Consider the following 112,680-nt stretch of genomic DNA (forward strand, 5'->3'; position numbering starts at 1 on the left):
CTCGTGCCGCTCGTCTACCTCGTGCTCGCCCTTGCATCGTTCCAGGGTGGTGCGCTTGCCGTCGAGGGTGCGGCACGACAGGCGGCGCGCGTCGCAGTGCAGGCGGGCGACCGGGCATCGGCCGAAGCGGCCGTCGAACGGGCGGTGCAGGTGACGCTCGCCGACTACGGGGTGGATGCAGGCGAGGCATCCGTCACTGTCGACTGCCAGTCCGCTGACTGCGATGCCCCGGGCAGCCGCATCCGCGTGTCGGTGCAGGCGAGCGTCGCGCTGCCCCTCGTGCCCGACGTGCTCTCGCTCGACCGCGTCGGCAGTGTGCCGCTCGAGGCGAGTGCCACGCAGACGGTCTCGCGCTTCGCGGCGGTGGAGCCGTGACGGGCGGGATCGTCGAGCGATCCCGGAGCGACCTCCGTGGTGACGAGTCGGGCTCGACCCTGCTGCTCACGATCTTCTTCTGCGCGCTCGGGCTCGCCCTCATCCTCGTCGTCGCCTCGGCGACCTCGCTCTACCTCGACCGCAAGCGACTCTTCACCCTCGCCGACGGTGCCGCGCTCGCCGCGGCCGAGGCGTGGGCGCTCGACGAGGTGCGCATCGACGACGGCGAGTTCGCCATCGAACTCGACGACGCCGAAGCGCTGCGCGCGGCGAACGCCTACCTCGACGACGCCGTGCACGAGCTCGACGGGCTCGAGCTCGTCGCCGCCGCGTCGCCCGACGGCCGCACCGCCACGGTCACCCTCCGTGCCGTCTGGAACGCGCCGATCGACACCGAGTTCATCCCCGTCGAGGTACCGATCGAGGTCACCGCGACGGCCCGCTCGGTGTTCCACTGACGCCGGCCGTCGGGCCGCGTGACGCACCCGAGGAGGCCGCGACGGGAATGTCCGTCGCCCGCGCCTGCTTGACTTGAAGCATGACGATCGAGATCAACGACCACTTCACCCGCATCCTGAACGCGCCCGTGTTCGCCTTCCTCGGCACCACGCGCCCGAACGGCGAGGTGCAGGTGAACCCCATGTGGTTCGAGTTCGACGCCGACACGCAGACCATCCGCTTCACGCACACGACGAAGCGCGGCAAGTTCCGCAACCTGCAGCAGAACCCGGCGATGACGCTCGCGATGACCGACCCCGAGAACGCGCACAAGTACGTCGAGGTGCGCGGCCGCCTCGCCGAGGTCGTGCCCGACCCCGAGGGCGCCTTCTACGTGCACCTCGGGCAGCGCTACGGCGACGCCGACACGGCGGTTCCCGCCGACCACGCCGACCGCGTCATCCTCGTCATGCAGCTCGAGAAGCTCAACGGCCGCTGATCGCAGCCCGGCGCCGGTGAACGCCCCGCAAGGCACTCGCCGGCGCTAGGCTCGCGCCATGACCGAAGCCACGTGCGCGGTGCTCAGTGCGGTGTACCCGCTCGTGCTCATCACGGTCGTGCTCGAGCAGCGATCGATCCACCTGAGCATCCGGCGCCGGCGCTGGTTCAGGGTGCTCACGTTCACGATCGTCGCCGGCGCGCTCATCGGGATCGCGCTCAGCGTGATCGGCGTGCAACTGCACGGGCTCGGGCCCGTCGCCGGCGCCGCGAACTGGCTCGTCGGCCTCATCGCCGTCGGCGGCCTCGGCTTCCTGCTGCTCAGCATGCTCGCGACGCTCCAGGCCGAGGAGGACGCGGAGACGGACGACGAGATCGGCTGACCCGGCACTGGCGTGAACTCAGCGCCGCCGTCGGGGCACGTATCGCGGCACCCAGCGCAGCAGCACCGCGGCGCCGATGAGGCCGACGACGCCCATCGTCGCGGCCGCCGCCATGATCGACACGAGCGACGTCACCCCGGCGACGACGAGCGGCGCGATCGCCTGGCCCGCGTCGCCGATTGTGCGGTACGCGCCGAGGAAGGGCGCCGGGTTCGCCTTCGGCGCGAGGTCGGCGCCGAGCGTCAGGATCACCCCGCTGGAGAGCCCGTTTGCGACGCCGAAGAGCACCGCGACTCCCGTGAACCACGCCACCGCGGCGGGCGCGTCGTGCGTGACGGCGAGCACGAGGTGCCCCACCGCGAGGCCGACAATGCCCGGGATGGCGCTCCAGAGGCGGCCGAAGCGGTCCATCACCTGCCCGCTCACGTAGAACAGGGCGAAGTCGATCGCCGCCGAGACGCCGATCACGAGCGCCGCCTGCTCGGGCGGCACGCCGATCGACACCGACCACAGCGGCAGGATGATCGTGCGATTCGCTCGAATGGCCGCGAGCAGCCCCACCCCGGTGCCGATGCGCGCGAGCACCGCCCGGTGCACGACGATCGCACGGAACACGCCGTGCCCCGAGGCATCCGCCCCGCCCTGCGCCTCGCCCGAGACGAGCTCGCCGTCGCCCGCCGGCGAGGCGGGCGCAGCGGATCCCTCGCGCGCGAGCCGCACCGCCCCGAACACCCGCTCGGGGTCGGGCAGCAGCACGAGCACGACGACGACCGCGAAGCAGCTGGCGACGAGCACCCAGAACACGGGCTCCGACGAGCCGGCGAGGGCGATGATCGCCGCCGCGACGAAGGGGCCGATCGCCCAGCCCGCGCGGAACACCCCGGCCAGCGTCGACAGCGCCCTCGCGCGCACCCGCTCGGGCACGTAGCTCGTGAGGAACGCGTGGCGGGCGAGCCCGAACACCGCCGTCGCGAGCCCGAGCAGGAACACGCCGATGCCGAGCGCCCAGGTCGTGGGGGAGGCGAGCGCGACGAGCACCCCGATGACGGCGAGCAGCGCCGCCCCGATCATCGCGTTGCGCTCGCCGATGCGGGCCACGAGCCATCCGGCGGGCAGGTCGCCCGCGAGCTCGCCGACCATGAGCATCGCGGCGATGAGGCCCGCGAGCGCGAGCGAGGCGCCGCGCTCGGTCGCCACCACCGGGATGACGGGGATGATCGCGCCCTCGCCGAGCGAGAACAGCAGCGTCGGCAGGTAGGCCGGGAGGATGATGCCGCGCCACGAGAACGGAGGCGTGGCGGTGGTCATCACCCCGACGCTACACCCGGCCGCCCCGCGCGCGACTAGGCTGGAGGGCGCCATGCTCGAACTTGACCTTGCGCCCGAGATCTCCGCGCTCCGCGCCACCTTCAACGACATCCGCGCCGTCGTCGACGTCGAGGCCCTCGAGGCCGACATCGCCCGCCTCTCCGAAGAGGCCGGCGCCCCCGACCTGTGGGACGACACCGCCAACGCGCAGAAGGTGACGAGCGCGCTGAGCCACCGCCAGGCCGAGCTCAAGAAGATCACCGACGTCGAGCAGCGCCTCGACGACCTCGACGTGCTCGTGGAGCTCGCGCTCGAGATGGACGACGAGGACAGCGCGAACGAGGCCCGCGCCGAGCTCGCCGCCCTGCAGAAGACGGTCGGCGACCTCGAGGTGCAGACCCTGCTCGACGGCGAGTACGACGACCGCGGCGCGGTCGTCACGATCCGCTCGGGCGCCGGTGGCGACGACGCCACCGACTTCGCCGAGATGCTCATGCGCATGTACCTGCGCTGGGCCGAGCGCCACAACTACCCCGTGAAGGTGCTCGACACCTCCTACGCCGAGGGCGCCGGCATCAAGTCGGCGACCTTCGAGATCGACGCGCCCTACATCTACGGCACGCTCTCGGTCGAGGCCGGCACCCACCGCCTCGCGCGCATCAGCCCCTTCGGCGGCGCCGACAAGCGGCAGACGAGCTTCGCCGCAGTCGAAGTCATCCCGATCATGGAGGAGGCGAAGGAGGTCGAGATCCCCGAGAACGACATCCGCGTCGACGTCTTCCGCTCCTCGGGCCCCGGCGGCCAGTCGGTCAACACGACCGACTCCGCCGTGCGCATCACGCACATCCCGACCGGCCTCGTCGTCTCGATGCAGAACGAGAAGTCGCAGATTCAGAACCGCGCCGCGGCCATGCGCGTGCTCCAGACCCGACTCCTGCTGCAGAAGCGCGAAGAGGAGGCGGCCCAGAAGAAGGAGCTCGCCGGCACCATCACCGCGAGCTGGGGCGACCAGATGCGCTCGTACTTCCTCTACGGCCAGCAGCTCGTGAAGGACCTGCGCACCGGCTACGAGGTCGGCAACCCGGCGATCGTCTTCGACGGCGACCTCGACGGGCTCATCGCCGCCGGCATCAAGTGGCGCAAGCGCAAGGAAGACTGAAGCCGGCCGGCTGACGACCGGTCCCAGCCGACTCCCGGCTTCCGCTGCCACGCTGTGGGCCAGCGCAGCAGGGCGGCCCGCCCGCAGGCGATGGTCGAGAAGGAGACGTCAGTGGACTTCACCCAGCCGGTGGCCGAGTTCGTCAGCTTCAACCTCGACCGCGTGCTGCGTGCGTCGCGCGACCGTCGCGGCGAGCACCTCGCCGAGGCCGAGGAGGCCGAGCTCCGCAGCGCCCTTCGGGCCGCCGGGTACGACGACGCCGCGATCGACGACGCCGTCGTCGCCACCCGCGAGCAGGCGTAGCGAGCCGGGAGCGTCCAGCAGGGCGGCCCCGGTCAGCTCCGCTCGGCCTCGTCGGCCGCGGCGAGCGACGCGGGCAGTCCGGCGAGCAGGGCGAGCAGGCCGAGCTCGAACGAGCGATCGGTGACCCGGATGCCACGGGCGGCTGCCCGCGCGCTCCGCCGCGCCTCGGCGCGGCTGAACTCGGGTGCGACGCCGGCCGCCGAGCCGGGCGACATGATGTCGGCCGGGGCGAGGGCGTCGAGCGCCGATCCGATGATGAACGACTCGAGCGCGACGATCGCGTCGACGACGCCGCTCGCGGGCCAGCCCTCGGCGAGCAGCCGCCGGGTGATCGACTCGTAGTTCAGCACCGATCGCTCCTGCCCGTCGATCGCCGTGGTCGCGAGCAGGGCGATGCCCGCCGGGTGGGCGGCGAAGGCGGTGCGGTACGAGTGCGCCCAGCGCAGCACGGCGTCGCCGAGCCGCGTCGCGGGGTCGTCGAAGCCGGTGACGTCGAGCATCTCGGCGACCCGCCCGCGCATCGCGCGCACGACGTCGGCCTTGCCGCGGAAGTAGTGATAGAGCGCCGGCGGGTGCACCGAGAGCGAGCGGGCCAGGGCCGCCATGGTGAAGCCGTCGGGGCCCGCGCTCTTCGCGAGGGCGAATGCGGCGTCGACGATCTGCTCGGCGCTCAGCACGGGGGTGCGGGGGCGGCCGGCGGTGCGCTTCGCGGGGGTCGGGCTCACCTGGCTCCTTCGGTGGTGGGGATCGGGTCGGGGTCGGGATTCGTCGGTCGATTTGGCGGCGCGGCGCGTGCGGAGTAACGTGTGCCCGAATTTAATCACGTTAAATTGCGCAGCCGGCCAACGAGGGCGACGGCGCGGAAACGAGCAACATGCAGCGCAGCTTCGCCGACACCATTCTCGTGGGCGCCCGGGTGATCACGATGAACCCGCGCCAGCCCGTCGCGGAGGCGATCGCCGTCCGCGGAGGACGGATCCTCGCCGTCGGCGACGCCGCGACCCTCGCCGAGTTCCGCGGCCCGCGCACCGTGGTCGAGGACCTGCACGGGGCATCCGTCACGCCGGGGCTCATCGACGCCCACCTGCACCCGATCCAGGGCGTCGAGCTCGCCGTCGGCGTCGACTTCGGGGGAGTGCGCGACCCCGAGCGCTTCCTCGCGATCCTCCGCGACGAGACGGAGCGCGCGCGCGGCGGCGCCGCCGGCGGCTGGGTGCGCGGCTGGAACATCGACTACGACGTGTTCACCTCGCTGCCGATGACCGCTGCCGCGATCGACGAGGCGACCGAGGGTGCCCCCGCGTTCCTGATGTTCTTCGACGGGCACACGGCGCTCGCGAACACCGAGGCGCTGCGCCGCGCGGGCATCACCGGCGCCCGCAGCTTCGGCGACACCTCCGAGATCGTCGTCGACGACGACGGGCGCCCGACGGGCGCGCTCCGCGAGGACTCGGCCTTCGACATCGTGCTGCGCACGGCGCCCGAGTACACCCGGGAGGAGACGCTCGAGCGCGTGCGCGAGATCCTCGGCGGGCTCGGCGCCTCGGGCATCACCGGCGGCTGCATCATGGACGGCAACCCCGGCACGCTCGACCTCCTCGACGAGCTCGACGGCGGGGCATCCGACGACCCCGACGCCCCCTCGCTGCTGCCGCTGCGCATCGTCTCGGCGATCGCCCACAACCCCGGCTACGACGAGGAGCGCACGCAGCGCTACCTCGCCCAGCGCGACCGCCGCGGCAAGCGCTGGCGCGGCGGGCTCGTGAAGCTCTTCAACGACGGCGTCATCGACACCGGCACCGGCTGGCTCTACGAGCCCGACACCCACGGCGAGGGTCTGCACTCGTTCTGGGCCGACCCCGAGGAGTTCGAGCGCGTCGTCGGCCGCTACAGCGAGGCCGGCTTCCAGATCGCGACGCACGCCATCGGCGACCGCGCCATCGGCACGACCATCGACGCCTACCTCAAGGCCGGCGTGCACACGGCGAACGGCACCCCGCACCGCATCGAGCACCTCGAGCTGCTCGCCGACCGCGACCTCGCCCGGCTCGCCCAGACCGGCATCACCGCCTCGGTGCAGCCCCTGCACATGCAGTGGCGCAAGGCCGACGGCTCCGACTTCTGGGCCGAGCGCCTCGGCCCCGAGCGCGCGGCGCTCGGCTGGCGCGTGCGCGACATGATCGACGCCGGCGCGCCCGTCGCGCTCGGCTCCGACTGGCCCGTGGCCCAGGCCGATGCGCGCATCGGCCTCGCCTGGGCCAGGCTCCGCCGCGAACCCGGCAACCCCGACGCCCCGGTGTTCGAGCCCGACCAGGTGCTCACGCCGTACGAGGCCCTACAGGGCTACACCGTGTGGGCGGCCCTCGCCCAGGGCGACCACGACCTCGGCGTCATCGCGCCGGGGTACCGCGCCGACCTCGTGGTGTGGGCCGACAGCCCGCTCGACGTCGGCGCGGACGAACTGCTCGACCTGCCCGTCCTGACGACGATCGTCGACGGGCGACCCCTGACCGCGGCTTCCGCCGCCTGACCCCCTTCGAATCCGAGGCAACCATGCAAGACGTCGGCGCGCTCGCGCTCCTCCCCGTCGTCATCATCCTCGTCGTCGCGGTGCTCACCCGACGCACGCTCTTCGCCATGCTCTGCGGCACCCTCGTCGGTGCCGTGCTGCTCGGCGGCTGGGGCTTCTTCGACTCCTGGATCGGCTATTTCGGCGCATCCATGGCCGACGAGACGCTGCAGTGGCTCATGCTCGTCGTCGTGCTCTTCGGCATCCTGATCACGCTCTTCGAGCGCTCGGGCGCCGTGCGCGAGTTCGCCGCCTGGGCCGAGCGCTTCGTGAACTCGCGGCGCAAGTCCACCGTGCTGAGCTTCCTGCTCGCGATCGTGCTCTTCGTCGACGACTACCTCAACGTGCTGACCGTCGGCACCTCGATGAAGGCCGTGACCGACCGCTACAAGGTGCCGCGCACCGAGCTCGGCACGATCATGAAGCTGACCGCGGCGCCGATCGCCGTCATCGTGCCGTTCTCGACGTGGGCGCTGTTCTTCGCCGGCCTCCTCGAGGCCCAGGGCGTGACGTCGAACGGCTCGGGCTTCGGCGCGTACCTCGAGTCGATCCCGTACATCTTCTTCGGCTGGATCGCGCTCGCGATCGCGGCCCTCGTCGCGTTCGGGGTGTTCCCGAAGCTCGGCGTGCTGAAGAAGGACATCGCGCGGGCCGAGTCGACGGGGGACGTGTTCCCCGTCGGCACCACCGCCGAGGAGCGCGCCGCCGAGGGCGGGCTGCCGCTCGACGCCGAGGTCGGCGAGTTCGCCGTCTCGGGCGACGGCGCCGAGCGCGCGGTCGAGGCCGCACCGGCCGCCGCCCCCGCGACGGGCGCCACCGCCGTCGCGACCCGCGCACCCGAGCTCGCGAAGCCCCGCCCGTGGAACTTCCTCGTGCCGATCGCCGTCATGATCGCGGTCACGATCCTCACCGAGGTCGACGTGCTGAAGGGCACGGTCGCGGCGCTCCTCGTCGCGATCGTCATGTACACGGTGCAGCGCCGGCTCAAGGTGAAGGCCGTCTTCGAGGCCGCGTTCGACGGCGTCGGCAGCATGCTCTTCGTCATCGTGCTCACCGCGCTCGCCTTCATGGTGCAGCACATGAACATCGACCTGAAGCTCGCCGACTTCGTCATCGCCTCGACCGAGCCGGTCATGATCGGCGCGCTGCTGCCCGCCATGGTGTTCCTCGTCTGCGGCGTCTACGCCTACGCGACGGGATCGTTCTGGGACCTCGCGGCGGTCATCACGCCCATCGTGATCCCGCTCGCCCTCGCGATGGACGTGAACCCGATCATCGCGGGCGCGGCCGTCTTCTCGGGCGCCGCGCTCGGCTCGACGACCTGCCTCTACGGCGACGGCATCATCCTCGCGTCGCGGTCGATCGGCATCAAGCCGCTCAACCTGATGAGCGCGATCCTGCCGTACGCGGGCATCGCGGCCGCGCTGAGCCTCATCGGCTACCTCGTGGTCGGGTTCCTCGGGCTCTGAGCGGGCCGGTCGTCCCGATCGAGTGGGCGGCGACACCGATTTCCGGTGTCGCTGCCCACTTTTGCGTTCGCCCTGCCTAGGCTCGAACACGATGATCCGCTTCGACTCCGTCACCAAGTCCTACTCCGGCCAATCCAGGCCCGCCCTGAACGACATCGGGGTCGAGATCCTGCGCGGCGAGTTCGTCTTCCTCGTGGGCGCATCGGGTTCGGGCAAGTCGAGCTTCCTTCGGCTGATCCTCAAGGAGGAGAAGCCGACGAAGGGGCAGATCCACGTGCTCGGGCAGGACCTGGGCAAGATCTCGACGCGCAAGGTGCCCTACTTCCGGCGCGACCTCGGCGTCGTCTTCCAGGACTTCCGCCTGCTGCCGAACAAGTCGGTCTTCGAGAACGTCGCGTTCACCCTGCGGGTCATCGGCAAGTCGCGCGGCTTCATCCAGTCGGCGGTGCCCGAGACGCTGAAGCTCGTCGGACTCGACGGCAAGGCCAAGCGCATGCCCCACGAGCTCTCCGGCGGTGAGCAGCAGCGCGTCGCGATCGCGCGGGCCATCGTCAACAAGCCGCAGATCCTGCTCGCCGACGAGCCGACCGGCAACCTCGACCCCGTCACGAGCGCGGGCATCATGACCCTGCTCGAGCGCATCAACGCGGGCGGCACGACGGTCGTCATGGCGACCCACGAGGCCGGCATCGTCGACCAGATGCGCCGCCGCGTCATCGAGCTCTCGGCCGGCGACATCGTGCGCGACGAGCGCAGCGCCGGCTACGACGGCCAGACGGTCCGCGATGTCGACTACGTGCCCGAGGCGGGCGAGGGCGCCGCCGAGCCCGGCGCCGAGGTCGACGACGCGGATGCCACGGGACGCGACGTGCCCGCAGCGGCCGCCGCCGCGACGGCCGGCGGCACGATGAGCGCGACGGCCCACGCGGCCCCGAAGGTGACGCCCGAGATCATGCGCGACGCCGAGCCGCTCTACGTCGAGCCCGAGGCGACCGACGAGGTCACCGAGGCCGCCGCCGAGATCACGAAGGCGGCGACCGGGGCGATCGTGGTCGACCCCGAGAAGCTCGCGCCCAAGGGCGGCGGCAAGGCCGCGGCATCCGAACATCTCACCCTCGCCGAACGCCTCGGGCTCAGGGCCCCGGGAGGCCCCCGGGAAGGCGACGACGACCAGGAAGTGGGGCCGACGAAATGAGGCTCGGTCTCGTGCTCGGCGAGGCGGCCAACGGCCTGCGTCGCAACGCCTCGATGGTGGTGTCGGTCGTGCTCGTCACCTTCATCTCGCTCACCTTCGTCGGCACCGCGGCGCTCCTGCAGCTGCAGATCGCCCAGATGAAGGGCTTCTGGTACGACCGCGCCCAGGTCGCCGTGTTCCTCTGCACCGACCTGTCGACCGCCGCGACCTGCGTCGACGGCGAGGCCAGTGAGGAGCAGAAGGCCGCCGTCGAGGCCCAGCTTACGAGCGACACGCTCTCGCCGTTCATCGACGAGTACTACTTCGAGGACCACCAGCAGGCGTACGAGAACTTCCAGAAGCAGTTCGAGGGCACCCCGTCGGCCGACTACGTGACGCCCGAGGTGCTGCCCGAGACGTTCTGGGTGAACCTCGTCGACCCGTCGCAGTCCGACGTGATCGTCGAGAGCCTCGCGGGCAAGGAGGGGGTCGAGCAGGTCGTCGACCAGCGCCGCTACCTCGACCCGATCTTCGACGCGCTCAACACCGCGAGCTACACCGCGATCGCGATCGCCGTCGTCATGCTCGTCGCCGCAGCCCTGCTCATCGCGACGACGATCCGGCTCTCGGCGTTCTCGCGACGCCGTGAGCTCGGCATCATGCGGCTCGTCGGCGCCTCGAACCGGTTCATCCAGACGCCGTTCGTGCTGGAGGGCGTGTTCGCCGGACTCATCGGCTCGCTCCTCGCGGGCGGCGCGGTCGTCGCGATCGTGCAGGTCTTCGTGCAGGGCTACCTCGCCCAGAACCTCTCGTTCACCTTCGTGAGCCTGAGCGACGCGCTGCTCGTGGTGCCGCTGCTCGTGCTCGTGGGCGTGCTGCTCGCGGCCGCCTCCGCGGGCATCGCGATCACGCGCTACCTGAAGGTCTGACGAAACGGGCTAGACTGAACGGCTGCCACGGATGCCCCGGGGCATCCGTGATTCGAATCGAAGGAGCCAGCCGTGCCCAGGGAAAGCGGTCAGAAGGTGGTGGCGACCAACCGCAAGGCGCGCCACGACTACACGATCGAGGACACCTACGAGGCCGGCATCGTGCTCTCTGGCACCGAGGTGAAGTCGCTCAGGCAGGGCCGGGCGTCGCTCGTCGACGGCTACGCGTTCATCGACGGCGGCGAGCTCTGGCTCGACGCGGTGCACATCCCCGAGTACACCGAGGGCACCTGGAACAACCACGCCCCGCGCCGCAAGCGCAAGCTGCTGCTGCACAAGCAGGAGATCGTGAAGATCAGCCACAAGACGAAGGAGGGCGGCTACACGCTCGTCCCGCTGTCGCTGTACTTCAAGGACGGGCGCGCCAAGGTCGAGCTCGCGATCGCCAAGGGCAAGCGCGAGTACGACAAGCGCCAGGCGCTGCGCGAGCGCCAGGACAAGCGCGAGGCCGACCGGGCGATGTCGAGCCGCAAGAACCTCGGCGAGTAGTCGGCCTCTCGGGGTGACTGCACAGCCTCGCTGACGGTGCCGCGGGGTAGGCTCGGCTCGATGAACCGCTCGATCCGCATTCCCGTGCCCGGTACCTTCAACTTCCGCGACGTCGGCGGGCTGCCGGCCCGCGGGGGAGTGGTGCGCGACGGGGTGCTCTACCGCTCCGACGGGCTGTACCGACTCGGCGAGGCGGGCAAGTCCGAGCTGCGCGAGCTCGGCATCGGCATCGTGATCGACCTGCGCGACGAGAACGAGGCGCAGATGATGCCCGACGACCTCGACGGGCTCGAGGTCGAGGTGCTGCGGCTGCCCGTCTTCGAGGGCTCGGGTGCGTCGCAGGGCGCCGGCGGCATCTCGCTCGAGGCGCTGTACGAGCGCATCGTCACCCAGCACGCGAGCGTCGTCGTCTCGGCACTCCGCGAGATCTCCAGCGCCGGCGACCGCGCGGTGATCGTGCACTGCACCGCCGGCAAGGACCGCACGGGCGTCGTGATCGCGCTCGCGCTCATGGCCGTCGGCGCCGACCGCGAGTCGGTCATCGACGACTACGCGCGCACCGAGGCGAACCTCGCGGGCGAATGGCTGGAAGAGATGGTCGAGATGATCGGCCGCTACGGCGTGCCCGACACTCCCGCCCTGCGCACCCTCATGGGCGGCAGCCCGCGCGAGGCGATCGAGGGCGTGCTCGACTCGGTCGAGCGGGCGCACGGCTCGACGCGCGAGTACCTGCTCGCCTCGGGGCTCGAGCTCGGCGAGCTCGCCGCGCTCGAGACCCTGCTCGTCGAGGTGCGCTGACCGCGAGCGGTCGAGTCGCAGGCGGGCCGACCCGCTGCTCGGCGCCGCCCCCGCTCGGGCCGACCCGCCACTCGGGCCGACCCCGGCACTCAGGCCGGTGCGGCCTCGAAGCGCGCCTCCACGGAGGCCTCGATCACGAGCTTCGCGGGAGCGAACTCCGCGCCCGACCCGGCGCCCATGTCGGCCGAGGCCGCCATCGCGAACATGCGCTCGCCCCGGGGCTGCGGCGCCTGATGCGCCGTGAGCAGGCCCGTATCCGCCAGCTCGACCGGTGCGGGTGCGCCGAGGCCGAGCGCCGAGGCGTACACGCGGGCCTTCTCGAGGGCGTCGGCGACGGCCGCCCGCTGGGCGAGCTCCTGCACGCGTCGGCGCGAGGCATCCGTCAACCGCCAGTCGATGCCGCCGATGGCGACCGTGTCGCCGACGCCGGCGCCGCTCACCCACTCGCCGAGCCGCTCGAGGTCGGTGAAGACGATCTCGACCTCGGCGCTCGTCTGGTGCACGAGGGGCAGCTGCTTGCCCTCGTTGTTCCACGGGCGGTGCGACCAGACGCGCAGCTGGCCCGCCGACCAGGTGTCGAGGGCGCCGGCGGCCTCGAGCTCGCGGATCTCGGCGATGAGTCGCTCGCGGGCCTCGGTCGTGCGCGCGAGCGCGGTGTCGCGGTCGGGTTCGGAGACGCCGACCGTGAGCGACACGGCGCCCAGCTCGGGGTCGATGCGTTCTTCGGCGGTGCCGCGCACGGCGATGACGGTTGCCACGGAGTCCTCCTGATGCCCGCTCGGGAATGGCGGAGCGGCCGCGCCTGTTCTAGACTGTAAGGCCGGGCGGTCATCGAGAGGTGAATGCTCGCCGTGAATCGGGCTCGCCCGATCTTGAGAACTCCACAGCGTGCGACAACGGCCCGTCGAATTCTTCGACGTCACATGGGGATGATCGGTTTCGACATCGTCTGCGTACCCACGAGAAGCGGGCCGAGGATGCAGGGTTATCTCGTAAACGATCTCTGCAAAACAATAACTGCCAATAAGAAGCAGTCCGACTTCGCCCTCGCTGCCTAAGCGAGCCCGATAGTCCGTCAGCCCGGGTCTGTTCCCGCCCCGGTCGCTGGCGTCATCTAGGGAACTTGCTGCGCGTCGTCGCCTGAGCGACATGCGGGACTTCTTCAGGCTGGGCCCGTCGACCTAGGTGCCTGTGGCAAAGGTCGGGGCCGAGTAGAACGCTTTCACAGGCTGCGCCCGGAGAAGGCGTGGAAACTCAGCGATGGACGGGGGTTCAATTCCCCCCATCTCCACCACCAGGTCGTTGTCGCACGTTGTGGATTCGTCACCCGGTCACCGGGCGATCGTCGCTGCGTGCGTGCACGGGTTCGCTGCGGTTCGGCGTGCTCCCGGCGGGCCCGCTCCGCGCCGGGCGGGCGTCGCTGCACGGCCTGGGCCGCGACCGATCAGTCGGTGAAGGCACCGCCGCAGTAGTCGCAGTCGCCGTCGGGGCAGTACCACGGGGTGGGCCGGAGCTCGTCCATCATCGGATCCTTCTCGATCGCCGCGTCGCACGGGGGTTGCGTCGCGATGGCTGCCAATCCTGCCAGCCGCCGCTCGCGTCGCGGAATGGACGGCGCGGTGAATCTCGAGCCGGCGATTGTCCACTGCGTCGAGCGGCTCGGGCGGGCCACGCCGAGACGTCGGCCGGTCTCGTTAGCATTGGCGCATGCCGTACCTCGCCGACGCCTCCCGCTACGACCGCATGCCCTACCGCCGCACCGGGCGCTCCGGCCTCCAGCTGCCCCTGCTCTCGCTGGGGCTCTGGCAGAACTTCGGCGACGACCGGCCGCTCGACGCGCAGCGCGCGATCGTGCGGCGGGCGTTCGACCTCGGCATCACGCACTTCGATCTCGCGAACAACTACGGGCCGCCCTACGGCGCGTCCGAGTCGAACTTCGGGCGGCTGCTCGCGAGCGACCTCGCGCCGTACCGCGACGAGATCGTCGTCTCGACGAAGGCCGGGTGGGACATGTGGCCCGGCCCCTACGGCGTGGGTGCCAGCCGCAAGTACCTGATCTCGAGCCTCGACCAGTCGCTCGCCCGGCTCGGCCTCGAGTACGTCGACATCTTCTACTCGCACCGGCCCGACCCCGGCACGCCGCTCGACGAGACCGCCGCGGCGCTCGACCACATCGTGCGCTCGGGCAAGGCGCTCTACGTCGGCATCTCCTCGTACGGCGCCGAGCAGTCGCGCGAGCTCGCACGCCTCCTGGCCGGGCGCGGCACGCCGCTCACCATCCACCAGCCCTCGTATTCGATGCTCAACCGCTGGATCGAGACCGACGGGCTGCTCGACGCAGCCGCCGACGACGGCTTCGGGGTGATCGGCTTCACTGCGCTCGCCCAGGGCCTCCTCACGGGCAAGTACCTCGGCGGCATCCCCGAGGGCTCGCGTGCCGCGAGCGACGGCTCGCTCGATCGGGGCATGCTCTCGGAGGAGACCCTCGAGCGCCTTCGCGGCCTCGCCGCGATCGCCGAGCGCCGCGGTCAGTCGCTCGCGCAGCTCGCGCTCGCGTGGGCCCTGCGCGACGAGCGCGTCACGAGCCTGGTGATCGGCGCGTCGAGCGTCGCGCAGCTCGAGGAGAACGTCGCGGCCCTCGACGGCCTCGAGTTCGACTCGGCCGAGCTCGCCGAGATCGACCGGTTCGCGGGCGACGCGGGCGTCGACCTCTGGGCCGATGCGCGCGGGGGAGGCCCGCTGCCGACGCTCAAGCCCTGACGGCTGCGCGGCCGTCGGCGTTCAGGCGGCCGCGGCGACCGCGCGCAGCTGCCCGGCAGCGCGCTCGACCGCGGGGTGCGTGCGCATCGAGCGCTTCACGCGCAGCATGATGCGCCGCTGCACCGCGCCGTCGGCGATCGGCCGCATCACCACCCCGGGCGGCAGGTCGATGGCCCCGAGCCGCGGCAGCACCGTGATGCCCACGCCGTGCCCGACGTAGTCGAAGGCGCTCGTGTAGTCGGGAGCCTGCAGGCGGAACTGCGGTGCGAAGCCGAGCCCCGCGCAGGCCGAGACCACGATCTCGCGGCAGGTGCCGTGACTGTCGTCGTTGTCGATCCACGGTTCGCCGGCGAGCTCGGCCAGATCGACCGAGTCGCGCTCGGCGAGTCGGTGCCCGGCCGGCATGACCACGACGTAGCCCTCGGTGCGGAGCTCCTCGAGGTCGTAGCCCTCGGGTGAGCCGTCGGCGGCCGCGGGGTCGCGGTCGCCGCGCACCGACTCGGCGACGTAGAGCTCGAGGTCGGCGTCGCCCGCGAGCTGGCCGCGTCGCTCGATCATGCTGAGCTCGAGCCGCAGCAGGGGGAACTCGCGACCGAGCTCGGCCACGATCGCGGGCAGCCAGGCGCGGTTGGCCGACATGAACGAGCTGATGCGGAGCGTGCCGCTGCGCCCCGCCCGCAGGTCGTCGAGTGCGCCGTCGAAGTCGGCGAGGTGGTTGAGCACGCGGGCCGCCCGGTCGGCCACGGCGACGCCGGCCGACGTCGGCACGATGCCGCGGCCGCGCCGTTCGACGAGGGTGAGGCCGGTCTCGCGCTGGAGCGCGCTGACGTGCTGGCTCACCGCGGATGCGGTGTAGCCCAGCCGCTCGGCGGCGCCGTTGATCGAGCCCGTCTGCACGACGGCCCGGAAGATCTGGAGTCGGTGCGGGTCGACCATGCCTCGATCGTACAGTCCAGCTGAATCGATGCCAAGGATCGTTCACTTGTGCTGTCGGGTTTGTGCCGTCAGGCTTGGGGGATGCCACGCACCACCCGCGACACCGATGAGCTGCGCTCCGCCCCCGCCCCGATCCAGTCCTCACCGGCGCTCCCCGCCGCCGGGGCGACCGCGACCACCGTGCGCTGGAAGGTGCTCACCGCGATGATCGTGGTCCTCGTGCTCTGGGCATCGGCGTTCATCGCGATCCGCTTCGTCGGCGACGCGATCTCGCCCGGTCCGCTCGCGCTCGGCCGCCAGCTCGTCGGCGCCGCGGCGCTCGTGGCGGTCGCGATCATCCGCAGGCCGCCCCTGCTGCGCGGCCGCACGCTCGCACTCGTCGCCGTCTACGGCGTGCTCTGGTTCGCGGGCTACACGCTCGTGCTGAACCTCGCCGAGCGCCATCTCGACGCGGGCACCGCCGCCATGCTCGTCAACATCGCGCCGCTCCTCGTCGCCGTCGCGGCAGGGGTGTTCCTCAAGGAGGGATTCCCGCGCTCGCTCGTCATCGGACTCCTCGTCGCGTTCGCCGGGGTCGTGATCATCGCGACGGGCGGGGTGGGTGCGCACGCCGACGCGCTCGGGATCGTGCTCGGCGTGCTCGCGGCCGTGCTGTACGCACTCGGCGTGCTCGTGCAGAAGGTGGCGCTGCGCGAGGCCGACGCGCTCAGCGCGACCTGGGTGGGGTGCGTGATCGGGGCGGCCGTGCTGCTGCCGTTCCTGCCGCAGACGATCGTCGAGTTGGGGGCGGCGCCGGCCCCGGCGGTCTGGGCGATGATATACCTCGGCGTCTTCCCGACGGCGGTCGCGTTCCTGCTGTGGGCCTACGTGCTGAAGCGCAGCCCGGCCGGGGTGACCGCGTCGGCGACCCTCGCGGTGCCGGCGATCGTCGTGCTGCTCGGCTGGGTGCTGCTCGGCGAGCTGCCGACCGTGCTCGGCATGGTCGGCGGAGCGCTCTGCCTCATCGGCGTCGCCCTGAGCCGCCGCGCGTCGCGGCCGCGCCGCGGCTGAACCCGGCCCCGACGAGACGAGGATGCCGCGCGGCCGATCGGCGATCGCCCACGCGGCATCCTCGTTGCGATCAGCGCGCTGCGCTCGCGAGCGTGCCCGTCGTCTGACCCGCCGGGTCGTAGATCATGCACGACACGGTGCGGTCGTCGAGCTGGGTCCAGCCCTCTTCGGTGGGGCGGTAGGCGTAGAACTCGAGCGTCGACGACTCGTAGGCGAGGCCCACGAACGTCTCGAACTGGGCGTAGCAGCCCTCGTCGGCCTGGGTCTGCACCGCCTCGTCACCGGGGTAGTCGGTGCCGGTGAGCGTGAAGTCGTAGTAGACCTCTTCGTCGTGCGCCGTGTCGCACGGCACCACCGGCACCTCGCTCACGGTCTCGGAGCCCGCCTCGTTCATGCAGTCGCCGACGCGGATGGCGAAGACGTCGGCGTCGCCCTCCGAGACGATCTCCTGCGTGGTCTCGTCGCGCTCGGGCTGGGGCGCGGGGCCGCCGAGCACGTCGCGGACGATGCTGCAGCCCGTGAGCGGGACGGCGACGGCGATCGCGGTGACGGCGACGGCGAGGCGGGTGAGCGCGCGGCGCGAGGTGGAGTTCACGTGGTGGCCTTTCGGTGTTCGGGTCGATTCGGGTTCGATCCGCAGGCCGGGCCGGCGCTCGGGTGCGCCGCCGGGCATCGGCGATCGCGGGCGGTCGGGCCCGGCGTCGCGGTGGGATCGCGGTCAGCCTATCGATCGGCACCGACACGCGCGTCGCGGCTCGCCCGGGTGCTCACAGCGCGGCGCGGAGCGCCGGCACCACCTCTGCGGCGATGAGCTCGAGGTGCTCGAGGTCGCGGAGGTCGACGAGCTGCAGGTACACCCGGTCGGCGCCGAGCTCGTGCAGTCGCAGGAGCTTCTCGACGGCGGCCTCGGGGGAGCCGGCGACGTTCACCTCGGCGAACTCGCCGGGCTCCTCGTCGATCGCAGCGAGCCGTCGCCGGTAGTCGCCGTCGTTCTCGGCGACGACCGTCGGCAGCGCCACCGAGGTGCGCAGCGTCGCCGGGTCGCGGTCGACCGCGTCGCAGGCGCGCCGGACCCCGTCGAAGGCGCTGGCGATCTCGTCCTCCGAGCGGAACCCGAGGTTGAACTCCGTCGCGAAGCGCGCGGCGAGCTGCGGGGTGCGCCGAGGCCCGGCGCCGCCGATGATCACCGGCACGCGATCCTGCACGGGCTTCGGCAGCGCGGGGGCGCCCCTCAGCGTGTAGTGCTCGCCCGCGAAGTCGAACTGCTCGCCGAGCGGAGTCGACCAGAGGCCCGTGATCACCTCGAGCTGCTCCTCGAAGAGGTCGAACCGCTTCGGCGGGAACGGCAGCCCGTAGGCCGTGTGCTCCTCGGCGAACCAGCCCGTGCCGAGGCCGAACTCGACGCGCCCGCCCGACATCGCATCGACCTGGGCGACCTGGATCGCGAGGAGCGAGGGGTGGCGGAACGTCGCCGACGAGACGAGCGTGCCGAGGCGGATGCGGTCGGTCTCGCGGGCGAGGCCGGCGAGGGTCGTCCAGGCGTCGCTCGGCCCCGGCAGGGGGTCACCGGCGCCCATGCGCAGGAAGTGGTCGGAGCGGAACCAGCCGTCGAAGCCGAGTCGTTCGGTCGCCTGCGCCTGGGCGAGCTGCTCGTCGTAGCTCGCGCCCTGCTGCGGCTCGGTGAAGATGCAGAGCTCCATCGGCGTCACGCCCGGTCGGCGACGGCGTCGAGCACAGCCGCGTGCAGCAGCCCGTTCGTCGCGAGGGCGCTGCCGTGCCACGGGCCGGGCTCGCCCGTGATCGAGGTGAACCGCCCGCCGGCCTCCTCGACGATCGGCACGAGGGCGGCCAGGTCGTACGGCTTCACGTCGAACTCGCCCGTGATGTCGATGAGCCCCTCGGCGAGCAGCATGTACGACCACAGGTCTCCGTAGGCGCGGTCGCGCCAGACCCGCTCGGCGAGGCCCAGCAGGCGGTCGAGGTAGCCCGCCTCGCGCCACTGCGCGAGGCTCTGGAAGCTCAGCGAGGCGTCGGCGAGCTCGGCCACGGATGACACGGAGATCCGTCGCGGCTCGGCGCCCGGGGCATCCGTGGTGAACGCGCCGCCGCCGGCGGCGGCCCACCAGCGCCGCCCCATCGCGGGGGAGGAGGCGACGCCGACGACCGGCACGCCGTCGACCGCGAGCGAGATGAGCGCGCCCCACACGGGAACGCCGCGCATGAAGTTCGAGGTGCCGTCGATCGGGTCGATGATCCACTGCCGCGAGGCGTCGCCCTCGGTGCCGAACTCCTCGCCGAGCACGCCGTCGTCGGGGCGGGCCTCGGCGAGCCGGTCGCGGATGGCGCGCTCGACGGCGAGGTCGGCCTCGGTCACGAAGGTGCGATCGGGCTTCGTCGACACCGCGAGGTCGGCGCCGCGGAACCGGGCGAGCGCGACGGTGTCGGCGAGGTCGGCGAGTTCGAGGGCGAGGGCGAGATCATCGGCGTAGGCGGTCACCGGTTCAGGCTATCTGTGGCGGTCGGCGACACGCCGTGGGAGACTCGATTGGCGCAGCGCTCGAAGGACTGGTAACGTTGTCGCTCGGTTCGGGTTGTGAAAAAACAGCCGAGAATCACGCACCTCTAGCTCAATCGGCAGAGCAACTGACTCTTAATCAGTGGGTTCAGGGTTCAAGTCCCTGGGGGTGCACTGAAAGCCCCGATCCTCTCGCCAGGGTCGGGGCTTTTTCGTGCGCTCATGCCGCCGGCCCCGCGCGCGGGCCTCACGGCAGGATGCTGCCGCGCGCTTGCCGCATCGCCTTCTCGCGCTCGACGTCGACGGAGTTCGCCACGGCCGAGCCGTCATCGGCCGGCGGGCGCGGCCGGGTGGTGCCGCGACGCCGCATGAACAGCCACTGGCCGACCGCGTAGGCGGCGATCAGTACGACGAGTGCCAGCCAACCGGTCCAGTCCATTCCGCACCTCCGAGTGAGCGCCACTGTACTCGCGTTCGCGTCGTCCGTGGGGAGGCGGCCGCACGCGCGGCAGCATCCGTCGCAGGCGCCGCGGCACCGCTCTCGGCCTCAGTCGTCGAAGCCGCGGGCGATGAGCGCCTCGCCGAGATGATCGGCCGTCTGCAGGGCGCGCACGATCACGGGCACCGCGAGGGCGACGACCGACCCCTCGGCTCCGCGCGCCTTGCGCGCCTCGAGCACCTCGCGCACGATCTCGGCGAGCAGCGGCACGCAGCGGATCGCGAGCGCCAGGGCGAGGCCGACCCGGTCGGCGTCGATCCACCGGCGGAACGGCCGCAGCAGCGTCTGCATCGCGTCGAGCGTCTCGGTCACGGGGGTCGTGAGCGTGTAGAGCGCCGCGAGGGCCACCGCGATCACGAGCCGCAGCCCCATCGTCGCCGCGGCCTCCCAACCGGCGAACAGCCACTGCACGGGCACCGCGAACGCCAGCAACCACAGGATCGGCGCGATCTGGCCCCAGACCGCTCGCGCCGGCAACCGGGCGGGCAGGAACAGCAGCGCCGTCACCGCGGCAGCGACGCCGAGGGCGAGGAGCGAGCTCTGCAGGGCGACGACGGTGACGAACACCGCGAGCAGCCCGAGCTTCACGAGCGCCGGAGTGCGGTGCACGAGCGAGTCGCCGGGGTGGTAGACGACGATCATCGTGTCGCGCTCATCCGATCAGGGCCCGGTAGGCGGCGAGGGCGGGGCGGGGGGCGTCGTCGGCGACGACGCGACCCGACTCCATCACGATCACCCGGTCGAAGTCCTCGAGGAGCTCGAGCTGGTGGCTCACGACGACGAGCCGCTGCTCGAGCGCGGCGAAGTGCTCGGCCACGAACCGTGCGTTGCGCGCGTCGAGGAGCGTCGTCGGCTCGTCGGCGACCACGATCGCCGGGTCGGCGACGAGCACCGAGGCGAGCGCGAGCAGCTGCTTCTGCCCGCCCGAGAGGCGGTGCGCCGGCCGATCGGCGAGTCCGGTCAGCCCGAAGCGCTCGAGCGTCGCCTCGACGCGCGCCGCGGCATCCTCGGCGGGCAGCTTGTGCCGGCGCAGGGTGAAGGCGACGTCCTCGCGGACGGTGGGCATCACGATCTGGTTGTCGGCGTTCGTGAAGACGAAGCCGACCCGTCGGCGCACCTCGCGGCCGCGCCTGGCGACGTCGAGGCCGTCGACCTCGACCCGCCCCGATTTCGGGGTGACGAGGCCGTTGATCATGCGGGCGAGCGTCGACTTGCCCGAGCCGTTCGCGCCGACGATGCCGACGCGGTGCTCGGTGAGGCTCAGCGAGACGTCGTCGACGATGGGCTCGGCGCCGAAGTCGTGCGAGACGCGGTCGAACTCGATGCGGTGATTCATGCTGCGCGCTCCACGATCATGGCGATGCCCTGGCCGCCGCCGATCGAACAGGCGGCGAGGCCCGGCCGATCGTCGTCGGCATCGAGCATGCGGGCGGCGAGGCGCACGAGCAGCACGGCGCCGGAGGCCCCCCACGGGTGCCCGAGGGCGATGGCGCCGCCGTCGGTGTTGACGACCTCCTCGTCGAGGCCGAGCGCGTCGCTCACGGCGAGGAGCTGGGCCGCGAAGGCCTCGGTGATCTCGACGAAGCCGAGGTCGCGGGCGTCGATGCCTGCGCGGGCGAGGGCCGCGGCCGCCGCAGGTGCGGCGCCGAGCCCGGGAAGCGCGGGGTCGCCGGCTGCGACCGCGGCGGCGCGCACCCGCAGCGCGGGGAGGCCGAGCTCGCGGGCGAGCTCGGGCAGGGTCACGGCCATCGCCGCGGCGCCGTCGGAGAATCCGCACGAGTTGCCGGCGGTGACGGTGCCCGTGCCGCCGCCGGCCCGCTCGCCGTGCTCGGTCGCGAACGCCGGGGCGAAGCGGGCGAGCAGCGCAGGGCTCATCGTGCGCGGGCGGTCGTCGCGCGCCACGTCGTCGACGGCGACCAGCTCGTCGTCGAAACGGCCCGCCCGCTGCGCCGCGAGCGCGAGCCGGTGCGAGCGCTCCGCCCAGGCGTCCTGGCGGGCGCGCGTGATGCCGCGCACTGCCGCGAGGCGGTCGGCGGCGGGGCCCATGTCGGGGTCGGCGAAGCCGAGGGGTGCGAACGGGGCGCGGGTGTACTGCTCGCCGGTCTCGGGCCAGAGGCGGTGCGGCGCGGTCGACGCCGACTCCGCGCCGCCCGCGAGGACGAGACGGGCGTCGCCGGCGCGCACGCGCGAGGCCGCCTGCATGACCGCGTCGAGCCCCGAGCCGCATTGGCGGTCGACCGTCACGCCGGGCACCGAGGTGCCGAGCCCGGCACGGAGCGCCGCCACCCGGGCGAGGTCGCCGCCGGGGCCCATGCAGTTGCCGAGCACGACGTCGTCGATCTCGAGGCCGGCAGGGGCGACGTGCGCCGCCACCTCGGCGAGCACGGGCGCGGCGAGCGCGTCGACGGGGTGGGTCGCGAAGCCGCGGCCGGCGGTGCCGATCGGGGTGCGCCGGGCGGCGACGATCACGGGGGCGGCGGTCATGCGGTCTCGCCTTCGACGGGCGCCACGGGAACGGGAGCCGGGAGTGCGGAGTGCCCGGCGGCGACGGGGATGCCGAGCGCGCCCGCACCGAGCGCCGAGCGCACCGCGCCCCGGGCGACCTTGCCCGAGTCGGTGCGCGGCACGGCGCGGAAGTACCACCGGCGGGGAAGCTCGGCGGGCTCGAGGCCGATGCGCGCCCCCTCGATCACCGACCGCTGTACCGCGTCGGGGCCGGGGACGCCGTCGGTCGCGAGGCGGGAGAGCTCGACGACGGCCACGACGCGCTCGCCGAGGAGCTCGTCGGGCTCGCCGACGACCGCCGCGGCGGCGACGCCGGGCAGTGCCGTGAGCACGGCCTCCACGTGCTCGGCGAGCACCGTCGCGCCCGCGGTCGTGACGGCCGCGTCGCCGCGGCCGAGCACGCGCAGCCGGCCGTCGGATGCGGTGTCAGCGAGGTCGCCGACCGTCGCGAACCCGGCGGCGTCCCGACGCAGCATCCCGCCGCCGATCGCCTCGATCGCGAGGTAGGGGGACCGCGCCCAGAGCTCGCGCCCGCCTGCGGCGTCGCGCAGCGTGAGCTCGGCGCCCGGGAACGGCTCGAGGCCGTCGCCGCGTCCGACCGCGACGAACGAGAGCTCGGCGGCGCCGTAGTACTCGACCAGGCGCAGCCGGGCCCGGGCGGCGTCGCGCAGGGAGGCGCTCATCGCGGCGCCGGCGACGACGGCGGTGCGCACGTCGAGCCCGTCGTCGAGGAGCCGCAGGAGCTTCGTCGGCGTCGCGTGCACGACGCTCGCGTCGCGCAGCCCGTCGCCCGCCGATGCACCGGCCCAGAGTGCGTGCAGCGTCGCGTAGAGGTGCATCGAGACGTGCAGGGGGCCGGTGACCGCCACGTGGTCGGATACCCCGATGCCGGCGATCTCCGCGAGCGGCGCCGCCGAGGCGAGCCACGACGCCTCGGTGCGGGCGACGACCGTGGAGGCGCCGCCCGAGGAGCCCGAGGTGCGCAGCGCGAGCGCCGTGCCCTCGGGAAGGCGGCCGTCGAGGCCGGCGGCCTCCTCGGGACCGCCGCCGACGAGCACGGGCCGGCCGCGCTCGAGCGCGGCCAGCACGGTCGTGACGAGCTCGACGGGCGGCATGCCGGCGGGGCATCCGATGAGGCCCTCACCCGGCGGGAGCTCGGCTGCGGCGACCGCCGCGGCGAGCTCGCCGACGCGCACGACGTCGCCGCCGAACGCGAGGGCGGGCGCGCCGGGCGATCCCCGCAGCCACTCGCTCATGCGGCGTCGGCCGCCGTCGTGCCGGGGGTGCCCGCGTCGCGGCGCGCCCACGGCCACGGGCGGGGCTCGATGAGCCCGGGCCAGGCGCGGTGCACGCTCTTCGCGACGAGCACCGTGACGACCACCTTCAGGATGTCGCCGGGCAGGAACGCGGTCGCGCCGAGGAGCGCGACGCCGATCGGGGTGCCCGTGATCGCGGCGAACACGGGGACGCCGATGAGGTAGATCGCGACGATGCCGCCGAGCGCCGTCCAGAGCAGGGCGGGAACGATGCGGTAGCGGGGGAGCAGGCGCGCGGTCGCCCAGCCGATCACGGCGACGCCGAGGAGCCAGCCCGCCAGGTAGCCGACCGAGGGGCCGACGAAGACGCCGAGACCGCCGCGGCCGCCCGACAGCAGGGGGAGCCCCGCAGCGACGAGCACGAGCAGGAGGGCCACCGAGAGGAACCCCTTGCGAGCCCCGAGGATCGCCCCGGCGAGCATGACGCCGAGGGTCTGGAAGGTGATCGGCACGGCGGTGCCGCCGAGGTAGAGCGCGCCGGGCAGGCCGAGCGCGGCGATGAGGCCGGTGAACACGGCGATCTGGGCGAGATCGCGCGCGGTGCCCCGACGCTTCGGCGCAGGCGCGGTGACGGATGCCTCGTCGGCGATCTCGGAGGACGGGGTGCTGCTCGGTGCGGTGCTCATCGGTTCCCCTCTGGTGGCGTGGCGGGCGGATCACCCGTGATTTCACGCTAGAAGGGCGGGGGAGGGCCCCGTCGGCTCAGCCGTACAAGAATGCACGGCCGATTTTGGAACGGCGCCGATTCGACCGGCTCAGGCGGCGGCGCGCGTCTCGAGCTCGGTCATCGGCCCGATCATGCACACCTCGGCGAGCTCGGATGCCTCGACGTCGACGACCGCGGCGTCGCTCGCCTCGTCGGCGACCGGGTCGGCCCAGACGATGAGCGGTGCGGGCTCCCAGCCGAGGGCCATCGACTCCTCGCCGGCGGGAACGACGACGGCGACCGAGTCGCGCTCGTCGAGGATCGCGCGGGTGAGCTCGGCCGCGATCTGGTGCGTCAGCATCGCGTGGAAGATACGGTCGGTGTCGCCGTCGGAGCGGCGGACGAGCGACCAGCCGCCGCCCTGCCCGATGAACTCGGAGAGTCGTGCGTTCAGGAGTTCGAAGATGTGCTCACCGCGCAGGTCTGCCGCGGTCGGGCGCGGCGGAGTCGTGGCAGGAGCGGCAGCGTGTGCGGAGGCCTGGGCGGCAAGCCGTGCGCGGCGCCAGCGGCGGAACATCGGTGGCCCCTCTCGGTCGTGGTGCAGCGGGTACTGCGTCGTCTCGGGTCGTTCGTCCCAGTTTCGGGCACGGCGGCGCGGATTCCGAATGACACGCCGCGCTCGCGTCGCGTCGGCGTGCTATTCGCCGAGATCGTGGCGCTTCGTCTCCTCGGCGACGGTGCCGATGGCGATCGCGAGGCTCGCCGCCCACGACACCCACATCAGCAGGAGGCGCCAGTCGCGCGGCCCGTCGGCCGTGGCCTTCGCCACGCCGATGCCGCTGATGACGGCGCTGATCACGGCTCCGCTGAAGAGGTACTTGCGCATGTCGGCCACGCTACCGTGCGGTGAACGCGGGCTGGGAGTCATCCGTGAATCTGACCGATCGTGCAGGATCTGACCGATCGGTCAATTACCGTCGGAACATGCCCACCGATGCGACCCTCCCTTCGCGCGCCCGCGCCAGCGACGAACTCCTGCGCGCCGCGCTCGAGCAGTTCGCGACCGTCGGCTTCGCCGGCACCTCGCTCCAGCAGATCGCCGACCACGCCGGCTACTCGAAGTCGAGCGTGCTCTACCACTACGCCTCGAAGGAGGCGCTGCTCGAGGCGGCGATCACCCCGGCGATCGAGCGCCTCGAGGTGCTCGTGGGCGAGTTCGCCGAGGGGCGCCGCTCCGACGCCGCGCGCGGCGTCTTCATCGGGCGCTTCGTCGACCTCCTGCTCGGCGAGCGTCTCGCCGTGCACCTCTTCGTCAGCCAGGGGTACTCGCTCGGCGACATCCCGATCGTCGAACGCGGCAACGCCGCCATCCGCGTGCTCGCCGACGCCATCTGCAGCGGCGCGACCCTGATCGAGCAGATGCGCTTCGGCGTCGCGCTCGCGGGCGCCACGTACGCGCTCGTCGCCGGTGCCACGTTCTTCGACGCGGAAGACCCCCTGAACGAGAACCTGAACGCCCACACCGACGACGAGGTGCGCGACGCCCTCGTCGCGGTCGTCTCCGAACTCCTGCTCCCGGCCGACGGCCGCCAGACCCGATAGGCCTCGCCCATGGCTCTCCTCCTGCACCGCATCGGCCGCTTCGCGTACCGGCGCGCCTGGCTCGTCATCGTCGCCTGGGTGCTCGCGCTCGGGGCCCTGCTCGGCGCCGGCCTCGGTCTCGGCGGCCAGCTCCAAGACTCCTTCGCCATCCCCGGCACCGAGTCGCAGACCGCGATCGACCAGCTCGCCGCCGTGTTCCCCCAGACCGCCGGCGCCTCGGCGAAGGCCGTCATCGAAGCCCCGGAGGGCGACACCGTCGAGTCGGCCGACGCCCGCGCCGCCATCGAGGACATGGAGGCCGAGCTCGAGGACGTCGACGGCGTCGCGAGCGTGCTCGGCCCGTTCGACGAGTACGCGGGCGACCAGATCTCGGGCGACGAGCGCACCGCGTACATCCAGATCACCTTCGACGGGCAGGTCACCGACGTGACGCCCGAGATGCTCGACGCCGTCACCGCGACCGGCGCGATCGGCGAGGAGGCGGGCCTCGCGGTCGCCTTCGGCGGCGACGTGTTCCAGGAGACGAGCTTCGGCCTCACCATCACCGAGGTGTTCGGCGTGCTCTTCGCCGCGGTCGTGCTCATCATCACCTTCGGCTCGCTGCTCGCGGCCGGGATGCCGCTGCTCACCGCGCTCGTCGGCGTCGGCGCCGCCTCGGGCGGCATCCTCATCGTCGCGTCGTTCGCGACGGTGTCGTCGACCGCGCCGATGCTCGCCGTGATGATCGGGCTCGCGGTCGGCATCGACTACGCCCTCTTCATCCTGTCGCGGCACCGCAACCAGCTCGCGCGCGGCCAGGACCCCGAGGACAGCGCGGCCGAGGCCGTGGCGACCGCGGGCGGCGCGGTCGTGTTCGCGGGTCTCACGGTGATCATCGCGCTGCTCGGCCTGCTCGTCGTCGGCATCCCCTTCCTCAGCGTCATGGGCGTCGGCGCCGCCTTCGCGGTGCTCATCGCGGTCATCGGCGCGGTCACCCTGCTGCCCGCCCTCCTCGGCGTCTTCGGCAAGCGGCTCGCGCCGAAGCCCGGCAGCCGGGCCCACCGCCGGGCCAACGCCGCCGACGACGGCGGCAAGCCCACCATGGGCCGGCGCTGGGTCGACCTCGTGCTGAAGGCCCCCGTCGTCTTCGTGGTGCTCGTCATGGGCCTCCTCGGCGCCGCCGCGATCCCCGCCGCGAGCCTCGACCTCAACCTGCCGAACAACGCGGGCACGCCGGGCTCCACCCAGCGCGAGGCGTACGAGATGATCGAGAGCGGCTTCGGCCCGGGCTACAACGGCCCGCTCATCGTCACGGTCGACATCACGCAGACGACCGACATCTTCGACGACCTCGACGCCATCGGCGCCCGGCTCGGCGAACTCGACGACGTCGCCTACGTCGGCGAGGGCCTGCCGAACGAGACCGTCGACACCGCGATCATCCAGGTCGTGCCCGAGAGCGCGCCCGACACCCCCGAGACGAAGGCGCTCGTCGAGGAGATCCGCGAGCTCGCCCCCTCCATCGAGGAGGAGTTCGGCACCGCGATCGCGGTCACCGGGTACACCGCCGTCGCGATCGACATCTCGAACCGGCTCGCCGACGCGCTCATCCCGTTCGCGCTCATCGTCGTCGGGCTCTCCATCGTGCTGCTGCTCATGGTGTTCCGATCGGTCTTCGTGCCGATCAAGGCGGCCCTCGGCTTCCTGCTCTCGGCGTTCGGCGCGATCGGCGTCACCGTGGCGATCTTCCAGTGGGGATGGTTCGCCGAGCTGCTGCACGTCGAGCCCGGCCCGATCCTGAGCTTCCTGCCGATCCTGCTGATGGCGGTGCTCTTCGGCCTCGCCATGGACTACGAGGTGTTCCTCGTCTCGGGCATGCGGGAGGAGTACGTGAAGACGAAGGAACCGCGCACCTCGATCGTGCACGGCTTCCAGCACGCCGCGCGCGTGGTCACCGCCGCCGCGCTCATCATGTTCTTCGTGTTCTTCGCCTTCGTGCCCGAGGGATCGGGGGTGATCAAGGGCATCGCCTTCGCCCTCGCGATCGGCGTCGCCTTCGACGCCTTCCTCGTGCGCATGACGCTCGTGCCGGCCGCCATGGCCCTCGCGGGCAAGGCCGCCTGGTGGCTTCCGGCGTGGCTCGCGAAGCGCCTGCCCGACGTCGACATCGAGGGGGAGGGCCTGCGCGCCCACCTCGAGCAGGAGGAGTGGGCCGCCGCCCGCCCCGCCGCGATCAACGTCGACGACGCCGTGTTCGGCCTCGCCGAGCGCCCCATCGGCCCGCTCTCGGTCGAGGTGCCCGCGGGCGGTGTGCTCGTCGTGCGCGGCGACGCCGTCGAACGACGGGTCGTCGCGGCGACCCTCGCAGGCCGGCTCGCGCCCGTCTCGGGCCGCGTCGCCGTCGAGGGCACGCCTCTCCCGACCGGGCAGGGACGCGTGATGCGCCACGTCGCGATGGCCGAGGTCGCCGCGAACGCGCCGACGGGCACGACGGTGGGCGAGCTCATCACCGCTCGTCTCGACGCGACCCGGCCCTGGTACCGCCTCGGCGTCTCGGCCTCGCAGGTGCGCGACTGGACGGAGCGGGCGGCCCGCGCGCTCGCCACCGGAGCGCAGGCGGACCCTCCCGCGCGTGCCGCCGCACTGCGCTTCGACGTCGACACCCCGCTCGCCTCGCTCGGCGCGGAGGCGCGCACGGTCGTGGCCGTCGCCGCCGCGCTCGCCGAACGGCCGAGGCTCGTCGTGCTCGACCTCGACGACGACCCGAGCGGCGCGAGCGCCGAGCTCTGGTCGGCCCTCGCCGCGATCGTGCCCGCGTCGGTGACCCTGATCGTCGGACTCGGCGCCGCGGCGTCGTCGCCCGAGGTCTCGCCCGCACTCGCAGCCCGTGGCATCCGCACCCTCGAACCCGTCTCTCGCAGCCTGGAGGCACACCGATGAGCACCCGACTCTCCCGCCTGTTCGGCTCGACCCCGGCGCAGCGCCGCACCCGGCTCGGGGTGCTCGTCGCCGCCGTGATCGCCGTGCCGCTCGCCGTCGCCGGCCTCGTGTCGGGCGCCCTCGGCGGCGCGACCGACAACCTCGAGCAGATCCCCGCGGTCGTCGTGAACAACGACGAGATGGTCACGATGACGCTGCCCGACGGCACCGAGCAGCCCGTGCTGGCAGGCCGGCAGCTCGTCACCGAGCTGACCGGGCCCGACACCGCGGGCTTCGCCTGGACGATCTCGAACGACGAGGAGGCGGCCGACCTGCTCGCCTCGGGCGACGCCTACGCCGTGCTCACGATCCCGTCGGACTTCTCGGAGTCGGTCACCTCGATCTCGGGCCAGTCGCCCACGCAGGCGAACCTCGACATCCGCACCGACGACGCGCACGGCTACCTCGCCGGCTCGGTCGCGCAGTCGGTCGGCGACGCGATGTCGACCGCGTTCGGCCGCGAGCTCACGGCCCAGTACCTCGAGGGCTTCTACGGGAACCTCGCCGAGATGGGCGGTTCGCTCGGCGACGCCGCCGACGGCGCGACGCAGCTCTCGAGCGGCATCGGCACGCTGTCGGGCGGGCTCGGCAAGCTCTCCGACGGCGTCGGGCAGGCGGCCTCGGGCGCATCGGATGCCGCGACCGGCGCCTCGGCCTACGCCGACGGCGTCGCGCAGTACACCGACGGCGTCGACGGCATCGCGAGCGGGCTCGGCTCGTACTCGGCCGGTGTGAACCAGTACACGACGGGTGTCGACGAGATCGCGAGCGGGCTCGCCGGGCTCAACGCGGGCGCGCAGCCGCTCGACGAGCTCGCGACCGGGGTCACGGGCTACGTCGCGGGAGTGAACGGCGTGATCGGGCAGATCGAGGGGGGCATCGTGCCGCTGATCGAGCAGCTCGAGAAGCTCGCCGAGACCAACCCCGAGCTGAAGCCGACCATCGACGAGGCGATCGCACGGCTGGACGAGGCACAGGGTCAGCTCACGGGCTTCCAGCAGCAGGGCACCGCGCTCGAGCAGGGCAACCGCGCCGCCGTCGACGGTGTGCTGGGCGGGCTCGCGAAGCTCTCCTCGGGGGCGTCGCAGCTCTCGGCGGGCTCGGCTGGACTCCGTAGCGGCGCCTCGGGCCTCGCCTCGGGCGCGGCGCAGCTCTCGGCCGGCTCCTCGGGCCTCAGCGACGGCGCGAGCGGACTCGCCTCGGGCATCGGCGAGCTCGCCGGCGGCCTCGGCGAGCTGCAGGCCGGTGCCGACGGTGCGGCCTCGGGCGCTACCCAGCTCGCGAGCGGTGCCGACGATCTCGCAGCAGGCCTCACCGAGGGGGCCGAAGCCGCGCAGCAGCTCGGCGACATCGACGCCGCGAAGACGGCCGACGTCGTCGCCGAGCCGGTCACGGTCGACGCGACCCGCGACCACGAGATCAGCTCGACGGGCGAGGTCATCGGCATGCTGTTCGTGCCGGTCGGGCTCTGGCTCGGCGCGATGGCGATGTTCCTCGTGTTCCGCCCGTTCGGGCGCGAGGCACTGCGCAGCACCGCCTCGACGGGTGGTCTCGTCTGGCGCGCCCTTGCGCGCGCCGGCCTGCTGGCCCTGGCGCAGGCCGTCGCGGTCGTGCTGCTGCTGCACGGCGCGATGGGCGTGGCGTGGAGCCTGCTGCCGCAGACGCTCGCCTTCGCAGCGCTGCTCGCGCTCGTCTTCACGGCGCTGCACGCGTTCCTCACGGTCTGGCTGGGGCGCGCGGGGCTGCTGGTCTCGCTCGTCCTCGTGGCGCTGCAGCTCACTGCGGCCGGCGGGCTCGTGCCCATCGAGGTGCTCGCAGGGCCGTACCAGGCGATCAGCCCGTTCCTGCCGCTGACCTGGGCGGTGCAGGGCATGCAGTCGATCATCGCCGGGGCGGGCGCGGGCGCCATCGCCGGGGCCGCAGGAGTGCTCGTGCTCTTCGGGCTGCTGGCGATCGCGGGCACCGCGTTCGTCGTGGGCCGGCGCCGGGGCATCCGCTCGATCGGATTCGCCGCGACCGCGCTCGGATGATCCGGGGGTCGGCCGGCTCCTGACGACGGAGCGCGTCGGGATCACGTCAAGTGGTCTCGATGCGCGCTGTCGTGCTCGACCGACCGGGCGCCGCGCTCGTCGCGCTGCGCTATTCGGACGGCGGCAGCGCCGCGATCGCGCTCACCTCGATGAGCGCGCCGGGCACGCCGAGCGCGCGCACGACGGCGGCCGTCACGAGGGGTGGGGCGCCCGGCCCCGCGAGTCGCGGTGCGATCGCGCCGTACGCCGCGCCGAGGTCGGCGCCCTCGGCGATGTGCACCGTCCACTGCACCACGTCGGCGAGGCGGGCGCCCGCGGCCTCGAGCGCGATCTCGGCGTTGTCGACCGCGCGGACCGACTGCGCGGCGACGTCGTCGGAGACGACCGCGCCGGTCTCGTCGACGCCGTTCTGGCCCCCGAGGTAGATCGTCGTCGCCCCCGGCGGCACGACGGCGACGTGGCTGAATGCGGGACTCACGACGAGCCCGACGGGTTGCAAGCGTGTGATCTCCATGCCCCGACGATCGCACTGACCGCCGACATCGCACTGTTAGCCTGAAGGACAGCGCGAGGAGGGACATCCGCTCTATGAACGCCCCCGAACCATCACGCGACGACCTGTACGTCGATGCCGCCTACGACATGATCGTGGTCTCGAACCGCCTGCCCGTCGACTACCAGGCCGGGCCCGACGGCGAGACGCAGTGGCGGAGCTCGCCCGGCGGACTCGTCACCGCGCTCGAACCGGTCATGCGCGCCGCCGACGGCGCCTGGATCGGGTGGGCGGGGGTCGCCGATCGCGAGTTCGACCCGTTCGAGCACGACGGCATCTCGATCATCCCGGTGCCGCTCAGCGAGTCGGAGCTCGAGGAGTACTACGAGGGCTTCTCGAACGACACCCTCTGGCCGCTCTACCACGACGTCATCGCCCCGCCCTCGTTCCACCGCGAGTGGTGGGACGCATACGTGCGCGTCAACCGGCGCTTCGCCGAGGCCGCCGCGCGGGCCGCGTCGCCCGGCGCGGTGGTCTGGGTGCAGGACTACCAGCTGCAGCTCGTGCCGCGGATGCTCCGCGAGACCCGCCCCGATCTCGTCATCGGCTTCTTCAACCACATTCCGTTCCCCGCATACGGCATCTACTCGCAGCTGCCCTGGCGCCGCCAGGTGGTCGACGGACTGCTCGGCGCCGACGTGATCGGCTTCCAGCGCGCCGCCGACGCGGGCAACTTCTCGCGCGCGGTGCGCCGCCTGTTCGGCTACGCGACGCGCGGCAGCGTCATCGACGTGCCGGATGCCTCGGGGGAGGTGCGGCACGTCGTCGCCCGGCACTTCCCGATCTCGATCGACGCCGCGGGCTTCGAGGAGATCGCCCGGCGCCCCGAGGTGCAGGCGCGTGCGCGCGAGATCCGCGAGAGCCTCGGCAACCCCGAGACGATCATGCTCGGCGTCGACCGGCTCGACTACACGAAGGGCATCCGGCACCGGTTGAAGGCGTTCGGCGAGCTGCTGCGCGACGGCCGGCTCTCGGTCGAGCAGGCGACCCTCGTGCAGGTCGCGAGCCCGTCGCGCGAACGCGTCGAGACGTACCGCCAGCTCCGCGACGAGATCGAGCTCATGGTCGGCCGGCTGAACGGCGACTACTCGACCCTCGGGCACCAGGCGATCGCGTACCTCCACCACGGCTACCCCCGCGAGGAGATGGTGGCGCTCTACCTCGCCGCCGACGTCATGCTCGTCACGGCGCTCCGCGACGGCATGAACCTCGTCGCGAAGGAGTACGCCGCCTGCCGCTTCGACGAGGACGGGGTGCTCGTGCTCAGCGAGTTCACCGGCGCCTCCGACGAGCTGCGCCAGGCCGTGCTGGTGAACCCGCACGACATCGAGGGCCTGAAGGACGCGATCGTCGAGGCGGCGTCGATGCCCAAGCGCGAGCGGGCCCGGCGCATGCGGGCGCTGCGCAGGCGGGTCCGCGAGAACGACGTCGCGAACTGGTCGGCGACGTTCCTGAAGACGCTCACCGGCGCGGGGATCATCGAGCCCGGCGTGCCCGACTCGCTCACGTCGGCGATGCGCCGCATCGCCGGCACCGAGCGGCTGCTCGTCGCGCTCGACTTCGACGGCACCCTCGCACCGCTCGTCGACCGCCCCGAGGACGCGCGGGCGACCCGGCGCGCCCTCGCCGCCGTCGAGCGGCTCGCCTCCGCCGACGACACCCGCGTGGCGATCGTCTCGGGCCGCGCGCTCGGGAGCCTCCGCGAGGTCGCCGAGCCGCCGCACGGGGCGCTGCTGAGCGGTTCGCACGGCGTCGAGCTGCAGCTCGACGGCGGCGAGGTCATGATCGAGCTGCGCGACAGCGAGCTCGGCGACCTCGAGCGGCTCGGAGACCTCCTCGGCGAGATCGCCGCGAGCGAGGACGGGGCCTGGGTCGAGCAGAAGCCCGCGGGCCTCGCCCTGCACACCCGCAAGGTCGCCCAGGCCGCGCGGGGCAGCGAGGTGCAGCGCGCGGCGCGCGAGCGCGTCGGCCGGGAGCTGCCCGAGCTGACGATGCGCAGCGGCAAGGGCGTCGTCGAGTTCTCGGTGCGGCCGAGCGACAAGGGCGAGGCGCTCACCCGGCTGCGGCAGCACGCGGGCGCCAGTGCGGTCGTCTACGTGGGCGACGACGTCACCGACGAGGACGCCTTCGCAGCGCTCCAGGACGAGGACCTCGGCGTGAAGGTCGGCCAGGGCAAGTCGCTGGCGGCCCACCGGGTGCGTAGCCCCGAGGACGTCGCCGAGCTCCTCGAGCGCCTCGCGGACGAGCGTGACACACAGCGCGGGGGCCCCTCGCGCTGGCCATAGACTCGACGCATGTCGGAGTTCGATCCCAAACCGCGTAGTCGTACTGTCACCGATGGCATCGAGGCCATGACGAGCCGGGGCATGCTCCGAGCCGTCGGCATGGGCGATGCCGACTGGGACAAGCCCCAGATCGGCATCGCGAGCTCGTGGAACGAGATCACGCCCTGCAACCTCTCGCTCGGCCGGCTCGCGCAGGCCGCGAAGGAGGGCGTGCACGGCGGCGGCGGCTACCCGCTGCAGTTCGGCACCGTCTCGGTGTCCGACGGCATCTCGATGGGCCACGAGGGCATGCACTTCTCGCTCGTCTCGCGCGAGGTCATCGCCGACTCGGTCGAGGTCGTCATGCAGGCCGAGCGCCTCGACGGCTCGGTGCTGCTCGCCGGCTGCGACAAGTCCATCCCGGGCATGCTCATGGCGGCGGCCCGCCTCGACCTCGCGAGCGTCTTCCTCTACGCCGGCTCGATCGCCCCCGGCTGGGTCCGCCTGTCCGACGGCACCGAGAAGGACATCACGATCATCGACTCCTTCGAGGCGGTCGGCGCGGTCAAGGCCGGCACCATGTCCGAGGAGGACGCGAAGCGCATCGAGTGCGCGTTCGCACCCGGCGAGGGCGCCTGCGGCGGCATGTACACCGCGAACACCATGGCCTCCGTCGCCGAGGCGCTCGGCCTCTCCCTGCCGGGCTCGGCGTCGCCCGCTTCGGCCGACCGCCGCCGCGACTACTACGCGCACCGCTCGGGCGAGGCCGTCGTGAACCTGCTGAACAAGGGCATCACGGCCCGGCAGATCCTGACGAAGAAGGCGTTCGAGAACGCGATCGCCGTGGGCATGGCGCTCGGCGGCTCGACCAACATCGTGCTGCACCTGCTCGCGATCGCCCGCGAGGCCGAGGTCGACCTCACGCTCGACGACTTCAACCGCATCGGGTCGAAGGTGCCGCACATCGGCGACCTCAAGCCCTTCGGCAAGTACGTCATGAACGACGTCGACCGCCGCGGCGGCGTGCCGGTGCTCATGAAGGCCCTGCTCGACGCGGGCCTGCTCCACGGCGACGTGCTGACCGTGACCGGCAAGACGATGGCCGAGAACCTCGCCGAGATGAACCTGCCCCCGCTCGACGGCGAGGTGCTGCACACCCTCGACGACCCGATCCACGAGACCGGCGGCCTCACGATCCTGCACGGCACGCTCGCGCCCGAGGGCGCGGTCGTGAAGACGGCCGGCTTCGACGCCGCCGTGTTCGAGGGCCCCGCGCGGGTGTTCGAGCGCGAGCGCGGCGCGATGGACGCCCTGACGAACGGCGAGATCAAGCACGGCGATGTCGTCGTGATCCGCTACGAGGGGCCGAAGGGCGGGCCCGGCATGCGCGAGATGCTCGCCATCACCGCGGCCATCAAGGGCGCAGGTCTCGGAAAAGATGTACTACTCTTGACGGACGGTCGATTCTCAGGCGGCACAACCGGCCTGTGCATCGGCCATCTGGCACCCGAAGCAGTAGACGCAGGTCCTATTGCTCTCGTGCGCGATGGTGATCTTATTCGGGTCGATATCGCAGCCCGGTCCATCGACCTACTTGTCGACGAGGCCGAGCTGGCCGCCCGCCGTGAAGGCTGGGCTCCGCTTCCCCCGCGCTACACCCGAGGCGTTCTCGCGAAGTACTCGAAGCTCGTGCGTTCCGCCGCCGAAGGCGCCACGACGGGCTGAGCGCTGCGCTTCCCGCACCCATCGCCCACCAGAACAGGAATCGAATGACCACGGAATCGAACCCCGTGCCGTCGCCCGCTGCAGTGCCGCCAGGCGCACCCGTGGAGATCACGGGTGCCGAGGCGGTCGTCCGTTCGCTCGAGATGCTCGGCATCACCGACGTGTTCGGACTTCCGGGCGGCGCCATCCTCCCCGTCTACGACCCGCTCTTCGAGAGCAAGAAGCTCCGCCACATCCTCGTGCGCCACGAGCAGGGCGGCGGTCACGCCGCCACCGGCTACGCCGCCTCGAGCGGCAAGCTCGGCGTCACCATCGCGACCTCCGGTCCCGGCGCGACGAACCTCGTCACCGCCATCGCCGACGCGCACATGGACTCGGTGCCGATGCTCGCGATCACCGGGCAGGTGTTCTCGACGCTCATGGGCACCGACGCGTTCCAGGAGGCCGACATCGTCGGCATCACGATGCCGATCACCAAGCACTCCTTCCTCGTGAAGGACGCCGAGGAGATCCCCGCCACGATCGCCGCCGCGGTGCACATCGCGACGACCGGCCGGCCGGGCCCCGTGCTCGTCGACATCACGAAGGACGCCCAGCAGGCGAAGTTCTCGTTCCGCTGGCCGCCGAAGGTCGAGCTGCCCGGCTACCGCCCGATCACGAAGGCGCACGGCAAGCAGGTCGCGGCCGCGGCCCAGCTGATCGCCGAGGCGAAGCGCCCCGTGCTGTACGTCGGCGGCGGCGTGATCCGCGCCCGGGCCTCCGAGGAGCTGCGCACGCTCGCCGAGACGACGAAGGCGCCGGTCGTCACGACGCTCATGGCCCGCGGCGCGTTCCCCGACTCGCACCCGCAGCACCTCGGCATGCCCGGCATGCACGGCACGGTGCCCGCGGTGCTGGCGCTCCAGGAGTCCGACCTCATCGTCGCGCTCGGCGCCCGCTTCGACGACCGCGTGACCGGCAAGGCGGCGCTCTTCGCGCCGAACGCCAAGGTCGTGCACGTCGACATCGACCCCGCAGAGATCTCCAAGATCCGCACGGCCGACGTGCCGATCGTCGGCGACGCGAAGGACGTGCTCGTCGACCTCACCGCGGCCTACCGCGACGCGACGCGCGAGACGACGCCCGACCTCGACGAGTGGTGGGCGACGCTCGACGGCCTGCGCAGCGAGTTCCCGCTCGGCTTCACCGAGCCGCGCGACGGGCTGCTCGCCCCGCAGTACGTGATCGAGCGCATCGGCCAGCTCACCGGCCCCGAGGGCGTCTACGCCGCGGGCGTCGGCCAGCACCAGATGTGGGCGGCGCAGTTCATCAAGTACGAGCGCCCGAACTCGTGGCTGAACTCTGGCGGCGCGGGCACCATGGGCTACGCGGTCCCCGCGGCCATGGGCGCGAAGGTCGCCGAGCCCGACCGCGTGGTCTGGGCGATCGACGGCGACGGCTGCTTCCAGATGACGAACCAGGAGCTCGCGACCTGCACGTTGAACAAGATCCCGATCAAGGTCGCGGTCATCAACAACTCCTCGCTCGGCATGGTGCGCCAGTGGCAGACCCTGTTCTACGACGGCCGGTACTCGAACACCGACCTGAACACCGGTCACGACACCGTGCGCATCCCCGACTTCGTCACACTCGCCGAGGCGTACGGCGCCCTCGGCATCCGCGTGACGAAGAAGGAGGAGGTCGACGCGGCGATCAAGCTCGCGCTCGAGACGAACGATCGCCCCGTCGTGATCGACTTCGTGGTCTCGGCCGACGCGATGGTGTGGCCGATGGTGCCGCAGGGCGTGTCGAACAGCTACATCCAGTACGCCCGCGATCACGCGCCGGCCTTCAGCGAGGAGGACTGACCATGTCGACCCACGTGCTCTCCCTCCTCGTCGAGGACAAGCCCGGCCTGCTCACCCGCGTCGCGGGCCTCTTCGCCCGCCGCGGCTTCAACATCGAGTCGCTCGCGGTCGGCCACTCCGAGATCGACGGCCTCAGCCGCATCACGGTCGTCGTCGACGTCGAGGAGCTGCCGCTCGAGCAGGTGACCAAGCAGCTCAACAAGCTGATCAACGTCATCAAGATCGTCGAGCTCGACCCCGCGCAGTCGGTGCAGCGCGAGCACCTGCTGATCAAGGTGCGGGTCGACAACACGACCCGCTCGCAGGTGCTCGAGGCCGTGAACCTCTTCCGCGCCCGCGTCGTCGACGTCGCCACCGACGCGCTCGTGATCGAGGTCACGGGCGACTCGGGCAAGACCCAGGCGCTGCTCAAGGTGCTCGAGCCCTACGGCATCAAGGAGATCGCCCAGTCGGGCCTCCTCGCGATCGGCCGCGGCGGCAAGTCGATCACCGAGCGCGTCTTCAAGAACTGAAACGGATGCCGCGGCGCGCGCCGAAGCATCCCTCACGCAACCCACACCAAGGAGAAACAGCAATGGCTGAGATGTATTACGACCAGGACGCCGACCTCTCGATCGTCCAGGGCAAGAAGGTCGCCGTCATCGGCTACGGCTCGCAGGGCCACGCCCACGCGCAGAACCTGCGCGACTCGGGCGTCGAGGTCGTCATCGGCCTCAAGGAGGGCTCGAAGTCGATCCAGAAGGCCGAAGAAGCCGGCTTCGAGGTCAAGAACGTCGCCGACGCGGCCGCCTGGGCCGACGTCGTCGTCATCCTCGCGCCCGACCAGTACCAGCGCCACATCTACGCGGAGTCGGTGCGCGACAACCTCGTCGAGGGCAACGCGCTCGTCTTCGGCCACGGCTTCAACATCCGCTTCGGCTACATCGAGGCGCCCGCGGGCGTCGACGTGATCCTCGTCGCGCCGAAGGCGCCGGGTCACACGGTGCGCCGCGAGTTCGTCGCCGGCCGCGGCATCCCCGACATCATCGCCGTCGAGCAGGACGCGACCGGCACCGCCTGGGAGCTCGCGAAGTCGTACGCGAAGGGCATCGGCGGCACCCGCGCCGGCGTCATCAAGACGACCTTCACCGAAGAGACCGAGACCGACCTGTTCGGCGAGCAGGCCGTGCTCTGCGGCGGCACCTCGCAGCTCGTGCAGTACGGCTTCGAGACGCTCGTCGAGGCCGGCTACCAGCCCGAGATCGCCTACTTCGAGGTGCTCCACGAGCTGAAGCTCATCGTCGACCTCATGTGGGAGGGCGGCATCGCCAAGCAGCGCTGGTCGGTCTCCGACACGGCCGAGTACGGCGACTACGTGTCGGGCCCGCGCGTCATCGACCCGTCGGTCAAGGAGAACATGAAGGCGGTGCTCGCCGACATCCAGGACGGCACCTTCGCGAAGCGCTTCATCGCCGACCAGGACAACGGCCAGAAGGAGTTCCTCGAGCTCCGCGCCAAGGGCGAGCAGCACCCGATCGAGACCACCGGTCGCGACCTCCGCAAGCTCTTCGCGTGGAACTCGTCGGACGACGACGACTACGTCGACGGCGAGGTCGCTCGCTGACGCTCGCGTCTGTCGAGTAGGCGCGCGGCGCCGTATCGAGACCACGACGGCCCGCCCCGGACGCATCCGGGGCGGGCCGTTCGTCGTCGTGCGCGAATGAGCAGGCGGAATTCGGCTGCAAGCCCTTGCACCGAGGCATCCGATCGTGGTCGCATTCTGTGCCATGAGCGAACTCTCGAACCACCGACCCGACCCCGTTCCCCGCTGGTGCTCGTGCGCCGTGTCCGACGACGAAGCCGGCCACACGCACTCCGGCTTCACCCGACGCAACGTGCTGATCGGCGCGAGCGCCGCGACCGCGCTCGCGGCGGCCGGCTGGTCGGCCGCCCCAGCGACGGCCGCGACGAACGGCACGAGGGCCAAGATCACGATCATGGGCACGAGCGACCTGCACGCGAACGTCGTCAACTGGGACTACTACAAGGACGCGGCGTACTACGACGGGTCGCCGACGCGTGAGACGAACGCCGTCGGGCTCGCCCGCGTCGCCAGCCTCGTCAAGCAGGTCCGCGCCGACCGCGGCCGGGGCAACACGCTCCTGTTCGACGCCGGCGACACCATCCAGGGCACCCCGCTCGGCTTCTACTACGCGACGGTCGAGCCGGTCACCGAGTCGGGCGCGATGCACCCGGTGGCCGCCCAGATGAACGCGCTCGAGTACGACGCGGTCGCCCTCGGCAACCACGAGTTCAACTACGGCCTCGACTTCCTCGACCACTGGATCTCGCAGATGGACGCGCCGGTGCTGGCCGCGAACGCCGTGCACGCCGAGACGAAGGTGCCGCGGTTCACGCCGTACACGATCACCCAGCTGAAGGTCGCGAAGGGCCACCCGCCGGTCAAGGTCGGCGTGCTCGGCCTCACGAACCCCGGCGTCGTCATCTGGGACAAGGCCAACGTCTCGGGCAGGGTCGAGGTGCTCGACCTCGTCGAGACCGCGAAGCGGTGGGTCCCGGTGATGAAGGCGCAGGGCGCCCACATCATCGTCGTGAGCGCGCACTCGGGCGAGAGCGGCCTGTCGACCTACGGCTCCGAGCTGCCGATCGAGAACGCGGCGAAGCTCGTCGCCGAGCAGGTGCCCGACGTCGACGTGATCCTCTTCGGGCACGCCCACGCCGAGATCCCCGAGCGGCTCGTGAAGAACCTCGTGACCGGCGACGAGGTCATCATGAGCGAGCCGAAGAACTGGGGCCAGCGGCTCAGCGTGTTCGACCTCGACCTCAGCTACGCGCGCGGCAAGTGGTCGGTCGTCGAGCACAAGGCGTACCTGCTGAACGCGAACACCGTCGTCGACGACCCCGAGTTCGTCGCGCTCGTGCGCGACCAGCACGACGCCGTCGTCGACTACATGAACTCCGAGGTCGCGACCTCGACCGCGGAGATGCTCGCCGCCGAGTCGTGCTGGAAGGACACGGCGATCCTCGACTACGTCAACCACGTGCAGGTCGAGACCGTTCGCGCCGCCGTCGCGGGCACCGCCGAGGCATCCCTGCCGATCGTCTCGATCGCCGCACCGTTCAACCGCGCTGCGAGCTTCCCGCAGGGGGCGGTGACCATCAAGGACGTCGCGGGCCTGTACATCTACGACAACACCCTCCTGGCCTCGATCCTCACCGGGAAGCAGATCAGGGACTACCTCGAGTTCTCGGCCGAGTACTTCAAGACGGTCGCACCCGACGCCCCGGTCGACCCGGCCGCGTGGACGAACGCCCCGACCCCGAGGTCGGCGTTCACCCCCGACTACAACTACGACCAGTTCTCCGGCGTCGAGTACACGATCGACCTCTCGAAGCCGGTCGGGCAGCGCATCTCGCCGCTCAGCTACGACGGCGCACCGGTCGCCGACGACCAGCGGTTCCTCGTCGCGGTGAACAACTACCGGCAGTCGGGCGGCGGCGGGTTCCCGCACATCGCGACGGCACCGGTCGTCTACAACGCGCAGGTCGCGATCCGCGAGGCGATCGTCGCGTACGCGTCGGCGCAGGGCACGATCGATCCGCAGGACTTCCACGTCGTGAACTGGAGGCTCGTGCGCAACGGGGTGCCGGTGTTCTGAGCCGTCGGGGCCCGCAGGCCCCGAACCAGCAGCACGATGCGCGACGGCCCGCCCGGCACTCGGGGCGGGCCGTCGTCGCTGCGTGCCCGAGCCCGGGTCGGCCTCCCGCCCGGCCGCGGGGGTCGCCTCCGAGGCCTCGCGACGCGTGCGCGATCGACGGCGTCGGACGGCAGCTGCGCATTCGGCGGCTCGCCGCGACCGCTACGCTGTCGAGAATGGCCGCCCCCGCACTCCCCGTCGAGATCGCCGTCCAGGATGCCGCGGGCACGCGCATCGCCCTCGAGGCCGGTGCCGCACGCATCGAGCTCTGCCAGGCCCTCGGCCTCGGCGGGCTGACGCCCTCGGCCGGGCTCGTCGAGGCCGCGGTCGACGCGGCGCGCGACGCAGCGGCGGCGGGCTTCGTGCACGTGCTCGTGCGCCCGCGCGGCGGCGGCTTCGTGTACGACGCCGACGAGCAGCGCACGATCCTCCGCGAGATCCGGTCGGTCGTCGCGGCGGGCGCCGACGGCGTCGTCGTCGGTGCGCTCACCGAGGCGGGCGAGCTCGACCTCGACGCGATCGCGCGCTTCGTCGACGCGGCCGGCGATGCCGACGTCACGGTGCATCGGGCGGTCGACGCCTCGGCCGACCCCCTCGGCTCGGTCGCTGCGCTCGCGGGGCGCGGCGTGCGGCGCGTGCTCACCTCGGGCGGCGCGCCCGACTGCCGCGCCGGTCTCGGCGCGCTCGCCGAGATGGCGTCGGCCGGTGCCGGCCGCGTCGAGATCATGGCCGGCGGGGGAGTGAAGCTCGACGACATCGCGGCGCTCGCCGCGGCCGGCGTCGACGCCGTGCACCTCTCGGCGCGCGGCCGTGCGCTGCGGGGCGGCGCGAGCGGCCCCGGCGGCGGCGTCGACGGCTTCGACGAGACGGATGCCGCGCTCGTCGTCGCGGCGGTCGCGGCCGCCGCGGCGGTGCCCGCCTCGCCCCCGCGTGGCTAGGCTGGAGCCATGCGCCCCGACCCCGATGCCGACGACGACGCCCTGCGCTGGGAGGGCGACGACGACGCCACCCTCGCCCCCGGCTGGAAGGCCGTCGGCAACCCGGCTCCGCTGAAGCGGGGCGAGAAGACGGCACGGGTCGCGGGCGAGTCGGCCGCCGTCGACGCCGTGCCCGGCGGCCCCGGCGCGACGACCGGCACCGATGCCGGCACCGATGAAGACGGCGACGGGGAGGCCGCGGAGCCCGTCGGCGCCCAGACCGGCTCGGTCGAGCTCGTGGTGCTCGGCGTGCTCGGCGGGGTCTACCTGCTCTACACGATCGGCTGGATCATCACGGCCCTCCGCACGGCGACGCCCGGCACGAGCATCGTCGGCGACTTCATGTACAGCCTCGGCCTCTGGCTCGCCGTTCTGGCCGCCCCGACCTGGTTCGTGCTCGCACTGCGCGGCGCGCGCACCGGCCGTTCGCGGCTCGTCTGGCTCGTGGTCGGCGCCGTCGTGCTGGCTCCGCTGCCCTTCATCTTCGGAGTGACCGCATGACCGCCGCCGCATCCGCCGTTCCCGCAGGCGCCGAGCCCGAGGCATCCGCGCCCTCGCCGAAGCTGCCGCTCTGGCTCGACGCCGCGCTCGCGGTCGCGTTCGGGCTCTTCTACGCGTACGACGTGTGGGAGGTGGTCGAGAGCATCGTGCAGCTGCTCGGCATCGGCCTCTCGTTCACGGCGGCCGGCTGGGCCGTCATGATCGTCGCGCTCGTCGCGCCCCTCGGCTGCTTCGCGGCGGCGTTCGCGCTGGGGAGGAGGCGGGGCATCCTCGCGCGCGTCGCCCTGTACTTCTCGGGCCTCTGCGTCTCGGCCGCGCTGTTCCTGAGCCTGACCGTGCTGCTCGGGCAGCTCGGCGGCGTCGTCGTCTGATCCGGCCCCGCGGCACACTCCGTGCCGCGCGGGCCGCGATCCCGGTCGGATCGCCCGTCGACGCCGGCCGTCACAGAACGAGACGCGGCGCAACACTCCAGTAGGGTTGTCGGGGTAACGGCGCCCCCACTGGCGTAGGCGCTTCCCCTCGCGCGCCTTTCCGCGCGCACCGCTCCGAAGGAACCGTTCGTGTCAAAGCCGGTCGTGCTGATCGCCGAAGAACTCTCGCCCGCCACCGTCGACGCCCTCGGGCCCGACTTCGAGATCCGTCAGGTCGACGGCACCGATCGACCGGCGCTCCTGTCGTCGCTCGCCGATGCCGACGCCATCCTCATCCGCTCGGCGACGCAGGTCGACGCCGAGGCGATCGCCGCAGCTCCCAAGCTCAAGGTCGTCGCCCGTGCGGGCGTCGGCCTCGACAACGTCGACGTGAAGTCGGCGACGACCGCCGGCGTCATGGTCGTGAACGCGCCGACGTCGAACATCATCTCGGCGGCCGAGCTCACCATCGGCCACATCCTGAGCCTCGCCCGCCACATCCCGGCCGGGCACGTCTCGCTCTCGGCCGGCCAGTGGAAGCGCTCGTCGTACACCGGCACCGAGCTCTACGAGAAGACCGTCGGCATCATCGGCCTCGGCCGCATCGGCGCGCTCATCACCGCTCGCCTGCAGGCGTTCGGCATGGAGGTCATCGCGTACGACCCCTACATCACGGCGGCCCGGGCGCAGCAGCTCGGCGTGCAGACGGTCTCGCTCGACGAGCTCCTCGAGCGCAGCGACTTCGTGACGATCCACATGCCGCGCACGCCCGAGACGCTGGGCATGATCGGCGCCGAGCAGCTCGCGAAGATGAAGAACACCGCGTACGTCGTGAACGTCGCCCGCGGCGGCCTCATCGACGAGCAGGCGCTGCACGACGCGCTCGTCTCGGGCGAGATCGCGGGCGCCGCCCTCGACGTCTTCGTGCAGGAGCCGCCGAAGGAGTCGCCGCTCATCGGCCTGCCGAACCTCATCGTCACCCCGCACCTCGGCGCCTCGACCGACGACGCGCAGGAGAAGGCGGGCATCTCGGTCGCGAAGTCGGTGCGCCTCGCGCTCGCCGGCGAGCTCGTGCCCGACGCGGTGAACGTCGCCGGCGGCGTCATCGACCCGTACGTGCGCCCCGGCATCCCGCTCGTCGAGAAGCTCGGCCAGCTGTTCTCGGGCCTCGCCCACGGCGAGCACGGCGGCCTCACGAGCCTCGACGTCGAGGTGCGCGGCGAGCTCGTCGACTACGACGTCAGCGTGCTGAAGCTCGCGGCGCTGAAGGGCGTCTTCACGAACGTCGTCTCCGAGTCGGTGTCGTACGTCAACGCGCCGCTCCTCGCCGAGCAGCGCGGCGTGCAGGTGCGCCTCATCACCGAGGCCGACAGCCCCGAGTACCGCAACGTCATCACGCTGAGCGGCGCGCTCGCCGACGGCACCCAGGTGTCGGTGTCGGGCACGCTGACCGGCCCGAAGCAGGCCGAGAAGCTCGTCGGCATCGACGGCTACGACCTCGAGGTGCCGATCGCCAAGCACCACATCGTCATGAGCTACACCGACCGACCCGGCATCGTCGCGGTCTACGGCCAGGAGTTCGGCGAGGCCGGCATCAACATCGCCGGCATGCAGATCGCCCGCCGCGAGGCCGGCGGCACGGCGCTGAGCGTGCTCACGGTCGACTCGCCGGTGCCCGCCGAGGTGCTCGAGCGGGTGCGCACGGCGATCGACGCGAAGGTCTTCGTCGAGATCGACATCACCGAGTAGCACTCGATCGGTCGGATGCCCCGGCGCGACGCCCTTCGCGGGTGCGCGCCGGGGCATCCGCCGTCATGGCGCCGTTGGCCGTCCGGGCCGTGCGGGTCGCGCGTGCTCAGCGCGCGACGAGGCGCTCGAGCAGGGCGACGAGCGCGTTCAGGCGCTCGGGGGAGACCTCGCCCGTGGTCGCGGCCGAGAGGTCGACCTCGCCGACGTCGGCGGCCTCGGCGCGGAGCGCCGCCCGGTGGTAGAGGCCGTCGCCCATCAGCGTCACGGCGAGGGCGAGCGTCGGGTCGCCGACGTGCCTGGTGAGCGTGGCGAGCCAGCGGCTCTCGGCCTCGTCGAGCGCGCGGCCGGCCTCGCGGTCGCCGCCCTGCGCGAGCCGCAGGATCGCGACGAAGGTGTGGTCGAGCGGGGTCTCGATGTCGAGCGACGACCGCAGGAAGTAGGCGATCGCCCCGTCGGGCGCTTCGTCGATGCGGTGGAGGTCGTCGTCGACGAGCCGAAGCAGTCGCTCGACGAGCCCGGCGACGAGTGCCTGCTTCGAGCCGAAGTGGTAGAGCAGCCCGCCCTTCGAGACGCCGGCGTCGCGCGCCGTCGCGTCGAGGGTCGCGGTGCGCTCGCCGTCGGCGATGATGAGCCGCTCGAAGGCGTCGAGCACGGCTTCACGGGCTGCGGGCGGGCGGGGCATGGCGTGATTCTTCCAGAGGAGGGGCGGTCGCGTGCGCGACATCGCATCGACGGAGCGGATCGGATTCTGTTACTATACCAGCCGGACGGTATAGAAACTGAGTGAGAACATGACCGATCACACGGCCACCACGACCCCGACGACCGATTCGTCGACCACGCCCACGACCGACGCGTCGCGTCGCGCCGAGCTGCGGCGACCCCGCCCGGCGGCTCCGGCGGGCCGCGCGCCCGCCGACGGCCGAGCGCCGCGGCGCGCCTGGATCGCGCTCGCGGTGCTCATGCTGCCCGCGCTCCTCGTCTCGATCGACAACACGGTGCTGAGCTTCGCGCTGCCCGAGATCTCGACCGATCTCGCGCCCACCGCAGCCCAGCAACTCTGGATCATCGACGCCTACCCGCTCGTGCTCGCCGCCCTGCTCGTCGCGATGGGCAGCGCCGGCGACCGCTGGGGCCGCCGTCGCATGCTCATGATCGGGTCGATCGGCTTCGCCCTCGTCTCGATCGGCGCCGCCTTCGCGCCGACCGCCGAACTGCTCATCGCCGCGCGTGCCGCGCTCGGGTTCTTCGGCGCGATGCTCATGCCGTCGACGCTGTCGCTGCTGCGCTCGATCTTCGCCGATCGCGAGCAGCGCCGCCTCGCGATCGCGATCTGGGCCTCGGCCTTCGCGGCGGGCAGCGCCCTCGGCCCGCTCGTCGGCGGCCTCCTGCTCGAGCACTTCGCCTGGGGCTCGGTGTTCCTGCTCGCGGTGCCTGTGCTCGTGCCCATGCTCATCCTCGTGCCGCTGCTCATCACCGAGAGCCGCGACCCGAACCCGGGCCGCATCGACGTCTGGAGCATCCTGCTCTCGCTCGCGACGATGGCCCCGATCGTCTTCGGCATCAAGCACATCGCCACCGAGGGGCTCGACCCGCTCGGGCCGCTCTTCATCGTCGTGGGCCTCGTCGCCGGCTGGCTGTTCGTGCGTCTTCAGCTCGCGAGCGAGGCCCCGATGCTCGACGTGCGCCTGTTCACGGTCGGGCCCTTCGGCGGCGCCGTGCTCGTGAACCTCTTGAGCGTCGTCTCGCTCGTCGGCTTCCTGTTCTTCGTGTCGCAGCACCTGCAGATCATCGCGGGCCTCTCGCCGGTCGACGCGGGCCTCGCGCTCCTGCCCGGCCTCGTCGCGATGATCGTCGCCGGGCTCGTCGTGGTGCCGATCTCGCGCCGCGTGGCTCCGCGGGTGCTCGTGCCGTCGGCGCTGACGCTCTCGGCGGGCGGCTACCTCGTCGTCGCCTTCGGCGCGTCCGAGGGCTCGCTCGGCGCGGTCATCCTCGCGTTCACGATGCTCGGCATCGGCATCGGCATGGCCGAGACGGTGTCGAACGAGCTGATCCTCTCGAGCGCCCCGGCGTCGAAGGCGGGTGCGGCGTCCGCGGTCTCCGAGACGGCCTACGAGCTCGGCGCGGTGCTCGGTACCGCCGGCCTCGGGAGCATCATCGCGGCGCACTACGCGAAGGCGATCGAGCTGCCCGCCTCGCTCACCGCTGCGCAGATGGATGCCTCGCGCGAGACCCTCGCGGGCGCGGCCGCCGTCGCGGCCGAACTGCCCGCCGCGCAGGCCGAGGAGCTCATGCACGCCGCGGCCGTCGCGTTCGACGGCGGCGTGCTCGTGACCTCGCTCATCGGCGTCGGCCTGATGGTCGCGGCGGCCACGATCGCGGCGATCACCCTGCGCAACCCCTCGCAGCACGACTGACCCGGCGAGCTGCCGGTCGCCGAGCCGTGCCCCGTCACGAAACGGGGCACGGCGGGCGACGGCAGTACGCTTGAGTGGTTGTCGCACGAAGGAGCATTCATGGGTCGAACGGTCAAGCTCGCGGTCATTCCCGGTGACGGGATCGGCCCCGAGGTCGTGGGTGAGGCGCTGAAGGTGCTCGACGCGGTCACGGCCGGCGGCGACACGGCGTTCGAGCGGACCCCGTTCTCGCTCGGCGCGGCGCGCTACCTCGAGACGGGCGACGTGCTCACCGACGCCGACCTCGACGCGATCAGTGGCCACGACGCGATCCTCCTCGGCGCCGTCGGGGGAGTGCCGGGCGACCCGCGCCTCGTCGGCGCCAACATCGAGCGCGGCCTGCTGCTGAAGCTCCGCTTCGAGCTCGACCACTACGTGAACCTGCGGCCGTCGGTGCTCTACCCCGGTGTCGCGAGCCCGCTCGCGAACCCGGGCGAGGTCGACTTCGTCGTCGTGCGCGAGGGCACCGAGGGCCCGTACGTCGGCAACGGCGGCGCGATCCGGGTCGGCACGCCCGCCGAGGTCGCCAACGAGGTCTCGGTGAACACCGGCTACGGCGTCGAGCGCGTCGTGCGCTACGCGTTCGCCGCGGCGGACGCCCGCCCCCGCAAGAAGCTCACGCTCGTGCACAAGACCAACGTGCTCGTGTTCGCCGGCTCGCTGTGGAAGCGCACGGTCGACGCCGTGGCATCCGAGTACCCCGACGTGACCGTCGACTACCTGCACGTCGACGCCGCGACGATCTTCCTCGTCACCGATCCTGCTAGATTCGACGTCATCGTCACAGACAACCTCTTCGGCGACATCCTCACCGACCTGGCCGGCGCGATCAGCGGCGGCATCGGCCTCGCAGCCTCGGGCAACATCAACCCCGACGGCCGATTCCCGAGCATGTTCGAGCCGGTGCACGGTTCGGCTCCAGACATCGCCGGGAAGGGCATCGCCGACCCCACCGCGGCCATCCTCTCCGTCGCCCTCCTGCTCGACCACCTCGGTCTCGCGGAGGCCTCGGCGAAGGTCTCGCGGGCGGTCGCCGCCGACATCGCCGAACGCGGCGGGGCGACGCGCACGACCTCCGAGGTCGGCGACGCGATCGCCGCTCGCATCGGCGCACTCGACTGATCAAGCGCAAGCGCATCGAAGGACACCTCATGACGATCAACCTCCCGCTCCAGGCCCCCTCCGCCGCCGGACTCATCTGGCAGACGGTCCGCAACGAGAACGCCAAGTCGCCCGAGGAGCGCGAGGCGGTCCTCGCCGACCCCGGCTTCGGCAACCACTTCACCGACCACATGGTCGACGTGTGCTGGTCGGAGAAGGGCGGGTGGCACCGCCCCCGCGTCACGCCGTACGGCCCGATCCAGCTCGACCCGGCCGCCGCCGTGCTGCACTACGCGCAGGAGATCTTCGAGGGCATGAAGGCGTACCGGCACGCCGACGGCTCCATCTGGACCTTCCGTCCCGAGCAGAACGCCGCCCGCATGCAGCGCTCGGCCAAGCGCCTCGCCCTGCCCGAGCTGCCGAGCGACATCTTCATCGAGTCGCTGAAGAAGCTCATCGCCGTCGACGGCGACTGGGTGCCGTCGGCGCCCGAGACGAGCCTGTACCTGCGCCCCTTCATGTTCGCGAAGGAGGCGTTCCTCGGGGTGCGCCCGGCGAAGAAGGTCGCGTTCTACGTGATCGCGAGCCCCGCCGGCGCCTACTTCCACGGCGGCGTGCAGCCCGTGTCGATCTGGCTGTCGACGAACTACGCACGTGCCGGCAAGGGCGGCACCGGTGCGGCGAAGACGGGCGGTAACTACGCGTCGAGCCTGCTGCCGCAGGCCGAGGCGGCCGAGCACGGCTGCCAGCAGGTGCTCTTCCTCGACGAGGGCAAGTACCTCGAGGAGCTCGGCGGCATGAACGTCGTGCTCGTCTACAAGGACGGCACGCTCGTGACCCCCGAGTCCGACTCGATCCTCGAGGGCATCACGCGCGACTCGGTGCTCCAGCTCGCGAAGGACCGCGGCCACAACGTCGAGAGCCGCAAGGTCACCATCGACGAGTGGCGCGAGGGCGCGGCATCCGGCGAGATCGTGGGCGCGTTCGCCTGCGGCACCGCCGCGGTGGTCACGCCCATCGGGCGCCTGCTCGCCGAGGACTTCGAGATCGTGCACGAGGGCGATGCGGCCGCCGAGCTCGCGCTCTCGCTCCGCGAGGAGCTCACGGGCATCCAGTACGGTCGCGTCGAGGACCGGCACGGCTGGCTGCTCCGACTCGACGCGTGAGCGCTGCGCTCTCGTCCTCTCCTTCGTCGGCCGCGGAATCATCCTCCGCGGCCGGCACGGCGGCGGCCGGATCGATCTCGATCCGGCCGTTCGCCGTCGGCGACACCGAGGCGGTCGTCGCGCTCTGGCGCGCGGCCGGGCTCGTGAAGCCGTGGAACGATCCGTACCTCGACATCGAGCGCAAGCTGACGGTGCAGCCCGAGCTGTTCCTGGTGGCCGAGGCGGACGGTTCGTCGGAGGCACGCGTCCAGGCCGGCGCGCAGAGCTCCGCCGTGGTCGTCGGCACCGCGATGGTCGGCTACGACGGGCACCGCGGATGGGTGAACTACCTCGCGGTGGCCGACCCCGCGCGCGGGACCGGGCTCGGGCGGCTGCTCATGGACGAGGCCGAACGGCTGCTCATCGAGCGGGGATGCCCCAAGCTCAACCTCCAGGTGCGCTCCTCGAACACCGAGGTGATCGCCTTCTACGAGCGGCTCGGGTACGCGGTCGACGACGCGGTGAGCCTCGGCAAGCGGTTGATCGAGGATGCCCCGGCTGCGAGCCGCTGACGGTTCGACTTCTCCTCCACAGCGTGGGATCTCGCCTGTTTCTTCACAGGAAAGTCGCTGATCAAACTCGGTTTCCGTGCCCGCTTGAATGTCAGTGGGTGGCGGCAGGATCGAAGCATGACGAACCCGCTCGCCGCCCTCGAGGCTCGGCTCGGCGCGCTCCGCGCGGAGTGGGTCGGGGCTGCGCCGGCGTTCGGCGCGGGTGCTGACGCGGGTGCCGGCGCGGGTGGCAGCGGTGGCGCCGAGTTCGGCTTCGGCGACGTCGCCGCGATGAGCGACGCCGGGCTCGTTCGGGTGCTCGAGGTCGCGGGCGGGCTGGGGCGGCAGCTCGACGCGGTGCTCGCGGTGCTCGCCGCAGAGGTCGACGAGCGCAGCGACGCCGCGTTCGGCGCCGAGGGCCTCGCCAAGCAGCACGGGCAGCGCAACGCGACGCAGCTCGTCGCCTCGACGGTCGGCGCGACCCCGCGCCGAGCCGCGCTGCTCGTCCGGGTCGGCGCGGCGACGCGGCCGCGCGCATCGTTCACGGGCGGGCAATCCCCGCCGCGGTGGCCCGCGGTCGCGGCGGCGCTGACGAGCGGGGCGATCGGTGTCGAGGCCGCCGACGCGATCTGCACGATGCTCGACCGGGTGGCTCCCCGAACGAGCGTCGAGCGGGCCGAGGCCTATGAGGGCGAGCTGGCCGCCTTCGCCGCGTCGGTGCCGTACTCGCTGCTCCAGCGCGCCGTGACGCACGCCGAGGCGAGGCTCGATCCCGACGGCGTCGAGCCGCGCGACGAGGCGCTGCACGAGCACCGTTCGCTCACGATCACCGAAGAGGCATCGGGCATGGTGCGGCTGCACGGCCGCTTCGACGTCGTGACCGCCGCGCCCATCAAGGCGGCGGTCGAGCAGCTGGTCACCGAGGTCCTGCAGCGGCGCCGGGCCTCGACCGATCCGGGCGGGGCGGGCCTCGGTGACGGGGTGGGCGGCGACGGGCCGGTCGTCGACGATCTCCGATCCATTCCGCAGTTGCAGGCCGATGCGTTCGCCGACCTCGCCAGGCACGCACTCGGCTGCGTCGAGATGCCGTCGGTCTCGAAGACCACCGTCGTCGTGCGCATGCACGCCGACGCGCTCTCGGCTGCGCTGACGACCGAAGCTTCGGGCGACGTCGCCGGCGAGCACGCGGCCGCGTCTCAGACGGCCCGCGATCGAGCGCCCCGGCTACGGTCTGCAATCGGCGCACTCGGCACGATCGACGGAATCGACCGTGTGGTGTCGGCGGCGGCCCTTCGTCGTCTTGCGATCGATGCCGAGATCATCCCGATCGTGCTCGGCGGGCGCGGCGAACCGCTCGACGTCGGCCGGGCGAAGCGCCTGTTCACCCGGGCGCAACGACTCGCGCTCGCCGAACGCGACGGCGGGTGTGCGAGCTGCGGCCGCAACATCGGCTACGTCGATGCTCACCACATCAGATGGTGGGAGCGCGACGCCGGCCCGACCGATCTCGACAACGGGGTGCTGCTCTGCACCCATTGCCATCACCAGGTGCATCGCGACGGCTGGCGCATCGTCGCGCGGCGGCACGAGATCTGGTTCGTTCCGCCGCCGCACATCGATCCCGAGCAGCGACCGCGGCTCGGCGGGCGGGCGCGCTTCGAACTCCGCGACGTGGCGTGACCGGGTGGCGGCGCATGTGCCGATGTTCGCGTGGGTGCGTGGGTGCGTGGGTGCGTGGGTGCGTGTGCGTGTGCGTGTGCCTGTGCGCGGGTGTGAGTCGGTGCGTGGGAGCGCGGCAGCATGGGTGGGCGCAGACCCCGCCCTCCAGCCCGCGCACACCGCCCGCCGATAGGCTTGACGGCATGAAGATCGCGCGGTTCAGCCATGGTGAGACCATCTCGTTCGGCATCATCGACGAGGAGGAGCACGAGCTCGTCGTGCTGAAGGCCGACCCCATGTTCGCGGGCTACGAGCCGACCGGCGAGCGGGTGCCGCTCGCCGAGGCGAAGCTGCTGGCGCCGGTGATCCCGCGGTCGAAGGTCGTCGCGGTCGGCAAGAACTACCACGACCATGCCGCCGAGATGGGCGGCGCGGCTCCGGCTGAGCCGCTGCTTTTCCTCAAGCCGAACACCTCGGTGATCGGCCCCGGCGACCAGATCGTGCTGCCGCCGCAGAGCGAGCGGGTCGAGCACGAGGGCGAGCTCGCCGTCGTCATCGGCCGCATCGCCAAGAACGTCAGCGAGGCCGACGCCGAGCAGGTGATCTTCGGCTACACGATCGCCAACGACGTGACCGCGCGCGACCTGCAGCAGCGCGACGGCCAGTGGACCAGGGCGAAGGGCTTCGACTCGTTCTGCCCCCTCGGGCCGGTCATCTCGACCGACGTCGACTTCGAGAACGGCACCATCGAGACGAGCGTCAACGGGGTGCGCAAGCAGGAGGGGCGCCTCGCCGACCTCGTGCACTCGGTGCCCGCCATCGTCGCGTACGCGTCGAGCGTCTTCACGCTGCTGCCCGGCGACGTGATCCTCACCGGCACGCCGGCGGGCGTCGGCCCGATCGTCGACGGCGACACCGTCGAGGTCACGATCTCGGGGCTCGGCGTGCTGTCGAACCCGGTGCGTTCGGCGGGGTAGCGGTCGGCATGGGCGATGAGATCCAGGGTCACCGCGCGGATGCCGCCGGCGAGACCGCCGATCCGCTGACGATCGAGCCCGCCCCGGGCGACGGGCACCACGACCTCCGCGACCGCGACGACCTCGCCGCACTGATCGAGGCCTTCTACACGCGGGCGTTCGCCGATCCGTTGATCGGCCCGATCTTCACCGACGTCGCGAAGATGGACCTCGCCCACCACCTGCCCATCATGTGCGACTTCTGGGAGTCGGTGCTGTTCGACGCCGGCACCTATCGGCGCAATGCACTGGCGTTGCACGTCGCGCTCGATGCGAGGCATCCGCTCACCGAGTCGCACTTCGACCGCTGGCTGGTGCTCTGGCGCCAGACCGTCGACGACGGCTTCACCGGCGAGGTCGCCGACCGGGCGAAGGTGCAGGGCGAGCGCATCGCCGCCTCGATCCGCCGTCGGCTCGCCGGTGGAACCGGGTCGGCCTACGAGACGATCACGACGCGCGAGCGGCTCGAGGCCGACGGAACGATCGACGGGTAGGGCGGCCCCACCGCGCTCGGCGTTCAGCGCCGCAGGCTCAGGTGCGCGGCGCTGCCGGTCACGGCGTCGGCGGCGCGTGCGACATCCTCGTCGTCGTTCCAGAGATGGAACGCGACGCGGGCCCGCCCCGCTCGTCCTGAGGCGACGAGCCCTGCGGTCGTCAGCGCCGCGAGGTCGCAGCCGGTCTCGTCGGGCCAGGTGACGATTGCCGAGTCCGAGGCGGCGAGCCCGATCCGCTCGCGGAACGCGTTCGCGAGTCCCACGTCGTACTGATGCACGGCGGCCAGGTCGAGGGAGGCGGCGAAGCCGAGTGCGGCTTCGGCGCCGGCCCAGGCGTGCCATGCGGGGGAGACCTCGAAGCGGCGGGCGCCGTCGGCGAGGTGCAGTTCGGGCCCGTAGCACGACGCCCACGGATCGGTGCCCGAGTACCAGCCCGCGGTGTGCGGGGTGAACGACTCGACGGCGCGGTCGGAGAACGAGGCGAACGCCGCGCCGCGCGGGGCGCCGAGCCACTTGTAGGCGTGGCAGACGACGAGGTCGCCGGTGACGTGGTCGGTCGGCATCCAGCCGGTCGCCTGCGTGGTGTCGACGAGCGTCAGCGCCCCGGCATCGCGGGCGGCGGCCGTGATGGATGCCTCGTCGGCGACCTCACCCGTCGCCGACTGCACCAGTGAGTACGAGACGAGCCAGGTCGACGGGGTGACGGCGTCGGCGAGGGCGTCGAGTGGCACATGACGAACGGAAAGGTCGCCGCGTGCGAGGAACGGCGCGACCACCGATGAGAAGTCGCCGTCGACGCAGAGGATCTCGGCGCCGGCCGGTGCCGCCGCGGCGGCGAGTCCGGCGAACACCGAGACCTGCGAGCCGGTCGCGATGCGGTCGGAGGAGGTGCCGAGGAGTGCAGCGGCGTGCCCGCGCGCCCGCTCGAGGGCGGCCGAGTAGTCGGCGGCGCTCGCCGCACCGAGCGACCAGCGCTCGAGGTCGCGGCGCACGGCCTCGCGGGTGACGTCGGCGGGCAGGCCGAGGGTGCAGGCGGCGAGGTAGCCGCGGCCGGCGGCGAATCGATCTCGGAGGTGGTGCATGCCTCCAGCGTCGACCCGTTCGAATCATTCGACAAGACCCAGTGTTCGATGACATGCATAAGCAACGCTTATGATGGCGGCATGTCGGATGCCTCGATCGAAGCCCTCGCCGCCGCACTCGACCTGCAGACCGTGCGGGTCGTCCGCCGCATCGCCGAGCACGGCTCGCTCACCGCGGCCGCCACCTCCCTCGGCTACAGCCAGCCCGCCGTGAGCCAGCAGCTCCGCCGCTTCGAGGAGCGCACGGGCATCGCGCTCGTCGAGCGCGTCGGCCGAGGCATCCGGCTCACCGAGTCGGGGCGCGTGCTCGCGCGCCACGCCAACGCCGTCGCGACCGCCCTCGAGGCGGCCGCCGGCGAGCTCGCCGAGCTGCGGGGGCTCCGCGCCGGGCGCGTGCGCCTCGTCGCGTTCCCGTCGGCGTCGGCGACGCTCGTGCCCCGGCTCATCGCCGCGCTCGCGGCGGAGCATCCGGGTGTCACCGTCACCTACGTCGAGGCGGAGCCGCCCGAGGCGGTCGCCGCCGTGCGCGCCGACCGCGCCGACGTCGCGATCACGTTCAGCTACCCGGGCGACCGCGACGACCCGCACCGCGCGAGCGCACGGGGCCTCGACGTGCGCGGCTACGGCGAGGAGCCCATGCAGCTCGTGCTGCCCGCGGGGCATCCGGCCGCGGCATCCGACCGCATCGAACTCGCCGCGCTCGGCGACGAGGCCTGGATCGCCGGCTGCCCCCGCTGCCGCGGGCACCTGCTCGAGCTCGCGGACGCCGCGGGCTTCACGCCGCGCATCGCCTTCGAGACCGACAACTTCGTCGCCGTCGAGGGCATGGTCGCGCAGGGCCTCGGGGTGGCGCTGCTGCCCGCGCTCGCGCTCGCGGCGTCGCCGAGGCATCCCGACGTGGTCGCGCGGCCGACCGCGCGCGCCGACGTGCGCTCGCTGCACCTCGTGACCGCGCAGGGGGCGGGCCGGGTGCCCGCCGTCGCGGCCACCCTCGCCGCACTCGATGGCCTCGCCGGCGAGCGGTCCGCGCGCGCCGATCGGTAGCATTGAGGCGATGTCCGAGACAGCTCACCCCTTCACCCAGGCCACCGGCAGCGATGTCCGTGTGCGCTTCTGCCCCTCACCGACCGGCACGCCGCACGTCGGCCTCGTGCGCACCGCCCTGTTCAACTGGGCCTACGCGCGCCACACCGGCGGCACCTTCGTGTTCCGCATCGAAGACACCGACGCCGCGCGCGACAGCGAGGAGAGCTACGAGCAGATCCTCGACGCGCTCACCTGGCTCGGCCTCGACTGGGACGAGGGCGTCGGCGTCGGCGGCCCGCACGAGCCGTACCGGCAGTCGCAGCGCGCCGGCATCTACGCCGAGGTCATCGAGAAGCTGAAGGCCTCGGGCCACGTGTACGAGAGCTACTCGACCGCTGAAGAGATCGACGCGCGCAACGAGGCGAACGGCCGCCCGAAGCAGCTCGGCTACGACAACTTCGACCGCGACCTGACCGACGAGCAGAAGGCCGCGTTCCGCGCCGAGGGCCGCGAGCCCGCCCTGCGCCTCCGCGTGCCCGAGGTCGACCTCGGCTTCGACGACCTCGTGCGCGGCGAGATCACCTTCCCGGTCGGCAACACGATCGACTTCGTCGTGGTGCGCCCGAACGGCGCCCCGCTCTACACCCTCGTGAACCCCGTCGACGACGCGCTCATGGGCATCACCCACGTGCTGCGCGGCGAGGACCTGCTCTCGTCGACGCCGCGCCAGATCGCGCTCTACCACGCGCTCATCGACATCGGCGTGACGACCTTCGTGCCGCGCTTCGGCCATCTGCCCTACGTCATGGGCGAGGGCAACAAGAAGCTCTCGAAGCGCGACCCCGAGTCGAACCTGTTCCACCACCGCGACCGCGGCTTCATCCCCGAGGGCCTGCTGAACTACCTCGCGCTCCTCGGCTGGGGCTTCTCTGCCGACCGCGACGTGTTCAGCCGCGACGAGCTCGTCGCCGCGTTCGACGTCGAGAACGTCAACCCGAACCCGGCGCGCTTCGACCTGAAGAAGGCCGAGGCGATCAACGGCGACCACATCCGCCAGCTCGACGTCGCCGACTTCGCCGCGCGCACCGTGCCGTACCTGCAGGCGGCCGGCGCCGTCTCGACGCCGATCACCCCGGGCGAAGAGGCGATCCTCGCCGAGGCCGCGCCCCTCGTCCAGGAGCGCATCAACCTGCTCGGCGAGGCGCCCGGCATGCTCGGCTTCCTCTTCACCGACGCCGACTCGCTCGAGTTCGACGAGGCCGCGGTCGGTGCGCTGCCGGCCGACGCGCCCGCCGTGCTCGCCGCCGCCCGCAACGCCCTCGACGCGCTGCCCGCCGAGGCGTGGTCGACCGCCGAGATCGAGGAGGCGCTGCGCGCCGCCCTCATCGACGGCCTCGGCCTGAAGCCCCGCGTGGCCTTCGGCCCCGTGCGCACCGCCGTCTCGGGCCGCCGCGTCTCGCCTCCGCTGTTCGAGTCGATGCAGATCCTCGGCAAGGTCGACTCGCTCGGGCGCGTCGACCGCCTCGCGGCGCTCATCGGCTGACGGTTCGCGGTCTGCCGCGTCGTGCTGCAGTGACGGATGCCCCGGGGCTCGCCCCGGGGCATCCGTCGTCTGCGGTGGCGTCGATGGTCGGGGAGCCGAGCGCGGCGAGCGTCTCGCGACCGCCCCGACCTCCCGCCGACGCGCCGAGCCCCGCTCAGTTTGGGAGTCTCCCGATAATCGGCTACAGTTGACTCTCGGCGCGGAACTCCGGTTTCAGGCCATTGGGGTATGGTGTAATTGGCAACACGGCTGATTCTGGTTCAGTTGTTCTTGGTTCGAGTCCAGGTACCCCAGCAGTGAGAAACCCCCGGTTCGCCGGGGGTTTTCGTGTTTCTCCCGTCGCGCGGCGCGGGCTGGGCCGTTCAGTCGGGCGCCCGGGCGGAGCCCTGCTGCTCGGAGAGCACCGCATCGACGAGCGCCGCGGCCTGCCCGGGCTCGTAGCTCGCCCGGCGGAGCGCGCGCATGATGAACGCGCCGATGAGCGCATCGACGATGAGCTCGATCGAGGCCGAGGGGGCGAGTTCGCCGCGCGCCTTCGCGATCGACAGCCGTTCGGCGAGCACGCGGGTGGCGGGGCTCGCCTCGTCCAGGCGGTGGCCGACCACCGCGTCCTCCGCGGCCGCGGCGACGAGGTAGCGGGTGAGGGCGGTCGACTCGGGATCCTCGGTGAGCCGCAGGGTCGGCTCGAGCCAGTCGACGAGGTCGGTGCGCAGGTCACCGGTGTCGGCGGGCAGGGGAGCGGGAAGCGCGAGCGCGCCCTCGAGGAGGGCGTCGGCGATCAGCGCGCTCTTCGACGGCCACCACCGGTAGATCGTCGGCTTGCCGACCCCGGCGTCGGCGGCGATCCCCTCGATCGTGAGCTGGTCCCAGCCGCGTTCGGCCAGCTGCGCCGCGGTCGCCCGCAGGATCGCCACGCGCGCCTTCTCGCTCCGTACGGCACCGCGTCGTCGCTCGGTCATGTTCCGACAGTAGTGGGCCTATTCACAAAACGCTCCGTTACGTAATATGAAACCGTCATCGATCGAGGAGGATTCATGACCGACACCCGAACGCCCCCATCCGAACACCCGATCGACGAGGTCGACGTCGTCGTCGTCGGATCCGGTGCGGCCGCCTTCGCCACCGCGCTCGGCGCGATCGACGAGGGGCTCACCGTGCTGATGGTCGAGAGCACCGACCGCTTCGGCGGCAACACCGCCATGTCCGGCGGCGGACTCTGGCTGCCGAACAACCCGCTCATGCAGCGCGACGGCGCGCTCGACTCCCGCGAGGAGGCGCTGCGCTACCTCGAGGAGACGGTCGGCGAGCCCGGCCGCTCGTCGAACCGTGCGCGCAAGGAGGCGTTCGTCGACGGAGTCGCCGACTTCGTCCTCACGAGCGAGCGCTACGGCTTCCGGTGGATCCGGGCGGCGAACTACCCCGATTACTACCCCGAGCTCCCCGGCGGCAAGATCGGCCGATCCATCGAGCTCGCACCGGTCGACAGCCGGCGCATCGGCGCATGGCGCAAGAAGTCGCGTGCGCTGCTGCCGTTCCCGATGCTCAACAGCGACATGTACCTGCTCGGCCGCGCCTGGTCGACGTGGTCGGGCTTCTGGCAGGGCGTCCGTCTCGTGTTGCGCACCTTGGGCGGTCTCGTCACCGGCCGGATCCTGGTCGGCATGGGCGCGGCGCTCGCGACGTCGTTCGCGAAGACCGTCGTGCTCGACGGCAAGGTGCCGCTCTGGCTCGATTCGCCCGCGCGCCGGCTCGTCACCGAGGGCGACCGGGTCGTCGGCGTCGAGGTCGAGCACGGCGGCGAGCTCGTCACCGTGCGGGCCAGGCGCGGGGTCATGCTCGCGGCCGGCGGCTTCGACCAGGATCGCGAGCGGCGCAGGCGGCTGCAGGGCGTCGAGGGAAACCCGGCCGGGTCGCCCGGCGCGCTCGGCGGAGGCATCGACATGGCGGTCGAGGTCGGCGCCGAGCTCGAGTACATGGAGGACGCCTGGTGGGGCGCGACGGTTCGCCCGGTCGAGGGCGGCCTCAGCTCGTTCATCGTCGGCGAGCGCTCGATGCCGCACTCCCTGCTCGTCGACAAGGACGGGCGCCGCTTCGCGAACGAGTCGGAGTCGTACGTCGACCTCGGCCACCACATGCTCGAGCACGACGGCGCCACCGGGCCGTACTGGATGATCCTCGACGGACGCTACGCGAAGCGGTACTTCCTCACCTTCGCCGCCGACCCGAAGGCGAACGCCGCGATGGCGAAGCAGGGCATCAAGGTGACCGCACCCACGCTCGACGAGCTCGCCGCGAAGATCGGGGTCGATCGCGAGGCGTTCGCCGCCGAGATCGAGAAGTTCAACGGATTCGCCCGCACTGGCCGCGATCAGGACTTCCAGCGCGGCGACTCGGCCTACGACCGCTACTACGGCGACCCGACCATCCTCCCGAACAACAACCTCGCGCCGATCGAGCGAGGCCCGTTCACGGCCTACGAGGTCGTCATCGGCGACCTCGGCACGAAGGGCGGCGTGGTCACCGACGAGCACGCACGCGCGCTCCGCGCCGACGGCACGGTCATCGAGGGCCTGTACTCCGCGGGCAACAACTCGGCAGCGGTGATGGGACACACCTACCCCGGGCCCGGGTCGACGATCGGCCCGGCCTGCGTGTTCGGGCTCGTCGCCGCTCGGCACATGGCGGGTTCGGGCGGTACCGACCGACGGGCCCACGCCGAGGTCGGCGGCACCGTGGCCGAACCGATCGCGGCCGAACCGATCGCGGCGCCCGGCGCGGCGTGACCGGCGCGTCGCGCGCGTGGCGATGCGGCCCCGCGCGCGACGCATCGACGCCGTCGTGGGGGAGCGGGGACGCACCTGCCGCTCGCGGGCCCTGCCACGGCCGCACCGCTCGTCACCCGGTGCGCCCCGAGGTGGTCACAGCATCGTGGTGAGCACGCCGCCGTCGGCGCGGACCGCCGCACCGTTGGTCGCCGAGGCGAGCGGACTGGCGAGGTAGGCGACGAGGCCGGCGATCTCCGACGGGTCGAGGAACCGTTCGAGGAGCGTCGTCGTGTTCTGCCCGATGATCGCCGCCTTCACGGCGTCGACAGGAGCCGCCTGCGCGTCGGCGATCGAGGCGACGGTCGCCGCGACGCCGTCGGAGTAGGTGGGACCGCCGAGGACGGTGTTGACGGTGACCGCGGTGCCGCGGGTGAGCTTGGCGAGGCCGTTGGCGAGGGCGATCATCGCGGCCTTGGTGACGCCGTAGTGCACCATGTCGGCGGGCACGTTCACGCCGGATTCGCTGCCGACGAAGAGGATGCGGCCCCAGCCCCGTTCCAGCATGCCGGGCAGCAGGGCGCGCGACAGTCGGACGCCGCTCATCAGGTTCACGTCGAGGTAGCGGCCCCAGTCGTCGTCGGTGATCGACTCGAACCGGGCGAGCCCGAAGAGCCCGACGTTGTTGACGAGGATGTCGACGTCGCCGAGTTCGGCCAGGGCGTCGATGAGGCGGGCCACGTCGCGCGGCTCGGAGAAGTCGGCCGCGAACCCGGTGTGCTCGGCCCCCGGGTGGGCGGCGCGGAGCCGGGCGACGGCCGCGGCGACCCGCTCGGGGGTGCGTCCGTTCAGCACGACCCGCACGCCTTCGGCGGCGAGCGCCTGCGCGACGGCGAAGCCGATTCCCTGGGTCGACCCGCTGATGAACGCGGTCCTGCCCTGCAGTCGCAATTCCATGGGCTTCTCCTTCCATGGCCCGCCGTGCGTGCCACCATTTACTTGCTTGGGAAAGTGATTCTAGGCCGAGTTCACTTTCCTGAGCAAGTTTTCGTGTGTCGGCGTGCCGCTCGATGGCGACGTGCCGTAGCCTCGGTTCATGCCGATCTCGTCCGATTCTTCAGGCCTGAGCGCGGCCCAGCTCGAGGTGTGGGCGTCCGTGGCCACGCTCCTCGAACGGCTCCCTGCAGCGCTCGACGCCCAGTTGCAGCGCGACAGCGGCCTCACCCACTTCGAGCACGGGATCCTCTTCGCGCTCGACAGCGCACACGAGCGAACGCTCAGGATGAGCACGCTGGCGGGATTCGCGAGCAGCACGCTCTCGCGCCTGTCGCGCGCGATCTCGCGTCTCGAGCGAAAAGGGCTGGTTCGTCGGGAGGTCGACCCCGACGACGGCCGCGTCACCCTGGCCGTGCTGACGGACGAGGGGCACGAGGCGGTCGTACGGTCGACACCGGCGCATCACGCGCTCGTCGAGCGGCTCGTGTTCGAGGCGCTCACTCCGCAGCAGGTGCGTCAGCTCGGGGTCATCGCCGGTCGCCTCGCCAGGGCCGTCGACCCGGCCGAGGCGTGGAGTCCGGGGGAGGATCGGGCCAGGTCGGCCTGACCGCACCCGCCGACGTCGGGAGCTTCATCATCCCGAGACGGCGCGCTCATCCCGAGACGGCGCGCTCATCCGAGACGGCGCTCGACTCGTCACCGGTGCTGCGCTGTCGGGCTCGTTCCTGGCGCACCCGTGCGATCGCCGTGGCGGCGGCGACGACGGCCGCCGCGATGAGCGCGGCGACGCCGGTCGTGACCGAGCGCGGCTCGTCGGTGAGCCGCGCGACGGCGACCCAGCACAGTCCCCAGCTCAGCGCCAGCGCCGGGGCGACCCGTCCGCCGCCCCAGAACGCGAGCGCGACTCCGGCTGCGGCCGCGACGGCCAGCACGAGCACCGCCCAGATCTCGGGGTCGAGGCCGAAGCCCTCGAAGCCGGCGGCGACGAGGACGGCGGTGGCGTTGGCCGCCGTCGCGATGACGACCCAGCCGAGGTAGAGGCCGATCGACCCGTCGGCGACGACGGCCTCGACCCGGTTCTTCGGGGCGGTGCCGCGCAGGATGACGAAGAGCCGGCAGAGCACCACGAGGAGGGCGACGATGATCGGCAGGCTGAGTGCGAGGAGGTCGAGCTGCACGCTCGCGATCCAGACCGCGTTCAGCACGAGCGACGCGGTCACCCACCAGCCCAGGCGCCGCTGACGCTCGTCGTGCCGTTGGGCCGGCAGCGCCTGCCAGACCGCGTAGGCGAGCATGCCGACGTAGATCACGCTCCAGATGCGGAAGGCGCCCGTGCCCGGCGCGATCAGCGTCGAATCGGCGTCGAGCGTGCCGCCCGCCGCGTCCTGGATCGGGGTGCCGACGATGACGCCGGAGCCGATGAAGGCCGCGACGATCGCGAGCACCGAGCTGATGAGGACGACGAGCTGCCTGGCGACGTCGCGCCGGCCGGCGGTGTCGCCGATCGATGAGTGGGAGGCGGCGGTGGTCACGAGCGCGTTCCTTCCGTCGGTGGTGCGGTGGAGCGGTGGTGCCACAGCCTCGCATGCACGACCGTGCGGCGTCTGCCCGTTGACATCCGTCTGCGACGCTCGAAAAATACACAAGGGTACTTGTACAAATCTCCTTGTGCATCTATCGTCGGAGACATGGAGACGACCCCGGAACCCGCCGACGGCATTCGCGACATCGTCGACGCCGACGTGCTGAAGGCGTTCACGCATCCGCTCCGCAACCGCCTCTACGACCTGCTCGCCGTCGACGGCCCGGCCACCGTGTCGATGCTCGCCGAGCGTGCGGGCGTCGCGATCGGCAGCGTGAGCCACCACCTCGGCATCCTCGCCAGGGCGGGGCTCGTCATCGAGGCGCCCGAGCTCGCCCGCGACGCCCGCGAGCACTGGTGGCAGCGCGCGCAGCGGGGGGTTCGCTGGTCGTCGTCGGGCCTGGCCGATCCGGCCGCGCGCACGGTCGCCGACTCGCTCGAGTCGCAGATGCTCCAGGAGCAGCACGACCGGGCTCGACAGTGGCTGGCCGAGCGCGACGCACGCCCCGAGTGGGCCGAGGTCTCCTTCGCCCACCAGTCGCGCCTCTGGCTCAGCCCGGCCGAGCTGGCCGAGCTCGACGAGGCGATCGTCGCGCTGGTCCGCTCGTACTCCGGTCGCGACCACGACGGGCGGGAGGCGGTGCTGCTGTGGGCGCGCGCGTTCCCGAACCGGCCGTGAGCGTCGAGCAGGCCCGGCGGGCCGGCGGGCCCGCGGGAGTCGACGTCGCTGCGAACGCGGATGCCTCCGTCGCGGGCCTGCGCGAGGCACAGCCGCCGGCCCGAGGTGCGGGCGGCGCCCGCGGGGCGCGGGGGGCGCAGGGCGGCGGTCTCCGTCGCAACCGCGACTTCCTGCTGCTGTGGGCCGGCGAGGCGGCGTCCGTCACCGGCGCCGGCATGACCAGCGTGCTGCTGCCGCTCGTCGCCGTCAGCCTCCTCGATGCCTCCCCGACGTGGATGGGCGTCATCGCCGCGGCCACGTGGCTGCCGTGGCTCGTGGTCGGCCTGCCGATCGGCGCCTGGGTCGACGGCCGCTCGCCGCGTGCCGTGATGATCGGGGCCAACTCGGTCTCGACCGCGGCGTACGCGTCGGTGCCCGTCGCCGCGGCATTCGGCGTGCTGAGCCTCTGGCAGCTCGTCGTCGTCGCGCTCGTCGTCGGCACGGCCACGATCGCGTTCAGGTCGGCGTACACGAAGCTGCTCGTGCGCATCGTGCCCGAGCGCGACCGGCCGGTCGCCAACAGCCTGCTGTTCGGCACCGAGAACGCCGCCAACACGGTGGGGCCGGGCCTCGGCGGGCTCGTCGGCCAGCTCGTCGGCCCGGTGAGGGGCATGCTCGGCGAGGCCATCGGGCTCGCGATCTCGGTCGTCTGCCTGGTGCTGATGCGGCCGCAGCCGCCGGCGACGGCCCCGCAGACCGAGCCGTTGCGGGCGTCGGTCCGCTCGGGCCTCCGGCTGGTGTTCGGCGACCGACGGCTGCGGTTCTTCGCGGTGCAGGGGGCGGTCGCGAACTTCGGGCTGATCGGTCAGCAGGCGGTCCTCGTGCTCTGGCTCAGTCGAGATCTGCGGCTCGACCCGGCGGTGATCGGCATCGTCTTCGCGGTGTCCTCGATCGGCGGCGTGGTCGGCGCGCTCGCCGCCCCCGCGCTCGGGCGCCTGCTCGGCGACGCGCGCGGCGTCAGCATCACGCTGACGGTGGCGGGGCTCATGCTGCCCCTGCTCGCCTTCGCCCAGCCGGGCCCGGTGCTCTGGATCGTGGTCTCGGCGAACGCGGTGGCCGTCGCCGGCATCGTCGCCGCGAACGTGCTGCGGCGCACCTGGGTGCAGTCCTACGTGCCAGAGCACATGCTGGCGCGCCAGGCGACGAGCGCCCAGCTGGTGAACTTCGCGGGCATGCCGATCGCCGGGGTGCTGGCAGGCCTGCTCGCCGAGCAGTGGGGGCCGGCTCCGGTCATCTTCGCCATGGGCGTCGTCGCGCTGCTCGCGAACGCGGCCTCCTGGCTCCAGCCGTGGCTGCGGCGGCGCGACCTCCCTCGCCCGATCCGGGCCGGCCGGGGTGCGGCCGCGGCCGAACAGGAGTAAGCAGGCAGCATCGCCCCGTCGTGCGGGCCGATCGGAGGTCGCGAGGATGGGCGAACTCGACCTGATCGTCATCGGCGCGGGGCTCGCCGGGCTCACGGCGGCTCGCGCCGCCGGCGCGGCGGGCTGCACGGTGGCCGTGCTCGAGGCGCGAGGCCGCGTCGGCGGGCGCACCCACGGCGGTCGGCTCGCGAACGGGGTGCCCGTCGAGCTCGGCGGGCAGTGGATCGGGGCGACGCAGACCGCGATGCTCGGGCTCGTCGACGAGCTGGGGCTCGAGACGTTCGAGACCTACGATGACGGGGCCGCGGTGACCGTCCATCGCGGTACACGGACCGCATACTCGGACGAGTCGCTCGGCCTGGACGTCGGGGCGGTGGAGGAGTTCGCCGGGATGCAGGTCGAGCTCGAGGCCCTCGCAGCGACCGTCTCGCTCGCGTCGCCGTGGGCGACCGACGACGCCGCCCGATTGGACGGGCAGACGCTCGCGGAGTGGCTGCGAGGTCGCACGGCGCGGGCCGACACCCTCGAACTCTGGCGGGCGATCGTCGCCGCGCTGTTCTCGGCCGAACCCGCGGAGCTGTCGCTGCTGCACTTCCTGTTCTACCTCAGGTCGGCCGGTTCGCTCGACGTGCTCATGAGCACCACCGCGGGGGCGCAGGAGCGCCGGGTCGTCGGCGGGACGCATCTCGCCTCGGAGCGGATGGCCGCGGAGCTCGACGTGCGGACGGACTCGCCGGTCCGGGCGATCACCGAGCACCGGGGAGGCGTGCGCGTCGGATTCGACGGCGGCTCGCTCTCCGCCGAGCGCGTGATCGTCGCCATCCCGCCGGCCCTCGCGGGCCGGATCGCCTATTCGCCGCCGCTGCCCGCCGAGCGCGACGGGCTGACCCAGCAGATGCCGATGGGCTCCGTGATCAAGGTCCACGTCGCGTACCCGACGCCGTTCTGGCGCGAGGCCGGTCTCAACGGCTCGGCGCTCGACCTCGACCACCTCCTCGGGGTCGCTCTCGACAACTCGCCGCCGGATGCCTCGTGCGGCGTGATCGTCGGCTTCTTCGAGGGGGCTGCCGCGCGCGCGGCAGCGCGCCTGTCGCGCGAGGAGCGCCGGCGCGCGGCGGTGGACGCCCTCGTCGCGATGTTCGGGGCGGCGGCCGGCGACCCGATGGAGATGGTGGAACTGAACTGGATGGACGAGGAGTTCACCCGCGGCTGCTACGGCGGCCGGCTCGGCGCCGGCGCCTGGACGCAGTACGGGCGCGCCCTCGCCGAGCCCGTGGGGCGCGTCCACTGGGCGGGGTCCGAGACCGCTGACGTCTGGAACGGCTACATGGAGGGCGCAGTGCGTTCCGGGCACCGAGCGGCCCTCGAGGTGCTCGGGATGCTCGGGGCCCGGGAGGGGGACACCGACTCGGAGCGCTGACGGACGCTTGACGTACTACGGCACGCGTAGTACGTTCGACAGTACGAAGCGAAGCGAGGGAGGGCGTCATGATCAGTGCCGATGCGATCCGCGGGTACGTCGACCTCATGGTGCTGTCGCTCCTGCGGCAGCGGCCGTCCTACGCGTACGAGCTCGCCCAGCAGATCCACGCGGTGACCGGCGCCGAGTACACAATCAAGCAGACCACCCTGTACTCCGCGGTCAAGCGGCTCGAAGCGGGCGGTCTCGTCACCTCGTACGCGGGGGCGTCCGAATCGGGCAAGCCGCGCACGTACTACCGCATCAGCGACGACGGGCTCGCGCACCTCGAGCTGAAGGTCGCCGAGTGGCGCGATACGAAATCGGTCGTCGACCGGTTCATCGAAGGAGTCGAAGCATGAACGTCATCACCGCCTACCTCGAGACGATGTTCGGGGCGTACCCGCCGACGCCGAAGCTGCTCGAGGCGAAGGCCGAGCTCCACACGATGATGGAGGACGCCTACCACGGGTACCGCGCCGAGGGCCTCTCCGAGAACGAGGCCGTGGGCCGGGTCATCACCGAGTTCGGCAACCTCGACGAGCTCGCCCCGCAGCTCGGCATCTCGGCCGAGATCGCGCCGACACCGGCCCCGACCCCGACGGCAGCGGCGATGGGCGCCGGCGCCGGGGCACCCGCGTCGCACGCCGCGCGGCGGCTCGCGCCCGCGCCCGTCACGCGGGACGAGGCCGAGCGGTACGCCGACGCGCGACGTCGCACCGAGTCGCGCCTGGCGCTGGCCGTCGCGATGTTCGTCCTGGCGCCGGCACCGCTCATCGCGCTCGTGACGCTCGCGAGCGGCGGGGCGATCGCGCTCGGTCAGGACCTCGCCGTGCTGATCGGACTCGCGTGCCTGCTCGTCGTCGTCGTGGTCGCCGTGCTCATGATCGTGCGCCGCGACGCGCAGCTCGCCCCGTTCCGCAGGCTCGCCGCGGGCGAGTTCACCCGCTCGCCCGACGTCGACCGGTGGGCCGAACAGCTCGCCGCCGAGGCCGCGCCCCGGCGGGCCACGGCCCTGCAGGTCGCCATCGGCCTCTGGATCCTCGCCGCATCGCCGGTGATCGCGATGAGCCTGCTCGCCCCGCCCTCGGTGACGAACAGCTGGATCGGCGTCGCCGTCGCCGGGACGCTCGCGATGGTCGCGGCCGGGCTCCTCCTCTTCATCCCGAGCAACTGGGCGCAGTCGGTCGCCGAGACGCTGACGAAGACCGATTCCGAGGGCTATGCGAGCGCCGACGAGCGCAGCCTCGTCGGGGTGGTCGGCGCCTTCTACTGGCCGATCGTCGTCGCGATCTTCCTCGCCTGGAGCTTCATCGGCAGCGCTTGGGGCATCTCGTGGGTGATCTGGCCGATCGCGGCCGTGCTCTTCGGCGCCCTCGCCGGCGGCCTGCGAGCGGTCGAGCGCTACCGGGCCGCGCGCGAGGCGGGCATACAGTAGCGGGCGCGGTCGGCCACGGGGCATCCGACCGCTCTGGAAACGGGCGGGACGGAGCGGCGCAGTGCTTTAGGATAGCCTTACCTGCCTGCTTCGGCCTGAAAGGTCCTCCTCTCCATGCGTCATCCTCTGCGCCGTGCCATCGTGCCCGCCGTCGCCGTCACACTGCTCCTCAGCGGCTGCGCCGCCGGAGGCTCGGGCGACGCCGCGGTCGACGAGGACGCCCTCGTCGTCTACAACGCGCAGCACGAGGAGCTCACTCAGGAGTGGGCCGACGCCTTCACCGAGGAGACGGGCATCGAGGTCGTGCTCCGCAACGGCGACGACAGCGAGCTCGGCAACCAGCTCGTGCAGGAGGGGGCCGCGTCGAAGGCCGACGTCTTCCTCACCGAGAACTCGCCGGCGATGTCGCTCGTCGAGGAGGCCGGGCTCTTCGCCCCGGTCGACGAGTCGACCCTCGCGCTCGTGCCCGAGCAGTACCGCCCGGCATCCGGCGCGTGGACGGGCATCGCCGCCCGCTCCACCGTGCTCGTGTACAACCCCGAGCTGATCAGCGAGGCCGAGCTCCCGACCTCGCTCATGGACCTCCAGAAGCCCGAGTGGAAGGACCGTTGGGGCGCGGCCCCCGCGAAGGCCGACTTCCAGGCGATCGTCTCGGCCGTGCTCGAGACGCAGGGCGAAGACGCGACGCGCGCCTGGCTCGAGGGCATGGCCGAGAACGCGGTCGAGTACCGCAACAACATCGTCACCATGAAGGCGGTCAACGCCGGCGAGGTGCCGGTCGGCATCATCTACCACTACTACTGGTACCGCGATCAGGATGCCGCGGCCGAGGACAGCGGCGACACGAAGCTGCACTACTTCGGCAACCAGGACCCGGGCGCCTTCGTCAGCGTCTCGGGCGGCGGCGTGCTGAAGAATGCGAAGCACCCCGACGAGGCGCAGCAGTTCCTCGCGTTCCTCGCGGGCGAGGAGGGGCAGCGGATCCTCGGCGAGGGCTACAGCTTCGAGTACCCGGTCGCCTCGGGCGTCCGCGCGAAGGCCGAGCTCCCGCCGCTCGACACGCTCGACGCGCCCGCGATCGACCCCTCGTCGCTCAACGGCCCGAAGGTGATCGAGCTGATGACGGAAGCCGGCCTGCTCTGACCCCGACCGCGACCACGCCGCCGACGGTCGCGACGCATCGGCGTCGAGCGCCCGTCGGCCTGGTCGTGGTCGTCGCGGTGCTCGCCGCGGGTGCGCTCGTGCCGATCGCCTACGTCGTGCAGGCGGCCTTCGCGATGGGCTGGGCCGAGCTCTCGGCCCTCGTGTTCCGGCCCAAGGTCGGCGAGCTGCTCGTCAACACCGTGCTGCTCGTCGTCATCGGCGTGCCCGCGAGCGTCGTGCTCGGCGTCGGGTCGGCGTGGCTCGTCGAGCGCACGGCCCTGCCCGCCCGGCGCCTCTTCGCCGTCGGCTTCGTCGCGCCGCTCGCGATCCCGGCGTTCGTCGCGAGCTACGGCTGGGCGAGCGCGATCCCGTCGATCAGCGGGCTCTGGGGCGGCGTGCTCGTCGCGGTGCTCGCCTACTTCCCGCTCGTCTACCTGCCCGCGCTCGCGGCCATCCGCGGGCTCGACCCCGCGCTCGAGGAGTCGGCGCGGGCGCTCGGCATGGGCTCGTGGGGCGTGTTCGCCCGCGTCGTGCTGCCGCAGCTGCGCCTGGCGGTGCTCGGCGGCGCGCTCGTGGTCGCACTGCACCTCCTCGCCGAGTACGGCGCCTTCGCATTCCTGCGCTTCGACACCTTCACGACGGCGATCGTCGTCGCCTACCAGGCCACCTTCGCGGGGCCGAACGCGGCCGCGCTCGGCCTCGTGCTCGCGCTGCTCTGCCTCGGGCTCCTGGCGCTCGAGTCGCTCGCGCGGGGCAGCGGTCGCGCCAGGTACGCGCGGGTCGGCAGCGGTTCGCCGCACCCGCCCGCCCGCCTCGCGCTCGGCCGGCTCGCCCCGCCTACCGTGCTCGCGGCCGCGACGGTCGTCGTGGCCGCGACCGTCGTGCCGCTCACGAGCGTCGTGCGCTGGCTCTTCGCGGCCGACGCGTTCGACTTCGCCGCCCTCGTGCCGGCGGCCGTGCAGACGCTCGTCCTGTCGATCGGGGGTGCCGCCTGCGCGATCCTCGTCGCCCTGCCGTTCGCGTGGCTCGCGGTTCGGTACCCGGGCCGGCTCTCACGGCTCCTCGAGGGGGCCGCGTACCTCGCGAGCAGCCTGCCGGCGATCATCGTCGCCCTCGCCCTCGTCGCGACGACGCTCGCGTTCGCGCCGGGGCTCTACCAGACGGCGTTCACGGTGATCGTCGCCTACGTCGTGATCTTCCTGCCCCGCGCGCTCGTGCCGCTCCGGGCGGGCCTCTCGCAGGTGCCCGAGTCGCTCGAGGAGGCCGCGAGGTCGCTCGGCGTCACCCCGTGGGCGGCCCGCCTGCGGGTCACCGCGCCGATGCTCCTGCCCGCCGTCGGCGCGGGCGGCGCCCTCGTCGCGCTCGGCGCCGCGAACGAGCTCACCGCGACGCTGCTGCTGGCCCCGACGGGCACCCGCACGGTCGCGACCAGCTTCTGGTCCGCGGCATCCTCGCTCGACTACCCGGCGGCCGCACCGTACGCGGTGCTGCTCGTGCTGCTCTCGATCCCCGCGGTCGCCCTCATGTTCGCCCACGCCACCCGACGGAGCCTCCGATGACGCTGCGACTTGACCGCATCTCGAAATCCTTCGGCGGCACCGAAGTGCTCCGCGAGGTCTCGCTCGAGGTGCCCGACGCCACGCGGCTTGCGCTCGTCGGCTCCTCGGGCAGCGGAAAGAGCACGCTGCTGCGGCTCATCGCGGGCTTCGAGCGCCCCGACGCCGGCACGATCTCGCTCGACGGGCGCGAGCTCGCGAGCCCGACCGTCGCGATGCCGGCGCACCGCCGCGGCATCGGCTACGTCGCCCAGGACGGCGCCCTGTTCCCGCATCTCTCGGTGGCGCGCAACATCGCCTTCGCCCTGACCCGGGGCGCCGGCAGGGCCGCGAGGGTGCGCGAGCTCATGGACCTCGCCTCGCTCGACCCCGCGCTCGCCGAGCGCATGCCGCACGAGCTCTCGGGCGGGCAGCAGCAGCGCGTCGCGCTCGCTCGTGCGCTCGCCCTGCGGCCGAGCGTGATCCTCCTCGACGAGCCGTTCAGCGCCCTCGACACGGGCCTGCGCGCGCAGACGCGGCGGGCTGTGATCGACGTGCTCGAGCGCAGCGGCGTGACCGCCGTGCTCGTCACCCACGACCAGGACGAAGCGCTGTCGTTCGGCCAGCAGGTCGGCGTGCTCGCCGGCGGCCGGCTGGTGCAGGCCGGCGACCCGGCGGCGGTGTTCGACGCCCCGATCGACGCGGGCGTCGCCGAGTTCCTCGGCGACGTCGTCGTCGTGCCCGCGCGCTCGGCCGGCGCCGACCTCGCCGATTGCGCGTTCGGATGCCTCGTGGTGCGCCACGATCGCAGCGGCGGCGCCGAACGGGTGTGCGCGATGCTGCGGCCCGAGCAGCTGCGCCTCGACCCCGGCGCGGCCGACGGCAACGCCACCGTCGTCGGCGTGCGTCGCACGGGCGCCTCGGCCGAGCTGCGGCTGCGCCTCGGCGCCGCCGAGTTCCCCGTCGAGGTGACGCATCGCGTGCCGCTGCACGAGGCCGGGCGCTTCGAGCCGGGCTGCCCCGTGCAGGTCGCGGTCGACGGTGGCGTCGTGCTGTACCCCGAGCGGGATCAGCCGCCGATCGCGGCGACGGCCCCGGTCGACTGAGCGAGCGCCTCGGCCCGAGGGCACTGCTGCCGAGGGCGGGTCCGTTCGGTCGCCTCCGCCGATCGCACCAGCTGTGCCCGCTTGGCCGTCGCACGCGACGCGAGGGCGCCGCGCGCCCGGGCCGTCACCCGTGAGAGCCGCCCGCTCGCGACGAGGTACGCGCGCCACGCGAGCACGCCGACCGCGAACGAGAGCAGCGTGCCGAGCCACGGCGCGGAGGCCTCGAACGGCGGGTAGACCTGCCAGTGCGTCAGGTAGACGAACATCGAGGCGCCCGCGAGGGTCGCGACGACGGGCACGACGAGCCGGGGCAGCCGGGCCGCGGGGATCCAGACGAGCGCGAGCACGCCGCCCGCGACGATCGCCTCCCGGCCGGGTTCGCCGAAGAACCCGAAGGAGCTCACGATCGCGACGGCCGAGACGAGGAGCCGGCGGGCGGTGGTGTCGGCGCGCGCGACGAGCCAGCCGAGCGCGAGGAGCCAGATCACGACGGGCGCGCTGTACCGCTCGACGTACTCGGCGTGGGGGCCGGCGATCGCGAAGCGCGCGGCGAGGGCGATCGCGAGCACGGCGAGGGCGAACCCGAAGGGAGCCCGCCGTTCGAGCCGGTCGATCGCCCGCACCGAGAAGAGCAGGGCGAGGCCCACGATGGTCCACACCGCGGCCTCGAGGAACCAGAACTGCCATTGCTCGTTCCATCTGCCGTCGCTCGGCATCAGGTTGTTCACGAGCAGTGCGGTGGCGGGCCGGTACTGGCCGGTCACGAGGGCGACCGCGCCGATCCAGAGCACGGCGGGCACGGCGAGCTGCACGGCGCTGCGGGCGAGGCGGCGCACCCGGGTCGCGCCCGGCACCGCGGCCAGCTGGAACCTGGCGAGGTTGTAGCCCGCGACCGCGAGCAGCAGGTGCGCGCCGCCCTTCATCATGAAGAGGTCGGCGTGCGTGCCGACGATGAGCACGATCGCCGCGGCGCGCAGCACCGCCGGCGTCTCGAGACGCGCCGTCCACGGGCGGGGTCGCCTGTCGGCGACGGGGGCGGATGCCCGGCGCCGAGCCCCGCCGGATGCGACGGGTGAGGCTCCCGGCACGGCAGCGTCCGCGACCCCGTCGTGCGCCGCGTCGGCGTCGGCGGCGAGGCGCGGGCCCGCCTGCGCGCCGAGCTCGCGCGCGGTCAGCCGGGGCCATTCGCGGGGGAGGGCGCCGAGCAGCTCCTCGAGCCGCAAGGACACTTCGATGTAGCTGAGCGAGTCGCCGCCGAGCCCCGCGAAGGAATCGTCGAGGCCCGCCTCGGGCCGGCCGAGCAGGGTCGCGAAGAGCCGTCGTACCCGCTCGGGCGCATCGTCGACGTCGCTCGGGCCCGCGGATCGACCGGCCTCGCCGAGCAGCCGATCGTGGTCGGCGGCGAAGCGCACGAGGGCTGCGGTATCGGGCTTGCCGCTCGAGGTGCGGGGGAACTCGGCGACCGCGTAGCCCGCGACGACGTGCGGCGGCAGTCCGGTGAGCACCGCCGCGCGTTCGCGGGCGCGAGCGACGGCGCGCTCGGAGGTCGCGAAGACGAGCAGCCGCTCGTCGTCGGTGGCGGCGCGCGCGGTGACGCCCTCCTCGTCGAGCAGCCGCTCGACGCGATCGAGGTCGATCCGGAGCCCGAAGACCTTGGCGAAGCGGTTGGCGCGTCCGACGATCTCGAAGAGGCCGTCGTCGCGGCGACGGGCGAGGTCTCCGGTGCGGAGCTCGTGCACGGTGCGGCCGAGGGCGAAGTCGGCGGGCGCCTCGGCGTAGCCGAGCATCACGTTCGGCCCCTCGTAGACGAGTTCGCCCGTGCCGTCGCCCATGCCCGCCCGGGTGTCCTCCGCCGGCGCGCCGACGCCGGCGCCGTCGCGCGGGGCGGGGCCCGAGGCATCCGAGCCGCCGTCGACCCCGCCGAGCGGGTCGATGCGAAGCCGCCCGCCGGGGATCGGCCGACCGATCGCGCCTGCGGCGGTCGCCGCGAGCCCGGGCGGCAGGTAGGCCATGCGCGCCGTGGCCTCGGTCTGGCCGTACATGACGTAGAGCTCGAAGCCGCGGCGTTCGCCGAGCGCCGCGATGCGCCGCACGGCCTCGGGGGCGAGGCGTCCGCCCGCCTGGGTGAGATAGCGCAGGCTCGGCAGCTCGCGGTCGCCGAAGCCGCCGGCCTCCAGCAGCTCGAAGGTGTACGGCACGCCCGCGAACGAGGTGATCCGATGCTCCGACGCCTCCCGCCAGAAGTCCTCGTCGGTGACCGATCGCTCGGTGAGCAGGAGGCTGGCGCCCGACAGCAGGTGGCTGTTCACGACGGAGAGGCCGTAGCAGTACTGGAGGGGCAGGGTCGTGGCGGCGCGGTCGGCGGGGGAGAGCCGCAGGTACTCGGCGATCGCGCCGGCGTTCGAGCGCAGGTTCTCGGCCGAGAGGCGCACGAGCTTCGGCGAGCCCGTCGACCCCGAGGTGCTCGCGAGCAGCGCGAGCTCGGGGTGCAGCTCGTGCCGGGTGCCCGCTCGCCGTTCGTCGAGGGTCCAGCGCGGGCGGTCGCCGTCGTCGAGGTCGGTCCGGGCGATCACGTCGGGGTCGAACCGCTCGACGAGTGCGGCGCGGTGGCGACGGGCGGTGTCGTCGCCCTCGGCCGGGACGAACAGCACGGGGTGGCCGCCCTCGAGCGCAGCGAGGTACGTGACGACGGGTTCGAGCGCGTTGCCCGCCTCGATCATGACGAGCCGGCGGGTCGTGCCGAGCTCGTCGCGCCGCAGGGCGACGCGGTCGCGGAGCTCGGCGTAGTCGATGACCCGGCCCTCGGCGACGAGCGCCGGTTCCCCTGCGCGACCGCCGAGCATCGACACGCCGACGGCGGGTGCGGTCAGGGGCATCGATCAGGTGCTTCCGGTGCGGAGGGGGAGTGCCGAGCGGCGGGGATGAGGTGAGCCTACCCTAACAACGCGACCGCGCCGAACGGCGGCGCCAACGGCGGCGCCGGCGTCGGTGGCGCTGCGTACGCTGTGAGGACCGGGGCGGCACCGTCTCCGCCGCCGCAGAGGGAGCCCGCCGTGAGTGCAGAGATCACCCCGTTCGTCGTCGCCGATCGCGCAGCCTGGCGCGCCTGGCTCGACGCGAACGAAGACGCCTCCGACGGGGTCTGGCTGCTGCTCGCGAAGAAGGGCACCACCGAGCCGACCTCGCTGAGCTACGCCGAGGCCCTCGACGAGGCGCTCTGCAGCGGCTGGATCGACGGGCAGAAGCGCAGCCACGACGCCGCGTGCTTCCTGCAGCGGTTCACGCCGCGGCGACGAGCCTCGCTCTGGTCGCAGCGCAACATCGGGCTCGTCGCGGGCCTCGTCGACGAGGGCCGCATGCGGGCGCGCGGCCAGGCCGAGATCGACCGGGCCAAGGCCGACGGTCGATGGCAGCGCGCCTACGCCGGCGCGTCCTCGGCGCAGGTGCCCGACGACCTGGCGGCCGCGCTGGCGGCGTCACCCGAGGCAGCCGCGCTCTTCGACCGGCTGAACGCGACCAACCGCTACGCCGTGCTCCACCGCGTGACGACCGCGCCGAGCGCGACCAGCAGGGCGAACCGGCTCGCGAAGCTCGTCGGCGGCCTCGAGCGCGGCGAGACGCCGTACCCGCAGTGAGCGGGCGCGGCGCTCGTACCCCGCCGCTCAGGAGAGGGCGACCGCCTTCGCCGCGCGTTCGCCCGACGCGACGGCGCCGTTGAGGAAGCCGTAGTACTCGACGCTCGTGTGCTCGCCCGCGAAGTGCACGTTGCCCTCGGGGGTCGACCCGACGCCGAACAGCCCGGTGTACTGGCCCGGCCGCTGGCAGGTGTAGGCGCCCTTCGACCAGCGGTTGCCCCACCAGAAGTCGCGGTACGACTTGCCCGAGTACGCGGCGGTCACGCCCGGATGGATGGGTTCGAGCTGCGCGAGCATGCCCGAGACCTGCTGCGCGGTGGGCACCCCGAACGCCGGCCCCGACCAGGCCTTCACCTGGTCGCCCGAGGGGAAGAAGTTGAAGATGCCGGTGGGCAGCGGGTGCGAGGCGGTGTCGTCCCAGCCGCACTGGAACCCCGACGGGTTCGTGTACGTCGAGCCGCCGTAGCCGCGCTCGACCCAGGGCCGGCGGTCGAGCTGCACGTGGATCTTCGCGTTGGCGCCGAGCCCCAGCTCGTCGATCGCGCGCCGGGTGAGGGCCGAGAACCCCGACTGGCTGAGGTCGCACTCCCTGAGCGTCGTGAAGGGCAGGGCGAGGATGACCCGGTCGACCGTCTTGTCGACGATCGAGTTGCCGACCGCGAAGCTCAGCCTGACGGTGCCGTCGGCGTTGCGCTTCACCGCGATGAGCTCGTGCCCGTACCGCACCGTGCTCGCGGGCAGCTCGGCGATCATGCGCGTGACGATCTGGTCGTTGCCGCCCCGCACGAGGTACTTCTCGTCGGCGCCGTTGACGGGGGCGAGGCTGTTCTGCGCGTTCCAGCCGAGCAGGTAGACGAGGTTCAGCGCCGACTGCTCGTGCGACTCGAGGCCGTACTCGGCCATGACGTTCGAGCGCATGAGCTTCGCGAACCGGCTCGAGAGCCCGCCCGGCACCTTCTGCGCGAGCCAGTCGTCGACGGTCATCGCATCGAGTGCGACGCCGGCGGCCGTGTGCGAGTCGTGCGTCTGGCAGTACGGGGCGGCCGCGAGGTCGGCCTTCATCGCGCTGTAGACCTGGCCCCAGTCGTCGTTGGCGTCGTCGTAGGAGTAGTCGGCGCCGTCGATCCAGTACTTGTCCTCCCAGCCGTTGTAGCTGCCGCCGTCGACGACGTCGAGCGTCAGCCCGAGGTTCGAGGCGAGGTTGCGGATGGCGTTGTGGTCGGTGTTGATGAAGGCGCCGCCGTGCTCGACGACGATGCCCTCGTCGAAGTGCCCGCGGAGGCTGTAGCACCGGCCGCCCGGGCGGGCGCTGCCCTCGTAGAGGGTGCTCGCGATGCCCTTCGTGCGCCACAGCCAGTGCGCGGCGCGCGTGCCGGCGAGGCCTGCGCCGACGATCGCGACGCTCGGGGCGGTGGGCTTCGCCGCTGCGGCGGCCGCGAACGCCGGAGCGGGCGTCGCCATCGCGAGCGCGGCGCCGGCGCCGGCGACCCCGGCGACCTTGAGGGCGTCGCGCCGGCTGAGCTTCGAGCGCTCGGCGTCGTCGGCCGCGGCGGCGGCCGCGCGCTCGATCACCTCGCCGACGGGAAGACCGGTGCGCTCGGCCTCGGCGTGCGCCCGGATGATGCGCCCGAGCCGGGCGGTCTGCGGCGTGGTGCCGCGTCGGAATGCCATCATGAAGAACCTCACTGTCCGAATCGGTGAAGCGTTGCTTAACATGTTGCTGAGTGACATTGAGCACCATGTCATGCGTCGCGTCAAGGCCGGACACGAAACCTCGGAGGAGGCCCATGGAGGGCAACGACGTCGGAGGGCAGGTCCTCCGCTACCGCACGGCCCGGCGCATGACCCAGCGCGCCCTCGCGGAGGCGGCGGGCGTCACGAGCGGGTTCGTCAGCCAGCTCGAGACGGGGCGCGCGAACGCGACCATCGCCACGCTCCGGCGGATCGCCGACGCGCTCGGAGTCGGCCTCGTCGACCTCGTCGAGCCGGGCGCCGTGCCGGCCGCCCGCATCGTGCGCGCCGACGCGCGGCGCACCCTGTCGGCCGCGAACGGCATGACGAAGTGGTTCCTCACCGAGCCGCCCTTCGGGCACGTCGAGATGTACGCCGTCGCGATCGAGCCCGGGGGGTCGACCGGGCCCGAGCGCTACCATCACGGCGACGCCGAGGAGGTGCTGCTCGTGCTGGCCGGCGAGGTGCTCGTCGAGCTCGACGAGGAGCGCTACGAGCTCGGCGCCGGCGACACGATCGTCTACCCGAGCAGCGTGCCGCACCGGGTCTCGAACCCCGCAGATCGCACCGCCGAGCTGGTCTGGCTGAACAGCCCGCCGACGCCGGGCGGCTGAACGCCTCAGCGCAGCAGTCGCTCGGCCACGAGCTCGCCGACGAGCGTCTCGGTGAGCACCGCGACGCGCGCGTCGTCGTCGTGCTCGTGGCGGATCGCGAACTCCGAACCCGGAAGCGCACCGCCGACGGAGCCCCACCGCGAACCGCGCTCGCGCATCCACTCGAGCGCCTGGCCGTCCCAGTGCGAGCCGGCGAAGACGAGGGCCCGGTAGTCCTGCGTCTTCGTGAGGTAGACGTCGACGTGCGACCAGTCGCCCGACTCCGAGGCGAAGGCGCCGCGCCGCGGCACCTCGCGCAGCATGAGGGCCGACTGCTGCGCGCTCGAGAGGCGCTCGGCGGGCGCCAGGGTCCAGACTCCGTCGGGCCCGGCGACGAGCTCGGTCGCGGCCTCCAGCCAGTCGGCGGATGCCTCGAGCAGCCCCGCGTTCGCGACGGCGGCCCGCCGCACGACCTCGGCGTCGAAGCGGTCGGCGGGCGCGACGCCGGTGAGGGCCCCGAGCACTCCGTCGAGCACGGGGAAGGTCGCCCGGAACGTGCGGCACGCGACGCCGGACGCCTCGACCCCCGCGCCGAGCTCGACCACCGCGTCGGCCCGCGCGGCGAGCTCGGAGCCGGGCCGGTTCGTCACCGCGACGAGCGGCGTCGTGCCGCGGTAGCGCTCGATCGCACGCAGCACCTCGACGCTGCCGCCCGTCGCCGAGACCGCCACGACGGCGAGGTCCGGTGCGGGCGGGGGCAGCTCGTCGACGCTCGCGAGCTCGACCGTCGCGGTCGCGCCGGCCGCGCGGAACCGTCGTGCGACGACGTCGGCGGCGTAGCGGCTCGAGCCCATGCCGAGCACGAGCACGCGCGGAGGCCCGTCGGACCCCCGGCCGATCGCCGCCACTTCGTCGAGCCCGGGGAGGCCCGCCTCCAGCGCGTCGGCGAGCCGCGCGAGCGTCTCGGGGATCAGCTCGAGGTCGGATCGGAAGGCGGCGGTGTCCATGGCTGCTCCTGGCGGTCGTTCGTCGAGGGGTGGCGGTGGGTGATCGCGGCGTCGGGCGCGTACTGCCAGCGCGGCAGGAAGCGGGTCGCGTAGCGCAGCTCGGCGGCGAGCTGCTCGGCCTCGAAGCCCGCGAGGAGGCTCGCGTCGAACAGCTCGGGCCGGCGGAGGGCGTCGAGGTAGCCCGCGAGCAGGGCCGCGCGCGCACGGTCGGCCCAGGCGAACGCGGCCGGGTCGGCCCGACCGAGCCGCTTCTGGGCGACGGCCGCGACGAGGTCGATCGAGACGAGCAGGTGGGCGAGGTCGCGGGCCGCAGCGTCGGGTCGACCGCGCTCGGCCTCGTCGTGCTGCGGATCGCCGTCGAAGTCGATGACCGTGTAGCGGGCGTCGTCGCCGCCGGGCGCGGCGGGGGAGCGGAGCACCTGGCCGAGATGGAGGTCGCCGTGGATGGGGAAGACGAAGCCGGGTGCGCTCGCGGCGAGCGAGGCGACCGCGGTCTCGAGCGAGGGGAGCCGATTGCGCAGGCGGTCGCCCGCCGGGCCGTCGGTCTCGGCCACGGCGCCCGCGAGGGTCGCGCCGGCGCGGTCGACGCGCGCGCCGGGGGCCGCGGCGGCCTCGGGGGCGGCCTCGGCGCCGAGCGCCTCGTGGATCTCGGCGATGCGGCGCCCGAGCAGGGCCGGCCATGCGGGATCGTCGCGCTCGCCGGTCGTCACGGCGACGGCGTCGTCGACCGCCCAGGTCCAGCCGTCCTCCGCGCCGGGCAGGTAGTCGGTGATCACCGCGAGCACGCCCGTGCCGTGCGCCGGATGCCGCCAGCGGACGGTGCCGCGGAGGCGCTCGACGCCGTCGACCCCGGCCAGGTCGAGTCGCTCGAGCAGCCGCGCCGACCGTTCGGCCGCACCCCAGTTCGCGACGAGCTTCACGATGAGCCGCTCGTCGACGATGACCGAGACGTTGGTCTGGTCGACCGTGATCGCGCGCTCCGCGGCGGTCTCGGGCGACACCGAGGCATCCACCGTCGCCGCGAGCGCGCGTGCGACGCCGTCGCCCGCCGCGACCCGGCGACCGTCGAGTCGCAGGCCGCCGTCGTCGTCGACCGCGAGCGTTCGGCCGCCGATCGGAATGTGTTCGCCACTGAGCATCGAATTCATTGAATTCGGATTGTAACTATTCCGCAACCCCCGGATATTCACTGCGCTGAAGTCATTGCGGTTTCTTGATGCCTGCTGCAAGAATCGCTCAACCCTGCCCGTCGAAGTTCAGGAGTCACGATGACGTACCCGTTCCGCCGTCTCGCCCTCGCCGGGGCGGCCGCCGGCCTGCTCGCCCTCACCGCCTGCTCGTCGGCCGATGCCGGCGGCGGCGAAGCGCTCGACCCCGACGCCGACCTCAGCGAGCAGACGCTGACCGTGTCGATCTGGGCCGACTACTACCCCGAAGACCTCGCCGCCCAGTTCGAAGAGGCGACGGGGGTGAAGACCACGATCGTCAACCACACCACCAACGAGGACATCGTCGCGAAGCTCACCGCGAGCGCCGACTCCGGCATCGACGTCGCCTTCGTCTCGGGCCAGTACGCCCAGGCGCTCGGCGAGCAGGGGCTGCTCGCCGAGCTCGACAAGTCGCTCATCCCCAACGAGGAGAACCTCTACCCCGAGGCGCTCGAACTCGACTACGACGAGGGCAACGTCTACTCCGAGCCCTACGCGTGGGGCACGACCGGCCTCTGCTACCGCCCCGACCTCACCGGCTTCGCGCCGACGTCGTGGAACGACCTGCTGGACCCGAAGCCCGAGCTCGTCGGCAAGACGACGATGCTCTCGACCGACCGCTGGCTCGCCATGCCCGCACTGAAGGCCGCGGGCCACTCGGTCAACACGACCGACGACGCCGAGCTCGCCGAGGCGCAGGCCCAGCTGATCGAGACGAAGCCGACGCTCCTCGCCTACGACGACACGACCTTCTACTCGAAGCTGGTCTCGGGCGAGGCCGCGATGGTCGAGGCGTGGGACGGCTGGTGCAACTACGGCATCGCCGAAGACCCCACGATCGAGTTCGTCGTGCCCGACGAGGGCGCCGACCTCTGGGTCGACACGATGACCGTGCTCGAGTCCTCCGAGAACAAGGAGGCCGCGATGGCCTTCATCAACTACATCCTCGACCCCGAGGTGCAGACCTGGGTGGCCGAGAACATCCTCTACAAGGTGCCGAACCAGGCCGCGATGGAGGCGCTCGACCCCGCCCTGCTCGAGTCGTACCCGACCCTCGGCATCACCGTCGACCAGCTCTTCGAGCAGGAGGTCATCGTCGACCTGGGCGAGGACTCGCTGAAGTACGTCGACCTCAACTCCGAGGTCCTGGCGACCAACTGATCCCGTGACCACCACCTCCCACGAGGCGACCCCCGGCGTGCGCGCGAGCCGCGCGCGCCGGGGGCTCGCCCCAGTCCCGTTCCTCGCGCCGGGCATGCTCTACCTCATCGTCTTCATGGCGATCCCGGTCGGGCTCCTCGCGTTCTACACCTTCTTCAAGCGCGGCCGCTTCGGCGGGGTCGTCTTCGAGTTCACCCTCGACAACTGGGTGAAGCTGACCGAACCGCTCTACCTGGGCGTCATCGCCCAGTCGATCGCCATGGCGCTCGTCGTCACGCTGCTGGCGCTCGCGCTCGGCTACCCGATGGCGTACGCCATCGCCGGCCTCTCGCCGAGATGGCGCACCGTCGCCCTCATCGCCGTCGTGCTCCCCTTCTGGACCAACTTCCTCGTGCGCACCTACGCGTGGATCCTGCTCCTGAACAACGCCGGCCTCGTGAACCAGACGCTGCAGGGGCTCGGTCTCGTCGACGATCCCATCAGCATGCTGTACACGCCGCAGGCGATCGCGGTCGGCCTGCTCTACATGTACCTGCCGCTCATGGTGCTGCCGCTCTACGCCTCGCTGCAGCAGCTCGACCCCTCGCTCCGCGAGGCGGCGACGAACCTCGGCGCCAACCCGTGGCGGGCGTTCCGCACCGTCACCCTTCCGCTCTCGCTGCCGGGCGCGCTCACGGGCTGCGTCTTCGTCTTCGTGCCCGCGATGTCGAACTTCGTCATCCCCGAGCTCATCGGCGGCGGCAAGACGATCATGGTCGGCAACCTCGTGCGCGACCAGTTCTTCGAGGCGCGCGACTGGCCGTTCGGCGCGACGCTCGCGCTCCTGCTCACGATCATCCTGGTGCTCGTGATCGTGCTGCAGTCGGCGGTCTCGCGCCGCGTCACCGAAGGAGGACGTCGTGGCTGAGACGACGACCGAGACGACGGCGACGACCGCGACGACCGCGACGGGCTCGAGCCCGGTCGAGGCGACCACGGCGTCCGCGCGCACGCCGCGCCGCCGCCGGTTCCGCGGCATCCTCGTGCCGCTCTGGCTTGGCTACGTGTTCCTGTACCTGCCGATCCTCGTGGTCGTGGCGATGAGCTTCAACGACTCCGAGAACCTCTTCGTGTGGCGCGGGTTCTCGCTGCGCTGGTACCCCGAGGTGTTCGCCGACGGGGCGCTCATGCAGGGGCTCGGCAACACGCTCGTGGTCGCGACCGGCGCGACCGCGATCGCGACGGTGCTCGGCACGCTGCTCGCCTACGGCATCCAGCACTACACGCGCGGCGGTTTCGTGCGGGCGTTCGCGATCGCCCCGGCGATCCTGCCCGACCTGCTGCTCGGCATCGGGCTGCTCACCCTGTTCGCGCTGCTCGGCGTCACGCTCGGCCTCCACTCGGTGATCCTCGCGCACGGCGTCTTCGCGACGGCGTTCGTCACCGCGATCGTGCTCGCCCGCATGGCGAGCATCGACCCGAGCCTGGAGGAGGCGTCGCGCGATCTCGGCGCCGGGCCCGTGCGCACCTTCCTCAGGGTGACGCTGCCGCAGCTCGCGCCCGGCATCGTCGCCGGCGCGCTCCTCGCCTTCACCCTCTCGCTCGACGAGTTCGTGATCGCTTTCTTCACGACCGCACCCACCCAGCCCACGCTGCCGATCGTCATCTACTCGATGGTGCGCTTCGGGGTCACGCCCGAGGTGAACGCCCTCGCCACACTGCTGCTCTTCGTGAGCGTCGTGACCGTGATCGCGGCGCAGCGCCTGACCCGACTGACTGGATCCTCGAAATGACCACTGCACCGCTCGCACCGCTCCTCCGGGTCGACGGCGTCCGTGCCGTCTACGGCGACACCGTCGCCCTCCACGGCGTCTCGCTCGACATCGCCCACAACGAGTTCTTCGCCCTGCTCGGCCCGTCGGGCTGCGGCAAGACGACGCTGCTGCGATCGATCGCGGGGTTCGAGCAGCCCGCCGCAGGGCGCATCGAGCTCGACGGCGCCGACCTGCTCGGCACGCCGCCGCACCGTCGGCCCGTGAACATGATGTTCCAGAGCTACGCGCTGTTCCCGCACCTGAGCGTCGAGCGCAACGTCGCGTACGGGCTCGAGGCCGAGGGCGTGCCGTCCGCCGAGATCCGCCGCCGCGTCGGCGAGGTGATGGAGGCCGTGCGCCTCGCGCCGCTCGCCAAGCGCCGCCCAGGGCAGCTCTCGGGCGGGCAGCGGCAGCGCGTCGCGCTCGCCCGCGCCATCGTGAAGCGGCCGAAGCTGCTGCTGCTCGACGAGCCGCTCTCGGCGCTCGACCGGCAGGTGCGCGCCTCGATGCAGCTCGAGCTGAAGCGTCTGCAGCACGAGGTCGGCATGACCTTCGTGGTCGTCACCCACGACCAGGAGGAGGCCATGTCGATGGCCGACCGCATCGCGGTGCTGCGCGACGGGCGACTCGAGCAGCTCGCGACGCCGCAAGAGCTCTACCGGGCGCCGGCGAGCCGTTTCGTGGCGTCGTTCATCGGCACCGCGAATCTCCTCGACGGCCATGCGACCGCCGACGGCATCGCGGTCGACGGGCTCGGCGAGGTGCCGGTCGCCCACGCGCTCGCCGTCGGCGAGGAGGCGACGCTCGTCGTGCGGCCCGAGCACCTCGTGCTCGCACCGCTCGCGGGCGGATCGTCGTCCTCGGCGGGCTCGCTCAGCGGCGAGGTCGTCGACACCTACTTCCTCGGCGGCGCGTCGACGGTCTCGATCGAGGTCGCCGGCCTGCCCGCGCCCGTGCTCGCGACGGTGCCCGGCACGACCGAGTTCGCGCGCGGCGCGAACGTCGAGCTGCGCATCGGTGAGGCGTCGCTCGTCTCGCGCGATCCCGCGGAGCCCGGCTCGGTCGGCACCTCGATCCCGACGAGCGCGGTGCCCGCCGTGCCCGCCGATCAGTCGGCGAGCGTGTGACCGGTCGCGAGCCGGGCGTACGCGAGCAGCAGCTCGCGGGCGCCGCCGTGATCGATGGTGGGATGCTTCGCCACGATCCGGTAGCCGTACGCGTCCTCCAGTGCGACGAGGTTGCGCGCGATGACGAGCGAGGGCTGCGCGAGGGTGAAGAGCTCGCGCGCGGCGCCCTGCTCGAGCACCACCTGGTACATGCCGACCTGGCGGTCGTAGAGGGTCGTGAGCAGCGACGCCATGAGGCCGTTGCGGCCCGCCGAGCCGCCGAGCTCGCAGAGCAGGCGCACCTCGGCGTCGTCGGGGCCGCTCGGCAGGCCCGAGTCGACGAGCGCGATGAGCCGGGCGACGGGGTCGTCGGGGAGGCTCTCGAGCATCCGCACCCGCTCCTCGTAGAAGCGCTCCATTCCCGCCCGGTTCGCCTCGAACATGAGCTCGTCGATGTCGGGGTAGTAGTAGAGCACGGCGCTCGAGGTGAGGCCGGCCTCCTCCGCGACGCGGTTCAGGCGAGCCCCTTCGGGGCCGTGCGCGGCGATCGCGCGCTGCGCGGCGGCGACGAGCTGGCTGCGTCGCTCCTCCTGGCGCTTCGGTCGGGCCATCGAGCACTCCTTCGTGCGAATCGAATTGTCTGTGCTGCTGCTCAATATTAGGGCGAAAACTCTTGATATGTCTGGTCAACACGCACCAGAATTCTCTAAACTCCGATACAAGAAACTCGTATGAGAGGTCGATGATGACTGACGGACGACTGACGATCCTGTTCATGCCCGAGAGCGCGTACGGGCCGACGAACAACTGCATCGGCATCGGTGCCGAGCTGCTGAAGCGCGGCCACCGCGTCGTGTTCGCCGCCGAGCGGTCGTGGGAGGGCAGGCTCGCCGCCCTCGGCTTCGAGGAGGACCTCGTCGACCTCGCCCCGGCGCCCGAGGAGGAGGTCGAGCAGGACGCGGGGCAGTTCTGGAAGGACTACATCCGCGAGGTCTCGCCCGAGTTCCGCAAGACCACCTCCGAGCAGCTCGAGACCGTCACGCTGCCCATCTGGCAGGCGCTCGTCGACGGCGCGAAGTACTGCGAGCCGCAGCTGCAGGCCATCATCGAGCGGGTACGGCCCGACGTCGTCATCGAGGACAACGTGATCGCCTTCCCCGCGCTCGTGACGGCCGACGCGCCGTTCGTGCGGATCGTGTCGTGCAACCCCCTCGAGGTGCCCGGCGACGAGATCGCCCCTGTCTTCTCGGGCCTCGCGGCCGACGACCGCGCGGCATGGCCGGCCTTCCGCGCCGAGTACGAGCGCACCCATCGGCAGCTGTGGCAGGAGTTCGACGCCTGGGTGCAGGAGCAGGGCGCACCGGCGCTGCCCGAGCTCGAGTTCATCCACCGCGGCGACGAGAACCTCTACGTCTACCCCGAGGTGCTCGACTACCACGGCGAGCGGCCGCTCGACGAGACCTGGCACCGCCTCGACTCCTCGGTGCGCGAGACCGAGCAGGCGCCGGCCGACCTGCCCGCCTCGTTCACCGACGGCAGCCGCCCGCTCGTCTACTTCAGCCTCGGCTCGCTCGGCTCGGCCGACGTCGAGCTCATGCAGCGGGTCATCGCCGCGCTCGCCGACCAGCCGGTCAACGTCATCGTGTCGAAGGGACCGCTGCACGAGGAGTTCGAGCTCGCCGAGAACATGTGGGGCGCCGAGTTCCTGCCGCAGACGCGAATCCTGCCGCTCGTCGACCTGGTGATCACGCACGGCGGCAACAACACGACGACCGAGGCGCTGCACTTCGGCAAGCCGATGATCCTGCTCCCGCTCTTCTGGGACCAGTACGACAACGCCCAGCGCGTGCACGAGCAGGGGTTCGGCCTCCGGCTCGACCCCTACCGCTTCACGCCCGACGAGCTCGCGGGCGCCGTGCGCTCCCTGCTCGCCGATGCCGAGCTGCGCGAGCGCACCGCGGCCGCCGGCGCCGACATCCGTTCGCGCGACGGCCTGTCGGCCGCGGCCGACGTGATCGAGCGCGTCGGCGCGCGGGAACGGGTGTGAGCCGCACCACGGCCCCGGCCGGCGCCGACGTGCGGGCGACGGCGAGGGCCGCGCTCGCCGATGCCGCTCCTCGCCCGTTCTGGACCGACCGGGCCGCAGGGCCCGGCGCCAGCGCCGCGCCCGCCGCCCGGCCCGCCCTGACCGCCGCGACCGACGCCGACCTCGTCGTCATCGGCGGCGGCTTCACCGGGCTGTGGACGGCATGGCGGTCGCTCGAGCGCGACCCCGGGGCATCCGTCGTGGTGCTCGAGGCCGAACGCGTCGCCCACGGCGCGACCGGCCGCAACGGCGGGTTCGTCTCGAGCTCGCTCACGCACGGGCTCACCCACGGCACCGCGATCTGGCCCGACCAGGTCGGCGCCCTCCACGAGGAGGGCGAGCGCAACCTCGCCGAGCTCGTCGCGACGATCGAGCGTGCGGGCATCGACTGCGGTCTGAGCCGCGCGGGCAAGACGACGATCGCCGTCGAGCCGTGGCAGCTCGACGGCCTGCGCGAGGCGCACGAGCTCGGCGCACGGCACGGGGTCGCACTCGAGCTGCTCGACCGCGACGAGATGCAGGCCGACGTGCACTCGCCGAGCTATCTCGGCGGACTCCGCGATCGCACCGGCACGGTGCTCATCGACCCCGCGCGGCTCGCGTGGGGCATGGCCGCCGAGCTCGAGCGCCGGGGGGTGCGCATCTTCGAGGCCTCCGCCGCGACCGGCCTCGACCGCCACGGCGAAGGGGTGCGCGTGCGCACCGCCCTCGGCCACGTCGACGCGCGGAACGCGGTCGTCGCGACCGCGGCCTACCCGTCGCCGCTGCGCCGGCTGGGCAACTACATCATGCCGCTCTACGACCACGTGCTCATGACCGAGCCGCTCGATGCTCGGCAGCGCGCCGCGATCGGCTGGGCCGAGGGGCAGGGGCTCACCGACGCGGGCAACCAGTTCCACTACTACCGGCCGACCGCCGACGGGCGCATCCTCTTCGGCGGCTGGGACGCGGTGTACTACTTCGGCGGCAGGGTCGACGCGAGCCTCGAGCAGCGCGACGCCTCCCACGAACTGCTCGCGCGGCACTTCTTCGAGACGTTCCCGCAGCTCGAGGGCCTGCGCTTCACGCACCGGTGGGCCGGCCCGATCGACTCGACCACGCGGTTCACCGCGGCGTACGGCACGGCGCGCGGCGGCCGGGTCGCCTACGCGGTCGGGCACACGGGGCTCGGCGTGGGCGCGTCGAGATTCTCGGCGGATGTCGCGCTCGACCTGCTGGCGGGCGAGCCCACCTCCCGGCTCCGCTACGACATCGTGCGTCGCCGGCCGTTCCCCATCCCGCCCGAGCCGCTGCGCAATCCGATCGTGCAGTTCACCCGGCGCTCCATCCTCGCGGCCGACGCGCACGAGGGCCGCCGCAACCTGTGGCTGCGCACCCTCGACCGCTTCGGCCTCGGATTCAACTCCTGACCACCGGGCCCAGTGCCCGCGACCGCTCTCGAAAGGAGCACCCATGACGACCGGCACCTTCATCGGGGAGTACCGCCCCGGCACCGGCGGCGACGCCGTCATCACGAACCCCGCGACCGAGCAGGAGGTCGCGTCGTTCACCGCCTCGGGCGTCGCCGACGTCGACGAGGCCGCCGCCGCAGCGCGCGCCGCGCAGCCCGCCTGGGCGGCGAAGACGCCGGGGGAGCGCTCGCTGGCACTGCTCCGCCTCGCCGACGCGCTCGAGGCCGACGCCGAGCACCTCGCGAAGCTCGAGGTCGAGGACTCGGGCAAGCCGTGGACGACCGCGTTCGACGGCGAACTGCCCTTCGGCATCGACAACCTCCGCTTCTTCGCGGGTGCGGCGCGCTCGCTCGACGGCACCGGGGCCGGATCGTTCTCGAACGGCTACACCTCGATCCTCACCCGGCGACCCGTGGGCGTGGTCGCGGGCATCACGCCGTGGAACTTCCCGCTCATCATGGCGATCTGGAAGGCCGGCCCCGCGCTCGCCGCGGGCAATGCGGTGATCGTGAAGCCCGCCCCCGCGACGCCGCGCACGACCCTCCGCTTCGCGGAGCTCGCCCTCGAGGCAGGGCTGCCCGCCGGCATCTTCAACGTCGTCACGGGCGACGCCGAGGTGGGCCAGGCGCTCGTCACGCACCGCGAGGTCGACATGGTGAGCGTCACCGGCTCGACCCAGACGGGCAAGGCCGTCATGCGCGGCGCGGTCGAGGGCGTCAAACGCGTGCATCTCGAGCTCGGGGGCAAGGCGCCCGTCATCGTCTTCGCCGATGCCGACCTCGGCGCCATGGCCCAGGCCGTCACGATGGGCGCCACCTACAACTCGGGCCAGGACTGCACCGCGGCGACCCGGGTCTACCTCGAGCGCTCGGTCTACGACGACGGCGTCGCGGCGCTGCGACAGGCCGTCTCGGGTGTCGTCGCGGGCGATCCGATGAGCCCCGAGACGCACATCGGGCCGCTCGTGTCGCGGGCCCACCGCGAGCGGGTCGAGGGCTTCGTCTCGCGTGCCGTCGCCGAGGGCGCCGAGGCGCTCGTCGGCGGCCGCTCCCTCGAGGGCATCGGCTCCTACTTCGCGCCGACGCTGCTCGTCGGCGCGGCCCAGTCGTCCGAGATCGTCCAGGGCGAGGTCTTCGGTCCGGTGCTCGTCGTGCTGCCCTTCGACGGCGAGGCCGAGGGCATCGCGCTCGCGAACGACAGCGCGTACGGGCTCGCCTCCTCGGTCTGGACGAGCGACGTCGGCCGCGCACTGCGGGTCAGCCAGTCGCTCGACGTGGGCGTGACCTGGGTGAACGACCACCTGCCGATCGCCTCGGAGGCGCCGCACGGCGGCGTCAAGGGCTCGGGCTTCGGCAAGGACATGTCGATCGAGCCGCTGCTCGACTACTCGGTCACCCGCCACCTCATGATCCGGCACGCCCCGCCGCCCGAGACGACCGGGTTCCGGCCCGCCTGAGCCGGGCGGGGCGGCACGACGCCGGCCGCGCAGGCCGGCTCCACGAGCAGATCGACGACGATGACGGAGAGACGACGATGACGGAGAGCACGGCGGCGCCCGCGAACGGGCGGATCACGAAGGCGGTCATTCCTGCGGCGGGGTTGGGGACGCGGTTCCTGCCGGCGACGAAGGCGATGCCGAAGGAGATGCTGCCGGTGGTCGACAAGCCGGCGATCCAGTACGTGGTCGAGGAGGCGGTGAATGCCGGCCTGACGGATGTGTTGATGATCACGGGTCGGAACAAGAACGCGTTGGAGAATCACTTCGACCGGGTGGCCGAGTTGGAGGCGACCCTGGAGCGCAAGGGCGACACGGCCAAGCTCGAGAAGGTGAACGAGTCGACCGAGCTGGCCGACATGCATTACGTGCGTCAGGGCGACCCGTTGGGGCTCGGGCATGCGGTGCATCGGGCGCACATGCATGTGGGGGATGAGCCGTTCGCGGTGCTGCTGGGTGATGACATCATCGACGCGCGGGACGAGTTGCTGACGCGGATGCTGGACGAGCAGGTCCGGCGGGATGCGTCGATCGTGGCGTTGCTGGAGGTGGATCCGGATCAGATCCACTTGTACGGGGCGGCGCAGGTGGAGGCGACGGACGATCCGGACGTGGTGCGGATCACGGGTCTGGTGGAGAAGCCGGCGAAGGAGGTCGCGCCGTCGAACTATGCGGTGATCGGCCGGTACGTGCTGAAGCCGCAGGTGTTCGACGTGCTGGAGGACACGGCGCCGGGCAAGGGCGGTGAGATCCAGTTGACCGACGCGTTGATGACGATGGCGGAGGACGTGGAGGGCACGGGCGGGGTGTACGGGGTCGTGTTCCGTGGTCGCCGGTACGACACGGGCGACAAGCTGGACTACATCAAGGCCGTGATCCAGCTCGCGGTCGATCGCGACGACCTCGGCGTGGAGCTGAAGAGCTGGCTCTCGGGCTACGTACGGGGGCTCGATGCCCACTGAGCGACTTCGTGACATCCGGGTTTGCATCGAGCCGCGGCCTTTGTCACGCTGAGAGACGTGCCGTCATCCCTGCGCTCCGCACTCGTCGCGGGCCTCTCCGCGAAGCGCCTGCTCCTCATCGCCGGCGGCCTGCTCGTCCTCCTCGCGGTGGCCGTGCTCGTCGCGCGGGGCCTGCGCACCCTGCCCGCCGTCGAGGCGTTCATCACCGAGTACCCCGGCCACACCCCGTTGCCCGAGGGGGCTCCCGTCGGCATCCCGGCCTGGCTCGGCTGGCAGCACTTCTTCAACGCCTTCTTCCTCGTGATGCTCGTGCGCACGGGGCTCATCGTGCGGTCGAAGGCCCGCCCGCCCGCGTTCTGGACGCGCGACAACACGCGGTGGCCGCGTACCAAGGGAGCCCCGCGCCGACTCGGCATCTCGGTGTGGCTGCACCTCGTCGTGGACGCGTTCTGGGTGCTGAACGGCGTCGTCTACGTCGTGCTGCTGTTCGCGACCGGGCAGTGGGTGCGCATCGTGCCGACGAGCTGGGACGTGGTGCCCGGCTCGATCTCGGTCGTGCTGCAGTACCTCTCGCTCGACTGGCCGACCGAGAACTCGTGGGTGTCGTACAACGACGCCCAGGTGCTCGCGTACTTCGCGATCGTCTTCATCGCCTCGCCGCTCGCGATCCTCACGGGGCTCCGGCTCTCGCCGGGCTGGCCGCTCGAGGGCCCGCTCGCGCGGGCCGTGCCCGAGCGCGCCGCCCGTGCGCTGCACTACCCCGTGATGCTGTTCTTCCTGCTCTTCACCTTCGCGCACGTCGTGCTCGTGCTCGCGACCGGGGCGCTGCGCAACCTCAACCACATGTACGCGGCACGGGAGTCCGACGACTGGGTCGGCTTCGCGATCTTCGCCGTCTCGATCGTCGTCATGGTCGGCGGCTGGGTGCTCGCGCGCCCGCTGCTGCTCGTGCCTGCGGCCGAGCGCTTCGGCCAGGTGCGGCGGATGCCCCAGGCTCCGCCCGCACCGAAGCGCACCGCCGCCCGCGGCTGAGCGGCGGAGCAGCCGTCAGCCGACGACCCGGAGCCCGTCGGCGACGACCCGCCCGTCGTGGAGCACCGTGCGGTCCGAGCCGCGGTCCATGACGGCGCTCGTCGGGGTCTCGCCGTCGACGAGCACGAGGTCGGCGCGGTCGCCGACCGCGAGGCCCGGGCGGTCGCCGACGCCGGCGAGTCGCGGCGAGCCGGCGTCCATGATGCTCGCGCCGCCCATCGTGGCGATCGCGAGGCAGTGCTCGATCAGCTCGTCGCGGCGGAACCCGCGCGTGAACGCGAGCTGCCAGGTGCGATCGAGCAGGTCGCAGTTGCCGTACGGGCTCCAGTAGTCGCGCTGGCCGTCCTCGCCGAGGCCGACCCTGACCCCGGCCTCGGCGAGGTCGACGAGCGAGAGCTGGCCGGATGCGGCTGGGGCGACGGTGGCGAGCGCGATGTCGAGCTCGGCGAAGCCGTCGATCAGGCGTCGGCTCGTGGCATCCGACACCGAACCCAGGCTGTACGCGTGCGACATCGTGACCCTGCCCTGCATGCCGAGGGCACGCGTGCGCTCCATCACCAGCTCGGTGCTGAACACGGCGAGCTCGCCGGGCTCGTGGAGGTGGATGTCGACCGCGACCCCGTGCTTCTCGGCGAGGCCGAAGACCAGGTCGAGGTGGCGTGCCGGATCGCGATCGAGCTCGCACGGGTCGATGCCGCCGACGACGTCGGCACCCGCGGCGAGTGCGGCGTCGAGGACCTCCACCGAGCCCGCCTCGCGGAGGAGCCCGGCCTGCGGGAACGCGATGACCTGCACGTCGGCGTGCCCGGCGAACCGCTCCTTCGCGGCCATGACCGCCTCGAAGCGCTCGAGGCCGCAGTCGACGTCGACCTGCGCGAAGCTGCGGACCCGGGTGGTGCCGTGCGCGATCATGCGCTCGAGGGTGCCGGCGACGCGCTCGGCGAGCGGCACCTCGGCGTCGCGCCAGTTCGCGCGGTCGTTCATCACCATCGTCCAGACGCCGGGGCCGCCGGTGTGCGGCCGGAACGGCAGGCCGATGCGGGTCGAGTCGAGGTGCACGTGCACGTCGCTGAACGCGGGGAGGAGGAGACGGCCCCGGCCGTCGAGCTCGCCGTCTCTGCCTTCTCCGCCGGGGCGGGCGGGGGAGTCGGGCGCCCCCGCCGGCCGCGGCCGTGCCGCGCCGTCGTGGGGGAGGACCTCGGCGATGCGACCGCCGTCGATCCGGACATCGGCGGCGGCGGAGCCCCAGGGGCGGACGTTTCGGATGAGCATGTGCGGTCCTTCGGGAGTGGCGGTGGTGGAGGCGGGGGAGCGCAGATCAGCCGCGGTGCGGCCCCTCGAGCTGCTCGGCATCGTGCGTCGGCCGTGTCGGCATCGGCGTCGCTCGGAGGGGCCGCCCCGCCAGGACGCCGAAGACGAGCTGGGCGGCCGCGACGCCGAGGAGCGCGGCGAGCAGCGTCGACCACCCGACGCCCGCCGTCGAGAACATGCCGAGCGCGAGCGGGCCGAGCGCGGCGATCGCGTAGCCGACGCCCTGGGCCACCGCCGAGAACGAGGCGGTGCGCGCGGCGCTCGGCGCCTTCTGCACGATGAGCCCGACGGCGAGGCCGAATGCCGCGCTCTGCGCGACGCCGAGCACCGCGACGAACACGGCGGCCGACGAGGCCGGGGCGAAGGCGAGCCCCCCGAGCCCCGCGGCAGAGAGCAGCGAGACGACCGCCGTCACGGCCGACTGGCTGCGGAAGCGCGCGGCGATCGTGGGTGCGAGGAGCGCGGCGGGGATCCCGGCGATGCTGAGCCAGGCGAGCAGCAGCCCGCCGGTCGCGGCGTCGGCGCCGCGGTCGACCACGATCGTCGGGAGCCAGGCGGTGAGCGCGAAGTAGATCAGCGCCTGGCATCCGAAGAACCCCGTGACCGACCACACTCGCGGGGCGCGCAGGATCGAGCCGTCGCCCGCCCGCGAGCTCGGCTCGCCCGCACCCGTCGCCGCCACGGCCAGGCGCGGCGCCGCGAGCAGCGCGAACACCGCGACGAGGCAGATCGGGAGCGCCCAGACGAGCAGCGCCGTGGCGGCGTCGCCGCCGAGCGCGTCGAACAGCGGCATCGCGAGCGCGGCGCCGAGTGCCGCGCTGACGCCGAACACGGAGGTGTACACGCCCGACCAGAGCCCCTGGCGCCGCCCCAGATGGGTGCGCACGAGCTGCGGGGTGAGGATGCCGAGCAACGAGATGCTCGCCCCGACGACCACGGTTCCCGCGATGAGGGCGGTCGGGCCGAGCGGGCGCACGAGCATCGCGAGGCCGAGCGCCATCAGCAGGACGGCGGCGGCCCGATCGACCCCGAACCGCCGGGCGAACACCGGCGCGAGCGGGGCGGCGAGCCCGAACAGCAGCACGGGGATGGCGCTCAGCGTCGCGAGCCCCGCTGCGCTGAAGTCGTACGCGGTCTCGATCTCGGGCAGCAGCGCCGACACGCTCGTGATCGGCGACCGCACCGAGAGGCCGATGCCGACCACGAGCACGCCGGCGAGGAGCGGGGCGCCGATGCCGACGCCCCGCTCAGTCATGCAGGGACTGCTCGGTCTGGTCGAGGACGCCGAGGGCAGCCGCCGTGGCCGCGTCGACGTCGCGAGCGGCGATCGCGTGGAGGAGCGCCTCGTGCAGGTCGACGACGCTCGGGTCGGCGTTGTTCGAGAGGCACGAGTTGTGCGCGACCGACTGGCGCAGCGAGCCGTCGAAGCTCGCGTAGATGCCGACGAGGAGCCGGTTGTGCGAGGCCTCCGCGACGCCGACGTGGAACGCGACGTCGTGGTTCGCGAAGGCGTCGACGTCGCTGCGGCTGATGGCCTGGCGCCGCAGGGCGAGCTCGCCCCTGAGGGCGGCGAGGTCGGCGTCGGTCCGGTGCAGGGCGGCCTCGCGCGCGGCGAGCACGTCGAGCGCGCGTCGCACGGTGAGGACCTCGCGCGAGTCGGCACCGCCGAGGGTGCGGCGCAGCGCCACCTCGGTCGCGTCGCTCGCGACGACGTAGGTGCCGTCGCCCTGGCGGGTCTCGAGGAGGCCGAGCTGCACGACCGAGCGCACGGCCTCGCGCACGGACGGTCGGCTGACGCCGAGGCGCTCGGTGAGTTCGGCCTCGGTCGGGATGCGCGTGCCGATCGGCCAGGCGCCGGAGGCGATCTCGGTGTTCAGGCGGTCGACCACGGTGTCGACGAGTGACTTGCGTCGGATGGGTTCCACGGGTCCATTCTCTTCCAGCTCGAAAGTATGGTTATCATAACATCTGACAAATACGGCGCAGGTGCCCGCCACCCTCGAACGAAGGAGTTCGCCCACATGGCAGACGCGATCACGACGATCGACCACGACCGCGCCCGGGCCGCAGAGGTCGCGGCGGTTCCGGCCCCCGACGTCGTCGTCGCCCCGGCGCTCGTCGATGCGCACATCCACCCCGACAAGTCGAGCTGGGGCGGGCGATGGGCGTCGCGCCGCCCCGCGGCATCCCTGCGTGAGCTCATCGCGGGCGACCTCGCGACGCAGCTCGCCGAGACGCGCAGCGTGGAGGAGCGCGCGTTCGCCCTGCTCAGCGCGGCCCGCGCGAACGGCACGCTGGGAATGCGCGCGCACGTCGACGTCTCGACCGAGCTCGGCCTCCGCAACGTCGAGGGCGTCCGCGCGGCCGCCGAGCGGCTCGCCCCCGAGCTCACCGTGCAGATCGTGGCATTCCCGCAGTTCGGGCTCCTCACGAACCCCGGCACGCTCGACGTCATGGCGGCGGCGCTCGGGGCCGGCGCCGACCTCGTCGGCGGCATCGATCCGCTCGGCCTCGAGGGCGACGTCGACGCGCACCTCGACGCGGTGTTCGGCCTGGCGCAGCGCGCCGGGCGCGATCTCGACATCCACCTGCACGACGGCGGCGAGCCCGGGCTCGCCCAGATCCGCGAGATCGCGGCGCGCACCGTCGCGGCCGGCATGCAGGGCCGGGTCACCGTGAGCCACGCCTTCGCCCTCGCGGATGCCTCGGCCCCGTCGTTGCGCGACACGCTCGACCGCGTCGCGGCGGCCGGCCTCTGGGTCACGACCTGCGCGCTCGGCGACGACCCCGTACCCGACCTCGCGCTGCTCGAGTCGCACGGCGTGCAGCTCGCCGCCGGGTCCGACGGCGTCCGCGACTCGTGGAGCCCGTTCGGCACCGGCAGCATGGTCGACCGCGCGCACCTGCTCGCGTACCGCACCGGCGCGAGGACCGACGCCGAGCTCGAGCGCTGCTACCGCATCTCGTCCATCGAGGGGGCCCGCCTGATCGGCGCCGCCGACCTCGCCGACTGGTCGGGGCCCACCCACCCCGCCCGGCTGGAGTTCCACGGCGAGTCGCTCGCCCAGATCGTGGTCGACCGGCCGACGCCCGAGCGCGTCATCCGCGACGATCGCGCCCTGCACCGGCGCTGAACGCGCCGGGCGATCCTTCCCGCACCCTTCCGCACCGATCCCCTCATGCACCACCACGACACCACGACGAAGGAGTTCCCCGTGTCACGACGCCGCATCCTGACCGCGTCGGCCGCATTGGCCGTCATCGGTCTCACCCTCACCGCCTGCACGGCAGCGCAGAACGACGGCGAGGAGGGCGGTCTCTCGATCGACCTCGCCGACCTCGCCACGACGACCGAGCCGGGCACGCAGCCCGTCGACGAGGTCAAGTGGAACCTGCCGTACGAGCCGATGTCGCTCGACCCCATCTTCGGCTTCAACTACGCCGAGAACACCGTCACCGCGAACCTCTGCGAGAGCCTCGTGCGCCTCACTCCCGAGCTCTCGACCGAGCCCGGACTCGCCTCCGCGGTCGACCAGCCCGACGACACCACGATCGTCTACACGATCCGCGACGGCGTCACCTTCTGGAACGGCAACCCGCTCACCGCCGAGGACGTCGCCTACTCGTTGCAGCGCCAGCTCGGCGAGACCGCGACGAGCTACTTCTCGAGCTACTTCCAGAACGTCGCCTCGGTCGACGTCACCGCGCCCGACCAGGTGACGGTGAAGCTCACCCAGCCCGACGTGCTGTTCACGCAGGCGATGGGCACCGCGGCCGGCGCGATCGTCGAGAAGGCCGCCGCCGAGGCGGAGGGAGACGCGTTCGGCACCCCGAGCGGCGGCCTCTCGTGCACCGGGCCCTTCTCGCTCGCCGCGTGGAACTCGGGCAAGAGCATCGAGCTCGCCGCGAACGAGGGCTACTGGGGCGAGGTGCCGCTCGCGGCGAAGCTCAGCTTCAGCTTCATCGCCGACGAGTCGACCGCGGTCAACGCGCTGCGCACGGGCGACGTCGACGGCCAGTACTTCTACCTGCCGCCCGCAGGGCTCACCCAGCTCGCGAACAGCGACGAGGTCACGACGAGCTACGGCAAGTCGCTCGTCTTCTGGACCATGGTCACCGCGAACTTCGACGGCGGGCTCGGCGACGACCGCATCCGCCAGGCGCTCTCGCTCGCGATCGACCGCGCGGCCCTCACGAAGGTCGTCTTCCAGGGCGCCGGCATCCCGGCGACGACCCTCGCCGGCCCCGACTACTGGGGCTACGAGACCGCCGCCTTCGAGGAGGCGTCGAAGGAGTTCTCGGCCGACCCCGACCTCGAGGAGGCGAAGCGGCTCGTCGCCGAGGCCGGAGCGCCCGACGCGCCCATCGTGCTCGCAGTGCAGGGCAGCTCGGCCGTGCACGAGCAGACCGCGAACGTGATCCAGGCCGCGGGGCAGGCGATCGGGCTCGAGATCGAGACGAAGGTCATCCCGGTCGAGCAGTTCGGCAACCTCTACTTCGACCCGACCGCGCGCGAGGGCATCGACGGCTTCTTCACGACCAACTACGGCAGCTTCGCCGACGCGCTCGACGTGTACCAGTTCTTCGCGTCGACCGACAGCCACAACTACACCGGCTGGGACAGCGCCGACGAGCAGCTCTTCGCCGCCCGCGCCGAGACCGACCCGGCCGCCCGCGCCGACCTCGTGATCGACGCGCAGCGCATCATCACGACCGAGCTGCCGTGGATCCCGCTCGCGTACGAGCCCGTCACGCTCGTGCAGAACGACCGCATCTCGGGCGCGACCGCCTCGTTCGCGTACCTCTACGCACCGTGGGCCGCGACCATCGGCGGGGTGGAGTAGTCCCGATGTCCCTCGCTCCATACCTGCTGCGGCGGCTCGGCGGGCTCCTGCTCGTGCTGCTCGTGACCTCGTTCATCGTGTTCGGGCTGCTCTACCTCGCCCCCGGAAGCCCGCTGGCGTTCATCCTCGGGCCCCGGGGCGGGACCCCCGAGCAGATCGCCGCCGTCACCGAGCAGTACCATCTCGACGACCCGTTCCTCCTGCGCTACGTCGCCTGGCTCGGCGACGTGCTGCGGGGCGACCTCGGCTACTCGATCGTCTACCGGCAGGATGTCTCGGCGCTGATCTCGGGCCGTGTGGGAACGACGCTCGCGCTGGTGTCGATGGCGGCGATCATCATCGCCGTCGTCGGCATCGCCGCGGGCACGTTCGCGGCGCTCCGCGGCGGATGGAGCGACCAGCTCACCTCGACGCTCGCCGCGGTCGGGCTCTCGACGCCGTCGTTCGTCGTCGGCGTCGCCCTCATCAGCGTGTTCGCGGTGGGCCTCGGCTGGTTCCCGACCTTCGGGTCGGGAACCGGCGGGGTCGACACCCTGTACCACCTGGTGCTGCCGGCCGTGGCGCTCAGCGTCGCGAGCGCCGCCTACCTCGCGCGCATCACGCGTGCGGCGGTGCTCGAGGAGGGCGGGCGCGAGCACGTGCAGACCGCCACCGTCCGCGGGCTCGCGTCCGGTCACATCGTGCGGCACCACGTGCTGCGCAACTCGCTCATCCCGATCGTCACCGTGCTCGGCCTCACGATCGCGACGCTCATCGCGGGCGCGGTCGTCGTCGAGAACGTCTTCGCCCTCGACGGGCTCGGCTCGCTGCTCGTCCGGGCGATCCTGCAGCGCGACTTCGCGGTCGTGCAGGCCGTGATCCTCGTGCTCGTCGTCGCCTTCGTCGTCGTCAACGCGATCGTCGACGTGCTCTACACCTTCATCGACCCGCGCATCACCCTCGGGAGCCGGCAATGACCACCCCCTCCACCATGAGCCTCGCCGTCGCGAGCGTGCGGGAGCGACGCGGCACGGGCCGCGCCCGCCGCGTCGCCGACCGCCTCGGCGTCGTCGGCTGCATCGCCGCCTCGATCCTGCTCGTCATCGCCCTCGCGGCGATCTTCGCGCCGGTCGTGGCGCCCTACGACCCCGACTACCCCGACCTGATGGCCTCGCTCAGCGGGCCGTCGCCCGCGCATCTCCTCGGCACCGACGCGCTCGGTCGGGACATCCTCTCGCGACTCATCTGGGGCTCGCGGATCACGCTCGCCGGCCCCGGCCTCGTGATCCTCATCGCCACCGTCGTCGGCACGCTCCTGGCCCTCCTGGCCGCATGGCGCGGCGGGCGCACCGACACCGCCGTCGCGTGGGTGCTCGACATCCTCTTCGCGGTGCCGGGCATCGTGTTCGCGCTCATCGCCGTGGCGATCTGGGGGCCGAGCCTCGCCACCGTCGTCGGCGGTCTCGCGATCGCCTACGTGCCCTACGTCGCGCGGGTCGTGCGCGGCGCCTCCCTCCGCGAACGGCGGATGCCGTACGTCTCGGCCGCCTGGCTCCAGGGCCAGTCGGGCACGGGCATCACCTTCACCCAGATCCTGCCGAACGTGCAGCCCATCGTCGTCGCCCAGGCCGTGTCGTCGCTCGGCTTCGCGGTCATCGAGCTCGCCGCGGTGTCGTTCCTCGGGCTCGGCGTGCAGCCGCCCACCGCCGACCTCGGCCTCATGGTCAAAAGCGGATTCGACTCGGTGCTGCGCGGCCACCCCACCGAGGCGATCGCCGCGGGCACCCTGATCGTCCTCATCGTCTGGTGCGTCACCGTCATCGGCGATCGGCTCACCTCGAGTGCAAGGAGCATGCGATGACCGACACCCTGCTGCGACTCGACGACGTCCGGGCGACGCTCCGCCTGCGCGGCGGCGAGCAGACCCTGCTCGACGGGGTGAGCCTCACGATCGGCGAGGGCGAGTCGCTCGGCCTCGTCGGCGAGTCGGGATCGGGCAAGTCCCTCACGACCCGCGCGATCACGCGGATGCTCGAGCCCGCGTTCCGGGTGACCGGCGAGATCGCGTTCGACGGGGCATCCGTGCTCTCGATGAACCCGGCCGCCCTGCGCCGCTACCGTTCGCGCGACGTGGGCATGATCTTCCAGGACCCCCGGGCGCACGTGAACCCGGTGCACCGCGTCGGCGACTTCCTCACCGAGTCGCTCGTCCGCGATCGCGGCGTCGACCGGCGCGACGCCGAGCGCCGCGCGGTCGTGCTGCTCGACGAGGTCGGCGTGCGCAACCCCGAGCAGCGGCTGCGGCAGTACCCGCACGAGCTCTCGGGCGGCCTGCTGCAGCGCGTCATGATCGCGAGCGTGCTGCTCGCCGAGCCCCGGCTCATCCTCGCCGACGAGCCGACCACGGCGCTCGACGTGACCGCGCAGTCCGACGTCATGGCGATCCTCGAGGAGCAGCGCCGCGCGCGCGGGCTCGCGCTGCTCTTCATCACGCACGACCTCGAGCTGGCCGCGGCCTGCTGCGACCGCCTGGCGGTCATGTACTCGGGGCAGATCGTCGAACAGGGCGAGCACGTGTACGAGGCGCCCACCCACCCCTACACGATCGAACTGCTCGGTGCGCGGCCGAGCATCGACGAGCGCGTCGACCGCCTGCCGGTGCTGCGCTACGACCGAGCGACCCACGAGCTGCTGAAGGCGGAGGCATCATGAACCGGCCCGTTCCCACCGACCGCGTCGACCGCACCGAGCCGGCCGGCGGCGAACCGATCGTCGTCGCGCGCGGGCTGCGCAAGGTGTTCCCGGGGCCCGCCAAGGACGACCCCGTCATCGCGGTCGACGACGTCTCCTTCGAGCTGTACCCGAACGAGTGCCTCGCGATCGTCGGCGAGTCGGGCTCGGGCAAGACGACCGTGGCCCGCATGCTCGTGGGGCTCGAGACCGTCACCGAGGGCGAGCTCTCGGTGCGCGGCGAGTCGCGGGCGAAGGGCGTCAAGCATCTGGCCGACCGACGGCGCTGGGCACGGGAGGTGCAGTACGTCTTCCAGGACCCGTACTCCTCCCTCAACGGGCGGCAGCGGGTCGGCGAGATCGTCGCGACGAGTGTCGCGCTGCACGCCGGCACGGGGGCGACCCGGGAGGAGGCCCGTGGGCGCGCCCGCGAGATCCTCGAGTCCGTCGGGCTCGGCGAACGGTTCGCCGACAAGTTCCCGCACCAGCTCTCGGGCGGGCAGCGCCAGCGGGTCGCGATCGCCCGGGCGCTCGCCGCCGACCCCGCGGTCATCGTGCTCGACGAGGCCGTCGCGGCGCTCGACGTCTCGATCCAGGCGCAGATCCTGAACCTGCTCGCCGACATCCGCGCCGAACGCGAGGTGAGCTACCTGTTCATCTCGCACGACCTCGCCGTGGTCAACCAGATCTCCGACCGCATGATCGTCATGGAGCAGGGCCGCGTCGTCGACGGCGGTCGCACGGCCGAGCTCCTCGCCGATCCGGTGCACCCGTACACGCGATCGCTGCGCGCCGCGGTGCCGCGGCCCGGGTGGAAGCCCGTCCGCCGCGAACGCCTCGCCGCGCAGGCCACCGCATGACGACGCTCGTCACCGCCGACTTCGTGGTCTCCCACGACGGTCACGGCCACACCGAGCTCCGCGACGGCGCGGTGGTGATCGACGGCGATCGCATCGCGTGGGTCGGTCGTGCCGCGGATGCCCCGGCCGGCGCCGGGGCGACCGAGCGCATCGCGCTCGGGCGGAGCATCCTCATGCCCGGGCTCATCGACCTCGACGCGCTCGCCGACGTCGATCACCTCACCCTCGACGCCTGGTGCGACGGCGCCGCGCAGCGGCGGCTCGACTGGTCGGCCGACTACTTCGCCCGGCGGCACGACGTGCTCACGGCCGAGGAGCGCAGCTCCATGCGCCGCTTCGCGCTCGTGCAGCTCGCCCTGCACGGCATCACGACGTTCATGCCGATCGCGTCCGAGGTGCACTCGGCGTGGGCCGAGACGCACGACGACCTGCTCGACGTGGCCCGGATCGCCGGCGAGCTGGGCCTCCGGACCTTCCTCGGGCCGTCGTACCGCTCGGGAGTGCACGTCACGACCGAGGACGGGGGGTCGGCGATCGCCTGGGACGACGAGGCGGGCAGGCGCGCGTTCGCCGAGGCGGTCCGGTTCCTCGACACCGTCGAGGCGCTCGGCGATCCGCTCGTCACCGGCGTCCTCGCGCCGTGCCGCATCGAGACCGTTCGGGCCGAACTGCTCGAGGCGACCGCCCGCGTCTCCGCCGAGCGCGGCACGCTCGTGCGCGCGCACGCCCTGCAGGACCTCGCCGAGCGCGAGCTCTTCGCGGACACGCACGGCGCGACCCCGCTCGGCCTCCTCGAACGCGTCGGGCTGCTGAACGAGCGGCTCGTGCTCGCCCATGGCGTCTACCTCGACGTGCACCCCGAGGTGCACGGCGAGGACCGCGGCGACCTCGCGAAGCTCGCCGCGGCGGGCGTCTCGATCATCCATTGCCCGCTCACGAACCAGCGCTACGCCTTCCTCCTCGAGAAGCTCTCGCAGTACCTCGACGCCGGCGTCAACATCGCGCTCGGCAGCGACTCGTTCCCGCCCGACCTCATCAGGGGCATCGACGCCGGCGTCCACCTCGCGAAGGCGCAGCACTCCGACCTCGGCCGGGGCCTCCTCGCCGAGTACGTCGACGCCGCGACGAGCGGGGGAGCCCGGGCCCTGCACCGACCCGACCTCGGCCGCATCGCCGTCGGTGCGACCGCCGACCTCAGCGCGTTCGCGCTCGACGACGTGCGCACCGGTCCGGTCGACGACCCGCTGCGCACGCTCGTGCTCGCCGGGTCGGCGCGGGACGCCCGGTTCAGCATGGTCGGCGGGCGGACGGTGCTCCGGGAGGGGGCGATCCCGGGCGTCGACCTGGACCGGCTCAGGGAGGACGGACAGCGGATCTTCGACCGGCTGAAGGCGGCCTACGGCGAGCGCGACCACCTGGCCGGGGGCGGCGTGCCCCTGTTCCCGCCGGTGCTCCCGCCGTTCGGGGCGCCGAACTGACGAGCCGGGTCGTGTCGATGCTGGACAACTCGGGCCTGCTGAGGTGTCATTGAGTGACAGCGCAGGAGGGGCCCTGCTCGTCGGGGCTCGAACGCACTGCTGAGCGCAGGGGTGGGAGGGCGATCGGGTGGTCGAGGAGAATCCGGCGCGGAACAAGCGGAACCGCGACTTCGCCGAGACGCGCACCCCCGGCGGCGTCATCGGGGGGTTCGTCGGGCTGATCGTCGCGAGCGCCGCGGCCGCCGCGCTCGTGGCCGTCTCGGTCACCCCGTCGATCGCGATGGTCGGCCTCGCGGCCTCGAGCACGATCAGCATGTTCGACAACCTCCCCGGGTACCTCGCGATCGGCGAGCTGTCGGAGAAGAGCAACATCTACGCGACCGGCGCGGGCGGCAAGTCCGTGCTGCTCGCGTCGTTCTACGACCAGAACCGCGTCGAGGTCCGCTGGGAGGCGATCGACCAGGACGTGAAGGACGCGACCGTCGCGAGCGAGGACCCGCGCTTCTACGACCACGGCGGCATCGACATGCAGGGCACCCTCCGCGCGGCGGCGACGACGGCGAGCGGTCGCGACACCCAGGGCGGGTCGTCGATCGCGCAGCAGTACGTCAAGAACGTGCGGGTGCAGCAGTGCGAGCTGGAGTCCGGCGTGGCGGAGGTCGATGCGGCCGAGGCCGCGGCCGAGGCCGACGGCACCGAGCTGACCAGCGAGCAGCGCGACCAGATCGTCGCCGACGTGAAGACGGACTGCTACGACTCGGTCACGGAGACGACGATCGACCGCAAGGTGAAGGAGATGCGGCTCGCGATCGGCGTCGAGAAGCGGTACACGAAGGACGAGATCCTGCTCGGCTACCTCAACATCGCGGGATTCGGCGGCACCGTCTACGGCATCGAGGCGGCGGCGAACTACTACTTCGGCGCCTCCTCGTCGAATCTCACCCTCGCCCAGGCGGCCTCGCTCATCGCGATCGTGAACAACCCCGAGAAGTTCCGCATCGACAAGCCCGCGAACGAGCGGAACGGCGCGGCCGACGGCTACGCCGACAACCACGGCCGCCGCGACTACATCCTCGGACGGATGCTCGCATTCGGGAAGATCACCCAGGAGCGCTACGACGAGGCGATCGCGACGCCCGTCGAGCCGAAGATCACCGAGCCGAGCACGGGCTGCCAGACCGCCGGCGCGAGTGCGTACTTCTGCGACTACGTCAAGAACATCCTCCAGACGGACCCGACCTTCGGCGAGGACGCCGAGACCCGCATGCTGAACTTCCGCCGGGGCGGCTACGACGTCTACACGACGCTCGACCTCGACCTGCAGTCCGCCGCGGTGAAGGCGATCGCCGACAACGTGCCGCAGACCTTCCCCGGCTGGGACCTCGGCGGCGTCATCTCGAGCGTGCAGGTCGGCACCGGGCGCGTGCTCGCGATGGCCCAGAACAAGGTGTACAGCCAGGACCCGGCGGTCCTCGCCTCCGGCGCCCAGTACACGAGCATCAACTACAACACCGACTTCACGCAGGGAGGTTCCCGCGGGTTCCAGCCCGGGTCCACCTACAAGGTGTTCACGCTCGCGCAGTGGCTGAAGGAGGGGCACGGGCTGAGCGAACGCGTCGACTCCCGGCCCCGGTCCAACTGGGGCGTCTTCCACGACAGCTGCCTCGGCGACATCGACGTCTCGGGTGAGGGGTGGAACCCGAAGAACGACGCCGGCGAGTCGGGCGGTGCGTACACCGCGCTGCAGTCGACGACCCAGTCGATCAACACCGGGTTCCTCGGCATGGCCAAGGAACTCGACCTCTGCGGCATCCGCAAGACGGCCGAGGCCTTCGGGATGCACCGTGCCGACGGGAATCCGCTCGGGCAGAGCCCCGCGACCGTGATCGGGACGAACGAGATCGCTCCGCTCAGCCTGGCGATCGCGTTCGCCGGCATCGCCAACGACGGGGTCACGTGCACGCCGATCGCGATCGAGCGCATCGTCCGCGACGGTGCCGAGGTTCCCGTCCCGAAGTCGGCGTGCACCGCCGCGGTGTCGCCCGACGTGGCCGCCGGAATGCACTACGGCATGAGTCGCGTCATGACGGACGGCACGGCGCGGGAGTCGAACAACAACACGGTGCCGTACGTGCCGCTCATCGGGAAGACGGGCACGACCGACGGTGCGAAGGACACCTGGATGGCGGGCGCGAGCACCGAGGTCGCGACGGTCGCGGCCGTCGTGAGCGTGAACGGCGACGCCAATCAGCGCGGGATCTCGTTCGACAGCGGCGAGGCGGCGACGGCGCGGCATCGCATGTGGCCCGCCGTGATGTCGGTCGCCGCGGCGAAGTACGGCGGAGGCACGTTCCGCGAGCTCGGCCCGGGGCCCGTGGTCGCTCCGCCGCCGAACCTGCAGTCGCCCGACGACGACGAGGACGAGCCCGCCGAGACCGCGGAGCCCGCGGGCACGGGCGGAGGGGAGCCCGCCGAGTTCGGCGGCGGATCCGGCGGCGACGGCAGCGGTCCGGGTGACGGCGGCGGCGACGACCGCAACGGCCGTGGCGGTGGTGGTCGCGATGGCGATGGCGGCGGCGATCGCGGCGGCGGCGGTGGCCGGGGCGGTTGAGACGACGTCGATGGGGCGGTCGGGCTTCGCGCTCGACCGCCCCATCGGGTGTTCGCGTCCTAGGCCGCGGCGGCCTCGGTGTTCGTCACGGCCTTCCGGAACCGCACGCGGTGCACGATCCAGGCCGCGATGGCCGCGGCGCCGAGGCCGAGGAGGACGAGCAGCCACGGCGCGACCGATCCGGGCGAGACCTTCGCGGTGCCGTCCGCGAGCTCCGCGGTGCCGTCGGCGAGCTTGGTGTTGCCCGCGCTGAGCTCGCTCGCACCGGCCGCGAGCTCGTCGGCACCGGAGGCCAGCTTCGTGCTGCCCGCGGCGAGCTCCTCGGTTCCGTCGGCGAGGTCGCCCGCGCCGGTGGCGAGGGTCGCCGCGCCGGCGGCGAGGTTGCCGGCGCCGGCGCTCAGGGTGCTCGCGCCCGCCGAGAGCTCGCCCGCACCCGTCGAGAGGGTCTGCGCGCCCTCCGTGAGGCGGGCGGTTCCGGCGGCGAGCTCGCCCGACTTCGTGACGAGGCGGCCGGTGCCCGCGGCGAGGTTGTCGGCGCCGGCGGCGAGCAGGCCCGAGCTCGCGAGCAGGCGCTCGGTGCCGCTCAGCAGCTTCACGTTGCCGGCGGCGAGTTCGCCGGACTTGGCGAAGAGGAGACCGGTGCCCGCGGCGATCGTCGCAGCGCCGCTCGCGACGCTCCCGGTGCCCGCGGCGAGTTCGCCGGACTTGGTCGCGAGTGTGCCGGTGCCCGCGGCGATCTGCATCGAGCCGTCGGCGAGCTCCGCCGCCTTGCCGGCGAGGTACTCGGAGGACCCGGCCAGGTTCGCCCCGCCGGTCGCCAGGGTGCCGAGCGCGCTCGCGAGACCGGTCGAGCCGGCGTGGACGGAGTCGGCGCCGCCCTTGGCGCTCGTGATGCCCGCGCTGAGCGCGGTCGAGCCGGAGGCGATCGAGCCCGTCGCCGCCTCGACCTGGGTTGCGCCGTCGCGTGCGGCCACCGCGCCGTCGCGAAGCTGCGCGACGGCGCCGAGCAGGCTCGCGTCGGCGCCGGACTCGGCGAGCTGCTCGTAGAGGCCCGAGAGGCCGGCAGCGAGGTTCGCGTTCGCCGCGGCCACCGACTTCGCGCCCGTGTGCGCCGCAGCGGCGCCTGCGGCGAGGTTCTCGCCGCTCGTCTTCAGCGTGCCGACCCCGGTGCTCAGCGTCGCGGCACCGCTGGCGAGCTGGTCGGCCCCCGCCTTCGCCTGCCCGATGCCGCCGGAGACCTGGGCGGCGCCGGCGGCCAGCGAGGTCGCGCCGTCGGCGAGTGCGGTGCTGCCGGCGGAGAGGAGGCTCGTCTTCTCGGCGAGCGTGCCGGCACCGGCCTGCAGCAGCGCGGCACCGCCGGCCGCCTGACCGGCACCCGCGGCGAGTGCGTCGGCGCCGGTGTTCAGGGCTCCGGCCCCGGCGCTCAGCTGGGTCGCACCGGCCGCGGCAGCGGCCGACCCACCCCTCAGCGTGCCGGCTCCGGCCACGAGGAGGTCGGTGCCGTTCTCGAGCCGCACGGCGCCCGCGTCGAGCTCACCCGCGCCGGTCACGAGACGCCCGGCACCCGCATCGAGCTCGGCCGCGCCGCTCGCGGTACGGGCCGCGCCGTCCGAGACCTTCAGAGCGCCCGCGGCGCTCTTCTCGGCGCCGGCCTTGAGGCGCTCGGCTCCCGCCGAGGCCGAGGTCGCGCCGGCCGAGACCTTCTCGGCCCCCGCGGCCGCCTTCGCCGTGCCCTCCTCGAGGTCGCCGGCGCCGCCCGCGAGCGTCTCGCTGCCGTCGGCGAGCGCGACCGAGCCGTCGTCGGCGAGGCTCGCGCCGTCGGCGAGCTGCGTCGCTCCGGCATCCATCTTTCCCGTCGTGAGCAGGAAGAACGCCGCGAGGGCGGTGAGGGCGATCGCGAGGATCACGGCTGTGATCTTCACGCCGGTGCCGTGGCGGTGCACGGGCGGGTCGATTCTCGTCATTGAGACTCCTGTGGTCGCCCGGGCGCGACGGCACGTCGAGATGGCGCGCGGCCGCGTGCCCGGAAGTGGAGGGTGCAGGACGATGACGGTGCAGGTCATCGGTTGCGGGCGCTGTCTTGTCGGGTCGCGCCCGCGGACTCAGGGGAGCCGACGCCGCGCCGGTGCGGTGCCGCCGTGGCGCCGCGATGGCGCGGTGCGCCTGAGGTGCCCCGAACGTAGCAGCGCGCGAGAATCCCTCAACGGATGCCGCGGAATCTCTGTGCTGATCGACAACGGTTCGCGCACCGAGGTCGGACGTGTTTGTGGACGCCCTACAGTGCGGCGCACGGCCGCCGGTCGTCGCTCAGAAGTCGAGCGTGTCGCCGGGCTCGAGCGGGAGGTACTCGCCGCCGTGCTGCTCGGTCGCCCACGTCAGGCGGGCGTTCGACAGCGCCTTGCCCGCGGTCGAGAGCAGCATCTCGTGGGTCGGGAACGCGCGTCGCGGCGCGACGGCCTCGACGTAGTCCATCGCCTCGCTGATCTTCATCCACGGCGCGCCGGCGGGAGCGGCGAGCACGTCGACGCTGACGCCCTCCGGCACGGCGAACGAGTCGCCCGCGTAGTACAGCCCGTCGTTGACGAGCACCCCGAGGTTGTCGATCACCGGGATCGACGGGTGGATCACGGCGTGCCGGCCGCCGAAGAACCGCAGGCGGAACGGCCCGACCTCGACCTCGTCGCCCGCCGCGACGACCTCCACCGGGAGGCCGGCGGCCGCCGCGGCGACGCCGGCCGGGCCGAAGATGCGCACGTCGGGATTCTGCTCGATGATGCGCTCGAGCTGGTCGGGCGTCCAGTGGTCGTCGTGCTCGTGCGTGACGACGACGGCGACGGCGCCGGCCGACTCGGTGATCGGCGTCGTGAACTTGCCCGGGTCGATGTAGAGCTTGTCGCCCGAGTGCTCGATGACGAGGGCGGCGTGTTCGAGTTTCGTGAGGCGCATGCTCCGAGCCAACACCCCGCCGTTCCGGCGCGCAAGCCGCCCCGGGGCCCGAATCGCTGCCAGAATCGGCCCATGGATCGAGCCCCCGAGCGCCTGCTCGTCGCCGTGAACCCCGCGGCGTCGTTCGGCCGCAACCGCGCCGTCGGCCCCGCGGTCGCCGAGCGGCTCGTCCGCGAGGGCTACGAGGTCGCGATGCTCAGGGAGGCGAACTTCGAGCTGCTGCGCCGCGAGGCCGAGCGCGCGTTCGCGCACGGCACCGACGGCGTCGTGGTCGTCGGCGGCGACGGCATGGCGTCGCTCGGCGTGAACCTCGTCGCCGGCACGGCGGTGCCCCTCGGCATCGTGGCGGCGGGCACCGGCAACGACCTCGCGCGGGGGCTCGGGCTGCCCGTCGACGACCCCGCCGCGGGCACCGAGCGCCTCGTCGCGCAGCTGCGGGCTCCGGCGCGGACGATCGACGCCGGGATCGTGCGGCAGGGCAGCGTCGACACTTGGTTCGCCGGCGTGGTCTCGGCGGGCTTCGACGCGGTCGTCAACGAGCGGGCGAATCGGATGACCCGGCCTCGCGGCCCCAGCCGGTACACGCTCGCGATCCTCCGCGAGCTCGCCACGTTCCGGCCGCGCGACTACGTGCTGACGATCGACGGGGTCCGCCGCGAGCAGCGCGCCATGCTCGTCTCGGTCGCCAACAACTCCTCGCTCGGCGGGGTCATGCGCATCGCGCCGCACGCCGACCTCGCCGACGGGCTGCTCGACGTGTTCATCGTGCACCCGCTCTCGCGCGCGGCGTTCGTCGGCGTCTTCCCGAAGGTCTTCGCGGGGGAGCACGTCGACCATCCGGCGGTCGAGTTCGTGACCGCGCGCGAGGTGACCATCGAGGCGGACGACGTCGTCGCCTACGCCGACGGCGAGCGGATCGGGGCTCCGCCGGTGTCCGTCAGGGTCGTCCCGGGGGCGCTCCGGGTGCTCGCCTGAGCCGTCGGAACAGACCCCGGCGCTCGATTTGGAATGTGCCGGAAACGTGTGTCATACTCTTCAAGTTGTCGAAAACAGAACGACAAGTTCTGAGAAAACACGGCCCCATCGTTTAGCGGCCTAGGACACCGCCCTCTCACGGCGGCAGCGCGGGTTCAAATCCCGCTGGGGTCACGACTGTGAAGTATGACAACAGACGAATGCCCTCGCTTCGGCGGGGGCATTCGTCGCAGAACGTGCCGTTCTGCACAGCACGGCCCCATCGTTTAGCGGCCTAGGACACCGCCCTCTCACGGCGGCAGCGCGGGTTCAAATCCCGCTGGGGTCACGACCGTGCTTCGCAGTCCGAATGCCCTCGCCCAGGCGGGGGCATTCGTCGTCTCCGGCAGGATGCCCCGTGCGCGGCCCGCCACGCGGCATCCGATGCACAACCGCCCCACGCGGGTGCCGCGCGAGGCGGCACCCGCGCCGGCTCAGCGGCGGCCGGCCGTCGGTTCGAGCTCGTCGTCTCGGTCGGCGAGGCCGGAGCGCGCGTCGGGGTAGGCCACCGGCACGCCGTCGTGCACCTCGTGCGGGGCGACCTTGTGGTACGACATCCGGTCGATCCACGCGAGGGCGACCGCGGAGAGGATGAACGTCAGGTGGATCAGCACCTGCCACATCACCCCGTCGCTCGTGTAGATGTCGCCGGTCTTGTTCTCGGCCTTGGGCGAGCCGAGGTCGCCGACCTCGATGAAGGTCTTCAGCAGGTGGATCGAGGAGATGCCGATGATCGCCATCGCGAGCTTCACCTTCAGCACGTTCGCGTTCACGTGCGAGAGCCACTCGGGCTGGTCGGGGTGGCCGTCGACCCTGATGCGCGAGACGAAGGTCTCGTAGCCGCCGATGATCACCATGATCAGGAGGTTCGCGATCATGACGACGTCGATGAGGCCGAGCACCATGAGCATGATGGTCGCCTCGTCGATGTGGGTGAGGTCGTGCAGGGCCTCCTCGCCGAGGTGCCACAGCTCGACGAGGAAGACGACCACGTAGATCGCCTGGGCGACGATGAGCCCGAGGTAGAGCGGGGCCTGCAGCCACCGGCTCGCGAAGATCGCGTAGCCGATCAGCGCTGAGCCCGGCGTCGGGCGGTACTGGCGGGCGGGGGGCGGCGTCGTCTTGGCGCTCAAGTTCTCTCCTCGGATCGGGGGTACGAGTCTACGTGGCCGTGATTTCGACTAGACTCGCCGGAGCGAAGGGGAGTATCCCGCGAGGCCGTGCCTCGGCCCACGATCGTCAGTACGAGCGCCGTCGCAGCCGCTCCGGTCGTGGAAGCTGCGCGAGCAGCCTGGGAGAGACTTTCGGATTCCGTCGTCCCCGAACTCCGAAAGGTCCAACGTGCTCGAACTCCCCGTCTGGTTCGAAGTCGGTTCGCTCATCGTCCTGACGCTCATCCTCATCGGCGACCTGCTGCTCGTGCTCAAGCGCCCGCACGTGCCCTCGATGAAGGAGTCGACGCTCTGGGTCGTCTTCTACGTCGTGCTCGCCCTCATCTTCGCGGGCATGATGTTCTGGCTCGGCGACGCCGAGCACGGCGGGCAGTTCCTCGCCGGCTGGCTCACCGAGTACAGCCTCTCGATCGACAACCTCTTCGTGTTCGTCATCATCATGGCGAGGTTCTCCGTGCCGCGGAAGCTGCAGCAGGAGGTGCTGATGGTGGGCATCATCATCGCCCTCGTCCTGCGCGGCATCTTCATCCTGCTCGGCGCCCAGCTCATCGAGAACTTCAGCTGGATCTTCTACATCTTCGGCGCGTGGCTCGTGTGGACGGCGATCCAGCAGGTGCGCGGCGACCACGAGGACGAGGACAGCGAGACCTTCGTCGTCCGGATGCTGCGCAAGCGCGTGCGCCTCACCGACGAGTACGACGGCGTGAAGCTCCGTACCACGATCGACGGCAAGCGCTTCTTCACGCCCATGCTCATCGTGTTCGTGGCGATCGGCACGACCGACCTGCTCTTCGCGCTCGACTCGATCCCCGCGATCTTCGGCATCACGCAGTCGGCGTTCATCGTCTTCACCGCGAACGTCTTCGCCCTGATGGGCCTGCGCCAGCTCTACTTCCTCCTCGGCGGCCTCCTCGAGCGCCTCGAATACCTCAAGTACGGCATCGCCTTCATCCTCGCCTTCATCGGCGTGAAGCTCGTGCTGCACGCGATGCACGTGAACGAGCTCCCGTTCATCAACGGCGGCGAGCACATCGAGTGGGCCCCCGAGATCTCGACGTGGATGTCCCTGGGCGTCATCCTCGCCGCGATGGCCGTCGCGACCGTGGCGAGCCTCGTGAAGGCGCGCGTCGACGCCAACCGCCGCGGGCACAAGCTCATGGACGAGGTGCCCCACTTCACCGACGACACCGAGCGCCAGGGCCGCTGACCGCGGGCGCCGTTCTCCACAGGTGACCGCGCTCGGCCGCCGGAGTTGCTACCGTGGACGGGCGGCGCCCGGCGGCGTCGCTCGGGCTGCCGTCCCGATCACACCCCGCCCTATCGAGGAGTACCGTGCCAGGTGATGTCGAGGGCGTCGTCGCCCTGACCCGCGGTTCGGCGCTCATCGCCCACTCCGCCCGCACCGACCTCGGGCGCGTTCGCAGCGTGAACGAGGACTCGGTGTTCGCCGAGCCGCCGGTCTTCCTCGTCGCCGACGGCATGGGCGGCCATGCCAGGGGCGACGCGGCGAGCCAGGCGGTCGTCGAGACGTTCCGGCGTCACGTCGAGCCCGGCACCCCGCCGTCGCCCGAACAGGTGCTCGACGCCATCCACAGCTCGAACGAGGCCGTGCGCGCGCTGAGCGAGCACGGCGAGGAGGGCACGGCCGTCGCGGGCACGACGCTCGCGGGGGTCGCCCTGGTCGACGCCGGCGACGCGGGCGGCTACCACTGGATGGCGTTCAACATCGGCGACTCCCGCATCTACTCGTGGAGCGGTCGCACGCTCGAGCAGCTGAGCGTCGACCACTCGGCCGTCCAGGAGCTCGTCGACGCCGGGCTGATCAGCGCCGCCGACGCCGAGCGGCACCCCGAGCGCAACGTCATCACTCGGGCGCTCGGGGCCGACGACGTCGTCGACCCCGACGTGTGGCTCATCCCCGCTGCGGGGCGCCAGGTGTTCCTCGTCTGCTCCGACGGGCTCACGAAGGAGCTCGACGACGACCGGATCGCCGCCATCCTGGCCGGTGACGCCGCCCATCCCGCGGGCATGGCGGGCGAGCTCGTCGAGGCGGCGCTCGCCCACGGCGGGCGCGACAACGTGAGCGTCGTCGTCGTCGAGTCGAAGATCGGCGGCGACGAGGGCGACCCCGACGCGACGCGCGACCGCGGTGACGAGGGCATCGAGGTCACGAGGCCGAGGGACGAGGGGGCACGCGATGGCTGAGTATCGCGCAGACGTGAGCGGTGCGATCGCCGCCGTGCGACCGGGGGCCGCGCTCGTCGTCGCCGGCGGGTCGGCGGGGGCCGTCGCCGCAGAGCTGTGGGCCGGGCTCGGGCCCGAGTCGACGACCGCCGTGCTCGAGCGGCTCACGGCCGACGGGCTCGGGCGGACGCCCGACTTCGCGCTCCTGACCTGGCAGGCCGAGGGCGAGCGCCTCGGCGGCGTCCGAATCATCGTCCGCGGTGCGTTCGAAGTCGCCGCGGGCGAGGTCGTCGTCTCGGGCGCCGCGGTCTCCACGTGGGCCGAGCGGGTCGTCGACGACGCGGAGCGCGTCGAGATCGTGCACGCCGGCGCCGCGGCGGACGGCCCGTGGCTGCCCCTCGTCGACGGCGTCGCCGCGGTCGCCGCGGTCGCGGTACCGGGTGCCGCGGCGGGCGGGGGAGCGGTCGTCGCCGCTCCGGCCCGGGCGACCCCGGTGGCCGAACCCGCACCGGCGGCCCCGGTGATCGACGCACCGGCCCCGGAGATCGAGGCCTCCGCGCCGGCGTCCCCGCCGGTGCGGGTCGACGTCGAGGCCCTCGCGGCCCCCGAGCACACCATCGCCCCCATCGAGGAGACCGTCGTCGGCGTGACCGACTTCATCCGCCCGCCCGAGGCGACCGGGGTGCCGCCCGTGGCGCCGCCGACGACGCCGAGCGCGGTGCCGATCCCCGCGGTCGACGTCGGCGAGACCATCGCTCGACCGGTGGGCGAGGGGGCGTCCGCCGCCTTCGCCGCGGGCGACCACGACGGCATGACCGTCGCGAGCGCCGACATCCGGCGCCTGCGGGCCGAGCGCGAGGCATCCCGCCCCGCTGCGCCGCAGGCGGCGCCGGCAGCGGCGACGACCTCGTCGGGCGTCCGCGTGCGCATGCCCGACGGCAGCTTCGAACCGCTCGGCCACGAGATCGTGCTCGGTCGCTCGCCGAGCGTCAGCAAGGTGTCGGGCGGCCGCCTGCCGCGACTCGTCACGATCGGGCAGGGCGACCCCGACATCTCGCGCAGCCACGTCCGCCTCGCGCTCGAGGGCGGCACCGTCGTCGTCACCGACCTGCACTCGCGCAACGGCACCCTCGTGGTCGCCCCGGGCCGGGCGCCCGTGAAGCTCCGCGCCGGCGAGCCGACCCCCGTGCTCATCGGCACCGTCGTCGACCTCGGCGGCGGCTGGACGATCCAGGTGGTCGGCGACTGATGCGCAGGGCCACCTCGACCCCGCCCGAGCTGCCGGGCTACACCTCGCTCGGCCTGCTCGGCTCCGGCGGCTTCGCCGACGTCTTCCTCTACGAACAGCGCCTGCCGCGCCGCAAAGTCGCGGTCAAGGTGCTGCTCACCGAGGAGCTCGGACGCGACACCCGCGCCCAGTTCGTCGCCGAGGCGAACCTCATGGCGCAGCTGTCCGCGCACCCCTTCATCGTCACGATCTTCCACGCCGACGTCTCGGCCGACGGCCGGCCGTACTTCGTCATGGAGTACTGCTCGGGGCCGAGCCTCGCCGAGCGCTACAAGCGCGAGCCGCTCTCCGTCGAGGACGCGCTGCGCACCGGCGTGCGGCTCGCCGGTGCGATCGC

Annotated in this window: 103 protein-coding genes, 4 tRNA genes and 1 other RNA gene (2 of these 108 cut by a window edge); 75 read left to right on the plus strand and 33 right to left on the minus strand. The window is 72.4% G+C overall.

Annotated elements, in window-relative coordinates:
- The 4 genes from ACFVSL_RS09520 to ACFVSL_RS09535 form a co-directional block, all read left to right on the plus strand.
- Positions 1-375, plus strand: partial view of a TadE family protein gene (locus ACFVSL_RS09520; protein WP_386940489.1) — the 3' portion only. Its footprint begins 111 nt before the window's first position; the window shows 375 of its 486 coding nt (coding positions 112-486); the start codon falls outside the window, past its left edge; its stop codon occupies positions 373-375.
- Entirely contained in the window at positions 372-833 is a 462-nt protein-coding gene (locus ACFVSL_RS09525; protein ID WP_386940491.1) for a pilus assembly protein TadG-related protein, read from the plus strand. The genes ACFVSL_RS09520 and ACFVSL_RS09525 overlap by 4 nt, the downstream gene beginning before the upstream one ends.
- An 80-nt stretch (positions 834-913) precedes the next feature.
- Complete coding sequence (locus ACFVSL_RS09530; RefSeq protein WP_386940493.1) at positions 914-1,312, plus strand: TIGR03618 family F420-dependent PPOX class oxidoreductase; 399 nt, start codon at positions 914-916, stop codon at positions 1,310-1,312.
- Positions 1,313-1,370: 58 nt separating this feature from the next.
- Positions 1,371-1,694: a hypothetical protein gene (locus tag ACFVSL_RS09535; protein ID WP_386940495.1), complete on the plus strand. Its 324-nt coding sequence runs from the start codon at positions 1,371-1,373 to the stop codon at positions 1,692-1,694.
- An 18-nt stretch (positions 1,695-1,712) separates the two neighbouring features.
- Here the strand turns inward: ACFVSL_RS09535 and ACFVSL_RS09540 are convergent, their stop codons facing one another.
- Positions 1,713-3,002, minus strand: a complete 1,290-nt coding sequence (locus tag ACFVSL_RS09540) for an MFS transporter (protein ID WP_386940497.1) — start codon at positions 3,000-3,002, stop codon at positions 1,713-1,715.
- A 52-nt stretch (positions 3,003-3,054) separates the two neighbouring features.
- Here ACFVSL_RS09540 and prfB point away from each other — a divergent pair, with 52 nt between their 5' ends.
- Positions 3,055-4,161, plus strand: coding sequence for a peptide chain release factor 2 (gene prfB / locus ACFVSL_RS09545; protein WP_386940499.1), 1,107 nt, complete (start codon positions 3,055-3,057; stop codon positions 4,159-4,161).
- Positions 4,162-4,272: 111 nt separating this feature from the next.
- Complete coding sequence (locus ACFVSL_RS09550; protein ID WP_386940501.1) at positions 4,273-4,464, plus strand: hypothetical protein; 192 nt, start codon at positions 4,273-4,275, stop codon at positions 4,462-4,464.
- A 32-nt stretch (positions 4,465-4,496) separates the two neighbouring features.
- Here the strand turns inward: ACFVSL_RS09550 and ACFVSL_RS09555 are convergent, their stop codons facing one another.
- Positions 4,497-5,189, minus strand: a complete 693-nt coding sequence (locus ACFVSL_RS09555) for a TetR/AcrR family transcriptional regulator (RefSeq protein WP_386940503.1) — start codon at positions 5,187-5,189, stop codon at positions 4,497-4,499.
- 149 nt (positions 5,190-5,338) lie between these two features.
- Here ACFVSL_RS09555 and ACFVSL_RS09560 point away from each other — a divergent pair, with 149 nt between their 5' ends.
- From ACFVSL_RS09560 to ACFVSL_RS09585, 6 genes are all read left to right on the plus strand, one after another.
- Positions 5,339-6,994 carry an amidohydrolase gene (locus ACFVSL_RS09560; protein WP_386940505.1) on the plus strand — a complete coding sequence of 552 codons (1,656 nt, stop codon included), beginning with the start codon at positions 5,339-5,341 and terminating at the stop codon, positions 6,992-6,994.
- A 23-nt stretch (positions 6,995-7,017) separates the two neighbouring features.
- Positions 7,018-8,502, plus strand: coding sequence for a Na+/H+ antiporter NhaC family protein (locus ACFVSL_RS09565; RefSeq protein WP_386940507.1), 1,485 nt, complete (start codon positions 7,018-7,020; stop codon positions 8,500-8,502).
- A 91-nt stretch (positions 8,503-8,593) separates the two neighbouring features.
- Positions 8,594-9,697, plus strand: a complete 1,104-nt coding sequence (ftsE, locus tag ACFVSL_RS09570; protein WP_386940509.1) for a cell division ATP-binding protein FtsE — start codon at positions 8,594-8,596, stop codon at positions 9,695-9,697.
- Positions 9,694-10,605 carry a permease-like cell division protein FtsX gene (gene ftsX / locus ACFVSL_RS09575; protein WP_386940511.1) on the plus strand — a complete coding sequence of 304 codons (912 nt, stop codon included), beginning with the start codon at positions 9,694-9,696 and terminating at the stop codon, positions 10,603-10,605. Before ftsE ends, ftsX begins: the two co-directional genes overlap by 4 nt.
- 72 nt (positions 10,606-10,677) lie before the next feature.
- Positions 10,678-11,154 carry an SsrA-binding protein SmpB gene (gene smpB, locus ACFVSL_RS09580; protein WP_386940513.1) on the plus strand — a complete coding sequence of 159 codons (477 nt, stop codon included), beginning with the start codon at positions 10,678-10,680 and terminating at the stop codon, positions 11,152-11,154.
- A gap of 60 nt (positions 11,155-11,214) precedes the next feature.
- Positions 11,215-11,952, plus strand: a complete 738-nt coding sequence (locus ACFVSL_RS09585) for a tyrosine-protein phosphatase (RefSeq protein ID WP_386940515.1) — start codon at positions 11,215-11,217, stop codon at positions 11,950-11,952.
- Positions 11,953-12,041: 89 nt separating this feature from the next.
- On the opposite strand, the gene ACFVSL_RS09590 is transcribed toward ACFVSL_RS09585, so the two are convergent.
- Positions 12,042-12,710 carry an SIMPL domain-containing protein gene (locus tag ACFVSL_RS09590; protein WP_386940517.1) on the minus strand — a complete coding sequence of 223 codons (669 nt, stop codon included), beginning with the start codon at positions 12,708-12,710 and terminating at the stop codon, positions 12,042-12,044.
- A gap of 167 nt (positions 12,711-12,877) precedes the next feature.
- Between ACFVSL_RS09590 and ssrA the strand changes: the two genes are divergently transcribed.
- Positions 12,878-13,246, plus strand: a transfer-messenger RNA (tmRNA) gene (gene ssrA / locus ACFVSL_RS09595).
- A gap of 150 nt (positions 13,247-13,396) precedes the next feature.
- Here ssrA and ACFVSL_RS09600 read toward each other — a convergent pair.
- Positions 13,397-13,531 carry a hypothetical protein gene (locus ACFVSL_RS09600; protein WP_386940518.1) on the minus strand — a complete coding sequence of 45 codons (135 nt, stop codon included), beginning with the start codon at positions 13,529-13,531 and terminating at the stop codon, positions 13,397-13,399.
- Between the two features lie 128 nt (positions 13,532-13,659).
- On the opposite strand from ACFVSL_RS09600, the gene mgrA reads away from it, so the two are divergent.
- Complete coding sequence (gene mgrA, locus ACFVSL_RS09605; RefSeq protein WP_386940520.1) at positions 13,660-14,712, plus strand: L-glyceraldehyde 3-phosphate reductase; 1,053 nt, start codon at positions 13,660-13,662, stop codon at positions 14,710-14,712.
- 21 nt (positions 14,713-14,733) lie between these two features.
- Here mgrA and ACFVSL_RS09610 read toward each other — a convergent pair whose 3' ends face one another.
- Positions 14,734-15,648, minus strand: coding sequence for a LysR family transcriptional regulator (locus ACFVSL_RS09610; protein WP_386940521.1), 915 nt, complete (start codon positions 15,646-15,648; stop codon positions 14,734-14,736).
- A gap of 81 nt (positions 15,649-15,729) precedes the next feature.
- Here ACFVSL_RS09610 and ACFVSL_RS09615 point away from each other — a divergent pair, with 81 nt between their 5' ends.
- Positions 15,730-16,698, plus strand: coding sequence for a DMT family transporter (locus ACFVSL_RS09615; RefSeq protein ID WP_386940523.1), 969 nt, complete (start codon positions 15,730-15,732; stop codon positions 16,696-16,698).
- Positions 16,699-16,768: 70 nt separating this feature from the next.
- On the opposite strand, the gene ACFVSL_RS09620 is transcribed toward ACFVSL_RS09615, so the two are convergent.
- The 3 genes from ACFVSL_RS09620 to ACFVSL_RS09630 all read right to left on the minus strand — a co-directional run bounded on the left by ACFVSL_RS09620 (position 16,769) and on the right by ACFVSL_RS09630 (position 19,195).
- Positions 16,769-17,293 (minus strand): septum formation family protein, encoded by a 525-nt coding sequence (locus ACFVSL_RS09620; RefSeq protein ID WP_386940525.1) that lies wholly within the window; start codon positions 17,291-17,293, stop codon positions 16,769-16,771.
- Between the two features lie 172 nt (positions 17,294-17,465).
- Positions 17,466-18,398: an LLM class F420-dependent oxidoreductase gene (locus ACFVSL_RS09625; RefSeq protein ID WP_386940526.1), complete on the minus strand. Its 933-nt coding sequence runs from the start codon at positions 18,396-18,398 to the stop codon at positions 17,466-17,468.
- Positions 18,399-18,403: 5 nt separating this feature from the next.
- A complete protein-coding gene (locus tag ACFVSL_RS09630; RefSeq protein WP_386940528.1) occupies positions 18,404-19,195 on the minus strand; it encodes an inositol monophosphatase family protein in 792 nt (263 codons plus the stop codon).
- Positions 19,196-19,314: 119 nt separating this feature from the next.
- Here ACFVSL_RS09630 and ACFVSL_RS09635 point away from each other — a divergent pair.
- A tRNA-Lys gene (locus ACFVSL_RS09635) sits at positions 19,315-19,387 on the plus strand.
- Between the two features lie 73 nt (positions 19,388-19,460).
- Here ACFVSL_RS09635 and ACFVSL_RS09640 read toward each other — a convergent pair.
- From ACFVSL_RS09640 to ACFVSL_RS09675, 8 genes are all read right to left on the minus strand, one after another.
- Positions 19,461-19,652, minus strand: a complete 192-nt coding sequence (locus ACFVSL_RS09640; RefSeq protein ID WP_386940530.1) for a hypothetical protein — start codon at positions 19,650-19,652, stop codon at positions 19,461-19,463.
- 108 nt (positions 19,653-19,760) lie between these two features.
- Positions 19,761-20,354: an energy-coupling factor transporter transmembrane component T family protein gene (locus tag ACFVSL_RS09645; RefSeq protein ID WP_386940531.1), complete on the minus strand. Its 594-nt coding sequence runs from the start codon at positions 20,352-20,354 to the stop codon at positions 19,761-19,763.
- Between the two features lie 10 nt (positions 20,355-20,364).
- The gene (locus ACFVSL_RS09650; protein WP_386940533.1) at positions 20,365-21,048 is read right to left on the minus strand and encodes an energy-coupling factor ABC transporter ATP-binding protein; all 684 of its coding nucleotides are present in this window, start codon (positions 21,046-21,048) and stop codon (positions 20,365-20,367) included.
- Positions 21,045-22,196: a thiolase family protein gene (locus ACFVSL_RS09655; protein ID WP_386940535.1), complete on the minus strand. Its 1,152-nt coding sequence runs from the start codon at positions 22,194-22,196 to the stop codon at positions 21,045-21,047. The genes ACFVSL_RS09650 and ACFVSL_RS09655 overlap by 4 nt, the downstream gene beginning before the upstream one ends.
- Positions 22,193-23,473, minus strand: coding sequence for a long-chain fatty acid--CoA ligase (locus ACFVSL_RS09660; RefSeq protein WP_386940537.1), 1,281 nt, complete (start codon positions 23,471-23,473; stop codon positions 22,193-22,195). The genes ACFVSL_RS09655 and ACFVSL_RS09660 overlap by 4 nt, the downstream gene beginning before the upstream one ends.
- Positions 23,470-24,159, minus strand: a complete 690-nt coding sequence (locus ACFVSL_RS09665) for a biotin transporter BioY (protein ID WP_386940538.1) — start codon at positions 24,157-24,159, stop codon at positions 23,470-23,472. Before ACFVSL_RS09665 ends, ACFVSL_RS09660 begins: the two co-directional genes overlap by 4 nt.
- A gap of 129 nt (positions 24,160-24,288) precedes the next feature.
- A complete protein-coding gene (locus ACFVSL_RS09670; RefSeq protein WP_386940540.1) occupies positions 24,289-24,756 on the minus strand; it encodes a hypothetical protein in 468 nt (155 codons plus the stop codon).
- A 120-nt stretch (positions 24,757-24,876) separates the two neighbouring features.
- Complete coding sequence (locus ACFVSL_RS09675) at positions 24,877-25,065, minus strand: hypothetical protein (RefSeq protein WP_386940541.1); 189 nt, start codon at positions 25,063-25,065, stop codon at positions 24,877-24,879.
- A 98-nt stretch (positions 25,066-25,163) separates the two neighbouring features.
- On the opposite strand from ACFVSL_RS09675, the gene ACFVSL_RS09680 reads away from it, so the two are divergent.
- From ACFVSL_RS09680 to ACFVSL_RS09690, 3 genes are read left to right on the plus strand one after another with little or no spacing between them, the layout of a single operon-like run.
- Positions 25,164-25,781: a TetR/AcrR family transcriptional regulator gene (locus ACFVSL_RS09680; protein ID WP_386940543.1), complete on the plus strand. Its 618-nt coding sequence runs from the start codon at positions 25,164-25,166 to the stop codon at positions 25,779-25,781.
- A 9-nt stretch (positions 25,782-25,790) separates the two neighbouring features.
- Positions 25,791-28,700, plus strand: a complete 2,910-nt coding sequence (locus ACFVSL_RS09685) for an MMPL family transporter (protein WP_386940544.1) — start codon at positions 25,791-25,793, stop codon at positions 28,698-28,700.
- Positions 28,697-30,769 (plus strand): YhgE/Pip family protein, encoded by a 2,073-nt coding sequence (locus ACFVSL_RS09690; RefSeq protein WP_386940545.1) that lies wholly within the window; start codon positions 28,697-28,699, stop codon positions 30,767-30,769. The genes ACFVSL_RS09685 and ACFVSL_RS09690 overlap by 4 nt, the downstream gene beginning before the upstream one ends.
- A 109-nt stretch (positions 30,770-30,878) precedes the next feature.
- Here the strand turns inward: ACFVSL_RS09690 and ACFVSL_RS09695 are convergent, their stop codons facing one another.
- The gene (locus ACFVSL_RS09695) at positions 30,879-31,283 is read right to left on the minus strand and encodes a RidA family protein (protein ID WP_386940547.1); all 405 of its coding nucleotides are present in this window, start codon (positions 31,281-31,283) and stop codon (positions 30,879-30,881) included.
- A gap of 74 nt (positions 31,284-31,357) precedes the next feature.
- Between ACFVSL_RS09695 and ACFVSL_RS09700 the strand changes: the two genes are divergently transcribed.
- From ACFVSL_RS09700 to serA, 10 genes are all read left to right on the plus strand, one after another.
- Positions 31,358-33,607 (plus strand): bifunctional alpha,alpha-trehalose-phosphate synthase (UDP-forming)/trehalose-phosphatase, encoded by a 2,250-nt coding sequence (locus tag ACFVSL_RS09700; protein WP_386940548.1) that lies wholly within the window; start codon positions 31,358-31,360, stop codon positions 33,605-33,607.
- Between the two features lie 9 nt (positions 33,608-33,616).
- Complete coding sequence (gene ilvD / locus ACFVSL_RS09705; protein ID WP_376947712.1) at positions 33,617-35,311, plus strand: dihydroxy-acid dehydratase; 1,695 nt, start codon at positions 33,617-33,619, stop codon at positions 35,309-35,311.
- A gap of 44 nt (positions 35,312-35,355) precedes the next feature.
- Complete coding sequence (locus ACFVSL_RS09710; protein WP_386940550.1) at positions 35,356-37,158, plus strand: acetolactate synthase large subunit; 1,803 nt, start codon at positions 35,356-35,358, stop codon at positions 37,156-37,158.
- Between the two features lie 2 nt (positions 37,159-37,160).
- Complete coding sequence (gene ilvN / locus ACFVSL_RS09715) at positions 37,161-37,670, plus strand: acetolactate synthase small subunit (protein WP_386940552.1); 510 nt, start codon at positions 37,161-37,163, stop codon at positions 37,668-37,670.
- Positions 37,671-37,675: 5 nt separating this feature from the next.
- A complete protein-coding gene (gene ilvC, locus ACFVSL_RS09720; RefSeq protein WP_386940554.1) occupies positions 37,676-38,761 on the plus strand; it encodes a ketol-acid reductoisomerase in 1,086 nt (361 codons plus the stop codon).
- A 163-nt stretch (positions 38,762-38,924) separates the two neighbouring features.
- Positions 38,925-40,817, plus strand: coding sequence for a bifunctional metallophosphatase/5'-nucleotidase (locus ACFVSL_RS09725; RefSeq protein WP_386940555.1), 1,893 nt, complete (start codon positions 38,925-38,927; stop codon positions 40,815-40,817).
- Positions 40,818-41,032: 215 nt separating this feature from the next.
- The gene (locus ACFVSL_RS09730) at positions 41,033-41,794 is read left to right on the plus strand and encodes a copper homeostasis protein CutC (RefSeq protein ID WP_386940556.1); all 762 of its coding nucleotides are present in this window, start codon (positions 41,033-41,035) and stop codon (positions 41,792-41,794) included.
- Between the two features lie 9 nt (positions 41,795-41,803).
- Positions 41,804-42,334 (plus strand): DNA polymerase III subunit gamma/tau, encoded by a 531-nt coding sequence (locus tag ACFVSL_RS09735; protein ID WP_386940558.1) that lies wholly within the window; start codon positions 41,804-41,806, stop codon positions 42,332-42,334.
- Entirely contained in the window at positions 42,331-42,705 is a 375-nt protein-coding gene (locus ACFVSL_RS09740; protein WP_386940559.1) for a hypothetical protein, read from the plus strand. Before ACFVSL_RS09735 ends, ACFVSL_RS09740 begins: the two co-directional genes overlap by 4 nt.
- Before the next feature lie 189 nt (positions 42,706-42,894).
- A complete protein-coding gene (gene serA, locus ACFVSL_RS09745) occupies positions 42,895-44,493 on the plus strand; it encodes a phosphoglycerate dehydrogenase (RefSeq protein WP_386940560.1) in 1,599 nt (532 codons plus the stop codon).
- A gap of 106 nt (positions 44,494-44,599) precedes the next feature.
- Here serA and ACFVSL_RS09750 read toward each other — a convergent pair whose 3' ends face one another.
- The gene (locus ACFVSL_RS09750) at positions 44,600-45,175 is read right to left on the minus strand and encodes a TetR/AcrR family transcriptional regulator (protein ID WP_386940562.1); all 576 of its coding nucleotides are present in this window, start codon (positions 45,173-45,175) and stop codon (positions 44,600-44,602) included.
- Between the two features lie 109 nt (positions 45,176-45,284).
- Here ACFVSL_RS09750 and ACFVSL_RS09755 point away from each other — a divergent pair, with 109 nt between their 5' ends.
- From ACFVSL_RS09755 to ACFVSL_RS09785, 7 genes are all read left to right on the plus strand, one after another.
- Complete coding sequence (locus ACFVSL_RS09755) at positions 45,285-46,910, plus strand: MFS transporter (protein ID WP_386940564.1); 1,626 nt, start codon at positions 45,285-45,287, stop codon at positions 46,908-46,910.
- Positions 46,911-47,009: 99 nt separating this feature from the next.
- Positions 47,010-48,071, plus strand: a complete 1,062-nt coding sequence (locus ACFVSL_RS09760; RefSeq protein ID WP_386940566.1) for a 3-isopropylmalate dehydrogenase — start codon at positions 47,010-47,012, stop codon at positions 48,069-48,071.
- 29 nt (positions 48,072-48,100) lie between these two features.
- Positions 48,101-49,216, plus strand: a complete 1,116-nt coding sequence (locus ACFVSL_RS09765; protein WP_386940568.1) for a branched-chain amino acid aminotransferase — start codon at positions 48,101-48,103, stop codon at positions 49,214-49,216.
- Positions 49,213-49,767, plus strand: coding sequence for a GNAT family acetyltransferase (locus ACFVSL_RS09770; protein ID WP_386940570.1), 555 nt, complete (start codon positions 49,213-49,215; stop codon positions 49,765-49,767). The genes ACFVSL_RS09765 and ACFVSL_RS09770 overlap by 4 nt, the downstream gene beginning before the upstream one ends.
- Before the next feature lie 117 nt (positions 49,768-49,884).
- The gene (locus tag ACFVSL_RS09775) at positions 49,885-51,426 is read left to right on the plus strand and encodes a DUF222 domain-containing protein (RefSeq protein WP_386940572.1); all 1,542 of its coding nucleotides are present in this window, start codon (positions 49,885-49,887) and stop codon (positions 51,424-51,426) included.
- 182 nt (positions 51,427-51,608) lie between these two features.
- A complete protein-coding gene (locus ACFVSL_RS09780) occupies positions 51,609-52,382 on the plus strand; it encodes a fumarylacetoacetate hydrolase family protein (protein ID WP_386940573.1) in 774 nt (257 codons plus the stop codon).
- An 8-nt stretch (positions 52,383-52,390) separates the two neighbouring features.
- Positions 52,391-52,915 carry a group III truncated hemoglobin gene (locus ACFVSL_RS09785; RefSeq protein WP_386940575.1) on the plus strand — a complete coding sequence of 175 codons (525 nt, stop codon included), beginning with the start codon at positions 52,391-52,393 and terminating at the stop codon, positions 52,913-52,915.
- Positions 52,916-52,938: 23 nt separating this feature from the next.
- Here ACFVSL_RS09785 and ACFVSL_RS09790 read toward each other — a convergent pair whose 3' ends face one another.
- Positions 52,939-53,997, minus strand: a complete 1,059-nt coding sequence (locus ACFVSL_RS09790; RefSeq protein WP_386940577.1) for an aminotransferase class V-fold PLP-dependent enzyme — start codon at positions 53,995-53,997, stop codon at positions 52,939-52,941.
- Positions 53,998-54,078: 81 nt separating this feature from the next.
- Here ACFVSL_RS09790 and ACFVSL_RS09795 point away from each other — a divergent pair, with 81 nt between their 5' ends.
- The 3 genes from ACFVSL_RS09795 to ACFVSL_RS09805 all read left to right on the plus strand — a co-directional run bounded on the left by ACFVSL_RS09795 (position 54,079) and on the right by ACFVSL_RS09805 (position 56,860).
- Positions 54,079-55,041, plus strand: a complete 963-nt coding sequence (locus tag ACFVSL_RS09795) for a LysR family transcriptional regulator (protein WP_386940579.1) — start codon at positions 54,079-54,081, stop codon at positions 55,039-55,041.
- Positions 55,042-55,051: 10 nt separating this feature from the next.
- Positions 55,052-56,566 (plus strand): glutamate--tRNA ligase, encoded by a 1,515-nt coding sequence (gltX, locus tag ACFVSL_RS09800; RefSeq protein WP_386940581.1) that lies wholly within the window; start codon positions 55,052-55,054, stop codon positions 56,564-56,566.
- A gap of 222 nt (positions 56,567-56,788) precedes the next feature.
- A tRNA-Gln gene (locus ACFVSL_RS09805) sits at positions 56,789-56,860 on the plus strand.
- 68 nt (positions 56,861-56,928) lie between these two features.
- On the opposite strand, the gene ACFVSL_RS09810 is transcribed toward ACFVSL_RS09805, so the two are convergent.
- Positions 56,929-57,525 (minus strand): TetR/AcrR family transcriptional regulator, encoded by a 597-nt coding sequence (locus ACFVSL_RS09810; RefSeq protein WP_386940583.1) that lies wholly within the window; start codon positions 57,523-57,525, stop codon positions 56,929-56,931.
- A gap of 75 nt (positions 57,526-57,600) precedes the next feature.
- Here ACFVSL_RS09810 and ACFVSL_RS09815 point away from each other — a divergent pair, with 75 nt between their 5' ends.
- Complete coding sequence (locus ACFVSL_RS09815) at positions 57,601-59,349, plus strand: FAD-binding protein (protein WP_386940585.1); 1,749 nt, start codon at positions 57,601-57,603, stop codon at positions 59,347-59,349.
- A 135-nt stretch (positions 59,350-59,484) separates the two neighbouring features.
- Here the strand turns inward: ACFVSL_RS09815 and ACFVSL_RS09820 are convergent, their stop codons facing one another.
- Positions 59,485-60,285 carry an SDR family NAD(P)-dependent oxidoreductase gene (locus ACFVSL_RS09820; RefSeq protein WP_386940587.1) on the minus strand — a complete coding sequence of 267 codons (801 nt, stop codon included), beginning with the start codon at positions 60,283-60,285 and terminating at the stop codon, positions 59,485-59,487.
- A 139-nt stretch (positions 60,286-60,424) separates the two neighbouring features.
- Here ACFVSL_RS09820 and ACFVSL_RS09825 point away from each other — a divergent pair, with 139 nt between their 5' ends.
- On the plus strand, positions 60,425-60,931 hold the full coding sequence (locus tag ACFVSL_RS09825) for a MarR family winged helix-turn-helix transcriptional regulator (RefSeq protein ID WP_386940589.1): 507 nt from the start codon (positions 60,425-60,427) through the stop codon (positions 60,929-60,931).
- Positions 60,932-60,977: 46 nt separating this feature from the next.
- On the opposite strand, the gene ACFVSL_RS09830 is transcribed toward ACFVSL_RS09825, so the two are convergent.
- Positions 60,978-61,856, minus strand: coding sequence for a TspO/MBR family protein (locus tag ACFVSL_RS09830; protein ID WP_386940591.1), 879 nt, complete (start codon positions 61,854-61,856; stop codon positions 60,978-60,980).
- A 156-nt stretch (positions 61,857-62,012) separates the two neighbouring features.
- Here ACFVSL_RS09830 and ACFVSL_RS09835 point away from each other — a divergent pair, with 156 nt between their 5' ends.
- The 8 genes from ACFVSL_RS09835 (at position 62,013) to ACFVSL_RS09870 (ending at position 70,666) form a co-directional block, all read left to right on the plus strand.
- Positions 62,013-62,585, plus strand: coding sequence for an ArsR/SmtB family transcription factor (locus ACFVSL_RS09835; protein ID WP_386940593.1), 573 nt, complete (start codon positions 62,013-62,015; stop codon positions 62,583-62,585).
- A complete protein-coding gene (locus tag ACFVSL_RS09840) occupies positions 62,555-63,985 on the plus strand; it encodes an MFS transporter (protein ID WP_386940596.1) in 1,431 nt (476 codons plus the stop codon). Before ACFVSL_RS09835 ends, ACFVSL_RS09840 begins: the two co-directional genes overlap by 31 nt.
- Positions 63,986-64,031: 46 nt before the next feature.
- Entirely contained in the window at positions 64,032-65,405 is a 1,374-nt protein-coding gene (locus ACFVSL_RS09845) for a flavin monoamine oxidase family protein (RefSeq protein WP_386940598.1), read from the plus strand.
- Positions 65,406-65,473: 68 nt separating this feature from the next.
- A complete protein-coding gene (locus ACFVSL_RS09850) occupies positions 65,474-65,806 on the plus strand; it encodes a PadR family transcriptional regulator (RefSeq protein WP_386940600.1) in 333 nt (110 codons plus the stop codon).
- A complete protein-coding gene (locus ACFVSL_RS09855) occupies positions 65,803-66,882 on the plus strand; it encodes a permease prefix domain 1-containing protein (protein WP_386940601.1) in 1,080 nt (359 codons plus the stop codon). Before ACFVSL_RS09850 ends, ACFVSL_RS09855 begins: the two co-directional genes overlap by 4 nt.
- Positions 66,883-66,996: 114 nt before the next feature.
- Positions 66,997-68,025, plus strand: a complete 1,029-nt coding sequence (locus ACFVSL_RS09860) for an iron ABC transporter substrate-binding protein (protein ID WP_386940602.1) — start codon at positions 66,997-66,999, stop codon at positions 68,023-68,025.
- 65 nt (positions 68,026-68,090) lie between these two features.
- A complete protein-coding gene (locus tag ACFVSL_RS09865) occupies positions 68,091-69,584 on the plus strand; it encodes an ABC transporter permease (RefSeq protein WP_386940604.1) in 1,494 nt (497 codons plus the stop codon).
- The gene (locus ACFVSL_RS09870; RefSeq protein WP_386940605.1) at positions 69,581-70,666 is read left to right on the plus strand and encodes an ABC transporter ATP-binding protein; all 1,086 of its coding nucleotides are present in this window, start codon (positions 69,581-69,583) and stop codon (positions 70,664-70,666) included. Before ACFVSL_RS09865 ends, ACFVSL_RS09870 begins: the two co-directional genes overlap by 4 nt.
- On the opposite strand, the gene ACFVSL_RS09875 is transcribed toward ACFVSL_RS09870, so the two are convergent.
- On the minus strand, positions 70,630-73,542 hold the full coding sequence (locus ACFVSL_RS09875; RefSeq protein WP_386940607.1) for an AMP-binding protein: 2,913 nt from the start codon (positions 73,540-73,542) through the stop codon (positions 70,630-70,632). The genes ACFVSL_RS09870 and ACFVSL_RS09875 overlap by 37 nt on opposite strands.
- Before the next feature lie 177 nt (positions 73,543-73,719).
- On the opposite strand from ACFVSL_RS09875, the gene ACFVSL_RS09880 reads away from it, so the two are divergent.
- Positions 73,720-74,301 (plus strand): YdeI family protein, encoded by a 582-nt coding sequence (locus ACFVSL_RS09880; RefSeq protein WP_386940608.1) that lies wholly within the window; start codon positions 73,720-73,722, stop codon positions 74,299-74,301.
- Between the two features lie 27 nt (positions 74,302-74,328).
- On the opposite strand, the gene ACFVSL_RS09885 is transcribed toward ACFVSL_RS09880, so the two are convergent.
- Complete coding sequence (locus tag ACFVSL_RS09885; protein WP_386940610.1) at positions 74,329-75,972, minus strand: flavin monoamine oxidase family protein; 1,644 nt, start codon at positions 75,970-75,972, stop codon at positions 74,329-74,331.
- Positions 75,973-76,088: 116 nt separating this feature from the next.
- On the opposite strand from ACFVSL_RS09885, the gene ACFVSL_RS09890 reads away from it, so the two are divergent.
- Entirely contained in the window at positions 76,089-76,646 is a 558-nt protein-coding gene (locus ACFVSL_RS09890) for a helix-turn-helix domain-containing protein (RefSeq protein ID WP_386940612.1), read from the plus strand.
- Between the two features lie 5 nt (positions 76,647-76,651).
- Here the strand turns inward: ACFVSL_RS09890 and ACFVSL_RS09895 are convergent, their stop codons facing one another.
- Complete coding sequence (locus ACFVSL_RS09895) at positions 76,652-77,632, minus strand: SIS domain-containing protein (protein ID WP_386940614.1); 981 nt, start codon at positions 77,630-77,632, stop codon at positions 76,652-76,654.
- The gene (locus tag ACFVSL_RS09900) at positions 77,596-78,771 is read right to left on the minus strand and encodes a hypothetical protein (protein WP_386940615.1); all 1,176 of its coding nucleotides are present in this window, start codon (positions 78,769-78,771) and stop codon (positions 77,596-77,598) included. Before ACFVSL_RS09900 ends, ACFVSL_RS09895 begins: the two co-directional genes overlap by 37 nt.
- A gap of 129 nt (positions 78,772-78,900) precedes the next feature.
- Here ACFVSL_RS09900 and ACFVSL_RS09905 point away from each other — a divergent pair, with 129 nt between their 5' ends.
- The 4 genes from ACFVSL_RS09905 to ACFVSL_RS09920 are packed head-to-tail and all read left to right on the plus strand — an operon-like array spanning position 78,901 to position 82,921.
- Positions 78,901-80,001, plus strand: coding sequence for a spermidine/putrescine ABC transporter substrate-binding protein (locus tag ACFVSL_RS09905; RefSeq protein ID WP_386940617.1), 1,101 nt, complete (start codon positions 78,901-78,903; stop codon positions 79,999-80,001).
- 4 nt (positions 80,002-80,005) lie between these two features.
- On the plus strand, positions 80,006-80,908 hold the full coding sequence (locus ACFVSL_RS09910; protein WP_386940620.1) for an ABC transporter permease: 903 nt from the start codon (positions 80,006-80,008) through the stop codon (positions 80,906-80,908).
- Positions 80,901-81,773 (plus strand): ABC transporter permease, encoded by an 873-nt coding sequence (locus tag ACFVSL_RS09915; protein WP_386940621.1) that lies wholly within the window; start codon positions 80,901-80,903, stop codon positions 81,771-81,773. The genes ACFVSL_RS09910 and ACFVSL_RS09915 overlap by 8 nt, the downstream gene beginning before the upstream one ends.
- Entirely contained in the window at positions 81,770-82,921 is a 1,152-nt protein-coding gene (locus tag ACFVSL_RS09920) for an ABC transporter ATP-binding protein (RefSeq protein WP_386940623.1), read from the plus strand. The genes ACFVSL_RS09915 and ACFVSL_RS09920 overlap by 4 nt, the downstream gene beginning before the upstream one ends.
- On the opposite strand, the gene ACFVSL_RS09925 is transcribed toward ACFVSL_RS09920, so the two are convergent.
- Positions 82,903-83,511, minus strand: coding sequence for a TetR/AcrR family transcriptional regulator (locus ACFVSL_RS09925; protein ID WP_386940624.1), 609 nt, complete (start codon positions 83,509-83,511; stop codon positions 82,903-82,905). The two genes, ACFVSL_RS09920 and ACFVSL_RS09925, sit on opposite strands and share 19 nt — an antisense overlap.
- A gap of 134 nt (positions 83,512-83,645) precedes the next feature.
- Here ACFVSL_RS09925 and ACFVSL_RS09930 point away from each other — a divergent pair, with 134 nt between their 5' ends.
- The 5 genes from ACFVSL_RS09930 (at position 83,646) to ACFVSL_RS09950 (ending at position 89,926) form a co-directional block, all read left to right on the plus strand.
- Positions 83,646-84,947 carry a glycosyltransferase gene (locus ACFVSL_RS09930; protein ID WP_386940626.1) on the plus strand — a complete coding sequence of 434 codons (1,302 nt, stop codon included), beginning with the start codon at positions 83,646-83,648 and terminating at the stop codon, positions 84,945-84,947.
- Positions 84,944-86,395: an NAD(P)/FAD-dependent oxidoreductase gene (locus tag ACFVSL_RS09935; protein ID WP_386940628.1), complete on the plus strand. Its 1,452-nt coding sequence runs from the start codon at positions 84,944-84,946 to the stop codon at positions 86,393-86,395. Before ACFVSL_RS09930 ends, ACFVSL_RS09935 begins: the two co-directional genes overlap by 4 nt.
- 43 nt (positions 86,396-86,438) lie before the next feature.
- Positions 86,439-87,893 carry an aminobutyraldehyde dehydrogenase gene (locus ACFVSL_RS09940; protein WP_386940629.1) on the plus strand — a complete coding sequence of 485 codons (1,455 nt, stop codon included), beginning with the start codon at positions 86,439-86,441 and terminating at the stop codon, positions 87,891-87,893.
- Positions 87,894-87,970: 77 nt separating this feature from the next.
- Positions 87,971-88,894, plus strand: a complete 924-nt coding sequence (gene galU / locus ACFVSL_RS09945; protein ID WP_386940631.1) for a UTP--glucose-1-phosphate uridylyltransferase GalU — start codon at positions 87,971-87,973, stop codon at positions 88,892-88,894.
- 57 nt (positions 88,895-88,951) lie between these two features.
- Positions 88,952-89,926 (plus strand): cytochrome b/b6 domain-containing protein, encoded by a 975-nt coding sequence (locus ACFVSL_RS09950; RefSeq protein ID WP_386940632.1) that lies wholly within the window; start codon positions 88,952-88,954, stop codon positions 89,924-89,926.
- 15 nt (positions 89,927-89,941) lie between these two features.
- On the opposite strand, the gene ACFVSL_RS09955 is transcribed toward ACFVSL_RS09950, so the two are convergent.
- The 3 genes from ACFVSL_RS09955 to ACFVSL_RS09965 are packed head-to-tail and all read right to left on the minus strand — an operon-like array spanning position 89,942 to position 93,162.
- Entirely contained in the window at positions 89,942-91,198 is a 1,257-nt protein-coding gene (locus tag ACFVSL_RS09955) for an amidohydrolase family protein (protein ID WP_386940634.1), read from the minus strand.
- A gap of 46 nt (positions 91,199-91,244) precedes the next feature.
- Complete coding sequence (locus tag ACFVSL_RS09960) at positions 91,245-92,492, minus strand: MFS transporter (RefSeq protein ID WP_386940635.1); 1,248 nt, start codon at positions 92,490-92,492, stop codon at positions 91,245-91,247.
- Positions 92,485-93,162 carry a FadR/GntR family transcriptional regulator gene (locus tag ACFVSL_RS09965; RefSeq protein WP_386940637.1) on the minus strand — a complete coding sequence of 226 codons (678 nt, stop codon included), beginning with the start codon at positions 93,160-93,162 and terminating at the stop codon, positions 92,485-92,487. Before ACFVSL_RS09965 ends, ACFVSL_RS09960 begins: the two co-directional genes overlap by 8 nt.
- Before the next feature lie 96 nt (positions 93,163-93,258).
- On the opposite strand from ACFVSL_RS09965, the gene ACFVSL_RS09970 reads away from it, so the two are divergent.
- From ACFVSL_RS09970 to ACFVSL_RS10005, 8 genes are all read left to right on the plus strand, one after another.
- The gene (locus ACFVSL_RS09970; protein WP_386940639.1) at positions 93,259-94,371 is read left to right on the plus strand and encodes an amidohydrolase family protein; all 1,113 of its coding nucleotides are present in this window, start codon (positions 93,259-93,261) and stop codon (positions 94,369-94,371) included.
- 81 nt (positions 94,372-94,452) lie between these two features.
- Complete coding sequence (locus ACFVSL_RS09975) at positions 94,453-96,081, plus strand: ABC transporter substrate-binding protein (RefSeq protein WP_386940641.1); 1,629 nt, start codon at positions 94,453-94,455, stop codon at positions 96,079-96,081.
- Between the two features lie 5 nt (positions 96,082-96,086).
- Positions 96,087-97,037 (plus strand): ABC transporter permease, encoded by a 951-nt coding sequence (locus tag ACFVSL_RS09980; protein ID WP_386940643.1) that lies wholly within the window; start codon positions 96,087-96,089, stop codon positions 97,035-97,037.
- Entirely contained in the window at positions 97,034-97,921 is an 888-nt protein-coding gene (locus ACFVSL_RS09985; protein ID WP_386940645.1) for an ABC transporter permease, read from the plus strand. The genes ACFVSL_RS09980 and ACFVSL_RS09985 overlap by 4 nt, the downstream gene beginning before the upstream one ends.
- Positions 97,918-98,772, plus strand: coding sequence for an ABC transporter ATP-binding protein (locus ACFVSL_RS09990; RefSeq protein ID WP_386940647.1), 855 nt, complete (start codon positions 97,918-97,920; stop codon positions 98,770-98,772). Before ACFVSL_RS09985 ends, ACFVSL_RS09990 begins: the two co-directional genes overlap by 4 nt.
- Positions 98,769-99,650 carry an ABC transporter ATP-binding protein gene (locus ACFVSL_RS09995; RefSeq protein ID WP_386940649.1) on the plus strand — a complete coding sequence of 294 codons (882 nt, stop codon included), beginning with the start codon at positions 98,769-98,771 and terminating at the stop codon, positions 99,648-99,650. The genes ACFVSL_RS09990 and ACFVSL_RS09995 overlap by 4 nt, the downstream gene beginning before the upstream one ends.
- Positions 99,647-101,128: a chlorohydrolase family protein gene (locus tag ACFVSL_RS10000; RefSeq protein WP_386940651.1), complete on the plus strand. Its 1,482-nt coding sequence runs from the start codon at positions 99,647-99,649 to the stop codon at positions 101,126-101,128. The genes ACFVSL_RS09995 and ACFVSL_RS10000 overlap by 4 nt, the downstream gene beginning before the upstream one ends.
- A gap of 127 nt (positions 101,129-101,255) precedes the next feature.
- Complete coding sequence (locus ACFVSL_RS10005; protein ID WP_386940653.1) at positions 101,256-103,739, plus strand: transglycosylase domain-containing protein; 2,484 nt, start codon at positions 101,256-101,258, stop codon at positions 103,737-103,739.
- Between the two features lie 59 nt (positions 103,740-103,798).
- Here the strand turns inward: ACFVSL_RS10005 and ACFVSL_RS10010 are convergent, their stop codons facing one another.
- Positions 103,799-105,703: a hypothetical protein gene (locus ACFVSL_RS10010; RefSeq protein ID WP_386940655.1), complete on the minus strand. Its 1,905-nt coding sequence runs from the start codon at positions 105,701-105,703 to the stop codon at positions 103,799-103,801.
- 343 nt (positions 105,704-106,046) lie between these two features.
- Positions 106,047-106,685, minus strand: a complete 639-nt coding sequence (locus ACFVSL_RS10015; RefSeq protein ID WP_386940657.1) for an MBL fold metallo-hydrolase — start codon at positions 106,683-106,685, stop codon at positions 106,047-106,049.
- Positions 106,686-106,757: 72 nt separating this feature from the next.
- Between ACFVSL_RS10015 and ACFVSL_RS10020 the strand changes: the two genes are divergently transcribed.
- From ACFVSL_RS10020 to ACFVSL_RS10030, 3 genes are all read left to right on the plus strand, one after another.
- Complete coding sequence (locus tag ACFVSL_RS10020; protein WP_386940658.1) at positions 106,758-107,660, plus strand: diacylglycerol/lipid kinase family protein; 903 nt, start codon at positions 106,758-106,760, stop codon at positions 107,658-107,660.
- A 101-nt stretch (positions 107,661-107,761) separates the two neighbouring features.
- A tRNA-Glu gene (locus ACFVSL_RS10025) sits at positions 107,762-107,834 on the plus strand.
- Positions 107,835-107,915: 81 nt separating this feature from the next.
- A tRNA-Glu gene (locus ACFVSL_RS10030) sits at positions 107,916-107,988 on the plus strand.
- Between the two features lie 145 nt (positions 107,989-108,133).
- Here ACFVSL_RS10030 and ACFVSL_RS10035 read toward each other — a convergent pair.
- On the minus strand, positions 108,134-108,832 hold the full coding sequence (locus ACFVSL_RS10035; RefSeq protein WP_386940660.1) for a TIGR00645 family protein: 699 nt from the start codon (positions 108,830-108,832) through the stop codon (positions 108,134-108,136).
- A 208-nt stretch (positions 108,833-109,040) separates the two neighbouring features.
- Here ACFVSL_RS10035 and ACFVSL_RS10040 point away from each other — a divergent pair, with 208 nt between their 5' ends.
- From ACFVSL_RS10040 to ACFVSL_RS10055, 4 genes are all read left to right on the plus strand, one after another.
- Positions 109,041-110,078, plus strand: a complete 1,038-nt coding sequence (locus tag ACFVSL_RS10040) for a TerC family protein (protein ID WP_386940662.1) — start codon at positions 109,041-109,043, stop codon at positions 110,076-110,078.
- Positions 110,079-110,203: 125 nt separating this feature from the next.
- Entirely contained in the window at positions 110,204-111,076 is an 873-nt protein-coding gene (locus ACFVSL_RS10045) for a PP2C family protein-serine/threonine phosphatase (protein ID WP_386940664.1), read from the plus strand.
- Positions 111,069-112,304 carry an FHA domain-containing protein gene (locus ACFVSL_RS10050; RefSeq protein WP_386940665.1) on the plus strand — a complete coding sequence of 412 codons (1,236 nt, stop codon included), beginning with the start codon at positions 111,069-111,071 and terminating at the stop codon, positions 112,302-112,304. Before ACFVSL_RS10045 ends, ACFVSL_RS10050 begins: the two co-directional genes overlap by 8 nt.
- Positions 112,304-112,680 carry the 5' end (the start) of a protein kinase gene (locus tag ACFVSL_RS10055; protein ID WP_386940666.1) on the plus strand. It continues 1,318 nt past the right edge of the window, so 377 of the gene's 1,695 nt are visible here — the first part of the coding sequence; the start codon lies at positions 112,304-112,306; its stop codon lies off the right edge, out of view. Before ACFVSL_RS10050 ends, ACFVSL_RS10055 begins: the two co-directional genes overlap by 1 nt.

It is taken from the genome of Agromyces sp. NPDC058064, from assembly GCF_042885275.1.
Classification (GTDB): domain Bacteria; phylum Actinomycetota; class Actinomycetes; order Actinomycetales; family Microbacteriaceae; genus Agromyces.

Coding starts and splice junctions, on each gene's coding strand:
- ACFVSL_RS09695 (WP_386940547.1), bottom strand. CDS start 31,283: ATGGAGATCACACGCTTGCAACCCGTCGGGCTCGTCGTGAGTCCCGCA.
- ACFVSL_RS09780 (WP_386940573.1), top strand. CDS start 51,609: ATGAAGATCGCGCGGTTCAGCCATGGTGAGACCATCTCGTTCGGCATC.
- galU (WP_386940631.1), top strand. CDS start 87,971: ATGACGGAGAGCACGGCGGCGCCCGCGAACGGGCGGATCACGAAGGCG.
- ACFVSL_RS09680 (WP_386940543.1), top strand. CDS start 25,164: ATGCCCACCGATGCGACCCTCCCTTCGCGCGCCCGCGCCAGCGACGAA.
- ACFVSL_RS09760 (WP_386940566.1), top strand. CDS start 47,010: ATGGGTCGAACGGTCAAGCTCGCGGTCATTCCCGGTGACGGGATCGGC.
- ACFVSL_RS09860 (WP_386940602.1), top strand. CDS start 66,997: ATGCGTCATCCTCTGCGCCGTGCCATCGTGCCCGCCGTCGCCGTCACA.
- ACFVSL_RS09645 (WP_386940531.1), bottom strand. CDS start 20,354: ATGATCGTCGTCTACCACCCCGGCGACTCGCTCGTGCACCGCACTCCG.
- ACFVSL_RS09875 (WP_386940607.1), bottom strand. CDS start 73,542: ATGCCCCTGACCGCACCCGCCGTCGGCGTGTCGATGCTCGGCGGTCGC.
- gltX (WP_386940581.1), top strand. CDS start 55,052: ATGTCCGAGACAGCTCACCCCTTCACCCAGGCCACCGGCAGCGATGTC.
- ftsX (WP_386940511.1), top strand. CDS start 9,694: ATGAGGCTCGGTCTCGTGCTCGGCGAGGCGGCCAACGGCCTGCGTCGC.
- ACFVSL_RS09930 (WP_386940626.1), top strand. CDS start 83,646: ATGACTGACGGACGACTGACGATCCTGTTCATGCCCGAGAGCGCGTAC.
- ACFVSL_RS09560 (WP_386940505.1), top strand. CDS start 5,339: ATGCAGCGCAGCTTCGCCGACACCATTCTCGTGGGCGCCCGGGTGATC.
- ACFVSL_RS10020 (WP_386940658.1), top strand. CDS start 106,758: ATGGATCGAGCCCCCGAGCGCCTGCTCGTCGCCGTGAACCCCGCGGCG.
- ACFVSL_RS09610 (WP_386940521.1), bottom strand. CDS start 15,648: ATGGTCGACCCGCACCGACTCCAGATCTTCCGGGCCGTCGTGCAGACG.
- ACFVSL_RS09970 (WP_386940639.1), top strand. CDS start 93,259: ATGGCAGACGCGATCACGACGATCGACCACGACCGCGCCCGGGCCGCA.
- ACFVSL_RS09795 (WP_386940579.1), top strand. CDS start 54,079: ATGTCGGATGCCTCGATCGAAGCCCTCGCCGCCGCACTCGACCTGCAG.
- ACFVSL_RS09615 (WP_386940523.1), top strand. CDS start 15,730: ATGCCACGCACCACCCGCGACACCGATGAGCTGCGCTCCGCCCCCGCC.
- ACFVSL_RS09765 (WP_386940568.1), top strand. CDS start 48,101: ATGACGATCAACCTCCCGCTCCAGGCCCCCTCCGCCGCCGGACTCATC.
- ACFVSL_RS09825 (WP_386940589.1), top strand. CDS start 60,425: ATGCCGATCTCGTCCGATTCTTCAGGCCTGAGCGCGGCCCAGCTCGAG.
- ACFVSL_RS09690 (WP_386940545.1), top strand. CDS start 28,697: ATGAGCACCCGACTCTCCCGCCTGTTCGGCTCGACCCCGGCGCAGCGC.
- ACFVSL_RS09850 (WP_386940600.1), top strand. CDS start 65,474: ATGATCAGTGCCGATGCGATCCGCGGGTACGTCGACCTCATGGTGCTG.
- ftsE (WP_386940509.1), top strand. CDS start 8,594: ATGATCCGCTTCGACTCCGTCACCAAGTCCTACTCCGGCCAATCCAGG.
- ACFVSL_RS09925 (WP_386940624.1), bottom strand. CDS start 83,511: ATGGCCCGACCGAAGCGCCAGGAGGAGCGACGCAGCCAGCTCGTCGCC.
- ACFVSL_RS09640 (WP_386940530.1), bottom strand. CDS start 19,652: ATGGACTGGACCGGTTGGCTGGCACTCGTCGTACTGATCGCCGCCTAC.
- mgrA (WP_386940520.1), top strand. CDS start 13,660: ATGCCGTACCTCGCCGACGCCTCCCGCTACGACCGCATGCCCTACCGC.
- ACFVSL_RS09650 (WP_386940533.1), bottom strand. CDS start 21,048: ATGAATCACCGCATCGAGTTCGACCGCGTCTCGCACGACTTCGGCGCC.
- ACFVSL_RS09985 (WP_386940645.1), top strand. CDS start 97,034: ATGACCACCCCCTCCACCATGAGCCTCGCCGTCGCGAGCGTGCGGGAG.
- ACFVSL_RS09675 (WP_386940541.1), bottom strand. CDS start 25,065: ATGCGCAAGTACCTCTTCAGCGGAGCCGTGATCAGCGCCGTCATCAGC.
- ACFVSL_RS09540 (WP_386940497.1), bottom strand. CDS start 3,002: ATGACCACCGCCACGCCTCCGTTCTCGTGGCGCGGCATCATCCTCCCG.
- ACFVSL_RS09665 (WP_386940538.1), bottom strand. CDS start 24,159: ATGAGCACCGCACCGAGCAGCACCCCGTCCTCCGAGATCGCCGACGAG.
- ACFVSL_RS09655 (WP_386940535.1), bottom strand. CDS start 22,196: ATGACCGCCGCCCCCGTGATCGTCGCCGCCCGGCGCACCCCGATCGGC.
- ACFVSL_RS09660 (WP_386940537.1), bottom strand. CDS start 23,473: ATGAGCGAGTGGCTGCGGGGATCGCCCGGCGCGCCCGCCCTCGCGTTC.
- ACFVSL_RS09870 (WP_386940605.1), top strand. CDS start 69,581: ATGACGCTGCGACTTGACCGCATCTCGAAATCCTTCGGCGGCACCGAA.
- ACFVSL_RS09835 (WP_386940593.1), top strand. CDS start 62,013: ATGGAGACGACCCCGGAACCCGCCGACGGCATTCGCGACATCGTCGAC.
- ilvC (WP_386940554.1), top strand. CDS start 37,676: ATGCCGCGGCGCGCGCCGAAGCATCCCTCACGCAACCCACACCAAGGA.
- ACFVSL_RS09685 (WP_386940544.1), top strand. CDS start 25,791: ATGGCTCTCCTCCTGCACCGCATCGGCCGCTTCGCGTACCGGCGCGCC.
- ACFVSL_RS09775 (WP_386940572.1), top strand. CDS start 49,885: ATGACGAACCCGCTCGCCGCCCTCGAGGCTCGGCTCGGCGCGCTCCGC.
- ACFVSL_RS09980 (WP_386940643.1), top strand. CDS start 96,087: ATGTCCCTCGCTCCATACCTGCTGCGGCGGCTCGGCGGGCTCCTGCTC.
- ACFVSL_RS09885 (WP_386940610.1), bottom strand. CDS start 75,972: ATGGCATTCCGACGCGGCACCACGCCGCAGACCGCCCGGCTCGGGCGC.
- ACFVSL_RS09700 (WP_386940548.1), top strand. CDS start 31,358: ATGAACGCCCCCGAACCATCACGCGACGACCTGTACGTCGATGCCGCC.
- ACFVSL_RS09895 (WP_386940614.1), bottom strand. CDS start 77,632: ATGGACACCGCCGCCTTCCGATCCGACCTCGAGCTGATCCCCGAGACG.
- ACFVSL_RS09995 (WP_386940649.1), top strand. CDS start 98,769: ATGAACCGGCCCGTTCCCACCGACCGCGTCGACCGCACCGAGCCGGCC.
- ACFVSL_RS09735 (WP_386940558.1), top strand. CDS start 41,804: ATGCGCCCCGACCCCGATGCCGACGACGACGCCCTGCGCTGGGAGGGC.
- ACFVSL_RS09890 (WP_386940612.1), top strand. CDS start 76,089: ATGGAGGGCAACGACGTCGGAGGGCAGGTCCTCCGCTACCGCACGGCC.
- ACFVSL_RS09565 (WP_386940507.1), top strand. CDS start 7,018: ATGCAAGACGTCGGCGCGCTCGCGCTCCTCCCCGTCGTCATCATCCTC.
- ACFVSL_RS09955 (WP_386940634.1), bottom strand. CDS start 91,198: ATGCTCATCCGAAACGTCCGCCCCTGGGGCTCCGCCGCCGCCGATGTC.
- ACFVSL_RS09855 (WP_386940601.1), top strand. CDS start 65,803: ATGAACGTCATCACCGCCTACCTCGAGACGATGTTCGGGGCGTACCCG.
- ACFVSL_RS09725 (WP_386940555.1), top strand. CDS start 38,925: ATGAGCGAACTCTCGAACCACCGACCCGACCCCGTTCCCCGCTGGTGC.
- ACFVSL_RS09730 (WP_386940556.1), top strand. CDS start 41,033: ATGGCCGCCCCCGCACTCCCCGTCGAGATCGCCGTCCAGGATGCCGCG.
- ilvN (WP_386940552.1), top strand. CDS start 37,161: ATGTCGACCCACGTGCTCTCCCTCCTCGTCGAGGACAAGCCCGGCCTG.
- ACFVSL_RS10050 (WP_386940665.1), top strand. CDS start 111,069: ATGGCTGAGTATCGCGCAGACGTGAGCGGTGCGATCGCCGCCGTGCGA.
- ACFVSL_RS09740 (WP_386940559.1), top strand. CDS start 42,331: ATGACCGCCGCCGCATCCGCCGTTCCCGCAGGCGCCGAGCCCGAGGCA.
- ACFVSL_RS09585 (WP_386940515.1), top strand. CDS start 11,215: ATGAACCGCTCGATCCGCATTCCCGTGCCCGGTACCTTCAACTTCCGC.
- ACFVSL_RS09815 (WP_386940585.1), top strand. CDS start 57,601: ATGACCGACACCCGAACGCCCCCATCCGAACACCCGATCGACGAGGTC.
- ACFVSL_RS09755 (WP_386940564.1), top strand. CDS start 45,285: ATGACCGATCACACGGCCACCACGACCCCGACGACCGATTCGTCGACC.
- ilvD (WP_376947712.1), top strand. CDS start 33,617: ATGTCGGAGTTCGATCCCAAACCGCGTAGTCGTACTGTCACCGATGGC.
- prfB (WP_386940499.1), top strand. CDS start 3,055: ATGCTCGAACTTGACCTTGCGCCCGAGATCTCCGCGCTCCGCGCCACC.
- ACFVSL_RS09710 (WP_386940550.1), top strand. CDS start 35,356: ATGACCACGGAATCGAACCCCGTGCCGTCGCCCGCTGCAGTGCCGCCA.
- ACFVSL_RS09990 (WP_386940647.1), top strand. CDS start 97,918: ATGACCGACACCCTGCTGCGACTCGACGACGTCCGGGCGACGCTCCGC.
- ACFVSL_RS09820 (WP_386940587.1), bottom strand. CDS start 60,285: ATGGAATTGCGACTGCAGGGCAGGACCGCGTTCATCAGCGGGTCGACC.
- ACFVSL_RS09785 (WP_386940575.1), top strand. CDS start 52,391: ATGGGCGATGAGATCCAGGGTCACCGCGCGGATGCCGCCGGCGAGACC.
- ACFVSL_RS10000 (WP_386940651.1), top strand. CDS start 99,647: ATGACGACGCTCGTCACCGCCGACTTCGTGGTCTCCCACGACGGTCAC.
- ACFVSL_RS09960 (WP_386940635.1), bottom strand. CDS start 92,492: ATGACTGAGCGGGGCGTCGGCATCGGCGCCCCGCTCCTCGCCGGCGTG.
- ACFVSL_RS09625 (WP_386940526.1), bottom strand. CDS start 18,398: ATGGAGCTCTGCATCTTCACCGAGCCGCAGCAGGGCGCGAGCTACGAC.
- ACFVSL_RS10010 (WP_386940655.1), bottom strand. CDS start 105,703: ATGACGAGAATCGACCCGCCCGTGCACCGCCACGGCACCGGCGTGAAG.
- ACFVSL_RS09670 (WP_386940540.1), bottom strand. CDS start 24,756: ATGTTCCGCCGCTGGCGCCGCGCACGGCTTGCCGCCCAGGCCTCCGCA.
- ACFVSL_RS09845 (WP_386940598.1), top strand. CDS start 64,032: ATGGGCGAACTCGACCTGATCGTCATCGGCGCGGGGCTCGCCGGGCTC.
- ACFVSL_RS09900 (WP_386940615.1), bottom strand. CDS start 78,771: ATGCTCAGTGGCGAACACATTCCGATCGGCGGCCGAACGCTCGCGGTC.
- ACFVSL_RS09810 (WP_386940583.1), bottom strand. CDS start 57,525: ATGACCGAGCGACGACGCGGTGCCGTACGGAGCGAGAAGGCGCGCGTG.
- ACFVSL_RS10015 (WP_386940657.1), bottom strand. CDS start 106,685: ATGCGCCTCACGAAACTCGAACACGCCGCCCTCGTCATCGAGCACTCG.
- ACFVSL_RS09790 (WP_386940577.1), bottom strand. CDS start 53,997: ATGCACCACCTCCGAGATCGATTCGCCGCCGGCCGCGGCTACCTCGCC.
- ACFVSL_RS09530 (WP_386940493.1), top strand. CDS start 914: ATGACGATCGAGATCAACGACCACTTCACCCGCATCCTGAACGCGCCC.
- ACFVSL_RS09920 (WP_386940623.1), top strand. CDS start 81,770: ATGACCACTGCACCGCTCGCACCGCTCCTCCGGGTCGACGGCGTCCGT.
- ACFVSL_RS09905 (WP_386940617.1), top strand. CDS start 78,901: ATGACGTACCCGTTCCGCCGTCTCGCCCTCGCCGGGGCGGCCGCCGGC.
- ACFVSL_RS09535 (WP_386940495.1), top strand. CDS start 1,371: ATGACCGAAGCCACGTGCGCGGTGCTCAGTGCGGTGTACCCGCTCGTG.
- ACFVSL_RS09940 (WP_386940629.1), top strand. CDS start 86,439: ATGACGACCGGCACCTTCATCGGGGAGTACCGCCCCGGCACCGGCGGC.
- ACFVSL_RS09750 (WP_386940562.1), bottom strand. CDS start 45,175: ATGCCCCGCCCGCCCGCAGCCCGTGAAGCCGTGCTCGACGCCTTCGAG.